Source organism: Streptomyces natalensis ATCC 27448, assembly GCF_000935125.1.
GTDB lineage: Bacteria > Actinomycetota > Actinomycetes > Streptomycetales > Streptomycetaceae > Streptomyces > Streptomyces natalensis.
Genome location: NZ_JRKI01000018.1, coordinates 1 through 110,970, shown reverse-complemented (window position 1 = coordinate 110,970; position 110,970 = coordinate 1). Strand labels below are relative to the sequence as shown.

112 protein-coding genes, 6 tRNA genes and 3 pseudogenes (1 of these 121 only partly in view) are annotated in these 110,970 nt (G+C 70.9%); 39 read left to right on the top strand and 82 right to left on the bottom strand.

Features of this window, described 5'->3' with window-relative positions; genetic code table 11:
* From mltG to rpsD, 6 genes are all read right to left on the bottom strand, one after another.
* Window positions 1-399, bottom strand: the start of a protein-coding gene (gene mltG / locus SNA_RS12930; RefSeq protein ID WP_044365030.1) for an endolytic transglycosylase MltG. 1,344 nt of this gene lie to the left of the window's left edge; the window shows 399 of its 1,743 coding nt (coding positions 1-399); the start codon lies at window positions 397-399; its stop codon lies off the left edge, out of view.
* A 130-nt stretch (window positions 400-529) separates the two neighbouring features.
* Window positions 530-994, bottom strand: coding sequence for a Holliday junction resolvase RuvX (gene ruvX, locus SNA_RS12925; protein ID WP_030067164.1), 465 nt, complete (start codon window positions 992-994; stop codon window positions 530-532).
* Window positions 995-1,008: 14 nt separating this feature from the next.
* Window positions 1,009-3,678, bottom strand: coding sequence for an alanine--tRNA ligase (gene alaS, locus SNA_RS12920; RefSeq protein ID WP_044365027.1), 2,670 nt, complete (start codon window positions 3,676-3,678; stop codon window positions 1,009-1,011).
* A complete protein-coding gene (locus SNA_RS12915) occupies window positions 3,678-4,025 on the bottom strand; it encodes a DUF6167 family protein (protein ID WP_030067162.1) in 348 nt (115 codons plus the stop codon). Before SNA_RS12915 ends, alaS begins: the two co-directional genes overlap by 1 nt.
* A 7-nt stretch (window positions 4,026-4,032) precedes the next feature.
* Entirely contained in the window at window positions 4,033-4,464 is a 432-nt protein-coding gene (locus SNA_RS12910) for a DUF948 domain-containing protein (RefSeq protein ID WP_241779624.1), read from the bottom strand.
* 226 nt (window positions 4,465-4,690) lie between these two features.
* Window positions 4,691-5,302, bottom strand: coding sequence for a 30S ribosomal protein S4 (gene rpsD / locus SNA_RS12905; RefSeq protein ID WP_030067160.1), 612 nt, complete (start codon window positions 5,300-5,302; stop codon window positions 4,691-4,693).
* A 182-nt stretch (window positions 5,303-5,484) separates the two neighbouring features.
* Between rpsD and SNA_RS12900 the strand changes: the two genes are divergently transcribed.
* The gene (locus SNA_RS12900; protein WP_030067159.1) at window positions 5,485-6,273 is read left to right on the top strand and encodes a DUF2470 domain-containing protein; all 789 of its coding nucleotides are present in this window, start codon (window positions 5,485-5,487) and stop codon (window positions 6,271-6,273) included.
* A 91-nt stretch (window positions 6,274-6,364) separates the two neighbouring features.
* Here the strand turns inward: SNA_RS12900 and SNA_RS12895 are convergent, their stop codons facing one another.
* The 4 genes from SNA_RS12895 to SNA_RS12880 all read right to left on the bottom strand — a co-directional run bounded on the left by SNA_RS12895 (window position 6,365) and on the right by SNA_RS12880 (window position 10,669).
* Window positions 6,365-7,735 carry a replication-associated recombination protein A gene (locus SNA_RS12895; RefSeq protein WP_030067158.1) on the bottom strand — a complete coding sequence of 457 codons (1,371 nt, stop codon included), beginning with the start codon at window positions 7,733-7,735 and terminating at the stop codon, window positions 6,365-6,367.
* A 108-nt stretch (window positions 7,736-7,843) separates the two neighbouring features.
* Window positions 7,844-8,488, bottom strand: coding sequence for a vitamin K epoxide reductase family protein (locus SNA_RS12890; protein ID WP_030067157.1), 645 nt, complete (start codon window positions 8,486-8,488; stop codon window positions 7,844-7,846).
* A 193-nt stretch (window positions 8,489-8,681) separates the two neighbouring features.
* Window positions 8,682-9,944, bottom strand: coding sequence for a histidine--tRNA ligase (gene hisS, locus SNA_RS12885; RefSeq protein ID WP_044365024.1), 1,263 nt, complete (start codon window positions 9,942-9,944; stop codon window positions 8,682-8,684).
* Between the two features lie 11 nt (window positions 9,945-9,955).
* Entirely contained in the window at window positions 9,956-10,669 is a 714-nt protein-coding gene (locus SNA_RS12880) for an MBL fold metallo-hydrolase (RefSeq protein ID WP_044365022.1), read from the bottom strand.
* A gap of 206 nt (window positions 10,670-10,875) precedes the next feature.
* On the opposite strand from SNA_RS12880, the gene SNA_RS12875 reads away from it, so the two are divergent.
* Complete coding sequence (locus SNA_RS12875) at window positions 10,876-11,706, top strand: peptidylprolyl isomerase (protein ID WP_030067153.1); 831 nt, start codon at window positions 10,876-10,878, stop codon at window positions 11,704-11,706.
* 260 nt (window positions 11,707-11,966) lie between these two features.
* A complete protein-coding gene (locus SNA_RS12870) occupies window positions 11,967-13,196 on the top strand; it encodes a DUF349 domain-containing protein (protein ID WP_044365020.1) in 1,230 nt (409 codons plus the stop codon).
* 58 nt (window positions 13,197-13,254) lie between these two features.
* Here the strand turns inward: SNA_RS12870 and SNA_RS12865 are convergent, their stop codons facing one another.
* From SNA_RS12865 to pgsA, 15 genes are all read right to left on the bottom strand, one after another.
* Complete coding sequence (locus SNA_RS12865) at window positions 13,255-15,834, bottom strand: RelA/SpoT family protein (protein ID WP_044365018.1); 2,580 nt, start codon at window positions 15,832-15,834, stop codon at window positions 13,255-13,257.
* Window positions 15,835-16,007: 173 nt separating this feature from the next.
* Window positions 16,008-16,556, bottom strand: a complete 549-nt coding sequence (locus tag SNA_RS12860) for an adenine phosphoribosyltransferase (protein ID WP_030067150.1) — start codon at window positions 16,554-16,556, stop codon at window positions 16,008-16,010.
* On the bottom strand, window positions 16,553-17,665 hold the full coding sequence (secF, locus tag SNA_RS12855) for a protein translocase subunit SecF (RefSeq protein WP_030067149.1): 1,113 nt from the start codon (window positions 17,663-17,665) through the stop codon (window positions 16,553-16,555). Before secF ends, SNA_RS12860 begins: the two co-directional genes overlap by 4 nt.
* Before the next feature lies 1 nt (window position 17,666).
* Window positions 17,667-19,430 carry a protein translocase subunit SecD gene (gene secD, locus SNA_RS12850; RefSeq protein WP_044365016.1) on the bottom strand — a complete coding sequence of 588 codons (1,764 nt, stop codon included), beginning with the start codon at window positions 19,428-19,430 and terminating at the stop codon, window positions 17,667-17,669.
* Window positions 19,431-19,580: 150 nt separating this feature from the next.
* A complete protein-coding gene (gene yajC / locus SNA_RS12845; protein ID WP_037790919.1) occupies window positions 19,581-20,108 on the bottom strand; it encodes a preprotein translocase subunit YajC in 528 nt (175 codons plus the stop codon).
* A 161-nt stretch (window positions 20,109-20,269) separates the two neighbouring features.
* Complete coding sequence (gene ruvB, locus SNA_RS12840; protein WP_030067147.1) at window positions 20,270-21,355, bottom strand: Holliday junction branch migration DNA helicase RuvB; 1,086 nt, start codon at window positions 21,353-21,355, stop codon at window positions 20,270-20,272.
* Between the two features lie 82 nt (window positions 21,356-21,437).
* Entirely contained in the window at window positions 21,438-22,058 is a 621-nt protein-coding gene (gene ruvA, locus SNA_RS12835; protein WP_030067146.1) for a Holliday junction branch migration protein RuvA, read from the bottom strand.
* The gene (ruvC, locus tag SNA_RS12830; protein ID WP_030067145.1) at window positions 22,055-22,603 is read right to left on the bottom strand and encodes a crossover junction endodeoxyribonuclease RuvC; all 549 of its coding nucleotides are present in this window, start codon (window positions 22,601-22,603) and stop codon (window positions 22,055-22,057) included. The genes ruvA and ruvC overlap by 4 nt, the downstream gene beginning before the upstream one ends.
* Before the next feature lie 269 nt (window positions 22,604-22,872).
* Entirely contained in the window at window positions 22,873-23,625 is a 753-nt protein-coding gene (locus SNA_RS12825) for a YebC/PmpR family DNA-binding transcriptional regulator (protein ID WP_030067144.1), read from the bottom strand.
* A gap of 73 nt (window positions 23,626-23,698) precedes the next feature.
* On the bottom strand, window positions 23,699-24,292 hold the full coding sequence (gene pdxT, locus SNA_RS12820) for a pyridoxal 5'-phosphate synthase glutaminase subunit PdxT (protein ID WP_420823478.1): 594 nt from the start codon (window positions 24,290-24,292) through the stop codon (window positions 23,699-23,701).
* A gap of 65 nt (window positions 24,293-24,357) precedes the next feature.
* On the bottom strand, window positions 24,358-25,269 hold the full coding sequence (gene pdxS, locus SNA_RS12815; RefSeq protein WP_030067142.1) for a pyridoxal 5'-phosphate synthase lyase subunit PdxS: 912 nt from the start codon (window positions 25,267-25,269) through the stop codon (window positions 24,358-24,360).
* 184 nt (window positions 25,270-25,453) lie between these two features.
* Window positions 25,454-25,999: a LemA family protein gene (locus SNA_RS12810; RefSeq protein WP_044365014.1), complete on the bottom strand. Its 546-nt coding sequence runs from the start codon at window positions 25,997-25,999 to the stop codon at window positions 25,454-25,456.
* 163 nt (window positions 26,000-26,162) lie between these two features.
* Window positions 26,163-27,368 (bottom strand): glycosyltransferase family 4 protein, encoded by a 1,206-nt coding sequence (locus SNA_RS12805; RefSeq protein WP_030067140.1) that lies wholly within the window; start codon window positions 27,366-27,368, stop codon window positions 26,163-26,165.
* The gene (locus tag SNA_RS12800; protein ID WP_044365012.1) at window positions 27,365-28,327 is read right to left on the bottom strand and encodes a phosphatidylinositol mannoside acyltransferase; all 963 of its coding nucleotides are present in this window, start codon (window positions 28,325-28,327) and stop codon (window positions 27,365-27,367) included. Before SNA_RS12800 ends, SNA_RS12805 begins: the two co-directional genes overlap by 4 nt.
* Window positions 28,324-28,983, bottom strand: coding sequence for a phosphatidylinositol phosphate synthase (gene pgsA, locus SNA_RS12795; RefSeq protein ID WP_030067138.1), 660 nt, complete (start codon window positions 28,981-28,983; stop codon window positions 28,324-28,326). The genes SNA_RS12800 and pgsA overlap by 4 nt, the downstream gene beginning before the upstream one ends.
* A 263-nt stretch (window positions 28,984-29,246) precedes the next feature.
* Here pgsA and SNA_RS12790 point away from each other — a divergent pair, with 263 nt between their 5' ends.
* Window positions 29,247-31,445, top strand: coding sequence for an elongation factor G-like protein EF-G2 (locus SNA_RS12790; RefSeq protein ID WP_044365011.1), 2,199 nt, complete (start codon window positions 29,247-29,249; stop codon window positions 31,443-31,445).
* 133 nt (window positions 31,446-31,578) lie between these two features.
* Window positions 31,579-33,252 (top strand): hypothetical protein, encoded by a 1,674-nt coding sequence (locus SNA_RS12785; protein WP_044365009.1) that lies wholly within the window; start codon window positions 31,579-31,581, stop codon window positions 33,250-33,252.
* A 28-nt stretch (window positions 33,253-33,280) separates the two neighbouring features.
* Here SNA_RS12785 and SNA_RS12780 read toward each other — a convergent pair whose 3' ends face one another.
* The 3 genes from SNA_RS12780 to SNA_RS12770 all read right to left on the bottom strand — a co-directional run bounded on the left by SNA_RS12780 (window position 33,281) and on the right by SNA_RS12770 (window position 35,975).
* The gene (locus SNA_RS12780; RefSeq protein WP_030067135.1) at window positions 33,281-34,483 is read right to left on the bottom strand and encodes a YncE family protein; all 1,203 of its coding nucleotides are present in this window, start codon (window positions 34,481-34,483) and stop codon (window positions 33,281-33,283) included.
* Complete coding sequence (locus tag SNA_RS12775) at window positions 34,483-35,262, bottom strand: polysaccharide deacetylase family protein (protein ID WP_037790913.1); 780 nt, start codon at window positions 35,260-35,262, stop codon at window positions 34,483-34,485. The genes SNA_RS12780 and SNA_RS12775 overlap by 1 nt, the downstream gene beginning before the upstream one ends.
* Window positions 35,263-35,417: 155 nt before the next feature.
* Complete coding sequence (locus tag SNA_RS12770) at window positions 35,418-35,975, bottom strand: HIT family protein (protein ID WP_030067133.1); 558 nt, start codon at window positions 35,973-35,975, stop codon at window positions 35,418-35,420.
* A 67-nt stretch (window positions 35,976-36,042) separates the two neighbouring features.
* Here SNA_RS12770 and SNA_RS12765 point away from each other — a divergent pair, with 67 nt between their 5' ends.
* Window positions 36,043-36,684 carry a potassium channel family protein gene (locus SNA_RS12765; protein ID WP_030067132.1) on the top strand — a complete coding sequence of 214 codons (642 nt, stop codon included), beginning with the start codon at window positions 36,043-36,045 and terminating at the stop codon, window positions 36,682-36,684.
* A 79-nt stretch (window positions 36,685-36,763) separates the two neighbouring features.
* Here SNA_RS12765 and thrS read toward each other — a convergent pair whose 3' ends face one another.
* The 3 genes from thrS to SNA_RS12750 form a co-directional block, all read right to left on the bottom strand.
* Window positions 36,764-38,746: a threonine--tRNA ligase gene (thrS, locus tag SNA_RS12760; RefSeq protein ID WP_037790911.1), complete on the bottom strand. Its 1,983-nt coding sequence runs from the start codon at window positions 38,744-38,746 to the stop codon at window positions 36,764-36,766.
* A gap of 198 nt (window positions 38,747-38,944) precedes the next feature.
* A complete protein-coding gene (locus SNA_RS12755; RefSeq protein ID WP_044365006.1) occupies window positions 38,945-40,138 on the bottom strand; it encodes a hypothetical protein in 1,194 nt (397 codons plus the stop codon).
* Entirely contained in the window at window positions 40,138-40,695 is a 558-nt protein-coding gene (locus SNA_RS12750) for a DUF4365 domain-containing protein (RefSeq protein WP_030067129.1), read from the bottom strand. The genes SNA_RS12755 and SNA_RS12750 overlap by 1 nt, the downstream gene beginning before the upstream one ends.
* A 196-nt stretch (window positions 40,696-40,891) precedes the next feature.
* On the opposite strand from SNA_RS12750, the gene SNA_RS12745 reads away from it, so the two are divergent.
* Complete coding sequence (locus SNA_RS12745; RefSeq protein ID WP_030067128.1) at window positions 40,892-41,617, top strand: exonuclease domain-containing protein; 726 nt, start codon at window positions 40,892-40,894, stop codon at window positions 41,615-41,617.
* Between the two features lie 195 nt (window positions 41,618-41,812).
* On the opposite strand, the gene SNA_RS12740 is transcribed toward SNA_RS12745, so the two are convergent.
* The 4 genes from SNA_RS12740 to SNA_RS12725 form a co-directional block, all read right to left on the bottom strand.
* Window positions 41,813-41,884: transfer RNA gene (locus SNA_RS12740), tRNA-Val, on the bottom strand.
* A gap of 97 nt (window positions 41,885-41,981) precedes the next feature.
* Window positions 41,982-42,443 (bottom strand): SRPBCC family protein, encoded by a 462-nt coding sequence (locus SNA_RS12735; RefSeq protein WP_044365005.1) that lies wholly within the window; start codon window positions 42,441-42,443, stop codon window positions 41,982-41,984.
* 86 nt (window positions 42,444-42,529) lie between these two features.
* Window positions 42,530-42,601: transfer RNA gene (locus SNA_RS12730), tRNA-Val, on the bottom strand.
* Between the two features lie 53 nt (window positions 42,602-42,654).
* Window positions 42,655-43,089 carry a TIGR02611 family protein gene (locus SNA_RS12725; RefSeq protein ID WP_030067126.1) on the bottom strand — a complete coding sequence of 145 codons (435 nt, stop codon included), beginning with the start codon at window positions 43,087-43,089 and terminating at the stop codon, window positions 42,655-42,657.
* A 188-nt stretch (window positions 43,090-43,277) separates the two neighbouring features.
* Here SNA_RS12725 and SNA_RS12720 point away from each other — a divergent pair, with 188 nt between their 5' ends.
* Entirely contained in the window at window positions 43,278-43,691 is a 414-nt protein-coding gene (locus tag SNA_RS12720) for an SsgA family sporulation/cell division regulator (protein ID WP_003959770.1), read from the top strand.
* Window positions 43,692-43,918: 227 nt separating this feature from the next.
* Window positions 43,919-44,485: a CGNR zinc finger domain-containing protein gene (locus SNA_RS12715; RefSeq protein WP_030067125.1), complete on the top strand. Its 567-nt coding sequence runs from the start codon at window positions 43,919-43,921 to the stop codon at window positions 44,483-44,485.
* A gap of 33 nt (window positions 44,486-44,518) precedes the next feature.
* Here the strand turns inward: SNA_RS12715 and SNA_RS43175 are convergent, their stop codons facing one another.
* On the bottom strand, window positions 44,519-44,674 hold the full coding sequence (locus SNA_RS43175; protein ID WP_198535026.1) for a hypothetical protein: 156 nt from the start codon (window positions 44,672-44,674) through the stop codon (window positions 44,519-44,521).
* Between the two features lie 68 nt (window positions 44,675-44,742).
* Window positions 44,743-45,213 carry a hypothetical protein gene (locus SNA_RS12710; protein ID WP_030067124.1) on the bottom strand — a complete coding sequence of 157 codons (471 nt, stop codon included), beginning with the start codon at window positions 45,211-45,213 and terminating at the stop codon, window positions 44,743-44,745.
* Window positions 45,214-45,452: 239 nt separating this feature from the next.
* Here SNA_RS12710 and SNA_RS12705 point away from each other — a divergent pair, with 239 nt between their 5' ends.
* A complete protein-coding gene (locus SNA_RS12705) occupies window positions 45,453-45,992 on the top strand; it encodes a DsbA family protein (protein ID WP_044364994.1) in 540 nt (179 codons plus the stop codon).
* Between the two features lie 107 nt (window positions 45,993-46,099).
* Here SNA_RS12705 and SNA_RS12700 read toward each other — a convergent pair whose 3' ends face one another.
* From SNA_RS12700 to SNA_RS12690, 3 genes are read right to left on the bottom strand one after another with little or no spacing between them, the layout of a single operon-like run.
* A complete protein-coding gene (locus SNA_RS12700; RefSeq protein WP_044364993.1) occupies window positions 46,100-46,930 on the bottom strand; it encodes a GNAT family N-acetyltransferase in 831 nt (276 codons plus the stop codon).
* 56 nt (window positions 46,931-46,986) lie between these two features.
* Window positions 46,987-47,811, bottom strand: coding sequence for an aminotransferase class IV (locus tag SNA_RS12695; RefSeq protein WP_030067122.1), 825 nt, complete (start codon window positions 47,809-47,811; stop codon window positions 46,987-46,989).
* Window positions 47,808-48,857, bottom strand: coding sequence for a chorismate-binding protein (locus tag SNA_RS12690; protein WP_078969874.1), 1,050 nt, complete (start codon window positions 48,855-48,857; stop codon window positions 47,808-47,810). The genes SNA_RS12695 and SNA_RS12690 overlap by 4 nt, the downstream gene beginning before the upstream one ends.
* A gap of 196 nt (window positions 48,858-49,053) precedes the next feature.
* Here SNA_RS12690 and SNA_RS12685 point away from each other — a divergent pair.
* From SNA_RS12685 to SNA_RS12670, 3 genes are all read left to right on the top strand, one after another.
* A tRNA-Gly gene (locus SNA_RS12685) sits at window positions 49,054-49,126 on the top strand.
* A gap of 35 nt (window positions 49,127-49,161) precedes the next feature.
* Window positions 49,162-49,235, top strand: a tRNA-Cys gene (locus tag SNA_RS12680).
* A 106-nt stretch (window positions 49,236-49,341) separates the two neighbouring features.
* Window positions 49,342-49,413: transfer RNA gene (locus tag SNA_RS12670), tRNA-Val, on the top strand.
* A 207-nt stretch (window positions 49,414-49,620) separates the two neighbouring features.
* Here SNA_RS12670 and SNA_RS43170 read toward each other — a convergent pair.
* Window positions 49,621-49,791: a hypothetical protein gene (locus SNA_RS43170; RefSeq protein WP_198535025.1), complete on the bottom strand. Its 171-nt coding sequence runs from the start codon at window positions 49,789-49,791 to the stop codon at window positions 49,621-49,623.
* Window positions 49,792-50,419: 628 nt separating this feature from the next.
* On the opposite strand from SNA_RS43170, the gene SNA_RS12665 reads away from it, so the two are divergent.
* Window positions 50,420-51,793 (top strand): serine/threonine-protein kinase, encoded by a 1,374-nt coding sequence (locus tag SNA_RS12665; RefSeq protein ID WP_044364989.1) that lies wholly within the window; start codon window positions 50,420-50,422, stop codon window positions 51,791-51,793.
* 70 nt (window positions 51,794-51,863) lie between these two features.
* On the opposite strand, the gene SNA_RS12660 is transcribed toward SNA_RS12665, so the two are convergent.
* The 9 genes from SNA_RS12660 to SNA_RS12620 form a co-directional block, all read right to left on the bottom strand.
* Window positions 51,864-52,391, bottom strand: coding sequence for a DUF3995 domain-containing protein (locus SNA_RS12660; RefSeq protein WP_030067117.1), 528 nt, complete (start codon window positions 52,389-52,391; stop codon window positions 51,864-51,866).
* Entirely contained in the window at window positions 52,384-53,199 is an 816-nt protein-coding gene (locus tag SNA_RS12655; RefSeq protein WP_030067116.1) for a TrmH family RNA methyltransferase, read from the bottom strand. The genes SNA_RS12660 and SNA_RS12655 overlap by 8 nt, the downstream gene beginning before the upstream one ends.
* Window positions 53,200-53,289: 90 nt before the next feature.
* Entirely contained in the window at window positions 53,290-54,528 is a 1,239-nt protein-coding gene (gene cobA / locus SNA_RS12650) for a uroporphyrinogen-III C-methyltransferase (protein WP_030067115.1), read from the bottom strand.
* A gap of 219 nt (window positions 54,529-54,747) precedes the next feature.
* Window positions 54,748-58,659, bottom strand: a complete 3,912-nt coding sequence (cobT, locus tag SNA_RS12645; RefSeq protein ID WP_044364988.1) for a nicotinate-nucleotide--dimethylbenzimidazole phosphoribosyltransferase — start codon at window positions 58,657-58,659, stop codon at window positions 54,748-54,750.
* A gap of 237 nt (window positions 58,660-58,896) precedes the next feature.
* Window positions 58,897-60,117 carry a precorrin-6y C5,15-methyltransferase (decarboxylating) subunit CbiE gene (gene cbiE, locus SNA_RS12640; RefSeq protein ID WP_044364987.1) on the bottom strand — a complete coding sequence of 407 codons (1,221 nt, stop codon included), beginning with the start codon at window positions 60,115-60,117 and terminating at the stop codon, window positions 58,897-58,899.
* Between the two features lie 135 nt (window positions 60,118-60,252).
* Window positions 60,253-60,888, bottom strand: a complete 636-nt coding sequence (locus SNA_RS12635) for a GNAT family N-acetyltransferase (RefSeq protein ID WP_030066541.1) — start codon at window positions 60,886-60,888, stop codon at window positions 60,253-60,255.
* Window positions 60,889-61,083: 195 nt separating this feature from the next.
* The gene (locus SNA_RS12630; protein ID WP_241779623.1) at window positions 61,084-61,962 is read right to left on the bottom strand and encodes a MetQ/NlpA family ABC transporter substrate-binding protein; all 879 of its coding nucleotides are present in this window, start codon (window positions 61,960-61,962) and stop codon (window positions 61,084-61,086) included.
* 71 nt (window positions 61,963-62,033) lie between these two features.
* On the bottom strand, window positions 62,034-62,768 hold the full coding sequence (locus SNA_RS12625; protein WP_030066539.1) for a methionine ABC transporter permease: 735 nt from the start codon (window positions 62,766-62,768) through the stop codon (window positions 62,034-62,036).
* Window positions 62,765-63,835 carry a methionine ABC transporter ATP-binding protein gene (locus SNA_RS12620; protein ID WP_030066538.1) on the bottom strand — a complete coding sequence of 357 codons (1,071 nt, stop codon included), beginning with the start codon at window positions 63,833-63,835 and terminating at the stop codon, window positions 62,765-62,767. Before SNA_RS12620 ends, SNA_RS12625 begins: the two co-directional genes overlap by 4 nt.
* A 674-nt stretch (window positions 63,836-64,509) precedes the next feature.
* Here SNA_RS12620 and SNA_RS12615 point away from each other — a divergent pair.
* Window positions 64,510-64,878, top strand: coding sequence for a hypothetical protein (locus SNA_RS12615; RefSeq protein WP_030066537.1), 369 nt, complete (start codon window positions 64,510-64,512; stop codon window positions 64,876-64,878).
* Window positions 64,871-65,326, top strand: coding sequence for a hypothetical protein (locus SNA_RS12610; RefSeq protein ID WP_030066536.1), 456 nt, complete (start codon window positions 64,871-64,873; stop codon window positions 65,324-65,326). The genes SNA_RS12615 and SNA_RS12610 overlap by 8 nt, the downstream gene beginning before the upstream one ends.
* Window positions 65,327-65,419: 93 nt before the next feature.
* Here SNA_RS12610 and SNA_RS12605 read toward each other — a convergent pair whose 3' ends face one another.
* Window positions 65,420-65,926, bottom strand: coding sequence for a GNAT family N-acetyltransferase (locus SNA_RS12605; RefSeq protein WP_044364984.1), 507 nt, complete (start codon window positions 65,924-65,926; stop codon window positions 65,420-65,422).
* Window positions 65,927-66,083: 157 nt separating this feature from the next.
* Window positions 66,084-66,527: pseudogene (locus SNA_RS12600) on the bottom strand (glycerophosphodiester phosphodiesterase family protein); the annotation flags it as partial.
* Window positions 66,528-66,781: 254 nt separating this feature from the next.
* On the opposite strand from SNA_RS12600, the gene SNA_RS12595 reads away from it, so the two are divergent.
* The gene (locus SNA_RS12595) at window positions 66,782-67,453 is read left to right on the top strand and encodes a lysophospholipid acyltransferase family protein (protein WP_030066533.1); all 672 of its coding nucleotides are present in this window, start codon (window positions 66,782-66,784) and stop codon (window positions 67,451-67,453) included.
* Window positions 67,454-67,565: 112 nt separating this feature from the next.
* On the opposite strand, the gene SNA_RS12590 is transcribed toward SNA_RS12595, so the two are convergent.
* The 6 genes from SNA_RS12590 to SNA_RS12565 form a co-directional block, all read right to left on the bottom strand.
* On the bottom strand, window positions 67,566-69,533 hold the full coding sequence (locus SNA_RS12590) for a bifunctional metallophosphatase/5'-nucleotidase (RefSeq protein WP_044364982.1): 1,968 nt from the start codon (window positions 69,531-69,533) through the stop codon (window positions 67,566-67,568).
* Between the two features lie 278 nt (window positions 69,534-69,811).
* The gene (locus tag SNA_RS12585) at window positions 69,812-71,428 is read right to left on the bottom strand and encodes an MFS transporter (RefSeq protein WP_044364980.1); all 1,617 of its coding nucleotides are present in this window, start codon (window positions 71,426-71,428) and stop codon (window positions 69,812-69,814) included.
* Complete coding sequence (locus SNA_RS12580; RefSeq protein ID WP_030066530.1) at window positions 71,425-71,976, bottom strand: TetR/AcrR family transcriptional regulator; 552 nt, start codon at window positions 71,974-71,976, stop codon at window positions 71,425-71,427. The genes SNA_RS12585 and SNA_RS12580 overlap by 4 nt, the downstream gene beginning before the upstream one ends.
* Window positions 71,977-72,112: 136 nt before the next feature.
* Window positions 72,113-73,543 (bottom strand): argininosuccinate lyase, encoded by a 1,431-nt coding sequence (gene argH / locus SNA_RS12575; protein WP_044364977.1) that lies wholly within the window; start codon window positions 73,541-73,543, stop codon window positions 72,113-72,115.
* Window positions 73,544-73,629: 86 nt separating this feature from the next.
* Window positions 73,630-74,823 carry an argininosuccinate synthase gene (locus SNA_RS12570; RefSeq protein WP_030066529.1) on the bottom strand — a complete coding sequence of 398 codons (1,194 nt, stop codon included), beginning with the start codon at window positions 74,821-74,823 and terminating at the stop codon, window positions 73,630-73,632.
* A gap of 171 nt (window positions 74,824-74,994) precedes the next feature.
* Complete coding sequence (locus SNA_RS12565; protein WP_044364975.1) at window positions 74,995-75,402, bottom strand: DUF488 domain-containing protein; 408 nt, start codon at window positions 75,400-75,402, stop codon at window positions 74,995-74,997.
* Between the two features lie 142 nt (window positions 75,403-75,544).
* On the opposite strand from SNA_RS12565, the gene SNA_RS12560 reads away from it, so the two are divergent.
* Window positions 75,545-75,618: transfer RNA gene (locus tag SNA_RS12560), tRNA-Pro, on the top strand.
* A gap of 105 nt (window positions 75,619-75,723) precedes the next feature.
* Here SNA_RS12560 and pstS read toward each other — a convergent pair.
* From pstS to SNA_RS12525, 7 genes are all read right to left on the bottom strand, one after another.
* A complete protein-coding gene (gene pstS / locus SNA_RS12555) occupies window positions 75,724-76,851 on the bottom strand; it encodes a phosphate ABC transporter substrate-binding protein PstS (protein ID WP_030071869.1) in 1,128 nt (375 codons plus the stop codon).
* 185 nt (window positions 76,852-77,036) lie between these two features.
* A complete protein-coding gene (locus tag SNA_RS12550; RefSeq protein WP_044364973.1) occupies window positions 77,037-77,582 on the bottom strand; it encodes an arginine repressor in 546 nt (181 codons plus the stop codon).
* A gap of 8 nt (window positions 77,583-77,590) precedes the next feature.
* Complete coding sequence (locus tag SNA_RS12545; protein WP_030071864.1) at window positions 77,591-78,829, bottom strand: acetylornithine transaminase; 1,239 nt, start codon at window positions 78,827-78,829, stop codon at window positions 77,591-77,593.
* Window positions 78,826-79,752, bottom strand: a complete 927-nt coding sequence (argB, locus tag SNA_RS12540; protein WP_030071862.1) for an acetylglutamate kinase — start codon at window positions 79,750-79,752, stop codon at window positions 78,826-78,828. The genes SNA_RS12545 and argB overlap by 4 nt, the downstream gene beginning before the upstream one ends.
* The gene (argJ, locus tag SNA_RS12535; protein WP_044364972.1) at window positions 79,749-80,930 is read right to left on the bottom strand and encodes a bifunctional glutamate N-acetyltransferase/amino-acid acetyltransferase ArgJ; all 1,182 of its coding nucleotides are present in this window, start codon (window positions 80,928-80,930) and stop codon (window positions 79,749-79,751) included. Before argJ ends, argB begins: the two co-directional genes overlap by 4 nt.
* Window positions 80,927-81,955: an N-acetyl-gamma-glutamyl-phosphate reductase gene (argC, locus tag SNA_RS12530; protein WP_030071858.1), complete on the bottom strand. Its 1,029-nt coding sequence runs from the start codon at window positions 81,953-81,955 to the stop codon at window positions 80,927-80,929. The genes argJ and argC overlap by 4 nt, the downstream gene beginning before the upstream one ends.
* A 192-nt stretch (window positions 81,956-82,147) precedes the next feature.
* Window positions 82,148-82,339, bottom strand: coding sequence for a DUF1059 domain-containing protein (locus tag SNA_RS12525; protein ID WP_030071857.1), 192 nt, complete (start codon window positions 82,337-82,339; stop codon window positions 82,148-82,150).
* A gap of 334 nt (window positions 82,340-82,673) precedes the next feature.
* Here SNA_RS12525 and SNA_RS12520 point away from each other — a divergent pair, with 334 nt between their 5' ends.
* Window positions 82,674-83,450, top strand: a complete 777-nt coding sequence (locus SNA_RS12520) for a helix-turn-helix transcriptional regulator (RefSeq protein ID WP_044364969.1) — start codon at window positions 82,674-82,676, stop codon at window positions 83,448-83,450.
* Window positions 83,451-83,501: 51 nt separating this feature from the next.
* Here the strand turns inward: SNA_RS12520 and SNA_RS12515 are convergent, their stop codons facing one another.
* From SNA_RS12515 to SNA_RS12505, 3 genes are all read right to left on the bottom strand, one after another.
* The gene (locus SNA_RS12515) at window positions 83,502-84,071 is read right to left on the bottom strand and encodes a histidine phosphatase family protein (RefSeq protein ID WP_030071853.1); all 570 of its coding nucleotides are present in this window, start codon (window positions 84,069-84,071) and stop codon (window positions 83,502-83,504) included.
* 43 nt (window positions 84,072-84,114) lie between these two features.
* Window positions 84,115-84,576 carry a GNAT family N-acetyltransferase gene (locus SNA_RS12510; protein ID WP_030071851.1) on the bottom strand — a complete coding sequence of 154 codons (462 nt, stop codon included), beginning with the start codon at window positions 84,574-84,576 and terminating at the stop codon, window positions 84,115-84,117.
* Window positions 84,577-84,722: 146 nt separating this feature from the next.
* Complete coding sequence (locus tag SNA_RS12505; protein ID WP_063894078.1) at window positions 84,723-86,183, bottom strand: aminotransferase-like domain-containing protein; 1,461 nt, start codon at window positions 86,181-86,183, stop codon at window positions 84,723-84,725.
* Between SNA_RS12505 and SNA_RS12500 the strand changes: the two genes are divergently transcribed.
* Together SNA_RS12500 and SNA_RS12495 are read left to right on the top strand one after the other, a co-directional pair.
* Window positions 86,182-87,177: a DMT family transporter gene (locus SNA_RS12500; RefSeq protein WP_044364964.1), complete on the top strand. Its 996-nt coding sequence runs from the start codon at window positions 86,182-86,184 to the stop codon at window positions 87,175-87,177. The two genes, SNA_RS12505 and SNA_RS12500, sit on opposite strands and share 2 nt — an antisense overlap.
* Window positions 87,178-87,370: 193 nt before the next feature.
* A complete protein-coding gene (locus tag SNA_RS12495; protein WP_030073928.1) occupies window positions 87,371-87,577 on the top strand; it encodes a DUF1918 domain-containing protein in 207 nt (68 codons plus the stop codon).
* Window positions 87,578-87,619: 42 nt separating this feature from the next.
* Here SNA_RS12495 and SNA_RS12490 read toward each other — a convergent pair whose 3' ends face one another.
* A complete protein-coding gene (locus SNA_RS12490) occupies window positions 87,620-88,870 on the bottom strand; it encodes a glycoside hydrolase family 10-like protein (protein ID WP_030073930.1) in 1,251 nt (416 codons plus the stop codon).
* Between the two features lie 172 nt (window positions 88,871-89,042).
* Between SNA_RS12490 and SNA_RS12485 the strand changes: the two genes are divergently transcribed.
* Window positions 89,043-89,912, top strand: a complete 870-nt coding sequence (locus SNA_RS12485; RefSeq protein WP_078969870.1) for a 3-hydroxybutyryl-CoA dehydrogenase — start codon at window positions 89,043-89,045, stop codon at window positions 89,910-89,912.
* Between the two features lie 371 nt (window positions 89,913-90,283).
* On the opposite strand, the gene SNA_RS41195 is transcribed toward SNA_RS12485, so the two are convergent.
* Complete coding sequence (locus SNA_RS41195; RefSeq protein WP_157879896.1) at window positions 90,284-90,682, bottom strand: transposase; 399 nt, start codon at window positions 90,680-90,682, stop codon at window positions 90,284-90,286.
* A 109-nt stretch (window positions 90,683-90,791) separates the two neighbouring features.
* Window positions 90,792-90,926 (bottom strand): annotated as a pseudogene (locus SNA_RS43165) (IS5/IS1182 family transposase); the annotation flags it as partial.
* Window positions 90,927-91,159: 233 nt separating this feature from the next.
* Here SNA_RS43165 and SNA_RS38260 point away from each other — a divergent pair.
* The gene (locus SNA_RS38260; protein WP_030062793.1) at window positions 91,160-91,804 is read left to right on the top strand and encodes a DUF6518 family protein; all 645 of its coding nucleotides are present in this window, start codon (window positions 91,160-91,162) and stop codon (window positions 91,802-91,804) included.
* A gap of 237 nt (window positions 91,805-92,041) precedes the next feature.
* Here SNA_RS38260 and SNA_RS12475 read toward each other — a convergent pair whose 3' ends face one another.
* Both SNA_RS12475 and SNA_RS12470 read right to left on the bottom strand, forming a co-directional pair.
* Window positions 92,042-92,482, bottom strand: a complete 441-nt coding sequence (locus SNA_RS12475; protein ID WP_030067649.1) for a VOC family protein — start codon at window positions 92,480-92,482, stop codon at window positions 92,042-92,044.
* A 241-nt stretch (window positions 92,483-92,723) separates the two neighbouring features.
* Window positions 92,724-92,945 (bottom strand): annotated as a pseudogene (locus SNA_RS12470) (IS5/IS1182 family transposase); the annotation flags it as partial.
* A 140-nt stretch (window positions 92,946-93,085) separates the two neighbouring features.
* Between SNA_RS12470 and SNA_RS12465 the strand changes: the two are divergent.
* Both SNA_RS12465 and SNA_RS12460 read left to right on the top strand, forming a co-directional pair.
* Complete coding sequence (locus SNA_RS12465; protein WP_030073825.1) at window positions 93,086-94,144, top strand: M4 family metallopeptidase; 1,059 nt, start codon at window positions 93,086-93,088, stop codon at window positions 94,142-94,144.
* 29 nt (window positions 94,145-94,173) lie between these two features.
* Window positions 94,174-94,440, top strand: a complete 267-nt coding sequence (locus SNA_RS12460; RefSeq protein WP_030073822.1) for a protealysin inhibitor emfourin — start codon at window positions 94,174-94,176, stop codon at window positions 94,438-94,440.
* A 194-nt stretch (window positions 94,441-94,634) separates the two neighbouring features.
* On the opposite strand, the gene SNA_RS12455 is transcribed toward SNA_RS12460, so the two are convergent.
* The 5 genes from SNA_RS12455 to SNA_RS42215 all read right to left on the bottom strand — a co-directional run bounded on the left by SNA_RS12455 (window position 94,635) and on the right by SNA_RS42215 (window position 96,836).
* Window positions 94,635-95,117, bottom strand: a complete 483-nt coding sequence (locus tag SNA_RS12455; protein ID WP_044364961.1) for a DUF6233 domain-containing protein — start codon at window positions 95,115-95,117, stop codon at window positions 94,635-94,637.
* Window positions 95,117-95,482, bottom strand: coding sequence for a hypothetical protein (locus tag SNA_RS12450; protein ID WP_030073819.1), 366 nt, complete (start codon window positions 95,480-95,482; stop codon window positions 95,117-95,119). The genes SNA_RS12455 and SNA_RS12450 overlap by 1 nt, the downstream gene beginning before the upstream one ends.
* A 222-nt stretch (window positions 95,483-95,704) precedes the next feature.
* A complete protein-coding gene (gene mihF / locus SNA_RS12445) occupies window positions 95,705-96,019 on the bottom strand; it encodes an integration host factor, actinobacterial type (protein WP_044364958.1) in 315 nt (104 codons plus the stop codon).
* 35 nt (window positions 96,020-96,054) lie between these two features.
* Entirely contained in the window at window positions 96,055-96,435 is a 381-nt protein-coding gene (locus SNA_RS12440) for a hypothetical protein (RefSeq protein WP_044364956.1), read from the bottom strand.
* A 191-nt stretch (window positions 96,436-96,626) separates the two neighbouring features.
* Window positions 96,627-96,836: a hypothetical protein gene (locus tag SNA_RS42215; RefSeq protein WP_157879895.1), complete on the bottom strand. Its 210-nt coding sequence runs from the start codon at window positions 96,834-96,836 to the stop codon at window positions 96,627-96,629.
* Between the two features lie 49 nt (window positions 96,837-96,885).
* Here SNA_RS42215 and SNA_RS12435 point away from each other — a divergent pair, with 49 nt between their 5' ends.
* The 6 genes from SNA_RS12435 to SNA_RS44700 all read left to right on the top strand — a co-directional run bounded on the left by SNA_RS12435 (window position 96,886) and on the right by SNA_RS44700 (window position 101,763).
* Window positions 96,886-97,656: a transposase family protein gene (locus SNA_RS12435; RefSeq protein ID WP_078969869.1), complete on the top strand. Its 771-nt coding sequence runs from the start codon at window positions 96,886-96,888 to the stop codon at window positions 97,654-97,656.
* Between the two features lie 113 nt (window positions 97,657-97,769).
* Entirely contained in the window at window positions 97,770-98,954 is a 1,185-nt protein-coding gene (locus SNA_RS12430) for an IS701 family transposase (protein ID WP_037791821.1), read from the top strand.
* Between the two features lie 366 nt (window positions 98,955-99,320).
* Window positions 99,321-100,211 (top strand): RNA polymerase sigma factor SigJ, encoded by an 891-nt coding sequence (gene sigJ, locus SNA_RS12425; RefSeq protein ID WP_030068248.1) that lies wholly within the window; start codon window positions 99,321-99,323, stop codon window positions 100,209-100,211.
* 205 nt (window positions 100,212-100,416) lie between these two features.
* The gene (locus SNA_RS12420) at window positions 100,417-100,872 is read left to right on the top strand and encodes a cupin domain-containing protein (RefSeq protein WP_241779622.1); all 456 of its coding nucleotides are present in this window, start codon (window positions 100,417-100,419) and stop codon (window positions 100,870-100,872) included.
* Between the two features lie 118 nt (window positions 100,873-100,990).
* On the top strand, window positions 100,991-101,449 hold the full coding sequence (locus tag SNA_RS12415; RefSeq protein WP_030068250.1) for a carboxymuconolactone decarboxylase family protein: 459 nt from the start codon (window positions 100,991-100,993) through the stop codon (window positions 101,447-101,449).
* Between the two features lie 179 nt (window positions 101,450-101,628).
* Window positions 101,629-101,763 carry a hypothetical protein gene (locus tag SNA_RS44700; protein WP_275042003.1) on the top strand — a complete coding sequence of 45 codons (135 nt, stop codon included), beginning with the start codon at window positions 101,629-101,631 and terminating at the stop codon, window positions 101,761-101,763.
* A gap of 295 nt (window positions 101,764-102,058) precedes the next feature.
* On the opposite strand, the gene SNA_RS12410 is transcribed toward SNA_RS44700, so the two are convergent.
* A complete protein-coding gene (locus tag SNA_RS12410) occupies window positions 102,059-102,361 on the bottom strand; it encodes a hypothetical protein (RefSeq protein WP_030068251.1) in 303 nt (100 codons plus the stop codon).
* A 248-nt stretch (window positions 102,362-102,609) separates the two neighbouring features.
* On the opposite strand from SNA_RS12410, the gene SNA_RS12405 reads away from it, so the two are divergent.
* The 6 genes from SNA_RS12405 to SNA_RS12380 all read left to right on the top strand — a co-directional run bounded on the left by SNA_RS12405 (window position 102,610) and on the right by SNA_RS12380 (window position 106,250).
* Window positions 102,610-103,056: a hypothetical protein gene (locus SNA_RS12405; RefSeq protein WP_157879894.1), complete on the top strand. Its 447-nt coding sequence runs from the start codon at window positions 102,610-102,612 to the stop codon at window positions 103,054-103,056.
* 98 nt (window positions 103,057-103,154) lie between these two features.
* Entirely contained in the window at window positions 103,155-103,310 is a 156-nt protein-coding gene (locus SNA_RS42210) for a hypothetical protein (RefSeq protein WP_157879893.1), read from the top strand.
* Between the two features lie 573 nt (window positions 103,311-103,883).
* Entirely contained in the window at window positions 103,884-104,090 is a 207-nt protein-coding gene (locus SNA_RS12395) for a hypothetical protein (protein WP_241779621.1), read from the top strand.
* Window positions 104,015-105,052, top strand: a complete 1,038-nt coding sequence (locus SNA_RS45135; RefSeq protein ID WP_107070871.1) for a helix-turn-helix domain-containing protein — start codon at window positions 104,015-104,017, stop codon at window positions 105,050-105,052. The genes SNA_RS12395 and SNA_RS45135 overlap by 76 nt, the downstream gene beginning before the upstream one ends.
* A 344-nt stretch (window positions 105,053-105,396) precedes the next feature.
* Window positions 105,397-105,651: a hypothetical protein gene (locus tag SNA_RS12385; RefSeq protein WP_030068255.1), complete on the top strand. Its 255-nt coding sequence runs from the start codon at window positions 105,397-105,399 to the stop codon at window positions 105,649-105,651.
* A complete protein-coding gene (locus tag SNA_RS12380; protein ID WP_030068256.1) occupies window positions 105,651-106,250 on the top strand; it encodes a 2'-5' RNA ligase family protein in 600 nt (199 codons plus the stop codon). Before SNA_RS12385 ends, SNA_RS12380 begins: the two co-directional genes overlap by 1 nt.
* A gap of 211 nt (window positions 106,251-106,461) precedes the next feature.
* Here SNA_RS12380 and SNA_RS12375 read toward each other — a convergent pair whose 3' ends face one another.
* Complete coding sequence (locus tag SNA_RS12375) at window positions 106,462-106,881, bottom strand: hypothetical protein (protein ID WP_030068257.1); 420 nt, start codon at window positions 106,879-106,881, stop codon at window positions 106,462-106,464.
* A 210-nt stretch (window positions 106,882-107,091) separates the two neighbouring features.
* On the opposite strand from SNA_RS12375, the gene SNA_RS12370 reads away from it, so the two are divergent.
* On the top strand, window positions 107,092-107,424 hold the full coding sequence (locus SNA_RS12370) for a hypothetical protein (protein WP_241779620.1): 333 nt from the start codon (window positions 107,092-107,094) through the stop codon (window positions 107,422-107,424).
* Between the two features lie 96 nt (window positions 107,425-107,520).
* Window positions 107,521-109,125: an ISL3 family transposase gene (locus tag SNA_RS12365; RefSeq protein WP_030068259.1), complete on the top strand. Its 1,605-nt coding sequence runs from the start codon at window positions 107,521-107,523 to the stop codon at window positions 109,123-109,125.
* 370 nt (window positions 109,126-109,495) lie between these two features.
* Here SNA_RS12365 and SNA_RS12360 read toward each other — a convergent pair whose 3' ends face one another.
* Entirely contained in the window at window positions 109,496-109,810 is a 315-nt protein-coding gene (locus SNA_RS12360; RefSeq protein WP_051877411.1) for a YidB family protein, read from the bottom strand.
* Window positions 109,807-110,013: an antitoxin gene (locus SNA_RS12355; RefSeq protein WP_030068261.1), complete on the bottom strand. Its 207-nt coding sequence runs from the start codon at window positions 110,011-110,013 to the stop codon at window positions 109,807-109,809. The genes SNA_RS12360 and SNA_RS12355 overlap by 4 nt, the downstream gene beginning before the upstream one ends.
* Between the last annotated feature and the right edge of the window lie 957 nt (window positions 110,014-110,970).

Here is a 110,970-nt window from a genome sequence, read left to right as displayed (position 1 = left end):
CGGCGGGTACTGCTGATGCGGCACCTGCTGATGCTGCGGATGGGCCGGCGCCTGCTGCTGGTAGGGGTCCTGCGCCTGGTAGGGGTCCTGCGCCTGATAGGGATCCTGCGGGCCGTTGCCGTAGGCGGGGCGGCCCGCCCCGCCGTACGGATCGGCCGGCGGCTGCTGGGCGTACGGGTCGTATGGGTCGTACGGCAGCTGCCCGCCCTGCGAACCGTCCCAGCCGCCGTGGCCACCCTGGCTCCCGTGTCCCCCCTGGTGCTGCTGGGGGTACGGGACGGACTGCTGCCCGTCCCACTGGGGCTGCTGTGCCTGGCCCCTGTAGGAACCCTGGTCTCCGTAGAGCGGGTCCTCGGGATGCCACGGTTCGGAGCCGTAGCCCCGGCCATACTCGGTCATCGATCCCCTAGAGCCGAGAGGCGGTGCGCTCCGGCCCGGCAGCGCGACTGCGGTGTACCGATCCGCCTCTACTTGCACGCGCGGCTGTTCGAACCGGCGCCACATCGCGCGGAACGTTACCGTATCGCGATCAGATGACCACTTCGACGCTCTCCCCCGGGACCTGTCCGGAGGTCCTTTCGGTTTCCAGCGCGCTCTGGAGGATGACCACCGCGGCGGCCTGGTCGACCACCTTACGGCCCTTCTTGCTGCGCACTCCGGAGGCCCGCAGGCCGTGGGTCGCGGTGACCGTCGACATCCGCTCGTCGACCAGCCGGACCCCTACGGGTGCGATGTTCCGGGCAAGTTCCTGGGCGAAGGCCCGGACCTTGGCCGCGGCCGGCCCCTCTCCCCCGCTGAGGGAGCGGGGCAGGCCGACCACGACCTCCAGCGGTTCGTACTCGTCGACAATCGCCTTGAGCCGGCGGTGTGCTGACGGTACGTCACGTCCCGGTACGGTCTCGACCGGGGTGGCGAGGACCCCGTCGGGGTCGCACGAGGCGACCCCGATACGGGCATCCCCGACATCCACGGCAAGACGCCGGCCGCGTCGCATCTCACTCACGCGCTTCAGGCCGCCTCGGCGACCAGGCGCTCGACGGCCTCGAGGGCCTCGGGCACGGCGGCCGGGTTCTGGCCGCCGCCCTGGGCGACGTCCGGCTTGCCGCCGCCACCGCCGCCGAGCGTCTTGGCGGCCGTACGGACCAGGTCACCGGCCTTGATACCGCGCTCGCGGGCGGCCTCGTTGGTGGCGATCACCGTCACCGGGCGGCCGTTGGCGACCGAGAAGAGGGCCACGACGGCGGGGCGGCCGCCCTGGATGCGGCCACGGACGTCGAGGACGAGCTTGCGCAGATCGTCGGCGGAGGTGCCGTCGGGGACCTGACCGCAGGCCAGGGCCACCCCGCGCACGTCCTTGGCGCCCTCGGCGAGCCCCGCGGCGGCGGCCAGCACCTTCTCGGCGCGGAACTTCTCGATCTCCTTCTCGGCGTCCTTCAGCTTGGCCAGGACGCCGGAGATCTTCTCGGGCAGCTCCTCCGGGCGGCCCTTGACCAGCTCGGTCAGCTGCGAGACGACGGTGTGCTCGCGGGCCAGGAAGCGGTAGGCATCCACGCCGACCAGCGCCTCGACGCGGCGCACGCCGGAGCCGATGGAGGACTCGCCGAGCAGCTTGACCAGCCCCAGCTGGGCGGTGTTGTGGACGTGGGTGCCGCCGCACAGCTCCTTGGAGAAGTCGCCGATGGTGACCACGCGCACCCGGTCGCCGTACTTCTCGCCGAACTCGGCGATGGCGCCCTGCTTCTTGGCCTCCTCCATGCTCATGACCTCGGCATGGACGTCGAGCTCACGGGCGAGGACGTCGTTGATCTTCTGCTCGACGTCGGTGAGGACCGAACCGGGCACGGCGGCCGGCGAACCGAAGTCGAAGCGGAAGCGGCCCGGGGAGTTCTCCGAACCGGCCTGGGCGGCCGTCGGGCCCAGGGCGTCGCGCAGCGCCTGGTGGGTGAGGTGGGTGGCGCTGTGGGCGCGGGCGATGGCGCGGCGGCGGGTGACGTCGATGGTGGCGTACGCGGTCGAGCCGAGCACCACCTCGCCGACCTGGACGGCGCCCTTGTGGACCGTGACGCCGGGCACCGGCTGCTGGACGTCGCGGACCTCGATGACGGCGCCGGACTCCAGCTTGATCCGGCCGGTGTCGGCGAGCTGGCCACCGCCCTCGGCGTAGAACGGGGTGCGGTCCAGGACCACCTCGACCTCGTCGCCCTCGTGGGCGGCGGGCGCCGAGGCGCCGTTGACCAGCAGACCGACGACGGTCGACTCGCCCTCGGTGGCGCTGTATCCGGTGAACTCGGTGGCACCGGAGCGGTCGGCGACCTCGCGGTAGGCGGACAGATTCGCGTGGCCGCTCTTCTTGGCCTGGGCGTCGGCCTTGGCGCGCTCCCGCTGCTCGGTCATCAGGCGGCGGAAGCCCGACTCGTCCACCGACAGGCCCTGTTCGGCGGCCATTTCGAGGGTGAGGTCGATCGGGAAGCCCCAGGTGTCGTGGAGCAGGAAGGCCTTGTCGCCGGACAGGACCGTGCCGCCGGAGGACTTGGTCTCCGTGACGGCGGTGTCGAGGATGTTCGTGCCGGCCTTCAGCGTCTTGAGGAAGGCGGCCTCCTCGGCGAGGGCGACCGTCTCGATGCGACGGCGGTCCTCCAGCAGCTCGGGGTACTGCTGGCCCATGGTTTTGATGACGACGTCCAGCAGCTCGCCGACGACCAGGCCGGTGGCGCCGAGCAGGCGCATGTTGCGGATGGCGCGGCGCATGATGCGGCGCAGGACATAGCCGCGGCCCTCGTTGCCGGGGGTGACGCCGTCGCCGATGAGCATCGTGGACGTGCGCAGGTGGTCGGCGACCACGCGCAGCGAGACATCGGAGTCGTGCGAGGTGCCGTAGCGGACGCCGGTGAGTTCGGTGGCCTTGTCGATGACGACGCGCAGGGTGTCCGTCTCGTACATGTTGGGGACGCCCTGGAGGATCATCGCCAGGCGCTCGAGGCCGAGGCCGGTGTCGATGTTCTTGCTGGGCAGCTCGCCGAGGATCTCGAAGTCCTCCTTGCCGGTGCCCGCACCGCGCTCGTACTGCATGAAGACCAGGTTCCAGATCTCCACGTACCGCTCGTCGTTGACGGCCGGGCCGCCCTCGACGCCGAACTCGGGGCCGCGGTCGTAGTTGATCTCGGAGCACGGGCCGCAGGGGCCCGGGACGCCCATGGACCAGTAGTTCTCCTTCTTGCCCAGGCGCTGGATGCGCTCCTTGGGCACCCCGACGACCTCGTGCCAGATGCGCTCGGCCTCGTCGTCGTCGAGGTAGACGGTGATCCAGAGCTTCTCCGGGTCGAGGCCGTAGCCGCCGTCGGCCTGCGAGCTGGTCAGCAGCTCCCAGGCGTACGTGATGGCGCCTTCCTTGAAGTAGTCGCCGAAGGAGAAGTTGCCGCACATCTGGAAGAACGTGCCGTGCCGGGTGGTCTTGCCGACCTCTTCGATGTCCGGCGTGCGCACGCACTTCTGGACGCTGGTGGCGCGCGGGGCGGGCGGCTTGACCTCGCCGAGGAAGTACGGCTTGAAGGGGACCATGCCCGCGTTGACGAGCAGCAGCGTCGGGTCGTCCGCGATGAGCGACGCCGACGGCACGACGGTGTGCCCACGCTCTTCGAAGAAGCGCAGCCAGCGGCGGCGGATTTCAGCCGACTCCATCAGTGGTCCTCATTTCCAGTCGGTCCGGTCAGCCCCGGGCGGCCCGGGGTTCTCGTGGTTCGGTACGGCGTATCGAGCGCCGCGTGGGAGCGCGGCGCAGGCAGCTCGGCGACCTCGCCGGTGGGGCGAAGGCCGAGCGCGTCGTTCAGCTGCTCTTCACGGTCCGCCATTCCCGCGCGTACGTCCAATGCAAATTGGCGCAGCCGGTGTCCGGTCTCGACGGCCTTGTCCGCGGCCTGTGCGGCGAGGCTGTCGGGCTGCAGCTTGCGCAGCTTTTGGTGGACCTTGGTGGTGGCCCAGACCCCGGCGGCGGCGCCGGTGGTGAACCAGAATGCGCGGCGGAACATCGCGTGATCAGTCCTTGGAGCGGCGGTTGCGGCGCCCGCGGCGGGCGCCGGGCAGGGAGGTGCGGACGACGACGGTGCGCTTCGGCTCGGGTGCGGCCTTCTTGCCCATCGCCCGGCGCACTCCGTAGCCGAACGCCGCGACCTTGACCAGCGGTCCGCCGAAGGCGGAGGAGACGGTCGAGGAGAGCGCGGAGGCGTTGGCGGTGACCTCCTGGACGTCGGCGGCGATGGCGTCGACGCGAGCCAGCTGGGTGTGCGCGGAGCGGACCGTCGCGGACGCATCGGCCAGGAGCGGTACGGCCTTGTCGGAGATCTCGGTCACCATCTTGGTGGCCGCTTTGAGGGTCTGCGCCAGTCTCGCCAGGGCAAGGGCGAGGAAGGACACAAGGATCGCCCAGAAGACGGCCACGAGGATCCCGGCCACCTCTCCACCGGACACGCTGGCACCACTCTCCGACTGCTTGGGGCTGGCTCTCGACCTGCTCGGCTCGTCCCGCTCGGCGTATCCCGCCCGAGAGGCACCCTTGACCTTATCGCGCCGTGACACTCCGTCCGTACCCGCGTACCCGGGCTCCGCCCGCCACAGACACGCCCGCCGCCTCGCCCTCCGCGAACGGCGGTGGGGAGACGGCGGGCTGAGCGTGTCGCTGCGGCTGGGCCGTGGCTCAGCGGGCGTAGTACTCGACGACGAGCTGCTCGTCGCAGATCACCGGGATCTCCTTGCGGTTGGGGTCCCGGTCGAGGCGGAACGCCAGCGCCAGGAGGTTGACCTCCAGGTAGCGCGGGGTCTCGCCGTCGAGGGCGTAGCCACCCTCGCGCGCGACCTGGAAGGGGTGCTTCTCGCGGCTGCGCTCGCGGACCTGGACCACGTCGCCGGGGCGGACGCGGAAGGACGGCTTGTCGACCTTGCGGTCGTTGACCGCGATGTGGCCGTGCACGACCATCTGGCGGGCCTGGTAGATCGTGCGGGCGATCCCCGAGCGCAGGACGAGCGCGTCCAGACGGCGCTCCAGCTCGACGACCAGGGCCTCGCCGGTCTTGCCCTCGGCCTTGCGGGCGCGGTCGTAGGCGCGCGCCATCTGGCGCTCGCTGATGTCGTACTGCGCGCGCAGACGCTGCTTCTCCAGCAGCCGGACCTTGTAGTCACTGCTCTGCTTGCGGCCGCGGCCGTGCTCGCCGGGCGGGTAGGGGCGGGCCTCGAAGTACTTGACGGCCTTCGGGGTCAGCGCGATGCCGAGCGCGCGCGACTTCTTGACCTTGGGACGCGACTGGTTCACGTGGAACGGACCTCCGTGTAAGTTAGGTGAGGCTTACCTTAGCGCGAGGAGAACGCATGTTTCGACCTGGGATCCCCCTGCCCGGCGCAGAACGCACCGAGGCGGGTCAGCCGCGTCCCGTGGAAGACGCCCAGCGGCCCACTGCCGCCGAACGCGTACGCACCCTCGTCGAGTCCCATGGTATGGCGTCCCTGAACATCCCAGGAGTCGAGGAACCCGACGAGACGGGGCTGTCCGACCCCGTCTGCCGGACCGTGACGGCCGACGGAGACGTGCTGTTGCTGGTGCCTGGCGACTCGGCGGCGGCCCGGGCGGCCGCCCACGCCCAGGACGACGATCTCGCGGCCGTGATGGAGATCACCGATGTGGCACCGGTTTCCGTGCCCCATCGCATCCGCGGCCGCGCCTGGGTGGCCGGCTGGCTGACCCCCGTACGGGGTGCGCAGCGCGCCGAGGCCGCCCGGCTGCTCGCCGAGCGGCACCCCGTGGGCGAGCTGCTCGGCATCGGCGAGGCCCTCCAGCCCGACCCGGCGCCGGGGCTCCACGGGCGGCCCGCCTGGATGCTGCTGCGCCTGGAGGTCGGCGAGGGGGCGGTGGACGACCTGTGGGGCGCCGAGCCCTTCGAGCCCGACGAGTTCGCCGCCGCTGCCCCCGACCCCCTGGTCGCCCACGAGGCCGAACTGCTCCAGCATCTGCACGCCGCCCACAGCGAACAGGTCCAGGGCCTGTGCGCACTGCTCGACGGCCGTTCCCCGGTCTGCGGCCTGGCCGACCGCGCCGTCCCCGTGGCGCTGGACCGCTTCGGGCTGCGCGTCCGGTTCATGGGGTCCGGGGGCCGCTCCTCGGGAGACGGCAGCACCGAGGCGGGCCAGACCGCCTTCGACGCCCGATTCGACTTCCCCGAGCCGGTGCGCTCCGTGGCCGAGCTGCGCCGGGCCATGCACACCCTGTTCGAGGCGGCGGCGCAGTAGGCGGGCGGGCAGTAGGCGGGCGGGCAGTAGGCGGGCGGGCAGTAGGCGGGCGGGCAGTAGGCCGCCGCGCGGTGGTCGGGCCCCGGCGGCGCTACTCGGCGCCGGGCTCCCCCGGGGTGCCCTTCAGGCGGGCCCGGACGCGCTCGGCGACGTCGGCGTAACGGGCCTCGGCGCCGTGGCGGGTGGGGCTGTAGTACCGCTTGCCGTGGACCTCGTCGGGGGCGTACTGCTGGGCGGCGATACCGCCGGGCAGGTCGTGGGGGTACTGATAGCCCTGGCCGTGGCCGAGCTTCTGTGCGCCCTGGTAGTGGCTGTCGCGCAGATGGGGCGGTACCGCGCCGGCGTGGCCCGCGCGGACGTCCGCCAGGGCGGCGTCGATCGCCAGATACGCGGCGTTCGACTTGGGGGCCAGGGCCAGCGCGATGGTGGCCTGGCTGAGCGTGATCCGCGCCTCGGGGAAGCCGATCATGGCCACGGCCTGGGCGGCGGCGACCGCGGTCGCCAGGGCCGTCGGATCGGCCAGGCCGATGTCCTCGCTCGCGGAGATCATCAGCCGGCGGGCGATGAACCGGGGGTCCTCACCGGCCTCGATCATGCGGGCCAGATAGTGCAGGGCCGCGTCCACATCGGACCCGCGAATGGATTTGATCAGCGCGCTGGCGACGTCGTAGTGCTGATCGCCGGCCCGGTCGTACTTCACCGCCGCCCGGTCGACGGACTCCTCCAGCGTCTGGAGGGTGATGACCTGCTCGCCCTTGGCTATCGCGGACCCGGCCCCGGCCTCCAGGGCCGTCAGCGCCCGCCGGGCGTCGCCGCCCGCGATCCGCAGCAGATGCGCCTCGGTGTCCTCGGGCAGGGTGACCGCACCGGCCAGGCCCCGCGCGTCGGTCAGCGCGCGGTGCAGCAGCCCGCGCAGATCCTCGTCCGTGAGCGGTTCGAGGGTCAGCAGGAGGGAGCGGGAGAGGAGGGGGGAGATCACCGAGAAGTAGGGGTTCTCGGTGGTCGCGGCGATCAGGGTGACCCAGCGGTTCTCGACGGCCGGCAGCAGCGAGTCCTGCTGGGCCTTGCTGAAGCGGTGGATCTCGTCCAGGAACAGGACGGTCTCCTTGCCGAAGCCGCCGGAGGCGCGGCGGGCGCCGTCGATGACCGCGCGCACCTCCTTGACGCCGGCCGTGATCGCGGACAGCTCCACGAAGCGCTTGTTGGTCGCCTGGCTGACGACATACGCGAGGGTGGTCTTGCCGATGCCGGGCGGACCCCAGAGGAAGACGGACGACGGCCCCGCCGGGCCGCCCTGGCCCTCCCCCACCAGCCGCCGCAGCGGCGATCCCGGTTTGAGCAGATGCTGCTGGCCCACCACCTCGTCCAGGGTGCGCGGACGCATCCGTACGGCGAGCGGGGACCCCGCGGGGTCCTTCTCCTGACGGTCTTCGGCGGCGGCGGTGAACAGGTCGGGCTCCACGTCGACGAGCCTATGCCACCCCACTGACAACGCCCCGGCCCACTGACAACGCCCCGGCCGTCCGTGGGGACGGGCCGGGGCGCGAGAGTCACGGGGCGCGGCGAGGCGCTAGAGCAGCGTGCTCCAGTACGTCGACCACCACTTGGTGAGGATCAGCAGCGCGATCACGCCGTACCAGAGCACCGGCACGACCCAGTGGAACTCCACCACGGTCCGGCGCAGTCCGTCGGGGGCCGGGATGATGCGGTGCTTGAGGTTGTGCACGGTGGTGTACCAGAACATCAGGATGGTGACGCACCAGGTCAGCGTGCACCACAGGCACAGCGAGTTGATCACGTACAGCGACTGGGACATCAGCCACATGCAGAACACCGTGCCGAGCAGGGTGCCGATGTTCAGCCCGATCCAGTACCAGCGGCGGAAGCGGGCGCCGGCCAGCAGGCCCATGCCGATGGCCATCACCACGGCGAAGCCGACCAGACCGGCCATCGGGTTGGGGAAGCCGAAGACGCCCGCCTGCGGGCTCTTCATGACATTGCCGCAGGAAATGATCGGATTGAGGCTGCACGCCGGCTGGAAGTTCGGGTTCTTGAGCAGCTCGAACTTGTCCAGGGTGATGACCCACGCCGCCAGGAGGCCCAGCGCGCTGGTGATCACGAGGAGCAGGGCGTAGCCGCGGCCCGATCCGATGGTGCCCGCGTCACCGGCGGGCCGGTCGTCGGTGGACACGTCGTCAGCCGCTGTCATCGTCATATCGCCGTTCCGTCGGTCGCTGGGCAGAGGGGCCGGGCGCGCCCGCGAGGCCGCGGGCCCGCCCGTCATTCTGCCTCAACTCGCCCACGGACCACCGTTCGCTGTGCATAAACAGCTGTGCAGGAACGGACGGCGCCCGGACCGTGTGAATCCGCGCGCCGCCCGTTGACACCCGGCCGCTGCCGGGCCCGGCTCAGGCCAGCGCCCGCCGGACCTCGTCCACGACGGCGTCCAGCGCCACCGGCGTCTGCTCACCGCTGGTGAGGTCCTTGAGCTGGACCACGCCCTCGGCCAGATCCCGCTCGCCGGCCACCAGCGCCAGCCGGGCTCCGGACCGGTTGGCGGACTTCATGGCGTTCTTCAACCCCTTGCCGCCGTAGGCGAAGTCGGTGGCGACACCGGCCCGGCGCAGCGCGGTGACCGCGCCGAACAGCACCCGGCGGGCCTCGTCGCCGAGCGGGACCGCGTAGACGGACGTCGCGGCGGGGATGTCCAGCGCGATGCCCTCGGCCTCCAGCGCCAGCACCGTACGGTCGACGCCCAGCGCCCAGCCGACGGACGGCAGCGCGGGCCCGCCGATCATCTCGGACAGGCCGTCGTAGCGGCCGCCGCCGCCGACCGCGGACTGCGAACCCAGGCCGTCGTGGACGAATTCGAAGGTGGTGCGGGTGTAGTAGTCCAGCCCGCGCACCAGCTTCTCGTCGTCCTCGAAGGCCACCTGGGCCGCGGTCAGCAGCTCGCGCACCTGCTCGTGGTACGCCTTGCACGCCTCGCACAGGTAGTCGCGCAGCATCGGCGCCCCGGCCAGCTGCTTCTGTACGTACTCGCGCTTGTCGTCCAGGACGCGCAGCGGGTTGATGTCGACCCGGCGGCGGGTGTCGTCGTCCAGGTCGAGTCCGCGCAGGAAGTCCTGGAGTGCGGCGCGGTAGACCGGGCGGCACTCCTTGTCGCCCAGGGAGTTGAGCAGGATGCGGAAGTTGCGCAGCCCCAGCGAGCGGTACGCCTGGTCGGCCAGGATGATCAACTCGGCGTCCAGCGCCGGGTCCTCCGTACCGATCGCCTCGGCGCCGACCTGCGAGAAGTGGCGGTAACGGCCCTTCTGCGGCCGCTCGTAGCGGTAGTACGAGCCCGAGTACCAGAGTTTGACGGGGAGGTTGCCGCCCTTGTGGAGGTTGGCCTCCAGCGCCGCGCGCAGCACGGACGCGGTGCCCTCGGGGCGCAGCGCCAGCCTGTCGCCGCCCTTGGTCTCGAAGGCGTACATCTCCTTGGTCACGATGTCGGTGGACTCACCGACGCCGCGGGCGAACAGCTCGACGTTCTCGAAGCCGGGTGTCTCGATGTAGCCGTAGCCGGAGTTCTTCAGCGGGCCGGAGATCGCCTCGCGGACCGCCAGATAGGTGGCGGAATCCGGCGGCAGCAGGTCGTAGGTGCCCTTGGGTGCCTGAAAGGTGCTCACGGAAGGTCTCGTCACATTCCTCGTCGTGGAGCGGCGGCGATGCCGTCTCCGAGGCCGGCGGCCACCTGCCGCAGGAAGGGGTTGGTGGCGCGCTCATGGCCGATGGTGGTCTGGGGGCCGTGGCCGGAGAGGACCACGGTCGAGTCGTCCAGCGGGAGGCATACGCGCCCCAGCGACCGGAGGATCTCGGCGTGGTCGCCGCCCGGCAGATCGGTGCGTCCGATGGAGCCGGCGAACAGCAGGTCGCCCGAGAAGAAGACCGGCGGAATGTCCGCCTGCTCGGGCATCCGGAACGTCACCGACCCCTTGGTATGGCCCGGAGCGTGCGCGACGGAGAACTCCATTCCGGCCAGTTCCAGCGCGCTGCCGTCGGCCAGCTCCTTGACGTCGTCCGGCTCCCCCACGGTCAGCTCGCCCATGAGCTGCTGACCGATGGAGCGGCCCAGCGCCTTCTCCGGGTCGCTCATCATGAAGCGGTCCTCGGGGTGGATCCAGGCGGGGACGTCGTGCGCGCCGCACACCGGGACGACCGAGGCGACATGGTCGATATGGCCGTGGGTGAGGATGACGGCGACGGGCTTGAGCCGATGCTTTGCGAGCGCTTCCTCGACTCCTTGGGCAGCCTGATGGCCCGGGTCGATGATCACGCACTCCTCGCCTGCGGCGGGGGCGACCAGATAGCAGTTGGTCCCCCAGGCCCCGGCGGGGAACCCGGCAATCAGCACGTTCGTCCTTAAGGGTCGGTGGCGGTCGGTCCGCGGGAGGACTCCCGGAACATCTCGGCAGCTCCAGAGCTTACCGACGCGACTCCCGCGGGGGCGAACCCGTATACGGTACGGCCACGGCGGACGACGGCCCCCGACGGCCGGACCGCGACGCCCGGAACCCGACCCACTCGATGCCCAGCGATGATCGGACAAGGAGACGACCGGTGGTCAGCAAGGATCAGCGGCGGCGGCAGCTCGCCCGGGAGAAGTTCGCGCGCCGGCAGCAGCGGCGCACCGCCGACCGGCAGAAGGCCCGGCGCCGCACCGTGATCATCGCGTCCGCCCTGGCGGTGGCCCTGGCCGCGGGTGTCGCCGCGTTCTCGTCGGCCGCGCTCATGGGCAACGACCGGGCCGGCGACGACCGGGCGGCGGACCCGTCGCGGACCGCCGCGCCGGACCCGTGCCGCACGCCCGCCAAGGGCGCCCCGTCCACGGCGAAGTGGAAGAAGGAACCGGCCATGTCGATCGACACCGGCGCCTCCTACACCGCGGCCCTGCACACCACCTGCGGACAGATCGAGCTGAAGCTGGACGCGGCCCGGGCGCCGCACACGGTGAACTCCTTCGCGTTCCTGTCCGGCAAGCACTTCTTCGACCACAGCCGGTGCCACCGCTTCCTCGACCAGCGCATCTACGTCCTTCAGTGCGGCGATCCGACCGGCACCGGCACCGGCGGCCCCGGCTACACCCTCCCGGACGAGAACCTCAAGGACCCGAAGATCAAGGGCGGCGTCTATCCGGCGGGCACGGTCGCGATGGCCAACAGCTACGACGGCAAGCACGACAACACCCGCAACAGCGGCGGCAGTCAGTTCTTCCTCGTCTACAAGGACAGCCCGCTGCCCGCGAACTACACGCCGTTCGGGACCGTCACCGGCGGTATGGACGTCCTGAAGAAGATCGCCGCGGCCGGATCGCGGCCGGACCCGCAGATCGGCAGTACGGCGCCGAACGCCACCGTCGTGATCGACAGGGCGACCGTCGGCATGAGCTGACCCCCGGTGACCGGCATGCGGCTTTCCGCCGCCCGGCACGTCCGCCCGCGGCCGAACCGCGGAATTTCGGTCGTGCTGGATGCGGACAGCCGGACGCGGGTCGCCTAGATTGGCGGTGGGGCAGGGTGCCCGCCCGACGGTGCCACCCTCACCCGCAAGAGAGCACGTCGGACCGGCCAGGGCGCTGCTCTGCCGGACAGAAACTGTGGACGATGCCGGGGGGCCGCACGCCCCCGTCGGCATCATGTGGAGGAGGCGCTGTGAGCAGCGACCCATGGGGCCGCGTCGATGAGACGGGGACCGTGTACGTGCGTACCGCCGACGGCGAGCAGGTCGTCGGATCGTGGCAGGCGGGTACTCCCGAGGAGGCCCTCGCCTACTTCGAGCGCAAGTATGAGGGCCTGGTCGTCGAGATCGGCCTCCTCGAGCGCCGGGTCAAGACCACCGACCTGTCGGCGAAGGACGCCCAGACCGCCATCGACCATCTGCGGCACCAGGTCGACGAGCACCATGCGGTCGGCGATCTGGAGGCACTGAGGAAGCGGCTGGACAAGCTCGTCGAGACCGTCGAATCGCGGCGCGAGGAGCGCAAGGCGCAGAAGGCCAAGCAGAGCGACGAGGCCCGGCTGGCCAAGGAGAAGCTGGTCGCCGAGGCCGAGGAGCTGGCGGCCAGCGAGCAGTGGCGGGCGGCGGGTGAGCGGCTGCGGGCGCTGGTCGACACGTGGAAGAGCCTGCCGCGGCTGGACCGCAAGGCGGACGACGAGCTGTGGCACCGCTTCTCGCACGCCCGCTCGGCGTTCTCCAAGCGGCGCAAGGCGCATTTCGCCTCGCTGGACGCACAGCGCGAGGAGGCCCGTAAGACCAAGGAGAAGCTGGTCAAGGAGGCCGAGTCGCTGTCGCAGTCGACGGACTGGGGCGCCACCGCCGCCCGCTACCGCGAGCTGATGGCCGACTGGAAGGCCGCCGGCCGGGCGCAGCGCGAGCACGAGGACGACCTGTGGAACCGCTTCCGCGGTGCGCAGGACATCTTCTTCCAGGCGCGCAGCGAGACCTTCGCCGAGCGTGACGCCGAGCAGCGGGAGAACCTGACCCGCAAGGAGGAGCTGGCCATCGAGGCCGAGAAGCTGCTCCCGGTCACGGACCTCAAGTCCGCGCGGGCCGCGTTCCGCTCGGTCAACGAGCGGTGGGAGGCCATCGGCCACGTCCCGCGCGATGCCCGGCCCAAGATCGAGGGTCGGATGCATGCCGTCGAGCGCGCCATCCAGGAGGCCGAGGAGGCCGAGTGGCGGCGGACCAACCCCGAGGCGCGGGCCCGCGCGGCGGGGCTGACCGGCCAGCTCCAGGACGCCGTCGACAAGCTGGAGAAGCAGATCGAGACGGCGCGCGCGGCGGGCAACACCGCCAAGGCCGACAAGCTCGGCCGTGAGCTGGAGGGCCGCAGGGCGCTGCTGGACCAGGCGCTGAAGGGCCTGGAGGAGTTCGGCGGCTGAAAGCTGACATACGGCGGCCCCGGTACGGAGATCCGTACCGGGGCCGCCGTATCCGTTGCTACGGGCGCCGGGCCGACGTCACCCGGTACACGTCGTACACGCCCTCCACACCCCGTACGGCCTTGAGCACATGCCCCAGATGCTTGGGGTCGCCCATCTCGAAGGTGAAGCGGGAGGTGGCGACGCGGTCGCGGGAGGTCTGGACGGCCGCGGAGAGGATGTTGACGTGCTGGTCGGACAGGATCCGGGTGACGTCCGACAGAAGGCGGGAGCGGTCCAGCGCCTCGACCTGGATGGCGACCAGGAAGACCGACGACTGGGTGGGCGCCCACTCGACGTCCAGGATCCGCTCCGGCTGCCGGGACAGCGAGTCGACGTTGACGCAGTCGGCGCGGTGCACCGAGACGCCGTTGCCGCGGGTGACGAAGCCGATGATGGGGTCGCCCGGCACCGGCGTACAACAGCGGGCCAGCTTGACCCACACATCGTCGACGCCCTTGACGACCACACCCGGATCGGCGCTGGAACGGCGCTTGGACCGCGGCCGGATCGGGGTGGACTCGGCGATGTCCTCGGTGGCCTCGTCCTGCCCGCCGAGCGCCTGCACCAGCTTCTGGACGACGCCCTGCGCGGCGACATGGCCCTCGCCGATGGCGGCGTAGAGGGAGGAGATGTCGGGGTAGCGCATCTCGTGGGCGAGGGTGACCAGGGAGTCGCCCGTCAGGATCCGCTGGATGGGCAGGTTCTGCTTGCGCATGGCGCGGGCGATGGCGTCCTTGCCCTGCTCGATCGCCTCGTCGCGTCGCTCCTTGGAGAACCAGCCGCGGATCTTGTTGCGGGCGCGCGGCGATTTGACGAAGCCGAGCCAGTCGCGGGACGGTCCGGCGCCCGGCGCCTTGGAGGTGAAGACCTCCACCAAGTCGCCGTTGTCCAGGGTCGATTCGAGCGGGACGAGGCGTCCGTTGACCCGCGCTCCTATCGTGCGGTGGCCGACCTCGGTGTGCACCGCGTAGGCGAAGTCGACGGGCGTGGCGCCGGCCGGCAGCGCTATCACATCGCCCTTCGGCGTGAAGACGAAGACTTCGTTGCGCGAGAGGTCGAAGCGCAGCGATTCGAGGAACTCGCCCGGGTCCTCGGTCTCCTTCTGCCAGTCGAGCAGCTGCCGCAGCCAGGCCATGTCGTTGACGGTGTCCTGGCCCTTGCCGGCGTTCTTCGGCACGTCCGTACGGATCTTGGAGGCGCCGGCGACCGCCTCCTGCTTGTACTTCCAGTGCGCGGCGATGCCGTACTCGGCGCGGCGGTGCATGTCGAAGGTGCGGATCTGGAGCTCGACGGGCTTGCCGCTGGGGCCGATCACCGTGGTGTGCAGCGACTGGTACATGTTGAACTTCGGCATCGCGATGTAGTCCTTGAACCGGCCGGGGACCGGGTTCCATCGCGCGTGGATCGTGCCGAGGGCGGCGTAGCAGTCGCGGACCGTGTCGACCAGGACGCGGATGCCCACCAGGTCGTAGATCTCCGCGAAGTCGCGGCCGCGGACGATCATCTTCTGGTAGACGCTGTAGTAGTGCTTGGGGCGGCCGGTGACGGTGGCCTTGATACGGGCGGCGCGCAGATCGGCCTGGACCTCGTCGGTCACTATCGCCAGATACTCGTCCCGCTTGGGCGCCCGCTCGGCGACCAGACGCACGATCTCGTCGTACATCTTGGGGTAGAGGATCGCGAAGGCGAGGTCCTCCAGCTCCCACTTGATGGTGTTCATGCCCAGGCGGTGGGCGAGCGGGGCGTAGATCTCCAGCGTCTCGCGGGCCTTCTTCTCCTGCTTCTCCCGCTTGAGGTAGCGCATGGTGCGCATGTTGTGCAGCCGGTCGGCGAGCTTGATGACCAGGACGCGCGGGTCCTTGGCCATCGCGACGACCATCTTGCGGACGGTCTCGGCCTGCGCGGCCTCGCCGAACTTGACCCGGTCGAGCTTGGTGACGCCGTCGACCAGCAGCGCGACCTGGTCGCCGAAGTCACGGCGCAGCTGCTCCAGGCCGTATTCGGTGTCCTCGACGGTGTCGTGCAGCAGGCCCGCCATCAGCGTGGCCGGGTCCATGCCCAGCTCGGCGAGGATGGTGGTGACCGCGAGCGGGTGGGTGATGTACGGGTCGCCGCTCTTGCGCTTCTGGCCGCGGTGCCAGCGCTCGGCGACCTGGTAGGCCCGCTCGACCTGGCGCAGCGTGGCGGTCTCGATCTTGGGGTCGTTGGCGCGGACGGCGCGCAGCAGCGGTTCGAGGACCGGGTTGTACGGGCTGGAGCGCTGTACGCCCAGTCGGGCGAGGCGGGCGCGGACGCGGTTGGGTGTCCCGGAGCGGCCCGCGGAGGCGGACGGGGCCGGCTTGGGCGCCGAGGAGGCGGCGTGCGCTCCGGGCGGCCCGGCCTTGGCGGGCGGCTTGGGCGCGGCGGTGCCGGGACGGGCTCCGGTCGCGGTGGCGCCCTGCTTCTGCGGATCCGCCGGACGGGGCGTGGCACCGCTCTTGCCGGCCCCGGACGTGGCGGGGGACGCCGCGTCCTCGGTCTTCGGCTCGTCCTGGCGCGCGGCGGTGGATCCCTTCGGACGCAGTCCGGGGGAGAGCGGCTGGGCCTCGTCTGGCAAGAGCACTCCTCAAGCGGTTCCGGACCCCGAGACCACGAACAGGCCGGGGTGCCATGGTATCGACCCGCGGCCGGGTGCTCTTGCGCGGCCTGGTTCCGTACATGACACAGCGGCAGGGGCACCCGGAATGTTCCCGGGTGCCCCTGCCGCCCACGAGGGTCCGCGCTCAAGGATCAGACCGTGATCAGGGCCTCCAGCGGAGCGCCCTTCAGGCCCGGCTCCAGCCGCTGCCGCCCGGCGAGGAAGCCGAGCTCCAGCAGCACCGCCACGCCCGCGACCTCGGCGCCCGCACGGCGGATGAGCTGGAGCGAGGCATCGGCGGTACCGCCGGTGGCGAGCACGTCGTCGATCACCAGCACCCGGTCCCCCGGTGCCAGCGCATCGGCGTGGATCTCGATCTCGGCGGTGCCGTACTCCAGCTCGTAGCTCTGCCCGAGCGTCTCCCCGGGCAGCTTGCCGGCCTTGCGTACGGGGACGAAGCCGACCCCGGCCCGTACGGCGACGGGCGCGGCGAGGATGAAGCCGCGCGCCTCCAGGCCGACGACCTTGTCCGCGCGGTGCCGGGCGCACAGATCGGCGAAGGCGTCGGTCAGCGCGCCGAAGGCGGCCGGGTCGGCCAGCAGCGGGGTGATGTCCTTGAACATCACGCCCGGCTGCGGATAGTCCGGGACGTCCGTGATCCGGCGGAGCAGCAGCTCGCGCAGCGCTGCGGGCGCGGTCATCGGCGCTTGCCCGACGGACGGCCGCGGCCGCGGCCCCGCGCGATGGGCTGGTGGCGGGGTCCGACGACGGAGGCGCCGTCCTCGGGGTCGTCGTCCTGCGGGTCACCCGACGTCTCCGCCCGGCTCGCCTCCTTGGCCTCGGCCGAGGCGCGCTTGGCCTTGACCCGCTTGGCCAGCGCCTTCATCTGCGGCTCGCGCTCCTTGAGGTCGGCGACCAGCGGAGTGGCGATGAAGATGGAGGAGTAGGCACCGGCCGCCAGGCCGACGAACAGGGCCAGCGAGATGTCGTTGAGCATCCCCGCGCCCAGCACCCCGCCGCCGACGAACAGCAGACCGGCGACCGGCAGCAGCGCCACGACCGTGGTGTTGATGGAACGCACCAGGGTGCCGTTGATGGAGCGGTTGGCGATCTCGCTGTAGGTGAAGCGGGTCTGCTTGGTGATGTCCTTGGAGGCTTCCTTCAGGCTGTCGAAGACGACGACCGTGTCGTAGAGGGAGTAACCGAGGATGGTCAGCAGACCGATGACCGTGCCCGGGGTGACCTCGAAGCCGACCAGGGCGTAGACGCCGACGGTGATCGTCAGGTCGTGGATCAGCGCGATCAGCGCGGCCAGCGCCATCCGCCACTCGAAGGCCACGGCCAGATAGAGCACCACCAGGACCATGAAGATCCCCAGGCCCAGCCACGCCTTGTCGGCGATCTGCTCGCCCCAACTCGGGCCGACCAGCTGGGTGTTGACGTCCTTGACCGGGACCTTGAGGTCCTTGGCGATCTCTTCCTGGACGGGCAGCGACTGCTTGGTGTCCAGGCCGCTGATCTGGATGCGCAGCGTGCCGTTGCCGAGCTTTTGCACCATGGCCTGGTGGCCGGGGGCCGCCGACTCGGCGGTGTGCTGGCCCTGTGCGGACGACACGGAGGTCGCCGGAGTGCTGAAGACCGCACCGCCGGAGAACTCGATACCGAAGTTCAGCCCCCGCACCGCCAGGCCCACCAGGGCCGTGATGGTGATGAGGATCGAGATGCCGTACCAGATCTTCCGCTTGCCGATGAAGTCATAGCCGACCTCACCGCGGTAGAGCCGGGCGCCGATGCTTCCGAGCTTGGACATCTCACGCCTCCTTCGTCTGGGTGGGGGCGGTGCGACGGCGGCGCAGCGGCGGCTTGGCGCCCAGGCGCTTGGGGTCGAGTCCGGACCAGGGGTGACCGTCGGCGAAGAACTTCCGCCGCGCCAGCAGCGTCATCAGCGGCTTGGTGAAGAGGAAGACCACGACGACGTCGAGCAGGGTGGTCAGGCCGAGGGTGAACGCGAATCCCTTCACCTTGCCGACGGTGACGATGAACAGCACCGCGGCGGCCAGGAACGACACGAAGTCGGAGACCAGGATCGTCCGGCGGGCCCGGGGCCAGCCGCGTTCGACGGCCGGGCGCAGGGTACGGCCCTCGCGGATCTCGTCCCGGATGCGTTCGAAGTAGACGATGAAGGAGTCGGCGGTGATACCGATGGCGACGATGGCGCCGCAGACCGCCGGCAGGTTCAGCGCGAACCCGATGGCCGGTCCCAGCAGCGTCATGATCGTGTACGTGAGGATCGCGGAGACCGTGAGGCTGGCCAGCGCGACCAGCGACAGGCCCCGGTAGTAGGCGACCAGGTAGAGGACGACCAGGCCGAGGCCGATCGCACCGGCCAGCAGACCGGCGTGCAGCTGCTCACCGCCGAGCGCCGCGGTCACCGTGGTCTCGTCGTCGATGTGGAAGGACAGCGGCAGGGCGCCGTACGACAGCATGTTGGCCAGGTCCTCGGAGGACTGCTGGGTGAAGCCGCCGCCGGAGATGGTGGCGCTGCCGCCGTTGAGCTGCTGGTCGACGCGCGGGTCGGAGACGACCGCGCCGTCCAGGACGATCGCGAACTGGTTCTGCGGCCGCGGCTTGGCGGCGAGCTTGCCGGTGATGTCCGCGAACTTCTTGCCGCCGTCGGAGGTGAAGTCCATCTGGACGATCCAGCCCTGGCCGCCCTGGCTGTCGAAGGCCGCCTTGGCGTCCTTGACGTCCATGCCCTCGACGGCCACCGGGCCGAGCACGTACTTCTGCGTGCCCTCCTGGTTGCAGGCGACGATCTGGTCGGACGGCTTGGCGTTGGCGGCCTGCTGGCCCGCCAGCGCGCGGCCCTGCTTGGTGGAGCAGTCCAGCGCCGCCAGCTGCTTCGCGATCCCGGAGCCGGCACCCGGCAGGGTCGGCGACGGCTTCGGCGAGGGCTTGGCCGAGCCGGAGGGAGTGGGCTTGGCGGACGGCGCCTTCTTCAGCGCGTCGGTGACGGCCCGGCCCTGCGTGGTGGGCGAGGCGCTGGGCTTCGACGGGGAGGTGGCCTTCTGCTGCGAGCCCTGCTTGCCGGTGGCCTTGTCGCCCTTGCCCTGGTCGTTCTTGCCCTGCTGGCCCTTGGAGGGGTTCGGCGTGGGGGTCTTCGTGCCCGGGGCGATGGTCAGCACCGGCCGGAAACCGAGCTGGGCGGTGGTGCCGACCTGCTGGCGGGCCTGCTTCGCGTCCGTCCCCTTGGGGATGTTCACGATGATGTGGTCGTTGCCCTGCGTCTGGACCTCGGTCTCGGACACACCCAGACCGTTGACCCGCCGCTCCATGATCCCGGCCGCGGTGTTCATATTGGTCTCGTTGATCGCATTGGGCTTACCGGGCTGGTTCTGCGCCGCCAGCGTGAAGCTGGTGCCGCCCGCCAGATCGATGCCCAGCCGCGGCGTGAGATGTCCGTACCAGAACATCCCGCCGACCAGCCCGATCATCACGATCAGGATCAGGGCCAGGGTGCGGCCCGGATGCCCATGGCCCGCGGGCGTCCTGCGGCCCTTCTTCGGTGCTGCCACCTTTTCGTATCTCCCTGTCCAACCCCTCGGCTTCGGGTGTTGCCGAGCGGCCACGAAGTCTTGTGGGGACGTGCCCCCCGCCGGAGCCTAGACCGTCAGGGAACCGCGGTGCGCCGTACGCGCGGCGCAGCGCGGCTCCCTCGGGGCGGACTACTTCGCGTCGTCGCCGCCGGTCTTCTTGTCCTCCTCGGCGGATTCCGCATCGGCCTTGGCGGCGTCCTTGCCGGTCTCGGCACCCTCGGCGGGCTTGTCGGCCTCGGCCTTGGGGGCGTCCTTGCCCAGGTCGATCTTGTCGGCCTTCTCGGCCTTCTCGGTGTCCTCATCCGCGATGCCGCCGGTCAGCGACGAGGCGTCGTCCGGAACGACCGGCTCGTCGGTCTTGATCGGGTCGGCGCCGTCCAGGATGCGGTTGTACTCGTCATCGGCGAGCACGGCGCCGATGGCGTTCTTGGCGTAAATGGCGTGCACGCCCGGTGCCACCTCCAGGAGGACCGACTCCTCGTGGATTTCCTTGACGGTGGCGTACATGCCCCCGATCGTCCGGACGCCGGTGCCAGGCTGCATCTCGTTGCGCATCTGCTGCGCCGCTTGCTGCTTCTTCTTGGCCGACCGGGTCATCAGGAACATGGCCCCGATGAGGACGATGAAGGGGAGGAGAGTCACGAGACTATTGGGCACGGGACGGACATCCTTCGCACGACCGCTGGTCCGCGGTCTGATATACGGGGGTGGTTATGCGGTCCGTACGGACGGCATCGGCGGAGTCTAAGCGAGTCCCCACCACAGGAACAACGCTCAGCATCGCACCGCAGTTCCTGACCGGGCGAGTCTCCGCGCCGTCACGGCCCGAACAGTCCCTGCTGCCCGCCCGCCCCCGCCTGCTGCTGCGGCGGGACCAGCCCCATGTGGGACCAGGCCGCCGGCGTGGCAATCCGGCCGCGGGGCGTTCTGGCCAGCAGTCCTTCCCGTACGAGGAACGGCTCGGCGACCTCCTCGACCGTCTCGCGCTCCTCCCCCACCGCGACCGCCAGCGTCGACAGGCCCACCGGGCCGCCGCCGAACAGCTTGAGCAGGGCGGTGAGCACGGCGCGGTCGAGGCGGTCCAGGCCGCGGCCGTCGACCTCGTAGACGTCCAGGGCCTGCTCGGCGGTCTCGCGGGTGATCACGCCGTCGGCCTTGACCTGGGCGTAGTCGCGGACGCGGCGCAGCAGACGGTTGGCGATACGGGGCGTGCCGCGCGAGCGGCCGGCGATCTCGGCGGCGCCCTCCGGCGCTATGTCGACCTCCAGCAGGCCCGCCGAGCGGTGGATGACGCGCTCCAGCTCGACCGGGGCGTAGAACTCCATATGGCCGGTGAAGCCGAAGCGGTCGCGCAGCGGCGGCGGCAGCAGACCGGCCCGGGTCGTGGCGCCGACCAGGGTGAACGGCGGGAGTTCCAGCGGAATGGCGGTGGCGCCCGGCCCCTTCCCGACGATCACATCGACCCGGAAGTCCTCCATCGCCATGTACAGCATCTCTTCCGCCGGACGCGACATCCGGTGGATCTCGTCCAGGAAGAGCACCTCGCCCTCCTGAAGAGAGGAGAGGATCGCGGCCAGATCGCCGGCGTGCTGGATGGCGGGGCCGGAGGTGATCCTGATCGGGGCGCCCATCTCGGCCGCGATGATCATCGAGAGGGTGGTCTTGCCCAGGCCCGGCGCACCGGAGAGCAGGACGTGGTCGGCGGTGGCGCCGCGGGCGCGGGCGGCCCGCAGCACCAGGTCGAGCTGTTCGCGCACCCGCTCCTGGCCGACGAATTCCTCCAGGTCCTTGGGCCGTAGCGCGGCCTCGACGGCGGTCTCCTCACCGTCGGCGTCGGCCGCCACCAGACGGTCGGGCCCGGTGGCGGCGTCGTCGGTGGACGGTGCGGTCTCGTCCCAGTTCACTGCGGATTGCCTCGCGGGGTCGGGGCGGCCGGGCCGCCGGGGTGGTCGTACGGTCGGGGGCGCGCGGCCCGTGCGGCGGGGGTCATCGCGAGCGGTTGAGGGTCTGAAGCGCCGCCTTGAGCAGCTGGGGAACCTGCGGCCGGGCGCCGTCGGCGAGCGCCGCCTCGGCCTGCGGGGCGACCGCGTCCAGCGCCTCGTCCGCCTCGCGGGCGGCGTAGCCGAGCCCGATCAGCGCGGCATGCAGCTGATCGCGCCAGCCGTCCGCGCCCGGGGCGGCGCCGCCCGCGCGGCGGGTGCCCACCGGCGCGCCGAGCCGGTCCTTGAGTTCCAGCAGCAGCTTCTGCGCACCCTTCTTGCCGATGCCGGGCACGGCGGTCAGCGTCTTCTCGTCGCCATTGGCGACCGCGAGGCGCAGGGTGTCCGGGGAGTGCACGGCCAGCATCGCCTGGGCGAGCCGCGGCCCGACGCCGCTGGCGGTCTGGAGCAGCTCGAAGGTCCCCCGCTCGTCGTCGTCGGCGAAGCCGTACAGGGTCAGCGAGTCCTCGCGGACGACGAGGGAGGTGGCGAGCCTGGCGTGCTCGCCCACGCGCAGCCCGGACAGGGTGTCCGGGGTGCACTGGACGGCCATGCCGATCCCGCCGACCTCGACGACGGCGGTATCGGGAGCCAGGGCCGCGACCGGGCCGGAGACAAAAGCGATCATCGGGTGCCCTTCGGCGTACGGACGGGAGCGGCGCGACGGGCCGCGGCATGCGCCTGCTGGAGGCGGTTTATCGCGGGGGCGCGCCAGATGTGGCAGATGGCGAGGGCGAGCGCATCGGCGGCATCGGCCGGTTTCGGCGGCGCGTCCAGCCGCAGCAGCCGGGTCACCATCGCGCCGACCTGCGCCTTGTCGGCCCGCCCGGATCCGGTCACGGCGGCCTTGACCTCGCTGGGGGTGTGCAGCGCGACGGGCAGTCCGCGGCGCGCGGCGCACAGCATGGCGACGGCGCTGGCCTGGGCGGTGCCCATGACCGTACGGACGTTGTGCTGGCTGAACACCCGCTCCACGGCGACGAATTCGGGGCGGTGTTCGTCGAGCCAGGCCTCTATGCCCTGCTCGATGAGGACGAGGCGGTGGGCGATGTCGGCGTCCGCCGGGGTCCGGACGACCCCGACCCCGGCCATCTTCAGCGGCCGCCCGGCCACCCCTTCGACCACGCCGACACCACAACGCGTCAGCCCCGGGTCCACCCCGAGCACCTTCACGGTGCCCCTCCCCTCTTGCCGTGTTGCCGCCGGCCCTCTTGCCGTGTTGCCGCCGGCCCTCTGCCGTACCGTTTCGTCCGCCGTCTTCCCCACGGGGGGACCGGAGATCCCCTGCTCAGCACAGTAGCGGGTGGGTCTGACAACGGGCGGCCCCGACAGCAGATGAGGCCGGTGGCGAGTGGCGCCGACAGCAGCCGACCCCCACAACGCCACGGGCCGACGGGGTGTGTTCCCCGTCGGCCCGTGCGGTACGGCCGTGTGGCGCGGCGTCAGGCGTCGACCTTCGCCATGACGTCGTCCGACACATCGAAGTTGGCGAAGACGTTCTGCACGTCGTCGCTGTCCTCCAGTGCGTCGATCAGCTTGAAGATCTTGCGCGCGCCCTCTTCCTCCAGCTCGACCTGCATGGTCGGGACGAAGTTGGCGTCGGCGGAGTCGTAGTCGATCCCGGCGTCCTGGAGGGCGCTGCGGACCGCGACCAGGTCGGTGGCCTCGCTGAGCACCTCGAAGGACTCACCGAGGTCGTTGACCTCCTCGGCGCCGGCGTCCAGGACCGCGCCCAGGACGTCGTCCTCGCTCAGCTCGCCCTTGGGGACGATCACCACGCCCTTGCGGTTGAACAGGTAGGACACCGAGCCCGGGTCGGCCATCGAGCCGCCGTTACGGGTCATCGCGACGCGGACGTCCGAGGCGGCGCGGTTGCGGTTGTCGGTGAGGCACTCGATGAGCACAGCGACGCCGTTGGGGCCGTAACCCTCGTACATGATGGTCTCGTAGTCGGCGCCGCCGGCCTCCAGGCCCGCGCCGCGCTTGACCGCGGAGTCGATGTTCTTGTTCGGCACCGACGACTTCTTGGCCTTCTGGATGGCGTCGAAGAGGGTCGGGTTACCGTCCGGATCGGCGCCGCCCGTGCGGGCCGCGACCTCGATGTTCTTGATCAGCTTCGCGAAGAGCTTGCCGCGCTTGGCATCGATCACGGCCTTCTTGTGCTTCGTCGTAGCCCATTTAGAGTGGCCGGACATCCGCCTGTCTCCTTCGCGTAACCCAATTCCGAAACGAACGCCATCGATCCTACCGGGGCTGGATCACCCGGTGTTACTCAGCCGATGCGCGCACCATCTCGACGAACAGCGCATGGACCCGGTGGTCGCCGGTGAGCTCCGGGTGGAACGACGTGGCCAGGACGTTACCCTGCCGCACGGCCACCGCGTGGCCGCCGTACGTCGCCAGGACCTCGACCGCGGCGCCGACCGACTCGACCCAGGGCGCGCGGATGAAGACGCCCTCGACCGGTCCGCCGGGGATGCCGGCCACCTCGATGGCCGCCTCGAAGGACTCGTTCTGCCGCCCGAAGGCGTTACGGCGCACGATCATGTCGATGCCGCCGAGCGTCTCCTGGTCCTCGCGGGCGTCCAGCAGCTTGTCCGCGACCATGATCATGCCGGCGCAGGTGCCGTAGACCGGCTTGGCGTCCCGCACGAACGCGCGCAGCGGTTCGAGCATGCCGAAGACGACCGCCAGCTTGGACATGGTGGTGGACTCGCCGCCCGGTATGACCAGGCCGTCGACCTCGGCCAGCTCCTCGGGACGGCGTACCGGCCGCGCCTGGGCGCCGGCGTCCGTGAGCGCCTTGAGGTGCTCACGGACATCGCCCTGGAGCGCCAGCACACCGATGGTGGGGGTGCTCAGCTCAGTCATCTGCGTTCTTACGTCCTTGTTCCTGCGTTTGCGTTCCGGCGTTCCGTGCGCGCGCTTTACCAGCCGCGGTTGGCGTAGCGCTCGGCCTCGGGGAGGGTGTCGCAGTTGATGCCGACCATGGCCTCGCCCAGGTTGCGGGAGACATCCGCGATGACCTTGGGGTCGTCGTAGAAGGTGGTGGCCTTGACGATGGCGGCGGCGCGCTTGGCGGGGTCGCCGGACTTGAAGATGCCGGAGCCGACGAAGACGCCCTCGGCGCCGAGCTGGCGCATCAGCGCGGCGTCGGCCGGGGTGGCCACACCGCCGGCGGAGAACAGCACGACCGGCAGCTTGCCGAGCTCGGCGACCTCCTTGACCAGCTCGAAGGGGGCGCGCAGCTCCTTGGCGGCGGCGTAGAGCTCGTTGTTGTCGCAGCCGCGCAGCTTGGCGATCTCGCCCTTGATCTGGCGCAGGTGGCGGACCGCCTCGACGACGTTGCCGGTGCCGGCCTCGCCCTTGGAGCGGATCATGGCGGCGCCCTCGGCGATCCGGCGCAGGGCCTCGCCGAGGTTGGTCGCACCACAGACGAAGGGGGTGGTGAAGGCCCACTTGTCGGAGTGGTTGACCTCGTCGGCCGGGGTGAGGACCTCGGACTCGTCGATGTAGTCGACGCCGAGGGACTGGAGGACCTGGGCCTCGACGAAGTGGCCGATGCGGGATTTGGCCATGACGGGGATGGAGACGGCGTCGATGATGCCGTCGATCATGTCGGGGTCCGACATACGGGCCACGCCGCCGTCCTTGCGGATGTCGGCGGGGACCCGCTCCAGGGCCATGACGGCGACCGCGCCGGCGTCCTCGGCGATCTTGGCTTCTTCCGGCGTGACGACGTCCATGATCACGCCGCCCTTGAGCTGCTCGGCCATACCGCGCTTGACGCGTGCCGTTCCGGTCTCGGGGTTCTGGGGCGTGGTGGGCGTGCTGGACACGGTTGACCTCACTCATTACGGGTGGTTGTGCGTGCGGACCACACAACCGTTTGCGTGGCGGCTAAGGAAAGGGCCAATTCAAGGTGGGTGGCTCGTTACGGCTTGGAGTGGGGTGGCCGGGAGCCGTGGGGAGCTGCTGAGGGCCGGCGTTTCGCAGGGCGGTGGCGTCCTCGGGTTCCCATTGTCAGGCGCCGGCGGACCGGTCGTCCAGGATCGCCGGGGGTTCGTCGTCCATTTCGAAGGCCAGCGGGAACGGGGCGTGGCCGGCGAGGCGGAGGTAGCGCACGAGCCGGTGGCGGCGGACGGCGCGGGCGGCGCGTACGGCGTCGTTGTGGAAGCGGCGGGCCATCGGGACCCGGCGTACGGCCGCGGTGAGTTCGGCGACCGTCTGCTCGCCGCCGGGTGCCTCCCGTACGGCCGTCAGCTGGGCCTCGTCCGCGAGGATCGCGCGCAGTGCCTGGCTGAGCTCGCTCTCGGCGACCTCGCGGTGGTCGTCCTCGGCCTGCCGGGCTTCGTGGGCGGCCTGGTAGAGAACGATGGAGGCGGCGGGGTCGAGGACGCCGGAGGTCCCCACCTCCTGGGCGACCGAGGCGCGGCGCAGCAGCTGGGCGTCGAGGGCGGCCTTCGCGGCGTCGATGCGCACGTGCAGACGGTCGAGGCGGCCGGCGGTCCAGCTCAGATAGACGCCGATGAGGACGATCGCGACGGCGATCCAGATCAGGGTGGTCACGGCGAGCGACGTTACCTGGGCCAGGGCCCTTCTGATGGATCTCCGCGACGCCGCGGAGATCCGTCAGAAGGGCCCTAGGAGCGTTACCCGGCCGAACGCCGCTGTGCCGGGGGCCGCGTACGGTGCCGCGGCCGCCCATGGTGCCGGGCGGCCGGGCCCCGTCTCAGTCCCTGGCCAGTCCCCACCGTGCGCGCAGCCCCACCCGTTCGTCCGTCGCCACCGAGGCCGCGCCCGCGGCGACCGTCTCGTAGACCGCGAGGATGTCGGCGCCGACCGTCGACCAGTCGAAGCGGCGTACGTGCTTGGCGCCGCGGTCGCGGAGTTCGGCCAGCCGCTGCGGGTCGCGCAGGAGGCGTACGGCGGTGGCGGCGAGGGCGTCGGCGTCCTCGTTGGTGAAGAGTTCGCCGGCCTCGCCCTGGTCGAGGACCTGGGCGAAGGCGTCGAGGTCGCTGGCCAGGACGGGGGCCCCGGCGGACAGGGCCTCGACGAGGATGATGCCGAAGGATTCGCCGCCGGTGTTGGGCGCGATGTACAGGTCGACGCTGCGCAGCAGGCGGGCCTTGTCCTCGTCGGAGACCATGCCGAGGAATTCGACGTGGGAACGCAGGTCGGGCGGCAGCTGGGCGACCGCCTCGTCCTCGTCGCCGCGGCCCGCCACCAGGAGGCGGGCGTCCGGCACCTCGGCGAGGATCGCGGGCAGCGCCTTCATCAGGACGGGCAGGCCCTTGCGGGGCTCGTCGATCCGCCCGATGAAGCCGATGGTGCCCGCCCGTCGCCCACCACCGCCCTTGCCGGAGCTTCGCGCCCCTTCCGATTGCCATTCAGGCTTGGGCTCGGCGCGGGCGAAGAAGTCGACGTCGACGCCGTTGGGGATGACCACCGCGTCGCCGCCCAGGTGTTCGACGAGGGTGCGGCGGGCGTATTCGCTGACCGCGATGCGGGCGCTGATCTTCTCCAGGGCGGGCTGGAGGATCGGGTACGCGGCGATCATGGCCCGGGAGCGGGGGTTGGAGGTGTGGAAGGTGGCCACGATGGGGCCCTGGGCCGCCCAGCAGGAGAGCAGGCCGAGCGAAGGGGAGGCCGGTTCGTGGATGTGGATGACGTCGAAGGCGCCGTTCTGGAGCCAGCGGCGGACCCGGGCGGCGGACAGGAAGCCGAAGTTGAGGCGGGCGACGGAGCCGTTGTAGGGGACGGGGACGGCGCGGCCGGCGGAGACGACGTAGGGGGGCAGCGGGGTCTCGTCGTCGGAGGGCGCCAGGACGGAGACCTCGTGGCCCAGGGCGATGAGGTGTTCGGCCAGGTCACGGATGTGGAACTGGACGCCGCCGGGGACGTCCCAGGCGTAGGGGCAGACGATGCCGATCTTCACGCCGCGGTCTCCGTTCCGGTGGCGCGCACTTCGGGGGCGCGTGGTTCGAGGTCGGCGAGCCACAGGCGCTGGAGCATGTGCCAGTCCTCGGGGTGGTCGGCGATGCCGGAGGCGAAGACGTCGGCGAGCGACTGGGTCATCCGGGCCGCCTTCTCGGTGCGGGTGCCGGCCTGGGGCACCTCGATCTCCGGGTGGACGCGGCCGCGCATGACGGGGCCGTCGTCGTACCAGAGGGTGACGGGCAGCAGCATCGCCCCGGTCTGGAGGGCGAGCATCGCGGGCCCGGCGGGCATTTTGGTCTCCTCGCCGAAGAACGTGACCGGGATTCCGGAGCTGGACAGATCGCGGTCGGCGACCAGGCAGACCAGGCCGCCGGCCCGCAGGCGCCGGGCGAGGGTGCCGAAGGCGGCGCCGCCGGTGTGCGGCAGGACCTCCATGCCCAGGCCCTCGCGGTAGGCGACGAAGCGGTCGTACACGCTCGCCGGTTCGAGGCGCTGGGCGACGGTGGTGAAGGGGGTGTTGAGCTTGGTGGTGACCCAGACACCGGCGAGGTCGTAGTTGCCCATATGGGGCAGCGCGAGGATGACGCCGCGGTCGCTCGCCAGGCCGTCGGTGAGGTGGTGCACGTCCTCGGGGTCGAAGCCGTTCCTTATCCGCTCCTTGCTCCACGCCGGCAGTCGGAAGGACTCCATCCAGTAGCGCATGTACGACCGCATACCGGCGCGGGAGAGCTCGGCCAGGCGCTCGGGAGAGGCGTCCGGAACCACCCGGGCGAGGTTCGCCTCCAGGCGCTGGATGCCCTTGCCGCGGCGCTTCCAGGTGAGGTCGGCGATCTGCCGGCCCAGGAGGACGGCGGCTGATTCGGGCAGCTTCTTGACGGTGCTCCAGCCCAGGGCGTACAGCGTGTCGCTGAGCCAGTCGGCGTTGATCCCCGGCAGGAGGCCCTTGCGTGACGTCATGCGGTGTTTCCCCCTTGGGTGACGGCGGCGTCCGCCTCGGCCGATTCGCGGCGTACCGTCACCACGCGCTGACCGAGGGTGACGGCACTGCCGACGGCGACGATCCACAGCGCGATCGGCAGCAGGACCTCGACGCCGGGCACGCCGAAGGCGTGCAGACCGGAGAGGCCGCAGGCGACCAGCGAGATCACCAGGCGCTCGGCGCGTTCGACCAGGCCGTTGACGTTCACCGGCAGGCCGATGGCCTCGCCGCGGGCCTTGGTGTACGAGACCACCTGCCCGCTGGCCAGGCAGAAGATGGCGATGGCGCAGAGCACCAGGTCGTTGCCGCCCCCGGCGTACCACAGGGCCAGCCCGCCGAAGATCGCCGAGTCGGCGACCCGGTCGAGGGTGGAGTCGAGGAAGGCGCCCCAGCGGCTGGAGCGGCCCAGCTGGCGCGCCATGTTGCCGTCGACCAGGTCGGAGAAGACGAACAGGGTGATGACGACCGTGCCCCAGAAGAACTCGCCCTGCGGGTAGAAGATCAGGGCCCCGGCCACCACACCACCGGTCCCGACGAGGGTGACCGCGTCCGGGCTGACCCCGAGGCGGATGAGCAGGGCGGCGAACGGTGTGAGAACACGCGTGAAGAAAGCACGCGCGTACTTGTTCAGCATGGCCTTCCCGGAGGTCGATACGGGCCGCGCGGTCAAGGGGCCACCGGCGGGCCCATCGTAGCCAGGCGGCCACGGGCCACCGCGAACGCACCGCGGCGTCGGGTGCCACGCACGGCGCACGGGCCGGGGCGCGCGCCGCGGGGCGTCCGCGGGGGCGGGATCGCGCCAGGCCGCCCGATCGGGGGCCGCGCCCTGTATGGACGCATGGTGACCGCGGTGGAAAGCTCGAATCACCGCAAAGTGTCGACCTGGAGGCGAGACACATGAGCGAGAAGACGAGTACACACCCGGGAGCCGCCGGAAGGGCACCCACGGCCGACCGGCCCACCGCCCTGAGAAACGTGGTGCTGGTCGGCCACAGCGGCGCGGGGAAGACCACCCTGGTCGAGGCCCTGGCGCTGGCATCCGGCGCGGTCAACCGGGCGGGCCGCGTCGAGGACGGCGGCTGTCTTTCCGATTACGACGAGATCGAGCACCGCCAGCAGCGTTCCGTACAGCTCTCCCTGGTCCCCGTCGACTGGGGCGGCATCAAGATCAATGTGCTGGACACCCCCGGGTATGCGGATTTCGTCGGGGAACTGCGGGCCGGTCTGCGTGCGGCGGACGCGGCCCTTTTCGTCGTTTCGGCGGCGGACGGCGTGGCCGGGGCGACCCGGATGGTCTGGGACGAATGCGCGGCGGTCGGTATGCCGCGGGCGCTGGTCATCACCCACTTGGAGGCGGCCCGGTCCGACTTCGGCGAGATGATCCGGTCGTGCCAGGAGACCTTCGGCGGCGAGGACCCCGATGCGGTGCTGCCGCTGTATCTGCCGCTGTACGGCACGCCGGGGGCCGACGGGCACGCCCCGGTGACGGGCCTGATCGGGCTGCTGTCCCAGCGGGTCTTCGACCACTCGTCGGGGGAACGGGTCGAGCGCGCGCCGACCGAGGAGGAGCTGCCGCTGATCGAGCAGGCGCGTAACCGCCTGATCGAGGGGATCATCGCCGAGAGCGAGGACGAGACCCTCATGGACCGCTATCTGGGCGGCGAGGAGATCGACGTCAAAACGCTCATCGGGGATCTGGAGACGGCGGTCGCCCGGGGCACCTTCCATCCCGTACTGGCCGCGGCGCCGGCCACCGACGGCGCCCGGCAGGGCCTGGGCACCGTGGAGCTGCTGGAGCTGATCACCGGCGGCTTCCCCACTCCCGCTGAGCGTGCCGCGCCGGCCGTGACCGGCATCGACGGCTCCGCCTGCCCGGAGCTGGCCTGCGATCCGGACGGCCCGCTGGTGGCCGAGGTGGTCAAGACCGCCTCCGATCCGTACGTCGGCCGGGTCTCTCTCGTACGGGTCTTCTCCGGCACCCTGCGCCCCGACGAGACGGTGCATGTCTCCGGGCACGGCCTGGAGGACCGCGGGCACGAGGACCATGACGTCGACGAGCGGATCGGCGCGCTGTCGGCGCCCTTCGGCAAGCAGCAGCGTCCGCTGTCGCAGGCGATCGCCGGCGATCTGGCGTGCGTGGCCAAGCTGACCCGCGCCGAGACCGGCGACACCCTCTCCGACAAGGACGCGCCGCTCCTGATGGAGCCCTGGACGATGCCGGACCCGCTGCTGCCCGTCGCCATCGAGGCGCACAGCAAGGCCGACGACGACAAGCTCTCGCAGGGGCTGTCCCGCCTGGTGGCGGAGGATCCGACGCTGCGGCTGGAACACCATCCCGACACCCGTCAGATGGTGCTGTGGTGTCTGGGCGAGGCGCATGTCGATGTGGCACTGGAGCGGCTGCGCTCCCGCTACGGCGTGCAGGTCGACACGGTGCCGCACAAGGTGGCGTTGCGGGAGACCTTCGGTGAGGCGGCCTCCGGCCGCGGACGCCATGTCAAACAGTCCGGCGGGCACGGCCAGTTCGCGATCTGCGAGATCAGCGTCGAGCCGCTGCCGGGCGGTTCGGGCATCGAGTTCGTCGACAAGGTGGTGGGCGGCGCGGTGCCCCGGCAGTTCATCCCGTCCGTGGAAAAGGGCGTGCGGGCGCAGGCCGCCCGCGGGGTCGCCGCCGGGTATCCGCTGGTCGACGTCCGGGTCACGCTGCTCGACGGCAAGGCGCATTCGGTGGACTCCTCCGACGCCGCGTTCCAGAAGTCCGGTGCGCTGGCGCTGCGGGAGGCCGCGGCCGCGGCCCGGATCGATCTGCTGGAGCCGGTCGCCGAGGTGAGCGTGCTGATTCCGGACGATTTCGTCGGCCCGGCGATGAGCGATCTGTCCGGGCGGCGCGGCCGCGTGGTGGGCACCGAGCAGTCCGGGGCGGGCCGTACCCTCGTGCGCGCCGAGGTCCCCGAGATCGAACTCGGCCGCTACGCCGTCGATCTGCGCTCCCTGTCGCACGGCACCGGCCGCTTCACCCGCAGCTACGCACGGCACGAGCCGATGCCGCCGCAGCTCGCGGAGAAGGTACGGGACGAGGCCGCCAACGGCGCCTAGCGACGTGTGAGGGGCGGCGTCCGCCGCTGTCCGGCTCGGGCCCTGCGGGCTGGACGGCGGCGGTACGCTGAATGCGGTGGGCGGCTCAACAGGTGTGCCGTGAGCGGTAGTCGGGAAGAGCCAGCAGCATCGGATGCGTGCGGCGTTGGGGGCGGTAGTGGCAGACGGCTTTGATTTCAGTCCGGGGGCGCAGGTGCCGGTCTCCGGGGGCGCCGGGCAGACGGCGGCGACCCAGGCGCTGGCCTCGGCCGCCTATCGCGACTGCAAGCTCTCCAAGATCTCCGAGGCCGACTCCGATTCCGGCAAGTCCGGGATCAAGAAGCCGAAGCTGTCGCTGTTCGAGCCCAACCTCGGCGAGGCGTTCTCGCGCGCCGTCCAGGTCCGGATGCTGGGCGGCGGCCGCAAGCCGCTGATCCAGTCCTTCGGCACCGAGCCGCAGACCATCGTCGAGCACTGCCTGTCGGCCACCCGGCTGCGCAAGCAGCGCGACGCCCAACTGTCGGTGATCATGGTGCTGTTCGGGCTGCTGTTCCTGCCCGGGGTGCTGCTGTGGCTGGGCGGCTTCCAGCTCAAGAAGATGCTCGCCAAGGACGGCGGGGGCGTCTCCCTGCTGGGCGGGGCGCTGCTGGCCGTGCTGGGCGTCGTCGGGCTGTACTTCATGGTCAAGCTGCCGCTGTCCGGTTTCTGGCCGCTGTACGTCCGTGCCATGGTCGTCGCCCCGGTCATCGGCTGGTGGTGGGCCAAGCAGATCTGCGAGAAGGCCGCGGTGGCGATGCGGGGGGCCTGGCAGGGGCTGCTCGAGGGCGGCGGGGTGGCGGCCAAGATCCCCGAGGCGGTCCCCCAGGACCCGAACCAGACCGCCGCCGAGACCCTCCGCCAGAACCTCGCCAAGGTCTCCGCCGAGCAGAGCAGCAATGTCGTCTTCTACGCGGGCCCCAAGGGCATACTCGGCATGGGCACGCGCTGGGGCAGCTGGCAGCTGGCCGAGGAACTGCGGCCCGCCCAGGAAGGCGTCGAGATCCATCCGTTCCGCAGCTGGGACGTCGTACGGGTGATCCACGACCGGCTGCGCATGCTGGAGCGCTCCCCGCTGCACACCGGCGGCTTCCCGACGCCGTCGGTCCGCCACTGGATCGTCTCGCCGGTCGGCGAGAAGGCCGGCGCGGTCTCCCGCCCGGACGGTACGGACACCGACGCGTATCAGATCCGCGGCCACGAGATAGAGCGGATCTGCAACGAGCAGCAGTTCGGTGCCGGCAACCGCCATTACCTGGGTGTGCAGTTCGTCCTGTGGGACGGCCAGTTGGTGCTCACGTTGATGATCACCGTCACGGTGCTGCACGAGACGCTGCGCATCGAGGTGACCGGGCACGCCCTCGGCCCGGTCAACGGCCTGTTCACCAGCAAGCCGGAGCCCAAGACCAAGGATGTCGCCAAGACCGTCCGGTTCTGGGAGACCAAGAAGATCACCCTTCCGCTCATCGACTCCGACGAGGTCGTCCGGCTCGCCGCCCGCGCCCCGCTGACCTGGTTCCCGCCGGTGCTGGACTTCCTCGGCGGCAAGCTCACCCTCCCCGAGCCGTTCGGGCTGCGCCATGTGTGGGCCGACAAGCCCTGGCGCCACCGCTTCATGGCCGATGACGCGCTGCGCGCCGCGACCCCGGTGCTGCGGGTCGTCCACGCCGCCGCGCTGAGCGTGCTGAAGGAGAACGGCGTGGACGTCGAGCGCTTCGACAACCGCTCGCTGGCACTGAGCGGCATGGTCCAGAGCGCGGAGCCGAAGAACGCCGACGAGTACAACGCCTAGGCCGGGAGTTCACCGAACTCCCGGCCGCCTAGCGGAAGATCCCCGTGTGGCCCAGTGAGTACCGACCCGGCTGCGGATAGACCGCGAGCCCGTGCGGCCCCTGGCCCACGGGGATCTTGGCGAGTGTTCTGCCGGTACGGGTGTCCAGGGCGTAGACCTCGGAGTTGTAGCGCCCCGACAGCCACAGCACCTTGCCGTCCGCCGACACCCCGCCCATGTCCGGGCTGCCGCCCCCGGGGATGTGCCATTTCCCCACGAGGTCCCCGGTCGCGAAGTCGAGCAGCGAGATGGAGCCCTCACCCCGGTTGGAGATGTACATCTTCTTGGAGTCACGGCTGACGTAGAGCCCGTGGGTGCCCTTGCCCGTGGGCAGCAGCCGCGGTGTGGTGAAGCGGTCGCCGTCCAGGACCCACACCCCGTCGGCCATCATGTCGGCGATGTACCAGGTCCTGCCGTTCGGCGAGATCTTCACGTCCTGCGGCATCGCCCCCTCGAACGGCAGCTTCTCCTGGCCGATCACCTTCATCTTCTCGGTGTCCACCTTGAGCAGTTCACCGGAGAACTCGCAGGAAACGATGAAATACCGCCCGTCCGGCGAGAAGTCGGCGTGATTGACGCCCCCGCAGCTGACCGGCAGCGTCTTGCGGATGGCCATGGTGTGCGGATCGCGGAAGACCAGCTGACGGTCCATCGAGGCCATCACGATCGCGTACTTCCCGTTGGGCGTGAAGTAGAGGTTGTACGGGTCATGGACCTTGACGGGCTTTCCGGCCTTCCCGGTGGCCGGGTCGATCGGGGTGAGGTCGTGCCCGCGGTTGTTGTTGACCCACAGCGTCTTCAGGTCCCATGACGGCACGACGTGCTGCGGCTGCACCCCCACCGGGATCGTCTCGATCACCTTGTAGGTCTTGGGGTCGATGACGCTGACCGAGTCGGAGCCGGTGTTGGGGACGTAGACCCGCGAGGGAAAGTCGCGTACCTGCGGCGCCAGCCGGTTGGGCCGGTCCGCGGCGTACAGATCCCTCGTGTCCACCAGCGGCGGCATCCCGGGCAGCCCCGGTCCGGCCGCGCGGGCGGCCGAAGGGCGCGCGGGGCGCGGGCCGGACTGGGCGGCCCGGGTGTCGCCGCCGGAACAGCCCGCCGCCAGCAGGACACAGACCAGGGCGAGCGGTGCGGTACGGCGGCCGGGGCGGGGGGATCTACGGGCGGGGGTACGGTTCCGGTCAGCCATCAGGTCATTAGCTCCGTTGTCGTCACCGCGCGCAGCCCGCGCCGGCGGAGTCCGTCGAGGATCGGGGGTAGCGCGGCCACCGTGCCGGCGTGCCCGAGGTGGAGGCTCACCACCGAACCCGGCCCGATGCCGTCCAGAACGGTGCGCCGGACGGCCGGGGCGCCGGGGTCGGTGGAGTCGAGGGAGTCCAGGTCGTAGGACAGGACGTGCGGATAGCCGGCCCGGCGCGCCAGGCGGGTGACCAGGTCGGTGGCCCGGCGAGCCTGCGAGGGCCGGAACCAGCTGCCGATGCTGCCCGTCAGCCGCCGCAGCCGGTCCGCGCACCCGGCGATCTCCGCATACGCCGCGGCCTGCGGCAGCGCGCAGATATTGCGGTGGTGCATGGTGTGATTGCCCAGCTCATGACCGCCGTCGAGGATCCGGCGGGCCATCTCGGGCCGCTCGTCGAGCCAGTCGCCGACCGCGAGGACGGTCACCCGGGCGCCGGCCCGTTCGGCCTCGCCCAGCAGAGCCCTGGCCAGGCGGGCATCGCCCCGGCCGTGGAAGGTCAGCGCGACCGCCCGGCCGTCCCGGGGCCCGTGGTCGAGCTGTACGGGGCGGCCGGGGACCCTGGTGGGCGGCCGGGTGGCGTGCACCGGGGTCCGGGCGCCGGGGCGCGGCACGGCAGCGTCCCGTACGGTCCGGTCCGTACGGCCCGGGGCGCAGCCCGCGGCGAGCGCACCGGCTGCAGCGGCCGAGGTGGTGGTGCGCAGCACGGAGCGACGATCCAGAGAGGTCACCACACTATTAGAGTGGCAACCATCCGAATTTGAGGCGATATGCCCGATTCTTCCGGGATCGTGTCGTTACTCCGGACGCCCGGCATCCGATGCCTGCCCATCGCCCGGCCAGGTCGCCCGCCGCCCATCGCCCGGAGCAACCGTCCGCCCGTCCGCTACACGGGCCAGGCCGCCGCCAGCATCGCCCGGGTGTCCGCGAGGAGTTGGGGCAGCACCTTGGTGTGCCCGACCACCGGCATGAAGTTGGTGTCACCGCCCCAGCGCGGCACGACATGCTGGTGCAGATGCGCCGCGATCCCGGCCCCGGCGACGCCCCCCTGGTTCATCCCGATGTTGAAACCGTGCGCCCCGGACGCCGTGCGCAGCGCCCGCATCGCCCGCTTGGTGAACTCCGCGAGCTCCGCGGTCTCCGCCTCGTCCAGCTCGGTGTAGTCCGCGACGTGCCGGAACGGCACCACCATCAGATGCCCGCCGTTGTACGGATACAGATTCAGCACCGCATAGACATGCTCACCGCGGGCGATCACCAGACCGTCCTCGTCGGACTTCTCGGGGATCGAGCAGAACGGGCAGCCGTCGTCGGCCCCGGGGCCGCTCGGCTTGTTCTCACCCTGGATGTAGGCCATCCGGTGGGGCGTCCACAGGCGCTGGAAGGCGTCCTGGGTCCCGACTCCGATCTGCTGTTCCGGCTCGCTTGTCATACGGGCCAGCATATTGCGTCGCCCCTTGGCAGCGTGTCGCTGGGGCGGAGGTCACCGGGCGCTCGGCGATGCTGAAGCGGTGGACAGACGACAGCGGCTGCACCAGTGGGAGCGCGCCGCCGAGCCCGGTCTCTTCGCCGCCTCCCTGCTCTTCCTCGCCGCCTATTCCGTCCGCGTCCTGGTCCCCGGCCTCTCTCCCACCTGGCATGCCTTCTGGGCCGTCGTCACCGCCGTGACCTGGGCCGCGTTCATCGCCGACTATCTGGCCCGGCTGCTGCTCAGCGACCATCGGCTGCGCTTTGTGCGCCGGCACTGGCTGGACCTGGTGGTGACCGTCCTGCCCCTGCTGCGGCCGCTGCGGATGATCGACACCTACGACCGGGTGCAGCGCCGCCGCGACCATCCGCGGCTCGCGCTCGAAGCGCGGGTGATGACCTACACCGGCCTCACGGCCCTCCTGCTGGGGTATGCGGCCGCCCTCGCCGTCTACCACGACGAACATCACGCCCCGCACGCCGATATCCGCACCTTCGGCGATGCGGTCTGGTGGGCCGCCTCCACCCTGACGACCACGGGCTACGGCGACGCCACCCCCGTCACCCCGCGCGGCCGGGTGATCGGGGCGGGCCTGATGTTCGCCGGGGTAGCCCTGGTCGGCGCGGTGGTCGGCTCGTTCTCGTCCTGGCTGGTGCGGCGCTTCCGGCAGGACGGGGACACCTGAAAAAACGGGGACACCTGAAAAACGGGCGGCCCCGGGGAGCGGGCGGCTCCCCGGGGCCTTGCACCGGTCAGGGCGGGCGTCACACCTGGACGCGGCGCTCCACGATGTCCAGGATCTCGGCGATCGCCTCGTCGCGCGGGATGCCGTTCTTCTGCGACCCGTCGCGGTAGCGGAAGGACACCGCACCGGCCGCCATGTCCTCATCACCGGCGAGGATCATGAACGGGACCTTGCTCTTCTGGGCGTTGCGGATCTTCTTCTGCATCCGGTCCGACGACGCGTCCACCTCGACCCGCAGCCCCTTGGCCCTCGCCTGCCGGGCGAACTCCTCCAGGTACGGAACGTGCGCATCGCCGATCGGGATGCCGATCGCCTGCACCGGGGCCAGCCACGCCGGGAACGCGCCCGCGTAGTGCTCCAGCAGCACGCCGAAGAACCGCTCGATCGAACCGAACAGCGCGCGGTGCAGCATGACCGGCTGCTGCTTGGAACCGTCCGCCGCGGTGTACTCCAGGCCGAACCGCTTGGGCTGGTTGAAGTCGACCTGGAGGGTCGACATCTGCCAGGACCGCCCGATCGCGTCCTTCGCCTGCACCGAGATCTTCGGGCCGTAGTACGCGGCGCCGCCCGGGTCCGGGACCAGCGGAAGGCCCTGCTTCTCGGCCGCCTGGCGCAGCGCCTCGGTGGCCTCCGCCCAGTCCTCGTCCGAGCCGATGAACTTGTCCGAGTCGGGGTCGCGGGTGGACAGCTCCAGCTCGAAGTCGGTCAGGCCGTAGTCGCGCAGCAGGTCGAGCACGAAGGTCAGGAGCGTGTCGAGCTCCTGGGGCATCTGCTCCTTGGAGCAGTAGATGTGCGAGTCGTCCTGGGTGAAGCCGCGCGAGCGGGTCAGACCGTGCACCACGCCGGACTTCTCGTAGCGGTAGACCGTGCCGAACTCGAAGAGACGCAGCGGCAGTTCACGGTAGGACCGGCCGCGCGACTTGAAGATCAGGTTGTGCATGGGGCAGTTCATCGCCTTGAGGCGGTAGTTCTGCCCGTCGAACTCGATCGGCGGGAACATGGCCTCGCCGTAGTGCGGCAGATGCCCGGAGGTCTCGAAGAGCCCCTGCTTCGTGATGTGCGGGGTGTTCACGAACTCGTAGCCCGCGTCCTCGTGCCGGCGGCGCGCGTAGTCCTCCATCACCTTGCGGACCACGCCGCCCTTGGGGTGGAAGACCGCGAGGCCGGGGCCCAGCTCGTCCGGGAAGGAGAACAGGTCCAGCTCCGCACCCAGCTTGCGGTGGTCGCGCTTCTCGGCCTCGGCGAGGAACTCCAGATACGCCTTGAGCTCGTCCTTGGTCGGCCAGGCGGTGCCGTAGATGCGCTGGAGCTGCTTGTTCTTCTCGCTGCCGCGCCAGTAGGCGGCGGCCGAGCGCATCAGCTTGAAGGCGGGGATCACCCGGGTGCTGGGCAGGTGGGGACCGCGGCACAGGTCCTTCCAGCACAGCTCGCCGGTCTTGGCGTCGAGGTTGTCGTAGATGGTCAGCTGCCCGGCGCCGACCTCGGCGGAGGCGCCCTCGGCGGCGTCCGCCGCGGAGCCCTTGAGGCCGATCAGCTCCAGCTTGTACGGCTCGTCGGCCAGCTCCTCGCGGGCGGCGTCGTCGCTGACGGCCCGGCGCGCGAACTTCTGCCCGCGCTTCTGGATCTCCTGCATCTTCTTCTCGATGCGCTTGAGATCGTCCGGGTGGAAGGGAGTCTCGACGTCGAAGTCGTAGTAGAAGCCGTCCTTGATGGGCGGGCCGATGCCCAGCTTCGCCTCCGGGAACAGCTCCTGCACGGCCTGCGCCATCACATGCGCGGTGGAGTGCCGCAGGATGTTCAGACCGTCGTCGGAGGTGATCTCGACCGGCTCGACCTCGTCGCCGTCGGCGATCTCGTAGGCCAGGTCCTTCAGCTCCCCGGCCACCCGTGCGGCGACGATGCTGCGCTCGCCCTGGAAGAGGTCGGCGGCCGTAGTGCCCGTGGTCACCACGCGTTCTTCCCGCTCGGAATCGCGTTGGACGGTCACACGGACGTCTGACACCGGTCTCTCCTGACTCATGTCTCTTTCACGTCAGCGATTGCTGCGCAGGCGAATCGTACCGAGCCACCCGACCCGACCGCGAAACGGATTCCGGTGCCTGTGGACAACCTCCCTTTTCACGCGTCCTCCCCTGCTCGCTCCTCCCCCTGTTCACTCGTCCCTGTTCACTCGTCCTCCCTGTTCGCCCCTCCTCCCGGTTCAGTCCTCGCCGCCGCACGCCTCCTCGAAGACGTCGAGATTCTCCTGGAGCGATTTGAGCAGCCGGTCGCGCTCCGCCTCGTCGACCTGTACGGGGGTGACCTCGCGGCCCCCGGTGATCCGCCGGAACCCGCCCCGGCTCTCCAGCCGTCCGCTGACCTGGATCGGCAACCCGACCAGATGGGCGTGCCCGGCGATGCGGTAGTCCTCCTCCCCCAGCGCGGCCCTCACCTGCACCACATCCGCCCCGGCGATCACCCGCAGCCGCACCGTTCCGGGCCCCTCCGGCCGCTCCCGCCGCAGCCGGACGACCGCGCCGGTCACCCGCACCGGCAGCGAGGGCTCGTCCCGTACGTAGCGCTGGGCGGCCTGCTGGAGCGCGGGCAGATCGCCCGGCGAGAACTCCACCGGCTCGGGGCGGGGTGCGAAGCCGGCCGGGGTGCCGGCGGCGGGCGACCACTCGACCGCGATGCGCACCCCCTCCGCGTCCCGCACCAGGGCGATCAGCGCCTGCGCCAGCTCATGGCAGACGCCCAGCTCGACGGCGGCGTCGAAGGCTTCCGTCCGGCCGGTCGCGCGCTGGTAGTCGGTGGCGTCGCGGGCCGCGTGCAGCGCCCGTTGGAGGGCGGCGACGGCGCCGCGCCCGTCGCGCACGGGGACGAAGGCGGCCAGCCGGCTCCCGGCGGACACCGGGCCGACCAGGACGTCGGCCAGAAATCCCTCGGCCCGCCGTTTGTGCCGGGCGCCGTAATACCCGGCCCGCGCGTACGTCCCCAGGGCCCCGGCCATCAGCATCGAGCGGGCCGCGCCGCGCAGCCGCTCCTGCGCCACCCAGTGCGCGGCGGCCGAGCCGTCGTCCGGGATCTCCCGCTCCCAGCGCACCTCGTCGCTGGGCACCGTGAGTCCCATCAGCACCTCGCGGGCCGACGGCGCGGCGCTGTGCGCCAGCGCCGCCAACGCCTCGGCGAGCAGCTCGCCGCTGTCGGGGAAGCGGCGGTCGTGCGGCACCAGCAGGCTGGCGCCGGCCGCCCCACCGGGCGGCGTCCACCGGGTGTAGTGGCCGGCGGCCCCGCCCCGGCGCCGCCAGCCGTGCCGGGCGAGCAGCGCGGCGAGCACCCCGGGGTCGAGCTGCGCGGGATCCGGCGGCCGCAGGTCGTGGTCGTGCCCATAGTGGTCATCGGTCGGCCGGTACATCAGGGTCTCCCTCCCGCCCCGACCCGCGTCATGATCTCCACGAGCGCTCGGTCGTCGAAGATCCGCGTGGTCGGAATCCGCACAGTGGTCCTGCGTCGGCCGGTCACGGGGTGTCCGGCCAGATTGATCCAGTAGCAGCAGTGGCGCAGTTCGAGGCGGTCGTGGCCGGCGTGCAGCCAGTCGTCCTGGGTGCGGGGCACCAGCATCACGACCAGGATCTTGTGCACCGATACGGGCGTACGGGCCAGCTTCACCAGGTGGTCGTTGTCGAGGGTGAAGGCGAAGGTCGGGCCCGGTGGGCGGGGGGCGGTCTGGTAGGTGCATTTGAGCTGCACCTTGATGGTGACCTCGTCGTCGACGGTGTGGTCCGGCGCGGCGTGGCTGACGTGCCAGTCGATTCCGTTGTCCGGGAAGGGCTGCGCCAGCGAGCACCCGGAGGCGGCGGCGACCGCGTGCAGATAGCCCACCTGGAGGGTCTCCATGCAGGCAGTCATGGCGAGTGCGCCGCGCTGCGGAGTGATCCGCTGAGCGCCCGGCTCCGGCTGCGCGAGTGTCATCGCGGGGGCCTTCCGGGCTGTGCCGATCGATGCGTGGGCTGGCGGGCGGCCGGATCCGGAGGCGGCCCGTCCCTGTGGTTGTCTCCGTGTCAAGTGGGCGTCAAACAACGACGGTTCGAGAACCGGTCCGCTCGGGTATCACCAGCTCGGATGGCCCGTGTCGTCATCCGCCCCATCGATGCGAGGAGTTGGGATGATGCCGCCCTGGTACGACGGTCCGCTTGCCGCCTTCGACACCGAGACGACGGGCATCGATGTCGAGCACGACCGCATCGTCTCCGCCGCCCTGGTGGTCCAGGAGACCCCGCGCTCCGCCCCGCGGATCACCCGCTGGCTGATCAATCCCGGCGTGGAGATACCCGAGGCGGCGACCGCGGTGCACGGTCTGACCGCCGACCATCTCGCGCTGCACGGCCGCTGGCCGGCGCCGGTGCTGGAGGAGCTCGCGCGGGCGCTGGCCGCCCAGTCGGTGGCCGGCCGCCCCCTGGTCGTGATGAACGCCCCGTTCGACCTGACCCTGCTGGACCGCGAGTTGAAGCGCCATCGCGCCAGCTCGCTGGGCGCCGCGCTGGGCTCGCATCAGCTGTGCGTCCTCGATCCCCGGGTGCTGGACAAGCACCTCGACCGCTACCGCAAGGGCCGCCGCACCCTGACCGATCTGTGCGCCCACTACGAGGTCGAGCTGACCGACGCCCATGAGGCCGCCGCCGACGCCGTGGCCGCGCTGCGGGTCGTACGGGCCCTGGGCCAACGCTTCGCCGCCCGGTTGGAGGGACTGCAACCGGGCGATCTGCACACCCGCCAGGCGATCTGGCACGCCGCGCAGGCCCGTGGGCTCGAGGCGTGGTTCGCCCGCAGCGGCACCCCCGAGCCGGTCGATCCCCATTGGCCGCTGCGGCCCGCGCTCCCCGCGGCGGCCTGAACGGACCTCACCCCTTTTTCGGCCATACGGAAAATGGCCGAGGCGCGGCCCCTTCCCGGACTTCCCCGCCCCGTTTCCACGAACCCGTGCCAATGCACCCGGGCCAATGCACCTGTGCCAGCGCACCCGGACCAACGCGCCCGTTCCAACGAAAAGGACCGGGCCGCCAATTGGCGGCCCGGTCCTTGATCCCGGTGGGCGATACTGGGTTCGAACCAGTGACCTCTTCGGTGTGAACGAAGCGCTCTCCCACTGAGCTAATCGCCCGGGTGTCTGCGGGTTTCCCTCGCGAACGAGCAGAACAATACAGCCCGTCGCGGCCTTCCATCAAATTCCTGTGACCGGGCCGCCGGGCCGGGGCCGCTCAGCCCCGGGCCAGCCAGGCGGCCAGGCCGCGGCGCCCGCCGCGCATCATCAGCGCGTGGTTGAGCCGGAACAGCGGACGCCCCGGCAGTGCCAGGCAGCGCAGCAGCGGTTTGCAGACCTCGACGTCCTGCTCGAAGAGCACCCGGGTCCCGCCGTGACCAGGGCGGATCGTCCAGCGCGCCCAGCCGCCCAGGTCACCGCGGAGCGTTATCTCCAGCACGCCCGCTCCCGGATCCCGCATCCGCTCGGTGGCCACGACCGACAGCTCGTACGGCAGCCGGCTGCGGAAGCGGGCCAGTCCGCTGTGCTCGTCGAGGGGGGTCACCTCGCGCACCTGCGGCCACCAGCGGGGGTAGGACTCGGCGCGTTCGAGGACGGCGTAGACGACGGCGGGCGGGGCGGCGAGCAGCCACTCGCTACGGAAGCGGTAGCGGTGCAGTCGGCTGGACCAGGCTGGCATGATCCCAGTGTGCGCCCCGCGGCGACGCGGGGGCCCAAATACCGCAACGACCCGGAGACTTCGTGTCTCCGGGCCGCATGCCGGGGTGGGCGATACTGGGTTCGAACCAGTGACCTCTTCGGTGTGAACGAAGCGCTCTCCCACTGAGCTAATCGCCCGGCGCACGGCCAACATTACCGCACGTCGGCGGGCCCTTCTGACCACATACGGGTCACTGGCCGACGTGCCACGGCAGGACCGGTCCGAACTTTGCCACATAGGCCGCCAGCAGCGCGGCGATGATCACCACGCCGATGGTCGTGAGAATGATGTTGCGGCGGCGCACTTTCGGGTCGAGTGCTTTCTTCGCCGCCTCGGTGACCTTTCGTTTGGTCCAGCGCAGTACCAGCTGGGCCCAAACGAATTCGGTCGCCCAGAGCGCCATACCGGCGAAGATCACCAGCCAGCCGGGGCCGGGCAGCGGCAGCATGATCACGCCGGCGACCACCACCGCGAGGCCGAGGACGAAGACCGCGACCTGCCAGCTCAGGTGCAGCGTGCGGGAGCGCCGGATGAAGCGCGGCGCCCGCGAACCGAGCGCCGGACCGGTGCCCTCGCCGGTGTCCTCCCCGTCACCTCCCGACCCCCCGTCACTCTCCGTATTCATGGATCCAACGTACCGGACGCACTCGCTCCGCTGAATTACCGCCGAGGACGATCCTGCAATCCGCCGTAAGAGGTACGTGAAGCCACCCAAAACCGTCAGAGGGGTTTACAACGGCACCGTAGGTGGCATGTCGATTTCGCCGACGTGCGAATCCCCGAGCGCACACTGAGCGAAAGGCCCTGGCGCTTATGAACACCACGGTCAGCTGCGAGCTGCACCTGCGCCTCGTTGTGTCGAGCGAGTCCTCACTGCCTGTACCCGCGGGCCTGCGGTATGACACGGCCGATCCTTATGCCGTGCATGCCACCTTCCATACCGGAGCCGAGGAGACCGTCGAATGGGTTTTCGCCCGCGACCTCCTCGCCGAGGGCCTGCACCGGCCCACGGGCACCGGCGACGTCCGCGTTTGGCCGTCCCGGAGCCATGGTCAGGGTGTGGTCTGCATCGCCCTGAGCTCTCCGGAAGGCGAAGCCCTGCTGGAGGCCCCGGCGCGGGCTCTTGAATCCTTCCTGAAGAGGACCGACGCCGCCGTACCACCGGGTACGGAACACCGGCATTTCGATCTCGACACCGAGCTTTCCCACATCTTGGCGGAGAGCTGAGACGCACCACAGCCGCCCACCGCAACCACCCGCTCACACTTGCGACCGTCCGACTCGGGGCGACGGCGCAGGACCGACAAGTTCATACGCACGCTCCGGCGCCGTCGCCGCGGACCCACCGCGGAGGCGGCGCCCAGGCTTGTTCGAGGCGCTAGAGTCGGCGACCATTCGGCAACGACACCGGGGGCGGCGCCCGCCCGCTCCCCACTCGGCCAGGGAGCGGAACCGTGCTGATCACCCATGACACCCGGTGCGCCCTCGATGCCGTGGTCGATCTGCTGAACACCGCACCGGAGGGCGAGGCGCCCGGCGCCCCGGACACCCTCCCCGGCCTCCCGGCGCTCGAGGAGTTCGTACGGCGCCACAACATCAGCGATGTCGGCATCCTCGGGGAGGCCGACCTGCGGGCCGTACGGGAGCTGCGCGCGCGGCTGGCCGAAGTCTTCACCGCCCGGGACGACCGCAAGGCCGCCGAGCTGCTGAACGCGCTGGTCGCCTCCGCCGGCACCACCCCGCAGCTGACCGATCACGACGGCTACAACTGGCACGTCCACTACTTCGCACCGGGCGCCTCGGTCGCCGACCATCTGGCCGCGGACGGCGGGATGGCGCTGGCGTTCATCGTCGTCGCCGGGGAGCGCGAGCGGCTGCGGCACTGCGAGGCACCGGACTGCCGGCACGCCTTCGTCGATCTCTCCCGCAACCGCTCCCGCCGCTACTGCGACAGCCGCACCTGCGGCAACCGGCTGCATGTGGCCGCCTACCGGGCCCGGCAGCGGGATGCGGCCGGCTGAGCGGTCGGGCGGCCGCCCGACCGCGCCGGCGGCTCACAGGATGTAGAGGTCGTGTACGGCGCCGAGGAGCAACAGAAAGCCGATGACGGTCAGGAACAGCATCAGCGGGGGCTGGGACAGCGCGAACAGGCAGCCGCGCGTTTCGGGGGCCGGGGCGTTCTCCCGGGCCAGGGCGCACTCATCGTTCATCTCGCGCGCATCATGGCGCAGTTGATCGTCTCCCTGCTCCCAATATCCGCTTCAGCAGGGGGAGTTCATCAGATCCCGTGTTTTTTCAGGATCGCTTCGATGTCCGAGAAGTCATCCTTCGGTGCGCTGCTTGCTCCCTTGGTCTTGGCTTTCGCGGCCTCCTTCGCGGACTGCCGGTCCGCACCCCGGCCGGCGGTGAGGGAGGGCGCCGAGGCGGCCGGCGCCACCGCACCCGCTCCGGATGCCGCGGCGGCCTTGCGCTCCTTGCGGCTGCCTATGCCGCCCCGGCGGCGCTCCACCGTCCTGCCGATCGCGAGCAGGAGCGCCGAGAGAGCAAGCAGGCCGAAACCGGCCCAGACCGTGGGCTTGAAGACGATATTGGTGACCCAGTCGATGACGCCCGTCATCACCAGGCCGATGGGGATCAGCGAGAACGCCGCGATCCGCAGCGCGGCCAGGAACCGCTTGCGGTAGGCCGTGATCGCGGCGATGCCCAGGCCCGCCGCCGACACCGCGGCACAGACGGTCGAGGTCAGCATCCGGTCCTCCTGCCAGTGAATGGTCGAACGGGGATGACCGGCCCGGTCATCCGCTCCCTTCCATCCTGCCCTCTCCGCCGCCCGAACGGACATGTTCCGCCCGGTCTTCAGGGACATCTCAGGGTCGGCTCGGGGTCGGCCTCCTCCCCAGGTGCCGGTCCTGCTCCCCAGGTGCCGGTGCGGCCCCGGCCGGGGGTACCTCCGGGTGTGCGGCGGCGGCGGGCTGGAAGACTGACCCCATGAACGACGCCACCTCCGCCGGCCCCACCCCTCCCCCGCCCGTCCTCGACGTGTGGTGCGAGTTGCAGTGCCCGGACTGCCATGCCGCCCTCGACGACCTGCGGGCGCTGCGCGAGCGCTACGGCGACCGGCTGGACATCCGGCTGCGCCACTTCCCGCTGGCCAAGCACAAGCACGCCTACGCCGCCGCCCAGGCGGCCGAGGAGGCCACCGAGCAGGGCCGGGGCTGGCCGTACATCGAGGCGGTGCTGGCGCGTACCGAGGAGCTGGCCAAGGGCGGCGAGAAGCTGCTGCTGAAGGTGGCCGGGGAGCTGGGGCTGGACGCCGAGGAGATGGACACCGCGCTGGTCGACGGGCGGCACCTGCTGATCGTCGACGCCGATCAGGCGGAGGGCAAGGCCATCGGCGTGACCGGCACCCCGACGTATGTGATCGGCGGCGAGCGGCTGGACGGCGGCACGAGCCAGGAGGGGCTGCGCGCCCGCATCGAGGAGATCGCCGACCGGCTGCTGGCCGAGCGCTCCGCCGGGCAGGACTGAGCCGCCGGGGGCCGCCGCCTGGGGCACCGGAGGCCGCCTGGGGCACCCGGAGGACAACAGGGGCACCAGACCCGCCCCCGGTCGGGCCCACGGCCTCCAGCGACGCCCTACAGGATCGGCTTCCACAGCTCGTACGCGGTCGGCCGGTAGCCCAGCGCCTCGTACAGCCCCAGCGCCGGGGCGTTGTCCGCGTACACGGTGAGACCCAGCACCGGCCGGCCCGCCGCGAGGCACACCCGCTCGGCGACGAGCATCAGCGTGCGACCGTGGCCCCGGCCGCGATGGGCGGGATCCACCCGCACGTCGACGACATAGCCGCCCGGATGCCCGGGGATCTCCACCGCGAGCCAGAGCGTGCCGACGTCCACGCCGTCGTGCCGCAAAATGCGCAGCGCATGGCCGTGGGTGTCGGGGCCGTCCGGGAGCATCTCGGCGTGCCCCTCGTACGACGCCCGCTCGGCCCGCTCCCGGGGCACGCCCAGACCCGTCTGCACCCGGATGTGCTCGGCGATCGCCGCCGCACGCCAGGCCGGGTACTCCGCCGCGCCCATCCGGCGCTCCCGGCTGCCCTCGGGCAGCTCGGGCGGCGCGTCCAGCGCCTTGGTCATCCTGCGGCTGCGCTCGGTGTAGCCCAGGGCGGCGGCCAGGCGTACGACGGCCTCGGAGGCTGCCGGGACGGTCACCTCGATCTGCCGGCAGCCCCAGCCGCGCAGCACTTCCTCGGCGGCCAGCGCGGCCACGGTGGCGCGGCCGCGGTGCCGGTCGGGGCGGTCGATGTCCAGCGCCTCGATCCGCCCGGCGACCGGCCCGAACCGGGCGTCGGTAGCCAGCCGGATCCCGCCGACGCGGCGGCTGTTGACGCAGACGTCGTACGAACGGGCCCGGCCCCCGTCCTCATGGCGTGTCTCGGGTCCCGATGGACGCAGCGTTGTGGTCACGGGGACTTCCTACCCTGCTGCCGCGGGCCGGTCACCACCGGGACATCAGCGGTGTCTCACCGGGGATCGGTGTCCGCGGCCGCCTGCTCGTCGAAGATCCGCATGGCCTCGGCGGTCACCGGGCCCGGCCGCTCGGCCAGTTGGCGCCCGTCGATCCGGGTCACCGCCTGCACATCGCGCAGGGTGGAGGTCAGGAAGATCTCCTCGGCGCGCTCCAGAACGTCCAGCGGCAGATCGGTCTCCTTGGCGCCCGCCCAGGTGACCGTCAGGGCGCGGGTGATGCCGGCCAGGCACCCGGAGTGCAGCGGCGGGGTGTGCAGCTCGCCGTCCAGGACGACGAAGACATTGGAGCCGGTGCCCTCGCAGAGCTGTCCGACGGTGTTGGCGAACAGCGCCTCGGAGGCGCCCAGTTCGCGGGCGCGGGCGAGCGCGACGACGTTCTCGCCGTACGAGGTGGTCTTCAGACCCGCGAGCGCACCGCGTTCGTTACGGGTCCAGGGGACGGTGATCGCGGCGGTGGTGTCGGGGCGGCGGGGCGCCTCGGAGACCGCGATGACCAGCGTGGTGCCGTCGTCGCCGCGGTCCGAGCCGAGCGGGGAGAGCCCGCCGGTGTAGGTGATCCGCAGCCGGCCGAGCGCCACCGGGTTGGCGTCCAGGACGGCCGTGCAGCCGCGGCGCACCTCGTCGAGATCGGGCTCCGGCAGGCCGAGGCCCCGGGCGGAGGTGGCCAGGCGCTCCAGGTGGCGGGTGAGGGCGAAGGCACGTCCCCGCTCGGCCTTGACGGTCTCGAAGACGCCGTCGCCGACCGTCAGCCCGTGGTCGAAGACCGAGACGCGGGCACCGTCGGCGTCCCGCAGTCCCCCGTCGAGCCAGATCCTCATCGTCGTCCTCCGCTCACTTCGTGCACCCCCGACGCTACCGCGAGCAGCCGTTCCGCCTTCAATTCGGTCTCGGCCCACTCCCGCTCCGGGTCGGAGTCCCAGATGATGCCCGCGCCGGCGCCGAAGCGCAGGACGGGGCCGCCCGGTGCGGCGCGGTCGATCCAGAACGTCCGGATGCCGACATTGAGCTCGCCGGTGCGGCGGTCCGCGTCGACCCAGCCGATGCCGCCGCAGTACGGGCCGCGGGGCGCGGTCTCCAGCTCGTCGATGATCCGCAGCGCGCTGGACTTGGGCGCTCCGGTGACGGAACCGGGCGGGAAGGTGGCGGCCAGCAGATCCGCCCAGGCGCTCGCCTCGTGCGCCCCGTCCAGTTCGCCGCGCACGGTGGAGACCAGGTGGACGAGGCCGGGGTGCGCCTCGACGGCGCACAGCGCCGGGACGGTCACCGTGCCCGTGGCGCAGACCCGGCCCAGGTCGTTGCGGACCAGGTCGACGATCATGACGTTCTCCGCCCGGTCCTTCCCGGACAGATCCGCGGCCGTCCGGCCGGTCCCCTTGATCGGCCCGGACTCGACCGTACGGCCCGTACGCCGCAGGAACAGCTCCGGAGAGGCGGAGGCCACCTCGACGCCATGGGCGGGCAGCCGCACCGTACCGGCGTAGGGGGCGGGGTTGCCGTGGGCCAGCACCGCGGACAGCGCGTCCACATCACTGCGCGCGGGGTCGGGCAGCGGCGCGGACAGCACCCGGCAGAGGTTCACCTGATAGACCTCGCCCGCCGCTATGTAGTCCCGCACGCTGCGCACCCCGGCGGTGTAGGCGTCGCGGTCCATGGAGCTGTGCCAGTCCGCGCGGGCGGGGCCGGCCCAGCCGCCGGGGGCGGGCTCGTCGACGGGGCCGGCGGGCCGTACGTCGCCGAAGCGGGCGCAGACCACACCCCCTTCGAAGTCGGCGACGACCGCCCACCAGCCCGTGGAGTCCAGTGCCGCGGGATCGGTGGTGACATCGCGCAGGTCGGTGGCTATCAGGCCGCCGAAGCGGGCCATGGGAGGGAAGTCGCGCACGTCAGTGAGTCTATGGCGGGGGGACCGACAGCGGACCGGGCCGAGCGAGCAGCGCAGCACGCTGCACAAACGCGTTTTTGTACTGGCCCCGGAATCCGCTAGAGTTCAACACGTCGCCGGGACGCGGAAGCGCCCCGGAGGCCAGGCAGCTCCCGGACGTGGTCCGGGGGATGCATCTGCGGACGTAGCTCAGTTGGTAGAGCACCACCTTGCCAAGGTGGATGTCGCGAGTTCGAGTCTCGTCGTCCGCTCGATGTGGGGGATCTTCCCGAACCCCCTCACTCCTGGTGGAGTGGCCGAGAGGCGAGGCAACGGCCTGCAAAGCCGTCTACACGGGTTCAAATCCCGTCTCCACCTCCAAGGACGATTAGCTCAGCGGGAGAGCGCTTCCCTGACACGGAAGAGGTCACTGGTTCAATCCCAGTATCGCGCACGCAGCCGGGGATCTTCGGATCCGTGGTCCCGAGGACGATTAGCTCAGCGGGAGAGCGCTTCCCTGACACGGAAGAGGTCACTGGTTCAATCCCAGTATCGTCCACACCCGAAACCGAGGGCCGGAGCACTTCGCTCCGGCCCTCGGCTTTTTGTGGCCGAAACCGGACCGCAGCCGAAACCACCGCACAAGCGTGATGGCCGGGCATCTCCCCAGATGCCCGGCCATTCCTGCCGTCCGCCGCACCCCCGTCCCCACGGGGTTGACCGGAAGTCCCTGTCCCGGGCCGCTCTCCCAGGACCGGGGCGCCGTTCAGCGCCCCAGGATTCCGGCCACGGACGACGCCTGTGTGACGACGGCATCCCAGCCGCCGAAGACCACGGTCAGGAGAACCGCCAGCGGCACCGCCATCGCCACGGCGACGAGGGGATGGCGCCTGCCGGGCCTACGGCCGCCGGCCGTGCGCCATGAGGTCTCCGCCATCGCCCCACTCCTGTCGTGTCTGGGGCGGCGGGCGTCTGACCTCGGGGGACGAGTGCGCCGCCCGCCGCGTGAAGACCACATTAAGCATCCGGCGGCGCCAGGGCGTCATGCCGTCGTACCGCTTCCGTGGCCTCCAATGGGATGACGGCACACCATCCGGCGTACTCCGCTGGGTGGAGAGGGCCGGTGGAGCAAGCGGGCGGAGGGTGCGGCGGCAGCAGCGGGGCCCGGACCTGGGGCTCCCCGAGGAACCACCCCTTTCCGGGTGACTTCGCTCACTTCGGCCACCGCCCTGCACACCGCCGTCCCCACACTTCGCCCGGCTCTGCCCGCCACCACGGCGTACGCCCCGGAGGTGTCCCCGGCATCCACGGCTCTCCCGGCCCGGTCACCTTTCGTTGCGTCAAACTCCGTTCCGTGACGGATCATTGAGCTCTCGCACGGGAAGTCGGGCCGCACCGCGGCCGGTTGCGTCCCGCTGCTGAAGGATCCCGCCCGCCACCGACAATCCACTTGCCGACGCATGCGCGGCCTTAGCGCACAGCGAGCCGTCAATCCGTAAGCTGTGCCACGTCAGACGGTTGGCAGCGGGGTGGGGCCTCCCCACCACAGGCAGGGGACGACGGACATGGCGATGATGCGGCTCCGACGCGAGGACCCGCGTGTCGTCGGGACGTTCCGGCTGCACCGCCGGCTCGGCGCGGGCGGGATGGGCGTGGTCTATCTCGGTTCGGACAAGCGCGGGCAGCGGGTGGCGCTGAAGGTGATCCGCCCGGATCTGGCGGAGGATCAGGAATTCCGGTCGCGGTTCGCCCGCGAGGTGTCGGCGGCCCGGCGGATCCGCGGCGGCTGTACGGCCCGGCTGGTCGCGGCCGATCTGGACGCCGACCGCCCCTGGTTCGCCACCCAGTACGTCCCCGGCCCCTCGCTGCACGACAAGGTCAACGAGGAGGGTCCGCTGTCCCCGGCGGAGGTCGCCTCCATCGGGGCGGCGCTGTCCGAGGGGCTGCTGGCCGTCCATGACGCGGGCGTGGTGCACCGCGATCTGAAGCCGTCCAACATTCTGCTGTCGCCCAAGGGCCCGCGGATCATCGACTTCGGTATCGCCTGGGCGACGGGCGCCAGCACACTCACCCATGTCGGTACGGCGGTGGGATCGCCCGGCTTCCTCGCGCCGGAGCAGGTGCGCGGTGCGGCGGTGACGCCGGCGACGGACATCTTCGCGCTGGGGGCCACCCTCGCGTACGCCTGCACCGCGGACTCGCCCTTCGGGCAGGGCAGTTCGGAGGTCATGCTCTACCGCGTCGTCCATGAGGAGGCGCAGCTGGCCGGGGTCCCGGATGCGCTGGCGCCGCTGCTGGCGACGTGTCTGGCCAAGGATCCGGCGGACCGGCCGAGCACCCTGTCGCTGTCGCTGCGGCTCAAGGAGATCGCGGCCCGCGAGGCGCACGGGCTGTCCGGCGATCCCGCGGAGGGCGGCGCGGGCTGGGAGCGGCTGGAGCGGCGGCCGGCGGGGCAGCGGGCCGAGGAGTACGCACGGCAGCGCACCGAGCGGCGGACGGGGGGCACTCCGACGCCGCGGCCGCCCGGCGCGCGTCCTCCGGCGCCGCGCGAGGCGACCTCGCGGCCGTCCGGCCCGGGACCGTCCTCGGGCACGGGAGGCACGCACGGGCCGCACGGGACGAAGGCCGCGCACGGCGCCAAGGGCACGAACCCGCGGACCGGCGGCGGGCGGGGCGGGGCCCGGGTCCCGGCGGCCCGGGGCACGGGACGCAACGGGGCGCGCACCCCGGTCCGTACGGGATCGGGCCGCCGCCCCGGCCCCGACCGCCGGCTGCTGCGGCAGCGGGTGATCGTCTTCGTGGTCGTGACGCTGCTGGTCGCGCTGGGCATCGCGGCGGCCCAGGGCTGCCAGGGCCCGGCCCGTGGGCTGGGAGAGCGGCGGGCGGTGACGGTGGCGGGCGTCGGCGTCCCTGACGGGGGCTCCGAGCGGATCCTCTAGCGGGGGTTCCGAAGGAACTTCCCGGACCGGCTGCGAGGGTGACCGGCTCGGTGTCGGCCGGGCCGTGGTGTCAGGGGTGTGGGGCAGCGCCGCCGCTCGGGCCCTTTGCTCTTCCGAACTTCCGTGCGGCCAGGCCGAAGAGCAGACCGCCGATCAGGAACCAGGGATTCCACAGCGCCAGCGTCCACATCCGCTGTTCCGGGCTCACGTGGACCTCCTGGCCCGCCGTGTCGGCCAGCAGCAGCGCCTCGACGGCGATACCGCGGGCCAGCAGCACGGCGCAGGCACACCACCCCAGAACCCTGAGCGTCCGTCCGAACAGGCCACGAGGCCGCGGTCGGGCGAGGAGCCATCCCAGCACGCCGGCGACAAGGCACAGCAGCCCCACACCCCACAGGCCCACCGCCACGAACCACCCGGGGCGTGTCTCGGCCAGAGACCCCGCCGAGACGCTCAGGCCCCGGCTGCCGCCCAGCGCCCAGTAGAAATGCAGCGCGGCGAAGGCGACCGCCCAGGTGCACGCGATACGCCCCCACAATGCGGGTGTTGTCGTGTCCTGCGGATCCTCGTACGCGGGGGTCTGGGGGCGGCTAGGCACGATCGGCCGTGGCCACCGCGTAGAAGGCGACGGCGGCGGCCGCGCCGACGTTCAGGGAGTCGACGCCGTGGGCCATGGGGATGCGGACCCATTCGTCGGCGGCGCGCAGGGCGCCCGTGGTCAGGCCGCCGCCCTCGGCGCCGAGCATCAGCGCGGCGCGCTCCAGGGTGTGCGGGGCGGCCTCGGCGATGGGGGTGGCCTTGTCGGAGGGGGTGAGGGCGAGGAGTTTGAAACCGGCTTCCCGTACGGCCGCCAAATCGCGGGGCCAGCTCTCCAGGCGCGCGTACGGGACGGAGAAGACCGCGCCCATGGAAACCTTCACCGAGCGGCGGTAGAGGGGGTCGGCGCAGTCCGGGGAGAGCAGCACCGCGTCCATGCCCAGGGCCGCCGCGCTGCGGAAGATGGCGCCGATGTTGGTGTGGTCGTTGACGGCTTCCATCACCGCGATACGGCGGGTGCGGGCGAGGAGTTCGGTGGCCGTGGGCAGCGGTTTGCGCTGCATGGAAGCCAGGGCGCCGCGGTGGACGTGATAGCCCGTCACCCGCTCGGCGAGGCCGGGGCTGACGGCGTAGACCGGGGCCGGGACCTCGTCGATGACATCGCGCATGACGTCGACCCACTTGGCGGAGAGGAGCATCGAGCGCATCTCGTAGCCGGCGTGGAGGGCGCGGCGGATGACCTTCTCGCCCTCGGCGATGAACAGCCCTTCGGCGGGCTCGCGGCGGCGCCGCAGCTCGACGTCGGTCAGGCCGGTGTAGTCGGCCAGCCGGGGGTCGTCCGGGTCATCGACGGTGATGATTTCTGCCACGGGGAGATCGTGCCTTGTCGGTGTGGAGGTGCCAAGGGCGGGGGCGGGTTGGCGGGGCGCGGTTACTTGGGCGGGCCGGGCGGGGCGCGGTTACTTGGGGGTGGCGGCCGGGCCCACGGTGACGACGTCGCCGATGACGATGACCGCGGGGGGACGGACGCCCTCGGCCCGTACGGTCTCGCCCAGGGTGGCCAGGGTGGCGTCCACGCGGCGCTGGGTGGCGGTGGTGCCTTCCTGGATGACGGCGGCGGGGGTGTCGGCGGGGCGGCCGTGGGCGATGAGGGCGGCGGCGATGGCGCCGCTGTTCTCGACGCCCATGAGGACGACGAGGGTGCCGCGGAGCCGGGCGAGGGCGGGCCAGTCGACCAGCGAGCGCTCGTCGTCCGGGGCGACATGGCCGCTGACGACGGTGAATTCGTGGGCGACGCCGCGGTGGGTGACGGGGATGCCGGCGGCACCGGGGACGGAGATGGTGCTGGAGATGCCCGGGACGACGGTGCAGGGGATCCCGGCCTCGGCCAGCGCCTGGGCCTCCTCCATGCCGCGGCCGAAGACGAACGGGTCGCCGCCCTTGAGGCGGACCACGGCCTTGCCGGCCTTGGCGTGCTCGATCAGGGCGTTGTTGATGGCTTCCTGGGCCATGAAACGGCCGTAGGGGATCTTTGCGGCGTCGATGACCTCGACGTGCGGCGGGAGCTCGGCCAGGAGGTCGCGGGGGCCGAGGCGGTCGGCGATGACCACGTCCGCCTCGGCGAGGAGGCGGCGGCCGCGGACGGTGATCAGATCGGGGTCGCCGGGACCGCCGCCGACCAGGGCCACGCCGGGGGTGTGCGGGCGCCGGTGGTGCGGGGCGGCGAGGCTGCCGTCGCGCAGGCCCTCGACGATGGCGTCGCGTACGGCGGCGGAGCGGCGCGGGTCCTGGCCGGTGAGGACCGCGACGGTGACGCCTTCGCTGCGGCCGGTGGCCGGGGTCCAGGCGGTGGCGGCCTCGGCGTCGTCGGAGCGTACGCACCACACCCGGCGGGCCTCGGCCTCCCGGGAGGCGGCGGCGTTGGCCTCCGGGTCGTCGGTGGAGATCAGCGCGTACCAGGCGCCGTCGAGATCGCCGTCCTGGTAGCGGCGGCGCTCCCAGCGGATCTCGCCGGTGTCGGCCATCGCCTCGACGGAGGGGGTGGCGGAGGGGGAGATCAGGAGGACGTCCGCACCTGCGGCGATGAGCGAGGGGAGGCGGCGCTGGGCGACCTGGCCGGCCCCGAGGACGACCACGCGGCGGCCGGACAGCCGCAGTCCGACGGGGTACGCGGCGTGTTCGACGACATGCTCGGCCATGGTGATACGGCTCCTTGTGCGGTGGTGCGAATTCGACGACCGGCTCAGTCGCTGCGGCTCTGGAGCAGCTGGTGAGGTGATACGGACGGCGCGGGGCGGCTGGTGAGCGGTACCGCCCCGGCCCACAGCCTATGGGGCTGCGGGCCGGGGGTCATGCGGGGGCGGCCGGTACGGGCCACGGCCCGGTCGGCGCTCCGTCGCTCAGCGCTGCTCGGTCGCTCAGCTCTTCTCCGTCACTCCGGCGGAGTCGAAGGTGGCGACTTCGTGCATGGCGCGGGCGGCGCTCTGCACCACCGGGAGCGCCAGCAGCGCGCCGGTGCCCTCGCCGAGGCGCAGGTCGAGATCGATCAGCGGGCGCAGACCGAGTTTGGTCAGCGCCGCGACATGGCCCGGTTCGGCGCTGCGGTGGCCGGCGATGCAGGCGGCCAGCGCCTCGGGGGCGATGGCGCGGGCCACCAGGGCGGCGGCGCCGGCGCTGACGCCGTCGAGGAGCACCGGCGTCCGCAGCGAGGCGCCGCCGAGGATCAGACCGACGAGGGCGGCGTGTTCGAGGCCGCCGACGGCGGTGAGGACGCCGATGGGGTCGGACGGGTCGGGCTGGTGGAGTTCGAGGGCGCGGCGGACGACATCGACCTTGCGGGCGTGCGTCTCGTCGTTGATGCCCGTGCCGCGGCCGGTGACCTCGGCCGGGTCGGCGCCGGTGTAGACGGAGATCAGGGCGGCCGAGGTGGTGGTGTTGGCGATGCCCATCTCGCCCGTGAGCAGCGCCTTGTTGCCGGCCGCGACGAGGTCCCGGGCGGTTTCGATGCCGACCTCTATGGCCTTGAGGACGTCTTCCTGGGTCATCGCCGGGCCCTGGGTGAAGTCGGCGGTGCCGGGGCGTACCTTGCGCGGCAGCAGGCCCGGGGTGGCGGGGAGGTCGCCGGCCACGCCGACGTCCACGACGCACACCTCGGCGCCGACCTGGTTGGCGAAGGCGTTGCAGACCGCGCCGCCGCCCAGGAAGTTGGCGACCATCTGGCCGGTGACCTCCTGGGGCCAGGGGGTCACGCCCTGGGCGTGCACGCCGTGGTCGCCCGCGAAGATCGCGACGGCGGCGGGCTCCGGGATCGGCGGCGGGCACTTGCGGGACAGTCCGCACAGCTGCGCGGAGATGATCTCCAGCATGCCCAGCGCCCCGGCGGGCTTGGTCATCCGCTTCTGCCGCTCCCACGCCTCGCCGAGCGCCTTGGCGTCCAGCGGGCGGATGCCCTGGAGGGTCTCCTGGAGGAGGTCGTGCGGGTCCTCGCCGGGCAGGGCGCGGCGCCCGTAGGTCTCCTCGTGGACGACCCAGGACAGCGGGCGGCGCTTGGACCAGCCGGCCTGGAGCAGCTCGGGCTCCTCGGGGAACTCGTCGACGTAGCCGACGCACAGGTAGGCGACGATTTCGAGGTGCTCGGGCAGGCCCAGTTCGCGGACCATCTCGCGCTCGTCGAAGAAGCTGACCCAGCCGACGCCCAGGCCCTCGGCGCGGGCGGCGAGCCAGAGGTTCTCGACGGCCAGCGCGGAGGAGTACGGGGCCATCTGCGGCTGGGTGTGCCGGCCGAGGGTGTGCCGGCCGCCGCGGGTGGGGTCGGCGGTGACGACGATGTTGACCGGCGTTTCGAGGATGGCCTCGATCTTCAGCTCGCGGAACTGCTTGGCGCGGGCCTTGGGCAGCGATTTGGCGTAGGCGTCGCGCTGCGTCATCGCGAGCTGGTGCATCCGCTCGCGGGTCTCGCCGGAGCGGATGACGACGAAGTCCCAGGGCTGGGAGTGGCCGACGCTGGGGGCGGTGTGGGCCGCCTCCAGGACGCGCAGCAGGACGTCGTTGGGGATCGGGTCGGAGCGGAAGCCGTTGCGGATGTCGCGGCGTTCGCGGATGACGCGGTGGACGGCGGCGCGCTCGGAGTCCTCGTACCCGGGGGCGGCGGCCTGGGGCTCGCCGTCCTCGGCCGGGGTGCCGGCGGGCTCGGCGTCGGGCGCCGGGGCCTGGTCGGCGGCCTGCGGCTGGTCGTCCGTGTCGGCCGTGTTGTCCGTGGGGTGCTCCTCGTTCCGGTCCGGGTCCTGGCTCTGGTCGCCCTGGGCCCGGTCCTGCTGGTCGTGCTCCTGTTCCTCGCCGAGCTGGACGAGTTCGGCGGGGTCCTGCTGGTGGGGGCGGTCCTCGGGGTCGGGGACCGGTTCGGCGGTCGCCTGGGCCGGGATCTGGACGGCGACGGGCCGCGGTGCGGCGGGGGCGGCGTCGGTGAGCGGGGCGGGGGCCTCGTCCACCGGGGGCGCGAGCTGCTCGGCGGCCTCGGCCTCCGGTGCGGCCGGGGCGTCCGTCGCGGCCGCACCAATGACGGCGTCGGCGGCGGGCGTTACCGGCTGGTGCTCGGCCGCGGGGTCGGCGGGGGTCTCGGCCGGTGCCTCGGCGGCGGGCTCGGCCGGGGCTTCCTGGCCCTGGGGCGCGGCCTGTTCGGCGGCCGGGGTCTCCTCGGCGGGCTGCGGGAGTTCGGCGGCCGGGGCCGGTGCCTCGGGCTGCTCTATGACGGGCTCTTCCGGGGGCGTGCTGTTCTCCGGGGCGGGCAGCGCGATGGGGCCCTGGGGAGCGGCGACGGCCGTCGGGGCGGCCTCGGGCTCGGCCTCGGGGGCCGCCTCCACGGGCGCTGCGGGCTCCACGGGCTGGAGCTGCTCGGCGGGCTGCGGCTGCTCGGCGGGCTGCGGGGCCGGGGCTCCGGCGGCGGACGTCGGCTCGGAGGCGGGCGTCGGCTCGGAAGCGGCCGGCTGCGCCTCGGCCGGGGCCTGGGCGGGGGTTTCGGCCGGGGTGTGGGCCGGGGCCTCCTGGACGGCGTCCACGGGGGCGGCGGTCCCGGGGGCGGCGGTCCCGGGGGCCTCGGCGACCGCAGCGGGCTCGGCAGCTACGGCAGCCGGTACGGCCTCCGGCGCGGGCGCAACGGCCCCGCCCTGCGGCTGGTCGGCCTGCGCGGCCGGGGCCACGGCCTCCTGCGGCTGCTCCTCGACGGGCGCCGCCACCGGCTGGGCCTGCTCGGGCGCGGCCGGAACCTGGGGCGTGCCGTCGCCGGCCGCGGGCGCCTGGGCCGGCGCCACGTCAGCTGCCGGACCGTCAGCCTCCTCGGCGGACTCGGCCACCGCGTCCTGTACCGGGACGTCTTGGACCGGAATATCCTGGGCCGGTACATCCTGAGCCGGTACGCCCTGAACCACTACGGCCTGGACCGGCACATCCTGCGCCGCCGCAGCGGTATCCGCGGCGGCCGGCATCGGCATCGGCTGCGCCTGTTCGACGGGCAGCGGGGCGTCCTCCGGGGCGGGCGCGGCAGCGGCGGGCGCGGCCGTTTCCGTGAGCGGGGCCGCGGCCGCCTGGGCCGATGCCTCGTCCCACGGCGGCATCTGCGCCGGGACCTGCGCGGGGATCTCCCCCAGCTGCGGGCCGGGCAACGGGCCCTGGCCGGCGGCGCCGTAGGACTGCTCGGCGTGGAGCTGGCCGTCGTAGGGCTGCTCGCCGTACGGCGGCATGGCCACCGGCTGCGCGGCCGGCGCACCGGCAGGCTGCTCGGCGGCGGGCGCGGCCGCCTCGGCTGGTACGGCGGTCTCGGCCTGGACGTCGAGGTATTCGGGCCCGGCGGCCGGAGGGCCCGCATGGCGGCCGGGGGCCGGTGACGGGGCGTCGGCGGGGCCGCGGTCGGCCAGCGAGCGGACCACGCCGCCGGTCGGGTCGGGCACCGGCGGGCCCATGTGCAGCGGACGGCGCGCGGGCTGCGGTGCGGCGGGCTGCGGGATGCGGACGGCGGTGAGGTCGTGCGCGCCGGAGTCCCGGCCGCCGCTCTCGTGGTCGCCGGCCGGGGCGGGCATCGGTGCGCCCTGCGCGGGCGCGGCCTGCTGCGGCATCGGCTGCGCCTGCTGCTCGCTCCAGGCGCCCTGGGCGCCCGGCATCAGCAGCAGATCGTCGTCCTCGACGGCGGCCTCGGCCCCTTCGAAGGGGTAGGCGTCCGGCTGCTGCGTCGATCCGGCGTCGGCAGGGGAAGGAACGGGTGCCGGCTGCGGCTGCCCGGGATGTCCGCCTGCGTTCTCCGGCTGTCCCTCGCCCGGGACCTGGCCGGTGTCGGTCATGCGTACCCCTCGCCCATGTGCTAGTGCTCCTTCCAACCGCTCGTGCGACGCGCTCGACCGGGACGCGCCGACGCCCCGATAGCGAGAACGAGCGAGCGCGCCGCGCGGCACGTCCGCCCTCTAGAGCTTTATTTTCCGCCAAAACCACGGGAATTTCCGGATATTGGCGTACTCACCCGAACGCGGAACAGCGGCGCAACGATCCGCCAGCCTACCTCCCGCGGGTTGCGTTCCAGGTCACGGGTGAGGAACGCGATAGCCGCTGAGCAGAAAGACCACGGAACGTTCACGTTCCACCCAGGCGGTGGTGTCCAGATCGACGGACTGGAGCAATGCACATTCGACGTCATATCCCCCGTCGGCGAGCGCCCTTCCGAGTGCTTCGGCCTCGTCGCGGGTGGCGGCGTGGGTGACGATCCGTTCGGGGCGGCGGTCGGCGCAGGCGGTGACGACGGCCGCTCCCCCGCCGCCGATGCGGACCACGTCCGGTTCGGGCAGGTCTTCGAGGATCTGCGGCGCGCGGCCGGCCACGACCTGGAGTTGGACGCCGTAGCGGCGGGCGAGGGCGGCGGTGCGGCCGCAGGCTTCGGGGTCGGCGTCCACCGCGATGACGGCCGCGCCGAAGCGTGCGGTCTCCACGGCGGCCGCGCCGCTGCCCGTACCGATGTCCCAGACCAGGTCCCCCACCTGCGGCCCGAGGCGGGCGAGTTGGGCGGTGCGCAGCTGGCCGGACTCGCCTTCGCCGAGGGCTCCGCCGTATGCGGCGGCCGGCAGGCCCCAGCCGCGGGGGCCGGCCGGGTGGCCGACCTCGTGGGCGGCGATCCAGCCGGTGCCCTGGGCGGCGGCACCGGCGGGTGAGCCGCCGATGACGATGACGACGTTGGGGTCGCGCCAGACGTGGTCGGCGACCCTGTCGGAGGTGAGGACCGTCACCCGTTCCCGGTCGGTGCCCAGTTCCTCGCAGATGACGAAGGTGCGGTGGACGCCGCCGAGCAGCAGGGCGAGTTCGGCGGGGCCGGCGCCGGGTGAGGTGAGGACGGCGACCTTGGTGTGGGCGCGGCAGACGTTGACCGCGCGGCGCAGATCGCGGCTGTGGGCGACGACGACCTGGGCGTCGTCCCAGGGCATGCCGGCGCGGGCGAAGGCGGCGGCGACGGAGGAGACGGCGGGCACCACTTCGACCTCGAGGCCGTATTCGGGGGCGCGCAGGGTGCGGACGACGCCGAAGAAGCCGGGGTCGCCGTCGGCGAGGACGACGGCGGTGCCGCGGTGCTGGGCGATGCGGCGGGCGGCGAGGGTGAGACTGCCCAGGCGGATGCGTTCGGCGTGCGGGGGGACTTCGGGCAGTGCGAGATGGTGGGCGGCGCCGGCCACGAGCGTCGCGGCGCCGAGGGCGGAGCGGGCGGCGGCGGTCAGTGCGGAGCCGTCCCATCCGATCACCGTGACCCGGTCGGCCATGCGCGTCAGTCTCCTGGGGCTGCTGGGGTGCGGGAGGGGGCGCCGTAGGTACCCCGCGGGGGTGTCCTCGCTGGTGGCGAGGGGTGCGGCGGGCCGAGAGTACCCCGTCGGGTACGGGCCGGGCGCGGCACGGGGTCAGTTCCACCCGGGGTAGGCGAATCCGTTGGCGTCGACCCGCTGGGCGGGTACGCCGTCGAGGTCCTCGGGCAGCAGGCTCCAGACGATCTGGTCCGTGCGGATGTCGGTCCAGCCGCCGTCCTCCGTACGGCTGCGGGCTATGCAGGCGTTGCGCAGCACTCCCTCGCTGATGCAGCCGATCTTCTGGGCGACCTGCTGGGAGGCGGTGTTCCCGGCGGCGGTGCGCAGCTCCAGGCGCTCGAACCCCTGGTCGTCGAAGAGCCACTGGGCGCAGGCGAGCGTGGCCTCGGAGGCGTAGCCCTCGCCGCGGGCCCAGGAGGCGATGATGTACGAGATCTCGGTGGAGCGCACCCGCCAGTTGGTGTTGCCCAGCTGGACGACGCCGACGAGGCGCTGGGTGAGGAATTCGCTGACCGCGAGGTCGAGTCCGCGGCCCGCGGTACGTTCGGCGGGGGCGTACCGGGTGACCCAGGTGCGGGCGGCGTCCCGGGTGTAGGGCTGGGGCAGCGCGGTCCAGGCGGCGACCAGCTCGTCGTTCATCATGTCGGCCAGGGCGGGGATGTCGTCCTCGTCGAGAGGTCGTAGCACCAGCCGTTCCGTGCTGAGGGAGATGTCCGGAAAGGTGGATGTCATGCCGCTGCTCCAACGCCGTTGGCTGTAGTGCTCCGGGCCGTCACGGGCCGCTGTGATGTGGGGTCACGTGAGGTCAGGGGCGTGTTGACCGTCTTTGAGGGCACCAGCATGCAGCATCCGCCCGGGGATGTGCCACGCAGAGGGGCCCCGGTCCGCGGCGGCGCGGTCCGGGGCCCGTGCGGGCTGCGGTGCAGGTCAGCTCTTTGCGGGACCGAAGGCCGGGATGACCGAACCGTCCTTGTACGTGTCCTCGATGAACTTCTTGACCTCGGGGGAGTTCAGCAGCTTGGCCAGCTTCTTGATCCGCGGGTCGTTCTCGTGGCCCTTCTTGACGGCCAGGAAGTTGGCGTAGGGGTTGTTCTTGGCGCTCTCCAGGGCCAGGGCGTCCTTGGAGGGCTTGAGGTGGGCGCCGATGGCGAAGTTGCCGTTGATGACGGCGGCGTCGACGTCGTCGATGCGCGGCGCGGTCTGGGCGGCCTCCAGCTCGGTGAGCTTGACGCCCTTGTCGTCCTTGACGTCGGTGAGCTTGGCGTCGGAGCCGGCGCCGGGCTTGAGGGTGATCACGCCGTTGTCGGCGAGCAGCTTGAGCGCGCGGCCCTCGTTGGAGGGGTCGTTGGGCACCGAGACGGTGGAGCCGGACTTCAGCTCCGACAGCTTGTGGATCTTGTGGGAGTAGACGCCGAGCGGCTCGATGAGCACGTTCTGGACGGGCACGATGTGGGTGCCGTTCTCCTTGTTGAAGGTGTCCAGGAACGGCTTGTGCTGGAAGAAGTTGGCGTCGACCTGGCCGTCGTCGGTGACCTTGTCGGGGATCTTGTAGTCGTTGAACGGCTTGACGACGAGCTTGAGCCCGGCCTTGGCCGCCAGCTTGTTCTTGACGAAGTCGAGGATGGTGCCGTGCGGGGTGGGGCTCGCGGCGACGACGAGCGGGGCGTTCTTGTCGCCCTTGGCGCTCGCGGTGGTGTCGGACGGGGCCGAGCAGGCGGCGGTGCCGAAGGCGACGGCGGAGGCGGCGGTGGCCGCCACGGTGATCTTGATCAGGGTGCGCACGAAGAGTGCCTCTTTCTTGTTCACGTTCACGCGCCGGTGGCGCGTGGGTGTCCGCCCGGCAAAGGGTCCGGGCTCGTGGGGTGGTGCTGTGGGGGTCAGGCGGCCTCGGTGACGGCGGCCGGCTCCTCGCTGCGGGCGCGGCGCAGGCCGACGCGTACGGAGGAGGCGCGGGTGCCGCGGGAGGCCAGACGGCGGACGACGAGGTCGCCGAGCAGCTGGACGAGGGTGACCAGGAGGATCAGCTCCACGACGGTGGTGATCATCAGGGAGGTCTCGTACTGCTGGTAGCCGTAGGTGTAGGCGAGGTTGCCCAGGCCGCCGCCGCCGACCGCACCGGCGATCGCGGAGTAGCCGATCAGGGTGATGACGGTGGTGGTGACGGCTGCGACCAGCGCGGGCAGCGCCTGCGGGAGCAGGACCTTGAAGACGATGGTCCAGGTGCCGCCGCCCATCGCCTGGGCGGCCTCGACCAGGCCCTTGTCCACCTCGCGCAGTGCGGCCTCGACGAGGCGGGCGAAGAAGGGGACGGCGGCGATGGTGAGCGGGACCACCGCGCCGGTCGGGCCGATGGAGACGCCGACGACGAGCCGGGTGAAGGGGATCAGCACCACGATCAGGATCAGGAACGGGAAGGACCGTCCGACGTTCGCGAGCGTGCCGAGGGCCTTGAACACCACGACGTTCTGGAGCATGGCGCCGCGCCCCGTCAGATGCAGCAGGACGCCGACGGGTATGCCGATCAGCACGGCGTAGAACGTCGACCACCACACCATGAAGAGGGTGTCGAGGGTGTTGTCGTACAGCAGCGGCTGCATCTCGTTCCAGCTCACTTGGCGGCTTCCTTCTCGAGCGGGGCGGCGGGGGCCGGGATCGCGGCGGCGTCGGTGGGCCCGGCCTCCGCGGCCACGTCCACCTGGAGTCCCTGCTCGCGCAGGAAGCCGATGGGCACGACGTTCTCCTCGAAGCGGCCGGGCAGTTCGATGCGCATCCGGCCGATCTGCTTGCCGCCGACGGTGTCCATGGCGGCGCCGAGGATGGAGATGTCGACGTTGTAGGTACGGGCCAGCTCGGAGATCACCGGGCGGGTGGCGGCCGAACCGTGGAAGGTGATGTCGACGACGGTGCGGTCCTCGCCGGAGGGCTCGCCGCCCACCGGGAACAGCTCGCGGGCCAGCTCGGAGCCGGGGGTGGCGAGCAGCTCGGCGACCGTTCCGGCTTCCACCACGCGGCCGTTCTTCATGAGGGCGGCCGAATCGCAGATGGTCTTGACGACGTCCATTTCGTGCGTGATCAGGACGATGGTCAGGCCGAGCTGGCGGTTGAGGTCGCGCAGCAGCGTCAGGATGGAGCGGGTGGTCTCCGGGTCCAGGGCGCTGGTGGCCTCGTCGGAGAGCAGCACCTTGGGGTCGCCGGCCAGGGCGCGGGCGATGCCGACGCGCTGCTTCTGGCCGCCGGAGAGCTGGGCGGGGTAGGCCCCGGCCTTGTCGGCCAGGCCGACCAGGTCGAGCAGTTCGAGGGCCTTGCGGGAGCGCTCGCGCCGGTCGACCTTGAGGATCTCCAGGGGCAGTTCGACGTTGTCCTGCACGGTGCGCGAGGACAACAGGTTGAAGTGCTGGAAGACCATGCCGATATGGCTGCGGGCGGCCCGCAGCGCAGCGTTGGCGCGCTGTCCGCGCCCGGCGAGCGCGGTCAGGTCCTGGCCGGCGACGGTGACCGTGCCAGAGGTGGGTCGCTCCAGGAGGTTCAGGCAGCGGATGAGGGTGGATTTGCCGGCGCCGCTCTGGCCGAGGACGCCGTACACCTCGCCCTCGCGGACGTGCAGGTCGACGCCGTCCAGGGCGGTGACTTCGCGGTCTCCTGAACGGTAGACCTTGGTCAGGCCCGTTGTGGTGATCACAGGGAATTCCGTCACTGTCGAGTGCCGGGCGGTCGCCCGCCGGGCACGGGGCATTCTTGCGAGTGCGGCAAAGGGGTACCCGGGGGGCCTGGGGCCCGGCTTCGGGTTCCGGTGACGCGGGGCGGCCGGTGTGTCATGGCTGACGTACGGCTCATGAGGCGTCCCCCTGCTCCGTCGGAGCGCGGGGGGAGGGTCTCGCTTCGGGGCGCGAGGCTCAAACGGGGGCCCTCAGCGGTCACACATTCGACACAGGCAACGAGCACCGGGCGTCGTGATCGCCTCGGTCGCGCGGATGCGGCAGCTCGTCGTGGTCATGGCGGCAAGTAAACCAGACGGCGGCCTGGCCGGATCAAGCTCGTCCGTATAGCGGACAGGCCCGACCGCTCCGTGGACGGTGGCTCGCTCCCCGGCGGGGCTCCCCGTCGCCCGGCCGGTGGCCTGCACGGATACCGCCGGTAGCCCGGCCGCGCCGCCGCCCCTGCCCCGCTCCCCCGCCCCCGGTGTTGTGGTCAACGCCACGGCCGGCCAGCCGCCCGGCGGCGGGCGAGGCGCGGCCGGGCCTCACGGGCGGCGTGCCGTGCCGGGGCCGGGCGCACCCGCCCGCCCGCCGCCGATTAGCATCGCCCCATGCCCCACAACCCCCCGGCGCACCGCAGCCCCGCGCGGAGGTCGCGGTGATCGACGCGCTGACCGTCGCCGTCGCCGCGACCGCTCTCGCCCTGGCCGCCTGGTGCGGCTGGGCCACCTATCGCGACCAGCCCACCAAGGACTGGCACTTCATCGGCATGGCCCTGGTGTCCCTGCTCGGCATCGCCCAACTGGTCATAGGGTGCGTGCAGTTGGCGCGCGGGCAGTCGCCGGACGAGGGCACCGCGATCTTCGTGGCGTATCTCCTGGGGGCCTCGGCCTGCATCCCGGCGACCGGTTTCATGTCGCTGTCCGAGCGGACCCGCTGGGGTTCGGCCACCGTCGCGGCGGGCGGCATCGTGCTGGCGGTGCTGGAAGTACGGCTTTTCGACATCTGGGGAGGCGGCAGTGCCTGATACCACGACGTCCGCGGCGTCCACGGCCCCGGAGGCCGCCTCGGCTCCGGCGAAACGGTCCCTGGGCACCGGCCCCGGCCGCCTCCTGGTCACGCTCTACGGCGTCTTCACCGTCGCCGCCGCGTCCCGCTCCCTCTACCAGGTGATCGCGCAGTTCCAGGTGGCCCCGCTGGCGTACAGCCTCTCGGCCGTCTCCGCGGTCGTCTACGGCTTCATCCTGGTCTCGCTGGTCCGTGGCGGCGAGGGCGCCCGCAAGGCGGCGGCCGTCTCCTGTGCGCTGGAGCTGATCGGGGTGCTGGGCATCGGCACCTGGACGCTGGTCGAACCGTCCGCCTTCCCCGACGCCACCGTGTGGTCGGACTACGGCATGGACTACCTCTTCATCCCCGTCGCCCTCCCCGTCACCGGCCTGATGTGGCTGCGCCGGGCCCGTACGGAAGCGGCGTAGGGCCCACCCGCCGGACCGGCCCTGCCCCCGGGCGGACAAGCAAACGGTGCGCGGGCCCGCCCCCACAGCGGGCCCACGCACCGGTCCGGGGGGTCAGGCACCGGCGACGTAGACGTCGGCCGCCGCCGGCTCCTTCTCCAGGGTGATCTCGCTCAGCGTGCGGCTGAGCCGCTCGGTCCCGACGGGCAGATAGCCGTGGCTGCGGTAGAGCCGCAGATTGCCCTCGCTGCGATGACCGGTGAGGAGGCGGTAGCGCTTGGCGGAACACTCGGCCGCCAGCCGCTGCTCGACGGCGTCGAGCAGCCGGCCGCCCAGCCCGTGCCGCTGCATGCGCGGGTGCACCATCAGCTTGCCGATCCTTGCCGTCCCGTCCGCGTCGACGGTGCCGCGTACGGATCCGACGACCTCCCCGCCGAGCCGGGCCACCAGCACGCACCCCTCGTCCAGTTCGGCGCGCAGGGCAGCGAGCGTCTGGGTGAGCGGCTCGATGCCGTAGTCGTCATAGAGCGCGGCCTCCGACTGGTAGCAGAGGTACTGGAGTTTGAGGATCTGCTCGGCATCCTGGTCGGACGCCGCAGAGATGGTCACGCTGGTGCCCATGCGCGTATGCCTCCCCTTTTCGGTTCGCTGCGTGTTTCCGGATTCCCCGGAAAGTGGCAGTGGCAATCCCCACCGACCTCATGCTCCTGTGTGACATTCCCAACTCAGATGAGACAGGAGGGAAATTCCGGGGGTGGGATGCGGCGCTCGGCGGGCGTCACCTCTTACGGAACTCCGCGGCGGCGAGCAGCGCGGTGTCCGGATTGTCGGAGAACATGCCGTCGAGGCCGGTCGCCAGGCACGCCCGGAAATAACCCAGCGCGTCCCCATGGGCGTTGGGGTCGGCGCCGCGGCGGTAGTCGGTGGGCAGGAAGGTGTTCTCGTTGCGGCCGGTATACGGGTGCAGGACCAGGCCGACGGCGTGCGCGTCCTTGACGAGAGAGGTGGGCGCACCGGATGTGCCCGATGCGTCCCTGGGGATGATCTGGTCCAGCGCCGGGCCGATGCCCTGGGCGAATCCCGCGATCCACCTCAGGCCGTAGGGCTTGATGAGATCGGCGACGGTGCGGGGATCGCCGGCCTCGACGAAGTCCCACGGCCGCGTGTCGGGGCCGTCCAGCAGGACGATCTTGGGGCAGCCGACCAGCCGGCCCAGGCGCTCCGTGTGGTGCGTATGCTCCTTGAGGTGGGGGGTAGCCTGACTCGTACCTGCCAAACCGCCGCAGATCGTCAGCACGCGGGGGTGACGTACGGCAACACCAGAGGGAATCCGCGGTAACACACGTCAACCGCGTGTCAACTCTCCGTATCGGCCCGGTGAACCCGATGTGCGCGCGCTGATGACCCGCGAGTATCGTCCTGGGCTGCAGAGTTCGCTGCCGCCCCGACGTTGACCCGTCACGACCGGAGGACCCGTTGTCCCGCATTGTGCTGAAGGCGATTCTCGGATTCCTCATGCGTGTCCTCTACCACCCCAAGGTCGAGGGCATGGAGCGCATCCCGGAGACCGGCCCGGTGATCCTGGCCGGCAACCACGTCACCTTCATCGACTCGCTGTTCCTGAGCCTGCTCGTCAAGCGCCCGGTCTACTTCATCGGCAAGGACGAGTACGTCACCGGCAAGGGCTTCAAGGGGCGGCTGATGGCCTGGTTCTTCACCAGCGCCGGCATGATCCCGGTGGACCGGGACGGCGGGCACGGCGGGGTCGCGGCGCTGATGACCGGCCGCCGCGTCCTGGAGGAGGGCAAGGCCTTCGGTATCTACCCCGAGGGCACCCGCTCCCCCGACGGCCGCCTCTACCGCGGCCGCACCGGCATCGCCCGGCTCACGCTGATGACCGGCGCCCCCGTCGTCCCGTTCGCCATGGTCGGTACGGACAAGGTGCAGCCCGGCGGCAAGGGCCGGCCGCGGCTCGCCCCGGTCACCGTCCGCTTCGGCGAGGCGCTGGACTTCTCCCGCTACGACGGGATGGACCGCGACCGCTACGTCCTGCGGGCCGTCACCGACGAGGTGATGAGCGATGTGATGGACCTGTCCGGCCAGGAGTACGTCGACATCTACGCCACCAAGGCCAGGGCCGCCGCCTGACCCGGCCTCCGGCCCCTTGCCCCAGGGCCCCGTCCTTCCCGGACGGGGCCTGTTTGCGTTCCGCCGCCCGCCCTCTTCGGCACGGCGCTGCGCACGGGATTCAGCGCAGGATTCAGCACGGCACCCGGAAACCGCCCGGCGCGCGCTGGCCTTCGGGGCCTCCGGTCTGCGCCGTGCGCAGCGCCGCCTCGGGCCGCGGGACCTTGCCGCCGCCGGACTGCTGCTGGAAGTGCTCGGGGACGCTGCCGATCCGCGCGCCCGGTACCTCCGTGTTCTTCACCGCGACCCGGTTGAGCGGGGCGGGCGTCAGCTGCTGGTGGGTGCGGAGGAATGCCACGAAGCTCTCGAAGTCGCGGGTGTGGCGTACGGGGGCGGTGAACCCGGAGAAGGCGCTGTAGCCGTCCTGGTTGATCAGGGTGTACGAGGGGGCGGCGAGGCGGTAGCTGCGGGCCGGATCGAGTGCGGCGTTGCCGATGAAGACCTCGGCGGGGTCGACGCGGCGGCCGATGGGCCCGGCGGCGTCGAAGGTGTAGCGGACGTTGGCGGAGACGGCCAGCGGCGCGAAGCCCAGGCCCCCGTCGGCGGTGGGGGCCCACTGTTCCTCCAGCGCGTCGTGGATCTGGGCCCCGGTGACGGTCACCGTCATGATCGGGTCGCCGAAGCCGACGGCGTTCCAGGCGCGGCCGAGCGTGATGGTGCCGCCCGATGCCTCGTCGCGTACCAGGTCGCCGGCGATGATGGCCTGGCCGACGCGCGGGGCCAGCGCGATGACGGCGAGTTCGGCCGGGACGTTGGGGTTGCCGCCCGCGTCGTCCATCGGGCCGTGCGGTTGCCCGCCCGCCCAGAGCGCCCAGTCGGCCACCAGATCGCCCATGCTGCTCTCGCCCGCGGCGTTGCGCCGGCGGGTGAAGGAGGCGGACTGGGTGCCGAGCGGGGTGGCGGCGCGGCGGGTGGCGTAGCCGGCCCAGTAGTCGGCGATCGACCGCAGTTCGGGATGGGGGGTGACCTCGCGGGTGTTGGGGTGGTTGGTGGCCGTGGTCAGCGGCCGGATCACCTCGCCGGTGACGGGGTCGAGGCGCAGATTGATCTCGTTGATCAGCTGGCCGTAGCAGCCCGCCTCGACGAACGGGCGGGGGGTGCCCTGGGGGTCGGGCAGCATCATGGTGAAGGCGCAGTGCCAGTGGCCGGTGACGATGGCGTCGATGTCCGAGGTGACGCGCAGCGCCAGTTCGTAGGCGGGGCCGGAGGGGTTGCTGCCGCTGGAGAAGTCGCTGCCGGCGACGGCGCCGTCGTGCATGCTGAGCACGATCGCGTTGACGCCGCGTGATTTCAGCTCGGCGGCGCAGCGGTTGGCGGTCTCCAGTTCGTCGAGGGTGCGCAGTCCGGGCTGGTAGGAGCCGGGGAAGGTCTCGGCGCCCAGGGCCGTGAGGTGGATGAAGCCGATGGGCAGGGTGCGGCCGCGGCCGGCGTCGACGTAGACGATGTTGTACGGCGGCAGGACGGTCTCGCCGCTTTCGTTCCAGACCATATTGGCGCTGTAGTACGGGAATTTCGCGCCGCGGAAGCGCTGGCCGGTGGAGTCCTCGAAGGAGTCGTCGCGGTCCACCGTCGGGTAGGAGACGCCTTTTGCCATATGGGACGTCAGAAAGGTCGCCGATTTGTCGAATTCATGGTTTCCGGCGGAGGCGAAGTCCAGTCCCAAGGCGTTGAGCGCTTCGATGGTGGGTTCGTCGGCGAGGGAGGCCGCATCGAACTCCCAGCCGGAGAAGAGGTCTCCGGGGGCGAAGAAGAGGGAGTTGCGGTGGTCGGCGCGCAGCCGTTCCAGATGCGCCGCCATGTACGCGACGCCGCCGACGGTGTAGGTCGCACCGCCCGTTCCCGTAATGCGGGAGTGTGCGCCGGGCGCGCCCTGGAGATAGCCGTGCAGGTCGGTGATATTGAGCAATTGCACATCGACGTATTCGTCGGCGGTGCCCGCGTCGCGGGCGTGTCCGGTGGCGTAGGCGTTGCTGCCGATGGCGCTTGCGGTGGCGAGGGCCCCCGCGGCGGTGAAGAAGTACCGTCGTCCGATGTCGCGCACTGCGTCTCTCTCCTGAGCGGGCCGACCGTGGGGGGACGACGGGAGAGTCGAGCGAGCCGTGCGGGATGTCCGGCCGCCGGGGCACCTGCCGGGCGTGAACGGCCGGGGGACAGTCGCCCCCTAGGCGTGTCGTTGTGGATCATGGCGCGTGCATGGCACGGCGCCTTGGAGGACACGCCCGTGGGCGGTCGGTCATGACCCGGATGTCGCCGGGCGGGGGCGCGGCGGGGCGGCCGTTCCGGTAGGTGTCGGACCGTCGGCGGCGGGGGGCGGCCCCCTCAGGCGCCCCCGCCGCCCAGCGTCTCCGGCTGCGGATCCCGCTCGGCGTCCGCGGCCGTCTCCGGCTGCGCCGGGGTGTTGCCCAGTTCCTGGCCCCGCAGGAGGAACCATGCGGCGACGGCCGCGCTCAACAGCACCACGGCGCTCACCCCGACGGCGATGTCCAGGCCGTCGACGAAGCTGTGCTGAGCGGACTTCACCAGGGCGGTGGCCTGGTGGGCGGGCAGGTCCTTGGCGGCCTCCATGGCGCCGCCGAGCGATTCGCGGGCGGCGGCCTCGGTGCCCGCGGGGATGCCGGGGGGCGCCGGGAAGTCGCGGTAGATGCCGGTGACGATGGAGCCGAGCAGGGCGATGCCGAGGGCCGCGCCGAGTTCGTAGGCCGTCTCGGAGACCGCCGAGGCGGCGCCGGCCTCCTCCTTGGGGACGCTGGAGAGGATGACATCGGCGGTGACGGTGAAGGAGAAGCCCGCGCCGACGCCGACGACGAAGAGGATCAGGCCGATCGAGGCGGTGCCGGTGTCGGCGTGCAGGGTGGTGGAGCCGACGAGCGAGAGCCCGACGATGGCGAGGCCGCCGGCCACGACGAGGCGTACGGACAGTCGGCGGGCGACATACCCGGCGGCGAGTCCGGCGCCGACCGCGCCGACCGCGGCGGGAAGTTCGGTGAGCCCGGCGTTCAGCGGCGAGCGCACCTGGACCATCTGGAGGAACTGGGAGAGGAAGAAGACCAGCCCGGACAGGCCGAGGATGGTCAGCAGATCGGCCAGTACGGCGCCGGAGAAGCCCCGGTGGTGAAAGAGCTTCATGTTGAGCAGGGGGGAGTCCAGGCTGAGCTGGCGGCGTACGAAGACGAACAGCGCAAGCAGGCCGATCAGGCCGGCGGCCAGGATGTCGCCGCGGTAGCCGTGGACCGCCGCCTCCTTGATGGCGTAGACGACGCCCACGATGCCCACCAGGGACAGCGCGACGCTGGGGATGTCCCAGGGGCCGGGATCGGGATGGCGGGATTCGGGGATCACCCTGATGCCGACGACGACCAGGAGGGCCATCACCGGAAGGTTGATCAGGAAGACCGAGCCCCACCAGAAGTGGCCCAGCAGAAAGCCGCCGAGGACCGGGCCGACGGCGGTACCGGCCGAGGCCATCGCGCCCCATATGCCGACCGCGAGGCTGCGCTCCTTGGGGTCGTGGAAGAGGTTGCGGATCAGCGCCAGGGTGGACGGCATCAGCGTCGCACCGGCCACACCCAGCAGGGCGCGGGCGGCGATCATCATCTCCGGGGTGGTGGAGTACGCACACACCACCGACAGCCCGCCGAACGCGACGGAGCCGATCAGCAGCAGTTTCTTGCGGCCGATGCGGTCGCCGAGGCTGCCCATGGAGACCAGGAGACCGGCGATGACGAAGGAGTAGATGTCGCCGATCCACAGCAGCTGGGTGCCCGACGGCTTCAGATCCTCACTCAGGAACGGGGTGGCCAGGCCGAGGACCGTGGCGTCGACGCCGACCAGCAGGACGGCGAGGACGAGGACGGCGAGGGCGAGCCAGCGGCCCGGTCGGGGCTGATCGTCCACATGGGCCGAACCGGCCGGTCCGGACGCTGCGGTCTCGGTCATTTCTCCATGCTCCGTCGGATGCCGCCGAGCAGCAGCTCGGCGATCGAGTGGTTGAGTTCGCCCCGCGCGACGCGCCCTTCGTGGACGGCCCAGGCGGCCGCGCCGATCAGGCCGTAGGTGGCCTCGGTCAGCCAGGCGGCGCTGAGGTCGATACGGAGATCGCCCTCCTCCTGGCCGCGGCGGAAGAGGGCGTGGAGGCGGGCGTCGAGGCGGGCCCAGCCGGCGTTGACCTCCGCGCCCTCGAAGAGCTGGTTCTCGGTGAAGAGGAAGGCCAGCACGCCGGCGACCTGTTCGGCTTCGGTGATCAGCCGGCGCAGCGCATCGGGGGCGGGTCCGTCGTCGAGCCGGGCGGCGTCCATGGCCTGGGTGAACTGTTCGATGCCGAGCTGTTCCAGGGCGCGGATCAGCGCATCGCGCCCGGCGAAGTGCCGGTGCAGGGTGGCCCGGCTGATGCCGGCCGCGCGGGCGATCTCGTCCATCGAGGTCGTCGACCGCCGGGCGAGCAGCGCGGCGGCTTGGGTGAGTACCTGTTCGCGATCCACAGCCATGAGACACAGACTAACCGAATGAGACGCCAATGTCTCATCGAGGCGGGTCATTCGGGCCCGAACGGGATCCACGGCAGACGACGGCGGCCCCCGCCCGATGACCGGACGGGGGCCGCCTGAAGGCTGCCGTCGTGCGCTACTTCCGCTTGGCCGCCGCCCATTCCTGCTGTGCGGCCAGATCGGCCCGGACCTCGGCGAGCTGGACCGCGACCGCCGAGGGCGCGGTGCCGCCGCGGCCGCTGCGCGAGGCCAGCGCGCCGGGGACGTTGAGGACGCCGCGGACCTCGGGCGTCAGATGCGGCGAGATCTTGGCGAACTGTTCGTCGGTGAGCTGGTCCAGCTCGATGCCGTGCGCCTCGCACTCCTTGACGCACTCCCCCGCGACCTCATGCGCCACCCGGAACGGCACGCCCTGCCGCACCAGCCACTCCGCGATATCGGTGGCCAGCGAGAACCCGGCCGGGGCCAGCTCCGCCATCCGCTCGCGGTGCACCGTCAGCGTGGCCATCATGCCGGTGAACGCCGGGAGCAGCACCTCCAGTTGGTCACAGGAGTCGAACACCGGCTCCTTGTCCTCCTGGAGGTCGCGGTTGTAGGCGAGCGGCAGCGCCTTGAGCGTGGCCATCAGACCGGTCAGATTGCCGATGAGCCGGCCCGACTTGCCGCGCGCCAGCTCGGCGATGTCCGGGTTCTTCTTCTGCGGCATGATCGACGAGCCGGTGGAGAAGGCGTCGTCGAGGGTGACGAAGGAGAACTCCTTCGTGTTCCAGATGATGACTTCCTCGGCGATACGGGAGAGGTTGACGCCGATCATCGCCGTGATGAACGCGAATTCGGCGACGAAGTCCCGCGAGGCCGTACCGTCGATCGAGTTGCCCGCGCTGCCGTGCTCGAAGCCCAGATCCGCGGCGACCGCCTCGGGGTCCAGGCCGAGCGAGGAGCCGGCCAGCGCGCCCGACCCGTACGGCGAGACGGCCGTGCGCTCGTCCCACTGCCGCAGCCGCTCCGCGTCCCGCGACAGCGACTGGACGTGCGCCAGCACATGGTGGGCGAAGAGCACCGGCTGGGCGTGCTGGAGGTGGGTCCGGCCCGGCATGGCGACGTCCGGGTGCGCCTCGGCCAGGCCGATCAGCGCCTCCTGGAGGTCGGCGATCAGCCCGCCGATGATCCGGGCGTGGTCGCGCAGATACATCCGGAAGAGCGTGGCCACCTGGTCGTTACGGGAGCGGCCGGCCCGCAGCTTGCCGCCGAGGTCCGGGCCGAGCCGCTCCAGCAGCCCGCGCTCCAGGGCGGTGTGGACGTCCTCGTCGGCGATGGTGCCGGTGAACGAGCCGTCGGCGACATCGGCCTCCAGCTGGTCGAGCCCGGCGATCATGCGCGTCAGCTCGTCCTCGGTGAGCAGTTTCGCCTTGTGCAGGACCCGGGCGTGCGCACGGGATCCGGCGATGTCGTACGGGGCGAGCCGCCAGTCGAAGTGGACGGATGCCGACAGCTGGGCCAGGGCGTCCGCTGGTCCGGCGGCGAAACGGCCGCCCCAGAGCCGGACGTCACCGCTGTTGCTGCTCACTGCTGCTCCTCGGAGGGGTGGAATGTGCGGCACCGCCTCCTCGCCGCGAGGGCGAGGAGGCGGCTTTCGTACGTAACGAGAAGGGCTCAGGCCAGGTCGCGCTTGGACGCGATCTTGCTGGACATACCGAAGAGCTCGATGAAGCCCTTCGAGAGGGACTGGTCGAAGGTGTCGCCGGTGTCGTACGTCGCCAGGTTGAAGTCGTAGAGCGACTGGTCGGACTTCCGGCCGGTGACGACCGCGCGGCCGCCGTGCAGCGTCATCCGGATGTCGCCGGAGACGGCCTGGTTGGCCTCGTCGATGAAGCCGTCCAGGGCCCGCTTGAGCGGGGAGAACCACAGGCCGTCGTAGACCAGCTCGCCCCAGCGCTGCTCGACCTGCCGCTTGTAGCGGGCCAGTTCGCGCTCGACGGTGACGTTCTCCAGCTCCTGGTGCGCGGTGATCAGCGCGATCGCGCCCGGCGCCTCGTACACCTCACGGGACTTGATGCCCACCAGCCGGTCCTCGACCATGTCGATCCGGCCGATGCCCTGGGCGCCGGCCCGCCGGTTGAGCTCCTGGATCGCCTCCAGAACGGTGACCTTCTTGCCGTCCAGGGCGACCGGGACACCCTGCTCGAAGGTGATGACGACCTCGTCGGCCTCGCGGGGGGTCGCCGGGTTCTGGGTGTACTCGTAGACGTCCTCGATCGGACCGTTCCAGATGTCCTCCAGGAAGCCGGTCTCCACGGCCCGCCCGAAGACGTTCTGGTCGATGGAGTACGGCGACTTCTTGGTCGTCGCGATCGGGAGGTTCTTCTCCTCGCAGAAGGCGATCGCCTTGTCCCGGGTCATCGCGTAGTCCCGCACGGGGGCGATGCACTTGAGGTCGGGGGCGAGGGAGGAGATACCGGCCTCGAAGCGGACCTGGTCGTTGCCCTTGCCGGTGCAGCCGTGGGCGACGGTGGTCGCGCCGTGCTTCTTGGCGGCGGCGACCAGATGCTTGACGATCGTCGGCCGGGAGAGCGCCGAGACCAGCGGGTAGCGGTCCATGTACAGCGCATTGGCCTTGATCGCCGGCAGGCAGTACTCCTCGGCGAACTCGTCCTTGGCGTCGGCGACCTCCGCCTCCACCGCGCCGCAGGCGAGCGCACGCTTGCGGATGACGTCCAGGTCCTCGCCGCCCTGGCCGACGTCCACGGCAACGGCAATGACCTCGGCGCCCGTCTCCTCGGCGATCCAGCCGATGCAGACAGAGGTGTCCAGGCCGCCCGAGTAGGCGAGTACGACGCGCTCGGTCACGGGATTCTCCTTACGGTGCATACGCTGATGGGTATAAGTATGCACTCCACCGTATGTTTCGTCAATGCATCACCGAAAGCGCAGGTCAGTGACGCACGGACGGAGCGCCGGAAGGGGTGCCGGGCGCGGTTCGACAGGGACCGCCGTACGGAATCGGGAGCCCTCGTGCCGTCAGGAGTCCTCGCCCAGGAGATCGAGGAGTACCTGCACATGACTTCGCCCCACGTCCTTCGTCGCGGTGAGCAGCGTCAGCGGCCCGTCCGCCGCCAGCTCCCGCAGCCGGTCCAGCGCGGGCTGCACCGCGTCCTGGGCCAGCTCCTCGCGATAGCGCTCGGCGAAGGCGTCGTAGAGCCCCTCCTGATGGCCGTACCAGCGCCGCAGCTCCGACGAGGGCGCCGCGTCCTTGCACCACTCGGCCAGCGCCGCATCGGACTTCGACAGCCCCCGCGGCCACAGCCGGTCCACCAGCACCCGGGCGCCGTCGTCCGGCTCCGGAGCGTCGTACACCCGGCGCACACGAATACCGGCAGAACGTGCACCTTCTCGGTAGGAACCGGCATTACGGGATTTTCGGGTCATACCTCATCCAAACACGGCCCGGCAGCGCCCGCCCGGATGCCCGGAATCGGCCGGAAGGGGCCCCGCTTTGGAATCAGGGCCGGGGACAGGGTATTTTTCTTCTGCACGCCCCGGCCGGGACTCTTCCGGTCGGCACGAGCACCGGGACGTGGCGCAGCTTGGTAGCGCACTTGACTGGGGGTCAAGGGGTCGCAGGTTCAAATCCTGTCGTCCCGACGGTGCGACAAAGGCCCGCCGATACGGGAGAAAATCCCGGATCGGCGGGCCTTTCCCATGCCGCGTGAGGTTCTTCCACGCCGGGTCACGGTGCCCCACGCCGGGTTACGACAGCATGCCGATCTCGCTGCGGACCTTGTTCACGACGCTCGCCGGAAGCGTCGCATAGCCCTGGAAGGTCAGGTTCTGCTGCCCCTTCGGGCTGGCGACATAGGTCAGGAACGCCTTGGTGGCGGGCCAGGTCGCCGGTTTGTTGCCCTTGTTGCAGACGATCTCGTAGGTGACCGCGTTGATGGGGTAGGCGCCCGGCGCCTTGGTCGCGTAGTCGAGTTTCAGCAGGACGTCATTGCCCGTGTCGACGGTTTTGGCACCGGCGATCGCATGGGAGGACGCGATCACATTGGCGTCGGCGGGGGCCGTGGCGCCGGTGTCGACCGAGACCGTGCGCAGCATGCGGGCGACGGCATACGGCAGGTCGACATAGCCGATCGCGCCCTCGGTCCGCTGCACCTGGGTGGCCAGGTCCGAGGATCCGGTGACGGCCTGGCCGCCCTTGGCGGGCCACTCCTTGCTGTGCGCATACGGCCAGGCGCCGTGGGCCGTGGCGGCGAGATAGGCCGTGAAGTTGTCCGTCGTGCCGGAGGAGTCGGCGCGGTGGAACGTCTTGATCGGCGTCGCGGGCAGCTTGGCACCCTTGTTGAGCTGCGCGATCGCCGGATCGTTCCACTTGGTGAGCTGCCCGTTGAAGATCTTGGCGAGGGTGGGGGCGTCGAGGATCAGCCGGTCGACGCCGGGGAGGTGGAAGGCGACCGCGATCGGTCCGGCGACGACCGGCAGGTGGACGGCGTGGCCGCCGCCGGTGCAGACCTTCTTGGACTGGTTCACCTGGTCGGCGCTGAGCGGGGAGTCCGATCCGGCGAAGGCGGTCTTGCCGTGCAGGAAGTCCTTCTGGCCGGCCCCGGAGCCGTTGCCGTCATAGTTGATCTTGGTGTCGTGGCACGCCTGGGTGTAGTTCTTGATCCAGTACTTCATCGCGTACTGCTGCGCCGTCGAGCCCGAGGCGTTCAGCGTGGCCGCCTTGCCGCAGGCGATACCACCCGCGGCGGTGCTGACCGGCGCGCTGCCGGAGGGTTCGGAGCTGCTGCCCGAACAGCCCGCCAGGACCAGGGCGCCGCAGAGGACCGCCGTACCGGCCGCCGTGCTGCGCGGCCCGCCCTTCCGCCGAAGCTTCACTTTTCAGCGCTCCTTCCTGCGGACCGGCCCCGGCCGACGCAGCAGAGGTGGTGACGCCGCGCTCCGGCGGCGCATGACCGTACGGCGGCGCCGCCCGCAGCAGGACGTCACGGGCTCACCACCGCACCGCCGGTCACTATATGCACATAAATCCGCACGGAGGGTGAAGGGCGGGGCCGGAAGGGTCAGTGCGCGCCCTGGGCCAGCCGCAGGAGATGGTCCGCCAGCGCCTGTCCGCCGGCCGGATCGCGGCTGATCAGCAGCAGGGTGTCGTCACCGGCGATGGTGCCGAGGATGTCGTGGAGTTCGGCCTGGTCGATGGCCGAGGCCAGGAACTGGGCGGCGCCGGGCGGGGTGCGCAGGACGACGAGGTTGGCGGAGGCCTCGGCGGAGATGAGGAGTTCGCCGGAGAGGCGGCGCATGCGCTCCTCCTTGGCGGACTCCCCCAGAGGCGCGCGCGGTTTGCGGTCGCCGCCCTCGCTGGGCACCGCGTAGATCAGCTCGCCGCCGGTGTTACGGATCTTGACCGCGCCCAGCTCGTCCAGATCGCGCGACAGCGTCGCCTGGGTGACGGACAGGCCGTCGTCGGCGAGCAGCTTGGCGAGCTGGCTCTGGGAGCGGACCGGCTGCCGGTTGAGGATGTCCACGATCCGGCGGTGGCGGGCGGTGCGGGTCTGCGGTACCGCCGGGCCGCCGCCGTTGGGCGACCCGGTCTCCTGCGGCTCGGTCATCGTTGGTGTCAGTCTCCGGATCGTTGTTCCCCGTCGGCCCCTTGGCGGGCCGTGTTGAGGACGGCGGGGAGCTTCCCGAGGAACGTATCCGCCTGCTCGTCGGAGACGATCAGCGGCGGGGCGAGCCGGATGACGTCCGGCGCGACCGCGTTCACCAGGAGGCCCGCGTCCTGAGCCGCCTGCTGCACCTGGGGCGCGAGGGGCTCGGTCAAGACGATACCCAGGAGCAGGCCCGCACCGCGGACCTGGCGGACCATTGGGTGCCCCAGCGCCTCGATTCCGCTGCGCAGACGCTCACCGACGCGCTTGACGTTCTCCAGGATGCCGTCCTTGTCGAGGGTGTCCAGGACGGCGAGGGCGGCGGCGCAGACGACCGGGTTGCCGCTGAAGGTGGAACCGTGCGAGCCGGGGCTCAGCAGGTCGGCGGCCGGGCCGAAGGCCAGCGTCGCGCCGATCGGGAGGCCGCCGCCCAGGCCCTTGGCGAGGGTGACGACATCGGCCTCGACGCCCTGGGCCTGGGACTCCAGCCAGTGGCCGGTGCGGCCGATGCCGGTCTGGATCTCGTCGAGGACGAGGAGGGTGCCGGTGGCGGCGGTGATCTCGCGGGCGGCCCGGAGGTAGCCGGGCGGCGGGACGACCACGCCGTTCTCGCCCTGGACCGGCTCCAGGATGACCAGCGCGGTGTCGGTGGTGACGGCGGCGCGGAGGGCTTCGGCGTCCCCGTACGGGACGTGGTCGACGTCGCCGGGGAGCGGGGCGAACGGGGCCTGTTTGGCGGGCTGGCCGGTCAGGGCCAGGGCGCCCATGGTGCGGCCGTGGAAACCGCCGGCCGTGGAGACCATATGGGTGCGTCCGGTGAGCCGGCCGATCTTGAAGGCGGCTTCGTTGGCCTCGGCGCCGGAGTTGGAGAAGTAGACCCGGCCGGGGCGGCCGCCGGCCAGCGCCAGCAGCCGCTCGGCCAGGGCCACGGTGGGCTCGGCGACGAAGAAGTTGGAGACATGGCCGAGGGTGGCGACCTGGTCGGAGACCGCCCGGACGATCGCGGGGTGGGCGTGGCCCAGGGAGTTGACCGCGATACCGCCGAGGAAGTCGAGGTAGGAGTTGCCGTCGGCGTCCCACACCACGGCGCCCTCGCCACGGACCAGCGGCAGCCGGGGGGTGCCGAAGTTGTGCATCATCGCGCCCTGCCAGCGCCGGGTCAGTCCCGCGTTGTCCGCCGGTCCCCCGCCGTGTGCCGCCCCGTTCATGCCGTCCCCTCGGTCGTCTCGGTGTCCGCGTCCGGCACGACCATCGTGCCGATTCCTTCGTCGGTGAAGATCTCCAGCAGGATCGAGTGCTGGACCCGCCCGTCGATGACCCGGGCGGTGTGCACACCGTTGCGTACGGCGTGCAGACAGCCCCGCATCTTGGGGACCATGCCGCTGGCCAGGTCGGGCAGCAGTTTTTCCAGTTCGGCGGCCGTCAGGCGGGAGATCACCTCGTCGCTGTTCGGCCAGTCCTCGTAGAGGCCCTCGACGTCGGTGAGGACCATCAGCGTCTCGGCGCCGAGGGCGGCGGCCAGGGCGGCCGCGGCGGTGTCGGCGTTGACGTTGAAGACGCCGAAGTCGTCGCCGTCGTCGCTGCTGCGGGCGATGGAGGAGATGACGGGGATCCGGCCGTCGTCCAGAAGCGCCTCGACCGCGCCCGGGTCGATGGCGGTGATCTCACCGACCCGGCCGATGTCCACCCGCTCGCCGTCGACCTCGGCGAAGTGCTTGGTCGCGGTCATCAGCTGGGCGTCCTCGCCGGTCATGCCGACGGCGAGCGGGCCGTGCTCGTTGAGCAGGCCGACCAGCTCGCGCTGGACCTGGCCGGCCAGCACCATCCGTACGACGTTCATCGCCTCGGGCGTGGTGACCCGCAGGCCGCCCTTGAACTCCGATTCCAGACCGAGCAGATCCAGCTGGGCGCTGATCTGCGGGCCGCCGCCGTGCACGACGACGGGGCGCAGCCCGGCGTGCCGCAGGAAGACGACGTCCTGGGCGAAGGCGCGTTTGAGCTCCTCGTCGATCATGGCGTTGCCGCCGAATTTGATGACGACGGTCTTGCCGTGGTGCCGGGTCAGCCAGGGCAGCGCCTCGATGAGGGTGCGGGCCTTGGGGAGCGCGGTGTGCTTACGGGTCGTGGTCATGAGGAGTACGCGCTGTTCTCGTGGACGTAGTCGGCGGTGAGGTCGTTGGCCCAGATGACCGCGGACTCCTTGCCCGCGGCCAGGTCGGCGGTGATGCGGACCTCCCGGTAGCGCATGTCGACCAGGTCGCGGTCCTCCCCCACCGAGCCGTTCTTGCACACCCAGACGTCGTTGATGGCGACATTGAGCTGGTCGGGCTCGAAGACGGCGGAGGTGGTGCCGATCGCGGAGAGCACCCGGCCCCAGTTGGGGTCCTCGCCGTGGATGGCGCATTTGAGGAGGTTGTTACGGGCGATGGACCGGCCGACCTCGACGGCGTCGTCCTCGCTCGCGGCGTTGATCACCTCGATACGGATGTCCTTGCTGGCGCCCTCGGCGTCGCCGATGAGCTGGCGGGCGAGGTCGGCGCAGACGGTGCGGACGGCCTCGGCGAAATCGTCCTGGTCGGGAACGATGCCGGAGGCGCCGGAGGCCAGCAGCAGGACGGTGTCGTTGGTGGACATACAGCCGTCGGAGTCGACCCGGTCGAAGGTGGTGCGGGTCGCGGCGCGCAGCGCGGTGTCCAGGGCGTCGGCCGGTACGTCGGCGTCGGTGGTGAGCACCACGAGCATGGTGGCCAGGCCCGGGGCGAGCATGCCGGCACCCTTGGCCATCCCACCGACCGTCCAGCCTCCCCCGGCCTCCGGCCCGGCGGTACCCCCACCGCTGACCTGCGCGGTCTTGTGCACGCTGTCGGTGGTCTTGATGGCGATGGCGGCCTTCTCGCCGCCGTGGTCGGTCAGTTCGGCCGCCGCCTGCTCGACCCCGGGCAGCAGCTTGTCCATCGGGAGCCGGAGGCCGATCAGTCCGGTGGAGGCGACGGCCACCTCGCCCGCGCTGTGGCCGGCCAGCGCCTCGGCGACCTTCTCCGCGGTGGCGTGGGTGTCCTGGAAGCCCAGCGGGCCCGTACAGGCGTTGGCGCCACCGGAGTTGAGAATGACGGCGGAGACCCGGCCGCCCTTGAGGACCTGCTCGGACCAGACGACCGGTGCGGCCTTGACGCGGTTGGAGGTGAAGACTCCGGCGGCGGCCAGGCGCGGCCCGTTGTTCACCACGAGGGCGAGGTCCGGGTTGCCGTTCTCCTTGATGCCGGCGGCGATACCCGCCGCCGTGAATCCCTTGGCTGCCGTCACACTCACGGCGCGACTCCGATCGTCGAAAGTCCGGTGGTCTCGTCGAGACCGAGGGCGATGTTCATGGACTGGACGGCGCCGCCCGCGGTCCCCTTGGTGAGGTTGTCGATGGCGCTGATCGCGATGATCCGGCCGGCCGCCGTATCCAGCGTGACCTGGAGGTGGACGGCGTTGGAGCCGTACACGGCGGCGGTCGAGGGCCACTGCCCCTCCGGCAGCAGCCGGACGAACGGCTCGTCGGCCAGCGCCTTTTCGTACGCGGCCCGTACGGCGGCGGCGTCCACGCCGGGCCGGGCCCTGGCCGTGCAGGTGGCGAGGATGCCGCGGGGCATCGGCGCGAGGGTCGGGGTGAAGGACACGCCGACCCGCTCGCCCGCCGCGGCGCTCAGGTTCTGGATCATCTCGGGGGTGTGCCGGTGGCCGCCGCCGACGCCGTACGGGCTCATCGAGCCCATGACCTCGGAGCCCAGCAGATGCGGCTTGGCCGCCTTGCCCGCGCCGGAGGTGCCGGAGGCCGCGACGATGACGGCCTCGGGCTCGGCGAGGGCGGCCTGGTAGGCGGGGAAGAGGGCGAGCGAGACGGCGGTCGGGTAGCAGCCCGGGACCGCGATGCGCTTGGCCCCCTGGAGCGCGGCGCGGGCTCCGGGCAGCTCCGGGAGGCCGTAGGGCCAGGTGCCCGCGTGGGGCGAGCCGTAGAAGGTCTCCCACTCGGCGGCGTCCTTCAGCCGGAAGTCGGCGCCGCAGTCGACGACGAGCACATCGGGGCCGAGCTGTTCGGCGACCGCGGCGGACTGGCCGTGCGGCAGCGCGAGAAAGACGACGTCATGGCCGGCCAGCGCCTCGGCGGAGGTGGCCGCGAGCTCCCGGTCGGCCAGCGGGAGCAGATGCGGCTGGAGGGAACCCAGGCGCCGGCCCGCGCTGGAGTGTCCGGTGACCGCGCCGATCTCGACCTCGGGGTGCGCCAGAAGCAGACGCAGGACCTCACCTCCCGCGTATCCGCTCGCTCCGGCCACTGCTGCTCGTACCGTCATGGACCCTCCTCCTTGATGGCATGACTATACGGACAGCGGCAGTTTTATGCAACGCGCGCCCCTCTTCCGGTGCGCGCCCGGCGCGGGCCCCTCGTCGGGCGCGCGCCCGGCGCCGCGGCCGACCCACCGTCCGCAGCGCCGGAACCCCTCGCGCACCCCGTAGGTGCCGGACCCTTGCGCACCCCGTGGCGGTCAGGCGTGCTGCACCGCCTCGTCCTTGAGGGCGGAGCGGATCTGTGCGCGCAGCTCGGGGCCGTCCGTGTGGCCGTGGACGGACACGGCGTGCTCGGTGGCAGCGCGGACCACTTCCTCCTCCTCACCGGCGATCACGAGGGTGCAGTGCATCTCGCTGGGGTGATCCCGGCAGTCGACCATCTTCCGCATGGCGCACCTCCTCCCCTCCAGTGTCGGCCCGGAATATCGGGAATGTCAGCACACCCGCCGGGCGCCCGCATACGGGGAATCCCGTATGGCGCGGAGCCCGTTCCGCCTGCTGGAGTGAAGTGGAGCGGTCCGGCCAACCGCGTTCACGCCGTCGGCCGCCATGCGCGGCCGACGCCCCCGGCCGGTCTTCCCCCGGCCGGCCGGGCGGCAACCCCACGGAGGTTCCCTGCGTACGGTCCCTGCGTACGGTCCGTGCCCACGGCGGTGATGGCGCCCCGCCGGTGGGCCGAACGGCACCTTGACGCGGCCCCGCGCCGCCGCCCACGCTGGATGCATGAGCACGGCCGCGGAGGCCGGTCTGCGACGCATCTTTGACGTCGTGGACCTCCTGATCGATGCCGTCGACGAGGAGAGCCTTGTTCCGGCCCTGCTCCCACTGCTGCTCGACGCCGTACCGGGCGACAGCATTGTCTGGGCACCCAGCCCCGACCCCACGCACCGCACCCCCACCACCCTCCCCGCGGATCTGGTGACCCTGGACAGCCAGGCCGCCTTCGACCGCCATGCACCGGCCGACCCGCTGGTCGCCCACACCTGGACCGCCACCGGAACCCCGCTGCGCCGCTCGACCCTCCAGAGCGACCGCGCCTACCACGCGCTGGCCGCTTACCACGACGTCTACCGGCCCCTCGGCGCCGAGCGGCAGCTCGCGATGTCCTTTTCCGGCGGCTACGTGGACGGCACACCCCGCAGCATCTGTCTGGTGATCAACCGCAGCGGCCCCGACTTCACCGACGACGACGTCCTGACCGCCGCCCTGCTGCGCACCCGCCTCGCCCATGTCCTGCGCCGCCTGGCCCCGCCGCCTGCTCTGCGCTGCGAGGTCACCCGCCGCGAGTCCGCCGTCCTCGCCCTGCTCGCGCACGGCCTGACCAATCAGCAGATCGCCCACCGGCTGGCCATCAGCCCCCGCACCGTCGACAAACACCTGGAGCACGCCTACGCGAAGCTGCGCGTCGGCGGCCGGGTGGAGGCCGCGAACGCCTGGCTGACCAGGGGCGATGCGGTGCGGCCGACATCGTGGACGGGGATGGTGGCCGGGCACCGATGAGCGCGGGCCGGGCCGGGGTCCACCTCGTGACCGGCCGTACCGGGGCCGGGTTCACGCCTCCAGTGCCAGGCTCCAGTTGCCCGCGCGCCCCCGCAGGGTCGTCACCGACAGGGGCTGGACGTCGAGCCGCCAGTACGTGTGCGGGGGCGCCTGGAGCGCATAGGTCAGGGCGGCGCGTACGACATTGGGCTCGGCGACGGCCACCAGACCGGCGCCGTCCCCCGGGGGCCGGGTGTCGAGCCAGGTGCCGATGCGGGTGATGAAGGACAGCAGCGACTCGCCGCCGTGCGGGGCGGAGCGGGGATCGGCGAGCCAGGCGTCGACGGCGCGCGGTTCGGCCGCGGTGACCTCGGCCAGGGTCCGGCCGCGCCAGCGGCCCATATCGCAGTCGCGCAGGGCCGGTTGGGCGAGCGGGGTGAGGCCGAGGACCTCACCGGTCTCCCGGCAGCGCGCCGACGGCGAGCAGTAGCGCAGCTCCGCGGCGGCGAGCCGGCACAGGACGGGCGCGGCGCGCTCGGCCTTCTGCCACCCGGCGGCGTCGAGCGGGCGGTCGTCCTCGAACCGGGTCTCCAGCAGCATGGAGCTGCGGGCGGCGGCGAGCAGTTTGAGGCGAACGTGCATTCGCCGATGGTAGGGGTACCGCCGATCCGGTCGGCCGTTTTGATCAGATACCGAGGGGTCCCGGGTCCATCAGCCCCATCGTCATCCACTGCTCCGGCGCGGCCAGCGGCCGGAAGCCGATCTTCTCGTACACCCCGTGCGCGTCCTTGGTGGCGAGCGTGATCCTGGGCAGCCCGCAGGACGCCAGGTGGTCGGCTATGACCTCCACCAGGGCGGTGCCCAGTCCCTTGCCGCGGTCGTCGCGGGCGACGTAGACATCGCAGAGCCAGGCAAAGGTGGCGTGATCGGTCACTACCCGGGCATACGCCGCTTGTCGCCCCGAACCGGTCTCGTACAGACCGAAGTTGAGCGACCCGGCGACGGCCCGCTCGTACTGCGCGCGGGGCAGGCCCATGGACCAGTAGGCGTCGGTGGACAGCCAGCGGTGGACCAGGCCGGCGTCCAGTCGGGCCGGGTCGGTGGAGATCTCGTAGCCGTCGGGTGCTTCGAGCGGAGGAGCGGTCATGCCGGGAGGTTGGCAGACGGGCGGGGGCGGCGTCGAACCGGCGGGCGGGGCGCGGGACCGGCGGCCCCGGCAGGCGTCGAACCGGTGGCTCCGCACGCAGCGAACCGGCGGCCCCGCTTCGCGTCGGACCGGCGGCCCCGCCTGGCTCACCCCACCGCGATGCCCAGCTCGTCGCAGGCCCGGCGCAGCCGCCGCGCCCCTTCGGTGAGTTCGGCGGCGCCGGACGCGGACGCGAAGCTCAGCCGGAGGTGCGGGGCGGGCGGTTCGGCGGCGAAGTAGGGGCGGCCGCCGGCGACGGCGACGCCGGCGCGCAGGGCCGCTCCGGTCAGCGCGGCCTCGTCGGTGCCGTCCGGGAGGCGCACCCACAGGTGGTAGCCGCCGGGCGGGACGAACAGGGCGCTGCCGGCGAGGGCGGGCAGATGGCGGTGCAGGGCGGCGAGCAGGGTGTCCCGGCGGACCGCCAGTTCGCCGGCGATCATCCGCAGATGACGGGCCCAGGCGGGCGAGCCGACCAGTTCGACGGCGGCCTCCTGGAGCGGTCCGGGGACGAAGAAGCTGTCGACGACCTGGATGGCGCGCAGCCGGTCGAGGACCGGGCCGCGGGCCGCCAGGGCGCCCACCCGCAGGCTGGGCGAGGTGGCCTTGGTCAGCGAGCAGACATGGACGACGGTGCCGTCGTGGTCGTCCGCCATCAGGGTCGGCGGAAGGGCGGGCGCGCCGTCGTGGACCAGGCGCCGGGCGAAGTCGTCCTCCACCACGAACGCCCCGGCCGCGCGGGCCACCCGCAGCACCTCGCGCCGCCGCTCGGCCGCCAGCACCGTGCCCGTCGGGTTCTGGAACAGCGGCTGGCACACGAACAGCCGCGCCCCGCTGGCCCGGAAGGCGTCGGCGAGGAGGTCGGTGCGCACGCCGTCCGCATCGACCGGTACGGGGACCGGGCGCAGGCCGGAGGCGCGGGCGGCGGCCAGCATGCCGGGGTAGGTCGGGGATTCGACCAGGACCGGTGCGCCGGGCGCGGCGACCGCGCGCAGGGCGCAGGTCAGCGCGCTCTGGCCGCCGGCGGTGACCAGGACGTCGCTGGTGGCGAGCGCGCCGCCGGGGCCGCCGATCTCCCGGGCGAACCAGGCGCGTAGCTCGGTGACGCCCTCGACCGGCGGGCGGTTCCAGGCGCCGGGCCGCCGTCCGGCGCGGGCGAGCGCTCCGGCGAGGGCGCGTTCGGGCTGGAGGTCGGGGTGGAGATAGCCGCTGTGGAGTTCGATGACGCCGGGGGCGGGGGCGGCGAGGGTGGCCAGCACGCCGGTGGCGTCGACGCTGCGGGGCACCTGGTCGCCGCCCGGTTCGGCGCTCAGGGCGATCTCCTGCCAGGAGGTGTCGGCGGGGCGCGGGGCCTCGGGGCGCGGTGTGGCGCGAAAGGCGCCGGCGCCGGGCCGGGTGACGACCAGGCCCTCGGCGACGAGCTCGGCCAGCGCCCGGGAGACGGTCACCGGGCTCACGCGGTGCCGCTCGATCAGGGCGCGGCTCGACGGGAGCTTCTCTCCGGGTGAGTAGCGGTTCAGCTCATCACGGAGGCTCGCGGCCAGCTCAGCAACACTGCTACGCTCATGCATGAGACATAACGATAGCGCTATCACCCAGGAACGGATAGCGGAACGGATAGCGGTCGAGGGCACCGGCACCGCACCGGCCACCGCCTCCACCACCCCCGCAGCGGCCGCCGCCGACGTCCCCCCGGCGCGCCCGGCCGCCCCGGCCCGCGGCGCCCTGCTCGCCGCGCTCGGCGTCGCCGCCTTCTCCCTCACCTTCCCCGGCACGGCCTGGGCCCTGGAGGGCATGGGCCCGTGGACGGTGGTGATGCTGCGCAGCGTGCTCGCGGCCGTCCTCGCCGGCGGCTGTCTGCTCGTCCTGCGGGTGCGGGTGCCCGAGCGGCGCCACTGGGCGGGCATCGCCGTCGTGGCGGGCGGTGTGGTCCTCGGCTTCCCGCTGCTGACGACGCTGGCCCTTCAGACCTCCACCACCTCGCATGCGGCCGTGGTGGTCGGCCTGCTGCCGCTGACCACCGCCGCCTTCTCCGCCGTACGGACCGGGGCGCGGCCCTCGCGCACCTTCTGGATCGCCTCGCTGGCCGGCGCCGTCGTCGTCATCGGCTTCGCGGTGCAGCAGAGCGGCGGGGCGCCCGGCACCGGCGATCTGCTCCTGTTCGCGGCGCTGCTGGTGTGCGCGGCCGGATACACCGAGGGCGCCCGGCTGGCCCGCCGTATGCCGGGCTGGCAGGTGATCGGCTGGGCGCTGGTGCTGGCCCTGCCGCTGACGTCGGTGGGGGCGGCGGTGGCGCTGGCGGGCGAACCGCTGCGGCTGACCGTGCACGCGGTGTGCGGTCTGCTGTGGCTGGCGTTCGGCTCACAGTTCCTGGGGCTGGTGGTCTGGTACCGCGGTATGGCGGCCATCGGCGTGTCCAAGGCCAGCCAGCTCCAGCTCGCCCAGCCGCTGCTGACCCTGGTGTGGTCGGTGCTGCTGCTGGGCGAGCACCTGCCGCCGGGGGCGCCCGTCGCGGCGGTGGCGGTGCTGGTGTGCATCGCGGTCACCCAGCGGACCCGCGGCTGACGCAGCGCATCCGGCAGCCGCTGCCGGATGCGCGAGCGGCCCGCGGACGTAAACTTGCCGCGATGGCACGTAGCGCCGTCCGGACCGTCACCCGGCCCGTCAAGCAGGCAAACCCTTGGTCGCGCAACCGTCCGGCCGGAGTGCACCGTCGGCCGCCCCCGGTCCGCGGCCGCCCGAAGCGGGAGGACCTCTGATGCACGCAAGCAGGGGCGACCGGCTGGTCGTGCACGGCAGAATCGTCGGGCAGCACGATCACGCCGTGGAAATCGTCGAGGTACTGGGCACGAACGGCGAACCGCCCTACCGCGTCCGCGCCGAGGACGGGCATGAATCGATCATGTCCCCCGGCCCCGACTGCGTCGTCCAGCACGACAAGGCCACCGACATCACCGGCCGCTGACGCGCTCCGACGACACCGGGGCCCGTCACCGGCCACCGGCCACTACGGCCGCACCGCGCCGCCGTAGTGGTCCCGTACGACCCGGGCCAGCGCGCCGGCCCGGTCGTGCACCACATCCCGCGCCGAGAAGAAGACATGCCCGCCGACCTGCCGGTAGCGGCGCGCGAGTGTCAGGTGCCGGGAGAGCTCGGCCGGATCCTGCCAGGCCGTTTGCTGCGCCGGATCGCCCGCCCGGTAGAGGGCCTCGCCGATGTAGAGGTCCACGCCGGTGCCGGTGACGGTCTGCGCCCACCAGGGCACGAGCTTGGCGTAGTCGGCCGCCGGGAAGCCGATGTTCCAGTACGTCTGCGGCACGATGTAGTCGATCCACCCCTCGCGCACCCAGCGGCGGGTGTCGGCGTACAGGGAGTCGTACGCCTGGAGCCCGTGGGTGTCCGAGCCCGAGGAATCGGTGGATTTGTTGCGCCAGATCGCCGACGGGCTGACGCCGAACCGCACCGGCCGTCCCACCCCGGCGACCCTCTCCTTCATCTCCCGCACCATCCGGTCGACGTTGTCCCGCCGCCAGCTCGCCCGGTCCGCGAAGCCCGCGCCGTGCTTCTTGAAGGCCGCATCGTCGCAGAAGCGCTGCTTGGCCACGGGATACGGATAGAAGTAGTCGTCGAAGTGCACCCCGTCGACGGGGTAGCCGCGCACCGCGTCCAGCATCGCCTCCTGCACGAAACCGCGGACTTCGGGCAGGCCGGGGTCGTAGTAGAGCCGGCCGCCGTAGGGGATCACCCAGTCCGGATGCCGGCGGGCGGGATGGCCGGGCGCCAGCCGGGCGGCCTCGGCGTGGTTGGAGATCCGGTACGGGTTGAACCAGGCGTGCAGCTCCAGATCGCGCCGGTGCGCCTCACTCACCGCGAAGCCCAGCGGGTCCCAGCCCGGGTTCTTGCCCTGTTCGCCCGTCAGGGACTGCGCCCATGGCTCGTACCGCGAGGGCCACAGGGCGTCGGCGGCGGACCGTACCTGGAAGAACACCGTGTTCAGCCGGCGTTCGACGGCCGCGTCGAAGAGGTCGAGCAGCTGGCGCCGCTGCTGGGCGGGGGAAAGGCCCGGCCGGGTGGGCCAGTCGAGATTGGCGACGGTGGCCAGCCACATGCCGCGCACCCCGGTCCGCCGCGCCCGGGCCGGCGGACCCGCCGCCTGTGCCGCGAGGATCCCGCCGCCCGGGGCGAGCAGGGACGACGCCGCGCCGAGCACGCCCGCCGCGAATCCCCGCCGGGTGATCCGTTGTGTGATCCGTCTCATGATCCCTCTCATGAAAAGACACGGGATTGCTCCCTTTGTCCCGTCCTGAGGGCTCAGGATGCCCGCCCCGGCGCCGGTGGCACGCCGCCGCGCGGAGTAACGTCGGGGCCGAAGCGGGCGTCGGACCCTTACGGCGTACCGCAGGGTCCCGAAGATCAGCGAAAGGCACGAGGTGAGCGACACTTTCACCGACATCGCACGCGTCGGCGTGGTCGGCTGCGGCCAGATGGGCGCCGGCATCGCCGAGGTGTGCGCCCGCGCCGGGCTGGATGTGATGGTCGCCGAGACCACCGGCGAAGCCCTGGAACTGGGCCGCACCCGCCTGACCAACTCGCTCGAGAAGGCCGCCGAACGCGGCAAGATCACGCCCGCGGAACGCGATGCCACGCTCGGCCGGCTGAATTTCACCACCGACCTCGGCGAGTTCGCCGACCGCGATCTGGTCATCGAGGCCGTGGTGGAGAACGAGCAGGTCAAAACGGAGATCTTCCAGGTCCTCGACCAGGTCGTCACCCGCCAGGACGCCATCCTGGCGTCCAACACCTCCTCCATCCCCCTGGTGAAGCTGGCGGTCGCCACCTCCCGCCCCGACCAGGTCATCGGCATCCACTTCTTCAACCCCGCCCCGGTGCAGAAGCTGGTGGAGCTGATCCCCGCCCTGACCACCGGCGACGAGACCATCAAGCGCGCCGAAGCCCTGGTCCACGACGTCCTGGGCAAACGCGCCATCCGCGCCCAGGACCGCTCCGGCTTCGTCGTCAACGCCCTGCTGATCCCGTATCTCCTCTCCGCAATCCGGATGTTCGAGTCGGGCATCGCCAGCCGCGAGGACATCGACAACGGCATGGAACTGGGCTGCGCCCACCCGATGGGCCCGCTCAAACTCTCGGACCTGATCGGCCTGGACACCGTGGCCTCGGTCGCCGCCTCCATGTACGAGGAGTACAAGGAGCCCCTGTACGCCGCTCCCCCGCTGCTCGCGCGGATGGTGGACGCGGGGCGGCTCGGCCGCAAGTCGGGGTCGGGGTTCTACCCCTACTAGGGGGTGCGGCGGACCTGCCAAGTGGCGCTGCTTCAGGGGGAGTTCACCCCGGAGCAGCGCCAACAGCGATGCCGCGCTCGGACGGCTCACGCCGCCCCGTCGCCCCCAGCCACGCAGCCGGCCGAGCCAGTGTGGCCTGATACAGCCTGGCGAGCGCGATCAGCTGGCAGGAAACAGCCCTGACCTGGAGCTTTGCTTCTTTCACGGCTGTCGGGACCTTTCTCGCTTACTCAATGGAAAGTCCCTGGAATGTCCCTGAGACAGAACTGCAAGTCCCTGAAAAATCCCTGGGAGTCCCTGATTGAGGATGGCTCTCGCCCCTACGGGACAGCAGGCGTCCACCCTCTGCCGACTGACGCGGTCCAGTCCAGTCACACCTTCCACCTACTATCGGGGGCCGCCTCTAGGGGCTGTCTCCTTGAAGGCAGAAGCCCTAGCTCGGGCCGAGGGCTCTTGCGTTCTCCTGCGAAAGTGGTGCGGCAGCGTGACCCGCGCGAAGGGGGGCATTTGATGCGTTTCTGCTCGGCGAGCAGGGTGTGGTGCAGCTTCTCGAAGACGCTGACCTCGTGCCACCGGCCCAGTCGGCGCCAGCAGGTCTGTCCGGAGCCGAACCCCAGCTCCAGCGGCAGCAGTTGCCAGCTGACGTCGTTGTAGAGCACGCACAGGATGCCCTGCAGGCACAACCGGTCATCCACTGGCTTCGGACGGGATGCCTTCTGTGGCCAGGGCGGCAGCATCGGCTCGATCAGCGCCCAGAGGTCATCGTCCACAATCCACGGTCGAACACTCACACTCTCCCAAACGGCTGAATCGTCACACCAGTCACTTGCGTCCCGCTGCGAGAGCGGCAGGCGCATCTACGACGGCCAGGGCGATTCATCGGTGGCCAGGTCGGCCTCGCCGCAGTCGGTGGCCGACTTGGACGGACGGCTGCGGGATGACCGCACGGATGCCCCGGCGCCTCAGGTGGCTGCGGATGGCACGTGAGGAATACGCGCAGTCGGCCAGAAACCGAGCGTCCCGGACTGGTTCGTCCGGGCGGTCAGCTGCCGCACGCCGAGCCGCCCCGCCCCGAGCGGGCTACGGGCGCCGGGATGATCTCGGCCCCGGCCCAGCCGGGATACACCATTCCTGAGAATGCACAGAGTGATGATGCGCACACGTTCGCCACCCAATGTCACGATTTGCAGATAAAGCGTATGTGTACGCATTGTTGGCATCCACGGCCAGCAGCGAGGATCGCTTCTATGAACCAGATACTTTCCCCCGCAGCCGCTCCTGTCACGGTCGCGAAGTGGACCCACGCGACGGTGGGGGCGCTGGGCGGAGGGCTCGCTCTCGGAATTCTCACCAATCTCGCCCAGGGCTTCCTGCCCAGCCCCTGGGATCAGATCCCCAATTCCGGCGCCGTCTGGTCCGTCGTTGCGTTCGTCGCCGGCGCCTTGCTGGCCGGGCGGGCGTCCCTGCGCGTGGTGGCTGTGGCCGGCCTGTGCGCCGAGGTCGGCCTGGTCGTCGGGTACTACGGCTACGCGGAATTCGGGCGGGACGGCATGGGGGGCCTCACGTTCCCGCTCTTCTGGCTGGCCATGGCCTTGATCGCTGGACCTCTTTTCGGTGTCGCGGGCGCCTGGTGGCGGCGAGGCCGCACCGCGCGGCACCGTGTGACCGGGTTGGCCGCGCTCGCGGGCGTTTTCGGCATGGAGGGCATCCACTATGCGTGGACCTTGCATTACGCCGCCCAGGCATGGGCCTGCCTGGCGGTCTTCCTCCTGGTGCCGCTGGTGATGGCTCGCGGCCACAAGGAGCGGGCGCTGACCTTGGTGGCCGCTGCCGCCTTCTCGCTCCTCGCCTACACGGCCGTTGAGCTTCCCTTCCAGAACTTCTCCGCGTGAAGGCCCCACCGCCGGGGCCAGCACGGCAACTCCTTTCCGCCTGGAAAGATGCTGACCAGGAGCGCGCGCCGTCCCAGTGCCGCCGCCGACGAGTTCGATGCTGTCCGGTACGTATTCGCCCCGCCGCCTCACCGGCACGCCCCGATAACACCCGATGAAATCCGCATTCCGGAATGAAACAACGGGAGAAAACGACCTCTTCAGCGCCGATCGGCTGCAGGGTTCGGTTCCTCCTTCTCAGCGCAGTTGCTCGGCCAGTCCGACGATGATGCCCTCCGGGCCGCGGAGGTAGCAGAGCAGATAGCTGTCCTCGAACCGGGCGATCTCGCCGACGAGTTCGGCGCCGTGAGGGCGCAGACGGGCAACGGTGTCCTCGATGTCGTCGACGGCGAACATGACGCGGTGCGTGCCCAGAATGTTGTGCGGCCGGTTGCGCGGCCCGGCGCTGATCACCGCGGGGCTGCGGTACTTCGCCAGCTCGAGCCGGCTGTGACCGTCCGGGGTCCGGACCATCGCGATGTCACAGCGGACGCCGTCGAGTCCGGTGCACTGGTCGGCGAAGAGGCCCTCGACCTCCACCCTGCCCTCCAGCTCCATACCGAGTTCCACGAAGAACGCGATGGCGGCATCCATGTCCTCGACGACGATGCCGACGTTGTCCATCCGCTGAATCGCCATGCTGGCTTCTCCTTCTTCCTCGTGCGGCCGGCGGTGGCCGCTGATGTCCCCGGGACGGAGCCGGTGGCACGTTCTCGACATCCGCAGACCGCCGAACTCCGATAAATCTGGATCGCGCCTCAGCATCGCTACAGCAGACCCGCGGGCCAGGCGCCACCGCTGGGGGCTTCTTCCCGCCGCCCGTCGTTCGACGTGGGGCGCAAACACCGCTCCGTTAGAGGTCGCGCAGATAGGCGTGTGATCAGGGGCGGCGGTTCGGAGGTCCGTCCCAGTGGTGGGTCGTCCACGCCCTGCGGAGCAGGCTACGGACGGTGATGATCGTATCGGCGAGGTCGAAGAAGGCGTCAATGACGGCGGCGCGGCGCTCGTAGCATCGGGCGAGCCGGTGGAAGGCGTTCTGCCAGGCGTGGGTGCGCTCGATGTGCCACCGCTGGCTCGCCTGGATCGGCGCCTTCTCACCCCGACACCCGTGCGCTCGCACTGCCCCGTATCAGAATGCGGGATGCGGAAGCTTCGCCACCCAAACGGATACCAATCACTCGATTTCATTAATCGCCGCACAAAGGAGTGTCAGCTCCGGTGTCCGGTGTCACATTGCACGTCATGAGCGCATCGGCTGAACCGGTCTTCTGCACGATCATTCCCCCGCACATCTTCGACAGGCTCGCGGAGTCTGAGGATCCCCTGCACCACGAGCCCGCGCGCCGCGCCCTCGAGCACGATGGCCTCCTTCGCACCCGGCGTCGGGTCGCCGCCGCCCGCGGTCTGCCCCCGACCACCCCCGCCGCCGCCTCGGACAACCCGAACCGCACCATCTACGACGCCCATCACGTGACGACCCTGCCCGGCAGCGAGGTCCACACCGAGGGCGCCACCCCCTGCAAGGATCCCGCGGTCAACCGTGCCTACACCGCGCTCGGCGCCACCTTCGACTTCTACCTCAAGGTCTACAAACGCTGCTCCATCGACGGCACGGGCATGCCGCTGAACGCCTCCGTGCACTACGGCGACAAGTACGACAACGCCTTCTGGGACGGCGATCAGATGGTCATCGGCGACGGGGACGGCACCATGTTCCTCGACTTCACCAACTGCATCGACGTCATCGGCCACGAACTGACCCACGGCGTGACCCAGTACACCGCGAACCTCGAGTACTACGGTCAGTCCGGCGCCCTCAACGAGTCGGTCTCGGATGTCTTCGGTTCGCTGATCAAGCAGTACTCCCTCGGCCAGACCGCCGATCAGGCCGACTGGCTGATCGGCGCGGGCCTGCTGGGCCCCGGCCTCAGCGGCGCGGCCCTGCGCTCCCTGAAGGCCCCCGGAACCGCCTACGACAACCCCCAGATGGGCAAGGACCCCCAGCCCGCCACCATGGACGACTACGTCAAAACACCGCGCGACAACGGCGGTGTCCACATCAACTCCGGCATCCCAAACCACGCCTTCTACCTCCTCGCCACCGCCCTGGGCGGCCACGCGTGGGAACGCGCGGGCAAGATCTGGTACACGACACTGGCCGACGGCAGCCTGGCCCCCGACGCCGACTTCGCCGCGTTCGCCCGGCTGACCGCGGCCACGGCCACGAACCTGTTCGGCGACGGCGACGAGACCAAGGCGGTGCTCAAAGCCTGGTCCCAGGTGGGGGTCCCGGCCTCGTAACCCGGCCCGTACCGGGCAACAATGGCGGCATGCGGATCGTCATCACCCGTACCGGCGGGTTCGCCGGCATCGAGCGTCGGGCCCAACTGGACACCTCCGGCCGACCCGACGCCACGCATCTCCAGACCCTGGCCCGCCGCGCCCTCGCCCCGGGCCACGACTCCCCCGCCCGCGGTGTCCCCGACGGCTTCCAGTACGAAATCACAGTCGACAACCGCAAGGTCCACCTCGCGGACCCGCACCTCACCGAGGACCAGCACGAGCTGATCCGCACGGTGCTCCGCGAAGGCGCGTGACCCTCTTCCGGGGCAGGCGGAGCCGTCCATCATCAGCGCCGCACCACGCGCCTGACCAGCCAGCTCTCCGAGGTGGTCAAGGTTGGAGGTCGCACGCTAGGCGTGTGGGGAGCCCCTCCGGGACAGCACAGGAAACGGCCGGGCGAATCGCCCGCCGACTGACCGCCGCCGAGCCGGCCTGAGCGGTTCGCGCATCAGCGGCGGTGCCGCAACACAGCATCTGGGCGGCACACCGGACACGGCACCGTGACGTCCGGTCCGGCGAGTGCTGCGAGCGCCTCGCGGTCCGTCAGCATGCCGCCGGCCGACTGCGCCTGGGCGCAGTCGAGGCGGTGGAGGTAGGCATCTGCCCGGCTGTCCTGGGCCGGGGGCGGGGACAGACGCCACTGCTTGCGTTTCTCGGGCGGAGGCGGGTCGAGGCTGCTGTAGTCCTCCCCCGGTATCGGCTGCACCACGGGGTGGGGCGCGCAGATCGTGATCGTGCGGGAGGTGAGAGTCGGCCCGTGGCGGCGGTCCTCGGACCGGTCGGGAAGTTCGATCTGGAGGTCGTACCACCACGTGCCGGAGCGGTCCCGGCGCCGACGGGTGACCGGCGCTGTGAGGCGCTGGCCGTCGGGGAGGGTGACCTCCGCCCGTGGGGCCGAGGCGCCCTGCGGGTCCTCGCGTGCGTCGTCCATCACTGGGCCGAGGCGGTATCCGCTGCCTCGTCATCGTGGACGTGCTTGAGCGCGGAGCGTGCGGTGACCGGGTCATCGCACGTAGCCCAGAAGGGGTGGGGGAAGATGTGGTCGACGAGTTCCATCTGACGGGCTCGCAGCGCATCTACCTGCGCTTTCTGCTCTTCTGTCCATCCCGGGGAATCGGGCCGCGAAGATTCGTAGGAGCGGCCGCCCTCCTTGGTGTGCGTCCAGCCGGGCAGGGGTTCGACCGACCACGGCAGCCGCTTGTAGAGGGCGGACAGCTCTGAGCGGACCTTGTGCAGCTCCCCCTGCGCGTCCAGCAAATCGCGCGGGAAGTCGAAAGCGTTGGGTGTCTTGGCCACACCCAAAGAATACGCGCACATGTTCGATTGCCTGGTCGTGGTGCTACCCGTGTCTGCTTGATTCACCCGGCCAGGCTGCGTGATGGTGCCGCCGGGGTAGGGGCCCCTTCGTGACCCGGTGAGCGGACGGACCTGGCACAGCACTGCCGGGTGCCTGGGCGAGGGGGCCGTCACACTCCCCGCCCAGGCACCTGGCTGCCCCTGTGTCCTGCGCTTGGGGGCTCAGTGCTTAAGGGCTTCCAGCAGGGCTGCGCGCTGCCTGGAGCCCAGTCCGCCGATGCGGCGATCAGCGGGGATCTCGGCCTCGTCCATAAGCTTGGCGGCCTTCACCGGGCCGATCCCTGGCAGCGCCTTGATAATCGCCGCGAGCTTGGTCTTTTTGACGAGGTCTTCCTTATCGGCCCTCTTCAGCACTTCGGCCATCGACACCCTGCCCTTACGGACCTGTTCGATCAGTTCCGTCCTGGCCTTGCGGACGGTGGCGGCCTTCGCCAGCGCAGCGCTGCGTTGTTCGGCGGTCATGGTGGGCAGAGTCATAGGATTCTCCCTGGTTGATGGCGGGTGAGGCGGGGTCAGGCAGAGGTGAGTCCGGCGGCCAGCTCTCCGATGTCGAACAGCACGCTGCCGACCGTCTGCCAGTCGTCCGTTTCTTCGACGAGGCCGTCCAGTTCCAGCACCGTCTCCAGGTGCCAGGCCAGGATGGCGAGTGTTTCCTCGTCCGCACCCAGGACCTCGATGAGGTCCGCCTCGGGCCGCAGGGCGTCGACGTCGCAGTCCAGGACCTTCGCCATGACGGCCATGGCTCGCTCGGTCAGGTCCTTGGCCTCCTGCTCTGCCAGTCGGTCGTCTGCGCCTTGGACCACCGCGTCGACAGGAGTGCCAAACACCTCCGGTACCGGCCCAGTGACCTGGTCGACCGCCTGACCGGGCCCGCCGAACGATCCGCCACCCATCCGCATCCTCCTCCGCGTGCAAACTGATCTTGACGACACGAATTTGATGCCCGCAGCCGGAACCAGCTAACGCGAGCAGGATCAGACCAGCCCGAATGGGTGGCCCCCGGCCTGTCGTTAATCGATCGAATGACGAGCATGGCCAACCTGGTCTACAAGCGGGTGTCGACCGACCAGCAGTCGACCGACCGTCAGAATTTCGTCCTCGCCGAGGCCGGGATCGAGGACCCGGTGACATTCGAGGAGGAGGCCGCACCTCCAGTCGCCTCCACCCGCTTCAGCAGCCGAAGTTCGGCGAGCTGCTCACGTACGCGCGGCCAAGCGACACCGTGCACATCTCCGAGCTGTTCCGCGTCGTACGCGACACCGGACACATCCTCGACGTACTCGACATCCTCCACCGCGACTAAAGCGTGTTGCAGAAGGCTGTGATCTGGGCATTTTCCCTGTATGGGTGGGGTGCTGAGGGCTGAGTCGTTGTGGGTGGAGACGTTCACCGGGTTGCGGATGCGGCAGTTCGAGCGGTTGTTGAAGGTAGTGCGGGAGCGGGGCGGAAACGGCCCTGGTGGCGGTCGGCCCTGGTGTCTACCGCTTGCGGACAGGGTGCTGTTGGTGGCCGTGTACTACCGCACGAACCTCACGATGCGGCAGCTCGCGCCGCTGTTCGGCTGTTCCCCGGCAACCGTGTGTCGAGTCATCCAGCGGCTGAGTCCTCTCCTTGCCCTCGAGCTGGCAACGCGTCCCGCCGACGCGGCGGAACGGCTGTGGATTGTGGACGGCACATTGATCCCGGTCCGGGACCGACGCGTCGGTGCTTCCTCCCGCAACTACCGGTTCTCGGCGAACGTGCAGGTCATCATCGACGCGGACACGAGGCTGGTGATCGCCGCCGCTCGTCCCGTTCCGGGCAACAGGGCCGACGCCCGTGTGTGGCGGGAGTCCGGCCTGGCCCAGCACGCCGCGGGCGTGACCGTGCTCGGAGACGGCGCGTACATCAATACCGGCCTCGTCGTCCCGCACCGCAAACGCCCTGGACGGCCACTGCTACCCGGCGAGGAAACCGACAATGCCGAGCACCGGCACGTGAGAACCCGCGTCGAGCACACCTTCGCCCGCATGAAGCACTACAAGATCCTCCGCGACTGCCGGCAACACGGCAACGGCCTCCATCACGCGGTCCAGGCTGTCGCCCATATGCACAACCTGGCCCTGGCTGCCTGACGAAGACCGTCAAACCCAGCCCTGACCTGCTTGATCACAGCCTTCTGCAACACGCTTTAGTACTGCAACGGTGTTTGCCGTGACGGTTGGCCAGGCAGGTCGTTGGTCTGTTCATGGGTGGGGACCTTGCTGATGTCAGGGTGTGGGCCGATGAACTGGACGCTGTGCACGAGCGGTTCGTGCATCGGTTTTCCAGATCGGAGCCGCGGGAGTCGGCGCTTGCCTATATACGGGGACTGATCGCTCCACTGGAGCGGAAGAACGGCTGGACACTGGCCGAACAGGCCGGTCACGCTGCTCCGGACCGTATCCATCGGCTGTTGAACCGGATCGAGTGGGAAGCCGATGAGGTCCTCGACGATGTGCGCGACTACGTCATGGAGAACCTCGGCGACCCCGAGGCGGTTCTCATCGTGGACGACACCGGTTTCCTGAAGAAGGGGACCCTTTCGGCAGGGGTGCAGCGGCAGTACTCGGGAACAGCGGGGCGGACGGAGAACTGCCAGGTCGGCGTCTTCCTCGCCTATGCAGCCGGCGGTGGCCGGACGCTGATCGACCGCCGGTTGTATCTGCCCACCTCCTGGACGGACGACCGCGAACGCTGCCGCAGGGCCGGTATCGATGACGCGGTCGGCTTCGAGACCAAGGTCGTCATGGCCAAGAAGATGGTCCGCCGCGCGATCGCGGACAAGATCCCGTTTAGGTGGGTGACCGCGGATGCCGCCTATGGATTCAGCAAGGGCTGGCGCTATGAGCTGGAACAGGCCGACGTCTTCCACGTCATGGCCACCACCCGCCACGACACGGTGGTCACCCGCTGGGCCCTGGACCACCCCGTCCACGACCTGTTCACCGGCCTGCCACGGCAGAAGTGGAAACGCCGCTCCTGCGGGAACGGTGCTCACGGGATGCGGGTGTTCGACTGGGCTCGTGTCGAAGTCCGTCCCTGGCACCGCGAGGACCGCCGACACTGGGTCGTTGCCCGTCGCAGCGTCAGGCGGCCCGAGGAGATCTCCTACTACATCGCCTACTGCCCGGCCGGCACCACCCTGGACGAGTTGATCCATATCGCCGGCAGCCGATGGGCCGTCGAGGAATGCTTCCAGACCGCGAAGCAGGAGTGCGGCCTGGACGACTACCAGGTCCGCCGCTACCCGGGCTGGCACCGCCACATCACCCTGGCCATGGCAGCACACGCCTGCCTGACCGTCCTGCGGGCCCGTGAACTCGATGCCGGGAAAGCAGAAACGGATCCTCCCAGCTCATCCACCTCAGCCTCGCCGAGATCAGACGCCTGATCACTCGCCTCACCAACCGCCAACCCACACCCGTCGACCACATCCTGCACTGGTCACACTGGCGCCGAAAACGACAACACCAAGCCCGCATCAGTCACTACACACGACGCGGACACAGCCCATAAAACTGCCCACCCATCAACACAAACACCGTTGCAGTATTAGGGCCTGTCTCTTTGGTCAGCGTCCGGTCCAGATGAGGAAGCGGTAGGCGGTGGCATCGGCTCGTGTGGCCAGGCCGCGCCGCTGCTTGAGCCGGTTGCTGCACCGCTCAAGGGTGCGGGACTGCGCTCGGTGTGCGCGCGGAGAGAGGCCAGGTTCGAATGGTTACGCTGGATCGGCGGGCTGGAGGAGGTTGCGATCTGTATGAGTGACGGGCACGGGCCTGGACGGTCTGAGCAGGAGGACTCGCTCGGCGCCGGATGGGAGAGTCATCGGCCCGCGGTCTTCGGTGCGGCGTACCGGCTGCTGGGGAGTGTGGCCGATGCCGAGGACGTGACCCAGGATGTGTGGTTGCGGGCGGCCGGAGCGGATCTGCGGGACATCGGTGACCTGCGGGCTTGGCTGGTGACGGTGGCCGCGCGGCGGTCGTACGACATTCTCAAGAGTGCCCGTGTCCGTCGGGAGAGCTATGTCGGGCCGTGGCTGCCGGAGCCGCTGCTGACGGGTCCGGACGCGTCGCAGCCGGTACTCGTCGATGAGTCCGTCAGCTCGGCGATGCTGCTGATCATGGAAGAGCTGAGCCCGCCGGAGCGGGTGGCTTTCGTCCTGCACGATGTCTTCGGTCTCGAGTTCGGCAAGATCGCCGAAGTACTGGACGTTTCCGTGCCGGGTGCCCGGCAGCTCGCCTCGCGGGCGCGACGGCGGGTGGCCAAGGCGAAGCAGTCCATGCCGCAGGCGTCGAAGGCGGAGCGCGAACGCGTCCTCGCGGTTTTCCGCGCCGCGTACGAGGCCGGGGACCTGGCCGGCCTGGTCAGGCTCCTGCACCCGGACGCCGTCTTCGTCACCGACGGCGGCGGCAAGGCCTTCGCGGCACGCAAGCTCATCCGCGGCGGCGAGCGCGTCGCCGAGGTCATGGCGCGTGTCGGGCGCCAGTGGCACCCGGACCGCATCGACTTCGCCGAGGTCGGCGGCGAGCTCGCCCTGGTGTTCTACCGCGAAGGCCGGGTCCACTCCGTGGACACGGTCCAGATCACGGACGGTCTGATCACCGCGTACCGCAGGGTCATCAACCCCGACAAACTCGTGCGCCTCTGAGCTGTCACACCCGCAGGGGCTACCTCGTCTCCTTGGTGAGAACGCAAAACCGTGCGACGGAGGACGCGGAGGTGAGATCGATCGTGCGCAACGGCACACATCCACCTGCTGCGCCTTCCCCACAACGAGTCGCTGCGAGCCCTGTGAACGGACCGCGCACTCGAGTCGCTCCTCCCGAGCAAGGACCTGCCCCATCATGATCAAAATGCGGATAGCCAGTGGCCTCCTGGCGGTTGCCACGTTGGCCGCGGCCACGGCCTGCAGCAACTCGACCCCAGCCGCCCACGCCCATGCCTCGGCCGCGACCGTCGCATCGAAGCACCCCAGCGATTCCCTCAAACCCCTGCTCCAGCAGGACCTTCCGAACGTGAAGGGCAAGACCTTCACCACGGCGATCGTCGACTTCCCGCCCAACGCCCGCGCGGTACCACACCGGCACGGCCAGGCATTCGCCTACGCATACGTCCTCGAAGGCAGCGTACGCAGCAAGCTCGAAGGCCAGCCCACCACCACCTACCACCAGGGCGAGAACTGGGTCGAGCCGCCGGGCGCCCACCACGTCCAAGCCGAGAACACCAGCACGACCAAGCCGGCCAAGCTTCTCGTCGTCTTCATTGCCAACCCCGGAGACGCACTCAAGACCGACGACCCGAAGTCCTAGTCGGGGATACGCAGCGGGCGGCCCCTCTCTGCGCACTCTGTCTCTCCCAGAACACACTTCGGCCTCCTGGTCGTGCCCGAAGGGCGCGACGCAGGTCACACGAACCAAAGAAGGAACCATGAACGACTCCCACCGCGTCAACATCGCCAAGCAGCACCCGGCCGCCTACAAGTCCCTCACCGCCCTGTCGACAGAGGTGCAGGAGACCGCTGCCGCAGTGGGTCTCGACCCGCTCCTGGTCGAGCTGCTGAAGATCCGCGCCTCCCAGATCAACGGCTGCGCGTTCTGCCTGCGCATGCACACCCGCGATGCCCTCCAGATGGGCGAAAACCCCGACCGGATCGCCGTACTGCCCGGATGGGAAGAGACCAGCTACTTCTCCGAGACCGAACGCGCCGCCCTCCGCCTCACCGAGGCCGTCACACGCGTGTCGGACGGACACGTCAGCGACGAGGACTACAACGCCGCCGCGGCCGTGCTTACCGAAGACCAGATCTCGGCCATCATCTGGCTGGCCATCCTGATGAACGCATTCAACCGCCTCGCGATCACCAGCCGGTACCCCGTCGAGAGCTGACCCCGACAGTGACACCGGCGACGAGAACGCGTCACGGCCTAACGCGTGTCTCTTGGTCGGTAAGTCAGTTGATCGGATGTGTCCGTCCGATTAGTGATCGCTGATGCCATGTGGGACCGGATCGAGCCGTTGATGCCGGCCGATCCGGTCCGGCCGGCGGGCAGTTCGCCCCTACCCTCATGCAGTGCGCCATCGCGCTCCGTCCGGCTTCAGTCGCGGACTCCGAGGCCGGGCAGCAGCTGTGGGAGTTGCTGGGCACCGTGCTGAACGCCGCGCTTGCCGCCCCGCCGCCGGGGCCGGTCGGGCGGCGCTGAGCCGCGCCCCAGCCCGTCACGTCCGAGGCGCCCAGTACACAAGTACATAGGTACACAGCTGAGCGCGTCCACCAGGGAAAACGCGGGGTTTGGTACACAAGTGCACAGCCGGACAGTCGTCCCCCACCAGGAATGTGGGAGACGGAGTGGTCACCCGTATCCACGGCCGGGAAGCGTCACGCAGGCCGACGGTGACGGCTGGCGTGACGCTCGACCTGGCGGCCGTCGTCGAGCACCAGGACGAAGTCCGGCCAGTGCAGAACCCCGGCTGCCGTGAGAACACTGCCTCAGCCGGTCAGGGAGATCCGGTCACCACCAGAGCCCCGTCCTTCACCCTCCGAGTCGAACTGAGTCTCAGTTGCGGAGACGAGTAGAGCAACGCGCCGCCACGGTACAGCTCGTACTGGTACCACTTGGCCCGCTCCAGGTCACGCCGCTGCTGCGGGTCGGCATCCGGCAACGTGAGCTCAAGAACGCCACAGCCGTCGCGCAGGATGCCCTGGGACGTGATGCTCCCGGTGATGGTCACCGAGACGGAGCCGGTAATGAGCCGGACAGCATCACCGCTTATCGGCCGGGGCCCGGGGAACCCGGTCACGCTGTCACCCCCGCAGCGGTCCGCGTCTCATACTGCGCCGTGTCCATCTGCGCCCCTCCTGCCGACTGAATGCCTTGCCCATCCTCGCGGTGCCGCACAGGTCTGCGCTATCCCCTCGCGTGCCACAACGGCGAAGCCGCCGCCCGATCCTTCTCATCAGCACAATCCCCGTCGTACGGCGGTGCTGGACGTCCCGATAGCGTGGCCGCCGGCACGGGATGCCGGGGCTGACGATGGAGGAGACGGACATGGGGTGGGAGCAGGCGTACGGGCAGGCGGGGGAGCTGGCCGCACTGGACCAGCCGGTCGTCGACGACAGCTGGGACTACACCGGTGTGCGCGCCATCATCGCCATCGCGCTGACCGCCCTCGGCGAAGGCGTCGAGGATTCAGCTCCGGTGCCAACCGGACATCTCCTGTGGCATCTGGGCAGGGGCCCCGCCAACGTGCGGAGGCTGGCCGCCATCCTGCTCGGCGAGGAGCTGGCGCAGGCGACGGACATCGACCCGGCGACCGTGGACATGGACAATCCAGTGGTGTCGACGTGGGTGTGGCTGACGCGCACCTGGCCCGCCGACGGCCCGTGGGGTGGGATGAGCCGCGGCATCGCCCGTGGCCAGACGGATCCGGCGATCGACATTTTGACCAGCTGGGCGGCCCAGGCCGCGTCGACGGGGCTGAGAAGGTGCTCTTGAACCGACGGCTTCGCGTCGCGGCGCGGTTGTCCGAGAGCGAAATTCGCCCGGCCCATCCCGCCCATCCGATATCGCGGACAAGCGCTCCGGCGCAGTGGATGCCTCCGGCTGCTGAGGCCCGCTGCACATACCTCGCCGACTGGATCGGCACCAAGCTCCGGTGGGGCCTGACCGCCGACCGCACCGAACAGGACGCCCTGCGCCAACTGGCCGCCGAGTGCCCCGACGTACCGGTCAGCTACGAACCGGCGTAGCGACGGGGTTCTGAGCGCCCCTGCCCGGAAGGCGTTGAAACTTCAGCTGGAATGCACATGAGCCGGTACCGCCAAGCGGTACCGGCTCGTGTTGCAGTCTCACGCACCAATCGTGATCATGCTGTCCCTGGTGTGGTTGGAGCCAATGTCAGGGGCGATGTCAGGGATCGTCGCAGGCGGTTCGTTCGGTGACAACGAAAATCGGGTCAAGGCTGCAGGAACCAGGGACTTGGTTCGCGATTTTCGCCAGCGGATATTCGCTGCTCTCCGGGGAACCCGAGGTCAGTGCAGTGCGGCTCACCGGGGCAGGATTGATGCGCCTGTCCCAGAGGGCATCGACAAATTTTCTGCATTGTGACGCTCGTGCATCAATGGTCACGCGTCCAGGGCGTGTCCTGGCACGATGCTGCGCACTGCGGGTGACACCAACACCCACAGTGCGTAACAGAGTTGGAGCCAATGAAGCGGTGTCCGGCGGCCTGAGGCTGCCGGACACCGGCCCAAGGAGTCGTCGTGCCCTACCGTCGCTTACCTCTCCCCTGTGCCGCCCAGCCTTTCCGCCGAAGGCTGCGTGTGGACGAAGCCGTCGTGATCATCGTGGTTCTGGTGCTGGCGGGCGCCTTGGCCGGCTACGGCATGCCGCCTGCGGAGGTCCTGTCGCTGCTGGCAGGCGCCGGGCTCGTCGCGGTGGCTGTCGTGGGGCTGTGGGCTCTGCCGCCCCGGCGAGTTTTCCACGCTGTGCTTCGCGCGCTGCCTGCAGTCCTGCTCCCCGCCGACTGAGGCAGGCCGTGACTCATCGCGCGAAGACGACACGGGGGCCGGCACGCCGCACCAGCCCCGGCATATCCCCGGCTCGGCCCCCAGGCCGACCGGAAAACCCCATCCCCTTCCCCGACGGGGCCCTCGGACGACTCGCCCAGTGCCTGCGTGAGGGCCGCACCCTGCGAGGACTGACCTACGCAGACCTGGGGCGCCGTACCGGCTACCACCCCACCACCTTGCAAAGGGCAGCAGCAGGCGAGCGGCTGCCGACCCGTCAGGTCGCCATGGCCTACGGCCGCGCCTGCGGACGGAGCGCCACTCTCGTCGGCCGGCTGTGGCAGGAAGCGTGGGCCGAGGCCCGACGACGCTCCCGACGCCGCCCAGGCGCCGCCGAGGCCCCCAAACCGGACCTGGTACGCGACTTCGCGGATCTCGCCGCCGCCATGGTCGCCGAACACGAACGCCACGGAGCCCCTCCCGTCCGGGTTATGGAACTACGGGCGGAGGCCCGAGCCAAGGAATACGGAACACTGTCGCGATCGACTGCACAGCGCCTCCTGAGCCGTCAGAAGACACCAAGCAGCCGAGAGCAGCTGCAGGCATTCCTCTTCGCCTGCGGAGTCCCCTCGTCCGAGTGGCGACCCTGGATGGAAGCGTGGCGACGCGCCCTCCAAAACCTCGACCTCGAACGCAGGACGGAACCGACCGTGACGCAGCTCGAGACGCCCTTCGCGGACGAGTCTGGGCGGGTCTCGTCCCGGCGGGCAATCGCGCTGGCGCGGACCGCAGGGTTCAAGCCCTTGGAGGCGTACCAGGGGTTCGGCACCCCTTGGACTGTCAGGTGCTCCAGCTGTGGATCGGCGCAGCGAGTGCGGCTGTCGGACCTGCTCTACGGGGGAAGCTGCATATCCTGCGGGAAGAGTGGGGAGCGTGTGACGTTTGTCGTAGATGGACCGTCCATCGTCTGCGGCTCCTGCTGAACTACCCGAGCAACCGCAAGCGCGGCTTCTTTCCGGCTCGCATGGAGCGTCATGTATGCGAGAAAGCCCCCGGCGGGATGTATACGCAGATAGGCGCCTGCCCGGTCAAACCGGCAGCTCACCATCACGGCCCGTACTGGCCGTCGTTCGCTCATGCCGTCTTCGCGAGCGCCTGGTGCACCGCCTCGCCAGACCCTACGCCCGCACGTTCGGATCGGACCCGGCGCAGTGCGGCTGCGTGGGCGGCGTCGGGGATGACGGCGACGCTCGGCGCGGGCGTTGGTGCCGCGGTGCTGCGCTGCGGGGGTGGGTAGGGTGAGGTCACCAGTTGCCAAGGGGGACCAATGCCCGAGCCCGCAAATCGTCGCACGCACGCAGCGCTGCAGGCATACAACTGGGCGCGCGTCGCTAGCAACTTGAGGCTCACGCGCAGGGAGTGGGAGGAGGCCAGGGAGCTCAGCAACGCCGGGCCCGGATCCGGAACCGAGTGGCACCGGTGGCTGCTGGACCACCTCGATGCTCAGATCGATCTGCGACAGGCACTTGAGCTTGCCGAGATGTGGACCAAGGTCGCTGCGGTACAGCCTGATGACAGCTGATGGAGACGTTCTTCTCCGACGCAAAGCTGTGGCGGGATGGACCGTATCCGCATTTCCTGGTCCTGCTCAGGGAGCACCCCGCATACCAGGCATACGCCCGCGCTCACCGCGATCTGCTTGAGCAGCACCCGCTCGGCGTCATTCCGGGTGAGTGGCTGCACGCCACGATCCAGGGGATTCACCACCGGGTCTCTGCGGGGCAGTTGGATGAGCTGAAGGCTGCGGCCCGGGACGAGCTGCGTGAAATGGAGCCCTTCTCGGTCCAAATCGGCCCGGTCTGGCCGGGGGTCACCGCTGTCACGGCGGCTGTCTATCCCGAGGACGGCATGACGGAGCTCAACAGACGGGTGCGGCGGGCGGCGGCCCGCATACCCGGGATCGCCATGCGGCCTGCGGAGTCACGGTTCTGGGCTCACAGCACGCTCGCGTATGCCCGCGAAGAATTCGATGACCGCAGGCTCAACCGGGCCCTTCGAGCGCTGCGGCCAGCGCGTGTCGATATCACCATCGACCGAGTGCACCTCGTCAACCTGCACCAGGACCCGGCGGCCGGCTACTACACCTGGGGCGTCCTTGAGGAGTTCCGTCTCGGCGCCTGACGACCCAGGCCCAGACCTGATGACGAAGCAGCCGCCAACACCATAGTGATCACACGCCTCCGGCCCGTCGCCGTCCGCGTGGACGCCCACTCTGAACTTGCCCAGCATCCGTACAGCCTGGTCCTGCTCTACCTCGGCCAGGGCCCGCGGCACCCTCCACAGCAGCCAGCGTTCGAGAGCTTCGTGGAGCCAAGCTCCAGAGACACCGCAGCTAAGAGGCGTCGCTTCGCCGGATACTGTCCGGGCCGTGCTGGCTCAGCGTGCTGACGATGGCCTCCTGGAGCAACCGCGCACGGCACGGCCACTCGTGTCCACACGGGCACACGTACTCTGCCGGTTCCCCCCATACACCGCGGATCGTCAGCCGCTCATCGTTGGAGCACGACGGGCAGGCGACAACCGTCTCGGTCAAGATCGGCCGATACCCATCCAGCTCCAGCAGACCCGGTGATTCCGCATGGAGCTCATTGAGCCGGATGTTGATCTCATCGGGTTCCCACTCCACGATGCGACCGACCGGGACATGCCACACATCCCCCGGCCTAACGGCCTCCGGTCGTTCCAACTCCCCCATATGAAGCCCCCTGATCGTTTCCGCGAGCTGCTCAGCCGCCCCGCCGCTCTGTGTCATACCTTCACCGTAAGGCCCGACCTCAGTGCAGGGAACGCATGGCTTTGGCCTGCACGGCAGCGCCGGCATCGAGCAGACGACCACCGTCTGAGACTGTGCCCCTCCCCCCGGCATCACGGTTTCGGGAGCTGGCTGATCATCCCGCTGACATGGCATCAGCCCCGTGGCAGGGTCGACAGTGATCGGAAACGGCAGACGGAGGGGGCTTCCGTGGAAGCACGGATGTGGGACGCACTGGTCGACGTGGTGAAGAACGCGTACACCGCCGGGCTGGGCGAGGGCACGGCGCCGCGCCCGGTCATCATGCCGCTGGTGCGCGGCGAGCTGGTCGGCCTGATCTGGGTCCGTCCGCTCAAGGTCGGCGAGGACGCGCTCACCGGCATCGCGGAGCTCGCGAACATCGCCGCAGCGGCCGACGCGGACGAGGTTGTCCTCGCCTGGGAGACCCACGACGTCGCCACCGCCTGCCAGCTGCCCATCGTCGGCCTGGCTTTGTTCACGAGAACGGGTTCTGGCTCAACAACTGTGGAGCCGCCACTCTGAGTGACGGGTGACGGTCGCCGTGGTCTCCCTCCCGCCTCCCAGAAGTTGCCCGAAAATGATCAGCCCCGAGCCTGGTGGGGCTGACAGTTCCGGCTCGTGGAAGATGTGGTGCTCCGGCTGGAGGAGCTGCTGTTCCCGTCGATCGCGGATGTCGCGGTGCTGTCGGTAGACGTGAACAACGAGACGGTACGTATCGAAGCCTGCTGCACAGCTGTCGGGGCCGTATGCCCGGGTTGCGGCGACCGGTCGAGCCGGGTGCATGGGTCCTACCTGCGGTTTCCCGCCGATTCACCCAGCGCGGGAAGACGCGTGGTGCTGTGTCTCGAGGTCCGCCGATTCATGTGCGGGAACCCGTCGTGTGATCGGCGGACCTTCGTCGAGCAGGTGTCGGGGCTGACCCGGCGGTTCGGCCGGTGGACCGAGGGGTTGCGGTCAACGTTGGCCGCTGTCGGCCTCGCGCTCGCAGGCCGGGCCGGCGCCCGCATGGCTGGCGTCTTCGGGGTCTCTGTCAGCCGCAGCACGGTACTTCGGATGGTCTCGGCCCTTCCCGAACCGGAATCACCGGCCCCGCGGGTGGTCGGCGTCGACGAGTATGCGACGCGCAAGGGCCGGGTCTACGGAACCGTGCTGGTCGATGTTGAGACACGGCGACCGGTGGACCTGCTGCCTGACCGTGAGGCTTCGAGCCTGGCCGCGTGGCTGGCCGAGCGGCCGGGGATCGAGGTCGTATGCCGCGACCGCGCGCCGTTCTTCGCGGAAGGCGCCGCCACCGGAGCACCTCAAGCGATCCAAGTCGCAGACAGGTGGCATTTATGGCACAACCTGGGCGAAGCCACCGAGCGGAGCGTCGCCCAGCACCGCGGGTGCCTGCGAGTCCTGGTGCCTGAACCAGCTCCCCGGACCTCCCCCGAACCCACACCACCCGAGGAGGCTTCCAGCTCGCCGTGGCCAACCGGTCACCGGTTCGCCGACCGGATCCGAACCAGACACGCCACCGTTCACGCGCTGCTGGAAGCCGGCCACAGCCGCCGATCCATCGGCCGCCAACTGCACATGACGCACCGCACGGTCAAAAGCCTCGCCGATGCCCCCAAGCCGGAAGACCTCTTCCGCGGGCAGTGGCAGAACAACCGAACCTCCGTCCTCGACGAGTACAAGCCCTACCTGGACGACCGCTGGAACGCGGGCTGCACCAACGCCTGGAAGCTATGGGAAGAGATCGTGCCGCTCGGCTACAAGGGCACCTACGGGATCGTCAGCGCCTACATCAGGAAAAAGCGCACGTCACCGCAACCGGTGACGGCAAAGCCACCGTCACCCCGAACGGTCTCCAAGTGGATCCTCAGCCGCCCCGAAACCCTCACCGAAATCGAGCAGTTACGGCTCAAGACGGTCCTTGCTCAATGCCCCGAACTGGAGGCCCTCACCGGACACGTCCGATCCTTCGCGACCATGCTCACCGAGCGCCAAGGCGAACGGCTCCCGCAGTGGCTCGACGCCGTCCGGCAAGACGACCTTCCCAGTCTCCACACCCTCGCCGCAGGCATCGACCGCGACCGTCAAGCCGTCATCGCCGGCCTCACGCTTCCCTGGAACTCGGGCGTCGTCGAAGGCCACGTCAACCGGATCAAGATGCTCAAGCGCCAAATGTTCGGCCGAGCCGGATTCCAACTCCTCCGGAAACGAGTCCTCCTGTCGTGACGGACAGTGCCGGCTCCACAGTTGTTGAGCCAGAACCCGAGAACGAACAGCAGATGTTCACGACTTCGGGAGGCGGTCCAGCGTGCCCAGAAAATCGAACGCTGAGCCACGGACGGCTCTTACGAGGGGGAATTTAGGAGCATCGGCGTCAGATCTTGCGCCTGTACCGGTCTCGGGAATCAACGAAACCGTGGCTACCGGTGAGAACGATCACGGAGCCGGAGCCCGCCCCGCTCGCGGGCCCGGACGGCGCCGAGCTGTCGTGCTGACCAGCCCGGTCGTCGCCAGGGGTGAACGAACCGCGACCGCGGCGACGACGGGCGTGAACACCACTGCGCGGTCGTTCCAACGGGTCGGTGTTTGGGGCGCTTTAGGTCCCGTACAGGGCCGCGTACTCGCTCTGTGAAGCGAGCTCGCCCCCAGGGGTCACCTTGTCGACCAGGTCGGGCAGTTCCTGCGCGAGCTGGTCGGCGTAGTCGCGTGCGGCCAGTCCGGCGGCGTCGGCGGCCTCGGCGAGGAGTCCCTCCGGAGCGGCGGCGATCAGCTCGCCTCCGGTGACGGTCGCGTTGGGGGTCTCCGGGCTGATCCAGGTGCCGACCTGGTCGGCGAGCCCTCCGTCGGCGAGCAGGAGGAGGAACGCCCCCAGCTCTTCGCGGTCCAGCCCTGACGTGTTGACGGCACTCACTTGGAGCCCTCCTTCGCCTTGGCCGTGGCCTTTTCGCCCAGCGCGCCAAGCTGCTCGCCGATCTTCTGCTGGGCTGTGTCCACCTGGCTCTGGTACTTGTTCTGGGTCCTGGCGTCGAAGGCGTCTCCCGACTTTTCAACGCCCTGCCTGGCCTGATCTGGGTGGTTCTTGATCAGGCCCTTCAACTTGTCCAGCATCGACATCGGCATCACTTCCTCTTCCAGATCGGATCACGGGGCTTCCCTGAGACGGCCGGCGACGAGGGAGCCAGCAGTGATCGTCACACCTTCCCTGCCCGGCTTAGCTGGGCTCAGGGAGAATTCACCCGTTAGGTGATGCGCCATCAATCAGCGGCGAGTCCTTGTCCGATCGGGGATGTGACACCGCTCGCCGGCCAGCAGGGCCTATGGCTGAATAACTGTCAGAGTTGATCTGTCGGGGGGGCGTGGTGTAGTGGTATCCGGGCTCGGAGTTGCGCGAGTGTGCGGGCCGGTTTTCCGGGCAGCGGAGTGACGACGAGGCGGTGGAGGTCCAGGAGCCGGTGGCCGTCCTGGAACTGGTTGGACAGGTTGGTGCGGCCGACATTCAGCAGTTGAGCCAGGAGTGTCAGGACGGCGGCCTCCTCGCGGCAGCGGTCGTCCCTCGCGAGCCCAGACAGAGCCGATCGGCGCCCCGTCGGGCCGGGCGTAGTCGAAGCGGGCCTGCTCCCTGCGGCCTTCCAGCCAGCTGGCGGCCGCGGACTTCACGTACAGGTGGTCGGCGCTGGCCACGCCACGGGAACGGCGTCCGCACACGTGGGGCTGGTCGGCCGGGCCCGGGTTGTGCGCGAAGTGGCAGACGCGATCCGTGTAGAGCTTGGTCGTCAGCTGGCCACCGCAGCCGCCGAGCAACAGCCCGCACCAAAACGAGTCCTCCTCGTATCGACGGCGGAAGGCATCCAGCTCAATAGCCTCCAGCGGGGGCACCAGCGGCTGGTCGGAGTCGGCGTTGCTCAGGACTGCTGTTTGAATCCGCCGCCTGTCTAACCGCAAGAGCCCCCACCTCCGTCGCCTCATCCCATCCTGCCAGCAGAGACATTCGCCGAGCAGGCAGACGGACAGATAGCGGCAGGTATTCGTAGGCGAAAGCGGCGTGGGGGGACGCGTTGCTCAGGGCAACCG

What these genes read in the sequence shown, in the direction of transcription:
- SNA_RS12735 (WP_044365005.1), bottom strand. Translation starts at nt 42,443, where the DNA reads ATGCCAGCCTGGTCCAGCCGACTGCACCGCTACCGCTTCCGTAGCGAG.
- SNA_RS12420 (WP_241779622.1), top strand. Translation starts at nt 100,417, where the DNA reads ATGCGGATAGCCAGTGGCCTCCTGGCGGTTGCCACGTTGGCCGCGGCC.
- argB (WP_030071862.1), bottom strand. Translation starts at nt 79,752, where the DNA reads ATGACCACGACCCGTAAGCACACCGCGCTCCCCAAGGCCCGCACCCTC.
- SNA_RS12440 (WP_044364956.1), bottom strand. Translation starts at nt 96,435, where the DNA reads ATGGGTGGCGGATCGTTCGGCGGGCCCGGTCAGGCGGTCGACCAGGTC.
- SNA_RS12580 (WP_030066530.1), bottom strand. Translation starts at nt 71,976, where the DNA reads ATGGCTGTGGATCGCGAACAGGTACTCACCCAAGCCGCCGCGCTGCTC.
- SNA_RS44700 (WP_275042003.1), top strand. Translation starts at nt 101,629, where the DNA reads ATGCAGTGCGCCATCGCGCTCCGTCCGGCTTCAGTCGCGGACTCCGAG.
- cobT (WP_044364988.1), bottom strand. Translation starts at nt 58,659, where the DNA reads ATGACCGACACCGGCCAGGTCCCGGGCGAGGGACAGCCGGAGAACGCA.
- SNA_RS12690 (WP_078969874.1), bottom strand. Translation starts at nt 48,857, where the DNA reads ATGGCCCGCTTCGGCGGCCTGATAGCCACCGACCTGCGCGATGTCACC.
- SNA_RS12375 (WP_030068257.1), bottom strand. Translation starts at nt 106,881, where the DNA reads ATGACACAGAGCGGCGGGGCGGCTGAGCAGCTCGCGGAAACGATCAGG.
- argC (WP_030071858.1), bottom strand. Translation starts at nt 81,955, where the DNA reads ATGACGGTACGAGCAGCAGTGGCCGGAGCGAGCGGATACGCGGGAGGT.
- ruvA (WP_030067146.1), bottom strand. Translation starts at nt 22,058, where the DNA reads ATGATCGCTTTTGTCTCCGGCCCGGTCGCGGCCCTGGCTCCCGATACC.
- cbiE (WP_044364987.1), bottom strand. Translation starts at nt 60,117, where the DNA reads ATGGCCGACCGGGTCACGGTGATCGGATGGGACGGCTCCGCACTGACC.
- SNA_RS12435 (WP_078969869.1), top strand. Translation starts at nt 96,886, where the DNA reads ATGGGTGGGGTGCTGAGGGCTGAGTCGTTGTGGGTGGAGACGTTCACC.
- SNA_RS12665 (WP_044364989.1), top strand. Translation starts at nt 50,420, where the DNA reads ATGGCGATGATGCGGCTCCGACGCGAGGACCCGCGTGTCGTCGGGACG.
- SNA_RS12710 (WP_030067124.1), bottom strand. Translation starts at nt 45,213, where the DNA reads ATGCTGACCTCGACCGTCTGTGCCGCGGTGTCGGCGGCGGGCCTGGGC.
- SNA_RS12525 (WP_030071857.1), bottom strand. Translation starts at nt 82,339, where the DNA reads ATGCGGAAGATGGTCGACTGCCGGGATCACCCCAGCGAGATGCACTGC.
- alaS (WP_044365027.1), bottom strand. Translation starts at nt 3,678, where the DNA reads ATGGAGTCGGCTGAAATCCGCCGCCGCTGGCTGCGCTTCTTCGAAGAG.
- SNA_RS12915 (WP_030067162.1), bottom strand. Translation starts at nt 4,025, where the DNA reads ATGTTCCGCCGCGCATTCTGGTTCACCACCGGCGCCGCCGCCGGGGTC.
- SNA_RS12405 (WP_157879894.1), top strand. Translation starts at nt 102,610, where the DNA reads ATGGGGTGGGAGCAGGCGTACGGGCAGGCGGGGGAGCTGGCCGCACTG.
- SNA_RS12355 (WP_030068261.1), bottom strand. Translation starts at nt 110,013, where the DNA reads ATGTCGATGCTGGACAAGTTGAAGGGCCTGATCAAGAACCACCCAGAT.
- SNA_RS12890 (WP_030067157.1), bottom strand. Translation starts at nt 8,488, where the DNA reads ATGACGATGACAGCGGCTGACGACGTGTCCACCGACGACCGGCCCGCC.
- SNA_RS12585 (WP_044364980.1), bottom strand. Translation starts at nt 71,428, where the DNA reads ATGACCGAGACCGCAGCGTCCGGACCGGCCGGTTCGGCCCATGTGGAC.
- SNA_RS12465 (WP_030073825.1), top strand. Translation starts at nt 93,086, where the DNA reads ATGAGCGCATCGGCTGAACCGGTCTTCTGCACGATCATTCCCCCGCAC.
- SNA_RS12605 (WP_044364984.1), bottom strand. Translation starts at nt 65,926, where the DNA reads ATGGGCACCAGCGTGACCATCTCTGCGGCGTCCGACCAGGATGCCGAG.
- SNA_RS12495 (WP_030073928.1), top strand. Translation starts at nt 87,371, where the DNA reads ATGCACGCAAGCAGGGGCGACCGGCTGGTCGTGCACGGCAGAATCGTC.
- SNA_RS12545 (WP_030071864.1), bottom strand. Translation starts at nt 78,829, where the DNA reads ATGAACGGGGCGGCACACGGCGGGGGACCGGCGGACAACGCGGGACTG.
- SNA_RS12490 (WP_030073930.1), bottom strand. Translation starts at nt 88,870, where the DNA reads ATGAGACGGATCACACAACGGATCACCCGGCGGGGATTCGCGGCGGGC.
- SNA_RS12900 (WP_030067159.1), top strand. Translation starts at nt 5,485, where the DNA reads ATGGCGTCCCTGAACATCCCAGGAGTCGAGGAACCCGACGAGACGGGG.
- SNA_RS12565 (WP_044364975.1), bottom strand. Translation starts at nt 75,402, where the DNA reads ATGACCCGAAAATCCCGTAATGCCGGTTCCTACCGAGAAGGTGCACGT.
- SNA_RS12755 (WP_044365006.1), bottom strand. Translation starts at nt 40,138, where the DNA reads ATGTACCGGCCGACCGATGACCACTATGGGCACGACCACGACCTGCGG.
- SNA_RS12750 (WP_030067129.1), bottom strand. Translation starts at nt 40,695, where the DNA reads ATGACACTCGCGCAGCCGGAGCCGGGCGCTCAGCGGATCACTCCGCAG.
- SNA_RS12380 (WP_030068256.1), top strand. Translation starts at nt 105,651, where the DNA reads ATGGAGACGTTCTTCTCCGACGCAAAGCTGTGGCGGGATGGACCGTAT.
- SNA_RS12475 (WP_030067649.1), bottom strand. Translation starts at nt 92,482, where the DNA reads ATGGCGATTCAGCGGATGGACAACGTCGGCATCGTCGTCGAGGACATG.
- SNA_RS12415 (WP_030068250.1), top strand. Translation starts at nt 100,991, where the DNA reads ATGAACGACTCCCACCGCGTCAACATCGCCAAGCAGCACCCGGCCGCC.
- SNA_RS12505 (WP_063894078.1), bottom strand. Translation starts at nt 86,183, where the DNA reads ATGCATGAGCGTAGCAGTGTTGCTGAGCTGGCCGCGAGCCTCCGTGAT.
- SNA_RS12790 (WP_044365011.1), top strand. Translation starts at nt 29,247, where the DNA reads ATGAGCGAGAAGACGAGTACACACCCGGGAGCCGCCGGAAGGGCACCC.
- SNA_RS12430 (WP_037791821.1), top strand. Translation starts at nt 97,770, where the DNA reads ATGGGTGGGGACCTTGCTGATGTCAGGGTGTGGGCCGATGAACTGGAC.
- SNA_RS12825 (WP_030067144.1), bottom strand. Translation starts at nt 23,625, where the DNA reads ATGTCCGGCCACTCTAAATGGGCTACGACGAAGCACAAGAAGGCCGTG.
- ruvX (WP_030067164.1), bottom strand. Translation starts at nt 994, where the DNA reads ATGCGACGCGGCCGGCGTCTTGCCGTGGATGTCGGGGATGCCCGTATC.
- SNA_RS43170 (WP_198535025.1), bottom strand. Translation starts at nt 49,791, where the DNA reads ATGGCGGAGACCTCATGGCGCACGGCCGGCGGCCGTAGGCCCGGCAGG.
- SNA_RS12780 (WP_030067135.1), bottom strand. Translation starts at nt 34,483, where the DNA reads ATGGCTGACCGGAACCGTACCCCCGCCCGTAGATCCCCCCGCCCCGGC.
- SNA_RS12785 (WP_044365009.1), top strand. Translation starts at nt 31,579, where the DNA reads ATGCGTGCGGCGTTGGGGGCGGTAGTGGCAGACGGCTTTGATTTCAGT.
- SNA_RS12725 (WP_030067126.1), bottom strand. Translation starts at nt 43,089, where the DNA reads ATGAATACGGAGAGTGACGGGGGGTCGGGAGGTGACGGGGAGGACACC.
- mihF (WP_044364958.1), bottom strand. Translation starts at nt 96,019, where the DNA reads ATGACTCTGCCCACCATGACCGCCGAACAACGCAGCGCTGCGCTGGCG.
- SNA_RS12695 (WP_030067122.1), bottom strand. Translation starts at nt 47,811, where the DNA reads ATGAGGATCTGGCTCGACGGGGGACTGCGGGACGCCGACGGTGCCCGC.
- SNA_RS12720 (WP_003959770.1), top strand. Translation starts at nt 43,278, where the DNA reads ATGAACACCACGGTCAGCTGCGAGCTGCACCTGCGCCTCGTTGTGTCG.
- SNA_RS12515 (WP_030071853.1), bottom strand. Translation starts at nt 84,071, where the DNA reads ATGCACGTTCGCCTCAAACTGCTCGCCGCCGCCCGCAGCTCCATGCTG.
- SNA_RS12705 (WP_044364994.1), top strand. Translation starts at nt 45,453, where the DNA reads ATGAACGACGCCACCTCCGCCGGCCCCACCCCTCCCCCGCCCGTCCTC.
- pgsA (WP_030067138.1), bottom strand. Translation starts at nt 28,983, where the DNA reads ATGCTGAACAAGTACGCGCGTGCTTTCTTCACGCGTGTTCTCACACCG.
- SNA_RS12800 (WP_044365012.1), bottom strand. Translation starts at nt 28,327, where the DNA reads ATGACGTCACGCAAGGGCCTCCTGCCGGGGATCAACGCCGACTGGCTC.
- SNA_RS42210 (WP_157879893.1), top strand. Translation starts at nt 103,155, where the DNA reads ATGCCTCCGGCTGCTGAGGCCCGCTGCACATACCTCGCCGACTGGATC.
- SNA_RS38260 (WP_030062793.1), top strand. Translation starts at nt 91,160, where the DNA reads ATGAACCAGATACTTTCCCCCGCAGCCGCTCCTGTCACGGTCGCGAAG.
- SNA_RS12860 (WP_030067150.1), bottom strand. Translation starts at nt 16,556, where the DNA reads ATGACCGCGCCCGCAGCGCTGCGCGAGCTGCTGCTCCGCCGGATCACG.
- SNA_RS12510 (WP_030071851.1), bottom strand. Translation starts at nt 84,576, where the DNA reads ATGACCGCTCCTCCGCTCGAAGCACCCGACGGCTACGAGATCTCCACC.
- SNA_RS12455 (WP_044364961.1), bottom strand. Translation starts at nt 95,117, where the DNA reads ATGGACGACGCACGCGAGGACCCGCAGGGCGCCTCGGCCCCACGGGCG.
- secF (WP_030067149.1), bottom strand. Translation starts at nt 17,665, where the DNA reads ATGTCCAAGCTCGGAAGCATCGGCGCCCGGCTCTACCGCGGTGAGGTC.
- sigJ (WP_030068248.1), top strand. Translation starts at nt 99,321, where the DNA reads ATGAGTGACGGGCACGGGCCTGGACGGTCTGAGCAGGAGGACTCGCTC.
- SNA_RS43175 (WP_198535026.1), bottom strand. Translation starts at nt 44,674, where the DNA reads ATGAACGATGAGTGCGCCCTGGCCCGGGAGAACGCCCCGGCCCCCGAA.
- SNA_RS12500 (WP_044364964.1), top strand. Translation starts at nt 86,182, where the DNA reads ATGAGACATAACGATAGCGCTATCACCCAGGAACGGATAGCGGAACGG.
- SNA_RS12550 (WP_044364973.1), bottom strand. Translation starts at nt 77,582, where the DNA reads ATGACCGAGCCGCAGGAGACCGGGTCGCCCAACGGCGGCGGCCCGGCG.
- cobA (WP_030067115.1), bottom strand. Translation starts at nt 54,528, where the DNA reads ATGGCCGAGCATGTCGTCGAACACGCCGCGTACCCCGTCGGACTGCGG.
- SNA_RS12635 (WP_030066541.1), bottom strand. Translation starts at nt 60,888, where the DNA reads ATGACATCCACCTTTCCGGACATCTCCCTCAGCACGGAACGGCTGGTG.
- SNA_RS12520 (WP_044364969.1), top strand. Translation starts at nt 82,674, where the DNA reads ATGAGCACGGCCGCGGAGGCCGGTCTGCGACGCATCTTTGACGTCGTG.
- SNA_RS12385 (WP_030068255.1), top strand. Translation starts at nt 105,397, where the DNA reads ATGCCCGAGCCCGCAAATCGTCGCACGCACGCAGCGCTGCAGGCATAC.
- SNA_RS12745 (WP_030067128.1), top strand. Translation starts at nt 40,892, where the DNA reads ATGCCGCCCTGGTACGACGGTCCGCTTGCCGCCTTCGACACCGAGACG.
- SNA_RS12770 (WP_030067133.1), bottom strand. Translation starts at nt 35,975, where the DNA reads ATGCTGGCCCGTATGACAAGCGAGCCGGAACAGCAGATCGGAGTCGGG.
- SNA_RS12460 (WP_030073822.1), top strand. Translation starts at nt 94,174, where the DNA reads ATGCGGATCGTCATCACCCGTACCGGCGGGTTCGCCGGCATCGAGCGT.